The sequence below is a fragment of the Cellulomonas xylanilytica genome (assembly GCF_007989805.1).
In the GTDB taxonomy this organism is placed as follows: domain Bacteria; phylum Actinomycetota; class Actinomycetes; order Actinomycetales; family Cellulomonadaceae; genus Cellulomonas; species Cellulomonas xylanilytica.
Map to the genome: position 1 here is coordinate 173,015 of NZ_BJUB01000006.1, position 115,343 is coordinate 288,357.

Here is a 115,343-nt window from a genome sequence, read left to right on the forward strand (position 1 = left end):
GTGACCGTCGCGGTCCTGCTCCGGACGGCGAAACCTGCGGCGAAAGGTACCACCGCGGTCACTGCTCGGGCGCCAGGACCTCCGCGGCCGCCGCCTCCCACCGCTGCGCCCAGTCCGCGACCGGTGCGACACCCACGTCGGCGAAGCGGTCGTGGCCGAGGACCGAGTACGGGGGGCGCGGGGCCGGACGCGTGAGCCGGTCGCTGGTCGTGGGCCGGACGATCTCGGGGTCCAGCCCGGCGGCGGCGACCACCGCACGGGCGAACTCGAACCAGCTCGCGGTGCCCTGCGAGGTCGCGTGGTAGATGCCGCCCGGCGCTCCCGCCGTCACGAGGTCGAGCACGACCCGCGCCACGTCCTTGGTCCACGTCGGCTGGCCGACCTGGTCGTCGACCACGTCGAGCCCGCCGCGCTCCGCGGCGACACGCGCGATGGTGCGGGGGAAGCAGCTGCCGTTGCGCCCGTAGAGCCAGGCCGTCCGCACCACCATCGCGTCCGGGCCGCCGGCGAGCGTCGCCCACTCGCCCGCGGCCTTGGTGCGGCCGTACGCGGAGCGCGGGGCGACCGGACCGTCCTCGGCGTAGGGCTGCGTCGCGTGACCGTCGAAGACGTAGTCGGTCGAGATCTGGATCAGCCGGGCGCCGTTGCGGCGCGACGCGGCGGCCAGCAGCGAGGGTGCGACGGCGTTGAGCGCGAACGCGTCGGGCTCCTGCGTCTCCGCGTCGTCGACCTTGGTCCAGGCGGCGCAGTTGACCACGACGTCGTGGCCGGGCACCGCTGCGGCGACGGCGTCGACGTCCAGCACGTCGAGCGTGGTGCGGTCGGCGGCGGTCACCTCGGCGCCCGCGGCGCGCAGCGTCGCCACGACGTCGGTGCCGAGCATCCCGGCCGATCCCGTCACCAACCAGCGCACGACTGTCTCCCTGTATCGCTCCCGACTACGGCGGCCAAGGTTAGCCGCCTAGAGTGGCTCGGCACACATCGACCAGAGGAGACCACCCGTGCAGTTCCGCGAGCTCGCCGTTCCTGGCGCCTGGGAGATCACGACGAAGCAGTTCGGCGACCCCCGGGGGGTCTTCCTCGAGTGGTTCAAGGACGAGGCCTTCCAGGAGGCCGTCGGCCACCCGCTGGACCTGCGGCAGGCCAACTGCTCGGTCTCGGCCGCGGGGGTGCTGCGCGGCATCCACTTCGCCGACGTGCCGCCCGGTCAGGCGAAGTACGTGACCTGCGTGAAGGGCGCGGTGCTCGACGTCGCGGTCGACATCCGGGTCGGGTCGCCCACCTTCGGCCGGTGGGACGCGGTGCTCCTCGACGACACCGACCGCCGCGCCATCTACCTGTCCGAGGGCATCGGGCACGCGTTCATGGCGCTGGAGGACGACTCGACGGTCGTCTACCTGTGCTCCACCGGCTACTCGCCGGGCCGCGAGCACGGCATCCACCCCCTCGACCCGGCGATCGGGATCGACTGGCCCACGACGGACCGGCAGGGCCGCAGCATCACCCCGCAGCTGTCCGACAAGGACGTCGCCGCGCCCACCCTGGAGGAGGCCCGCGGCCAGGGCCTGCTCCCGACGCTCGAGGACGTCGAGCGCTACGTCGGCTCGCTGCGCGGCTGACGGGCGTGGCCGACCCCCACGGCCTGCGCGTCGCCCTCACCGTCGAGCAGGTCTGGCAGCGGACGCCCGGCGGCTCGGGCACGTACGTCGTGGAGCTGAGCCGCGCGCTGTCCGAGCAGCCCGGCGTCGACGCGGTCGGCATCGCGGCGTGGCACCGTGAGCCGCCACCGTCGGCCTGGCCGGTGACGATCCCGGTCCGCCGCGCGCCGCTGCCCCGGCGTGCGCTCTACGACGCGTGGCAGCAGCTCCACCTGCCGCGCGCCGAGCACCTGGTCCGCGGCACGGACGTCGTGCACGCCACTACCTGGGCCATCCCGCCCACCCGGCGGCCGCTCGTGGTCACGGTGCACGACCTCGCGTTCCTGCACGACCGCAGCCACTTCACGGCCCGCGGCAACGCGTTCTTCCGACGAGCCCTGGACCGGGTGCGTGACGACGCCGCCGCGGTGGTGGTCCCGTCGCAGGTCACGGCCGACGAGTGCGTCGCCGAAAGGATCGACGCGGCGCGGATCACCGTCGTGCCGCACGGCGCCCGGGTGACCCGCCCGTCCGCCGCGGCCCTCGCCGACTGGCGCCGGCGGCACGGCGTCGTGCGCGACTACGTGCTGTGGTGCGGGACGGTCGAGCCGCGCAAGAACCTGCCCACGCTCCTGGCCGCGTACCAGCAGGCCGCGCTGGCGGACCTCGACCTCGTCCTGGTCGGCCCGCAGGGCTGGGGCCGGCTGCCGGCGACCGGTGCGGAGCTCGACCACGGCCGGGTGCACGTGCTCGGTTCGCTCGACCGCCCCGACCTCGACGCGGCCTACGCCGGGGCGCGCGCCTTCTGCTTCCCCTCCATCCGGGAGGGTTTCGGCCTGCCCGTGCTCGAGGCCATGCACCACGGCGTGCCGGTGGTGACGTCAGCCGGCACCGCGTGCGCGGAGGTCGCCGGCGACGCCGCGCTGCTCGTCGACGCGCTCGACGTCGACGCGCTCGCCGAGGCGCTGGTGGAGGCCACGGGCGCCCGCCACGACGAGCTCGCCGCGCGGTCCACGCAACGGGCCGCGGCCTTCTCGTGGGAGCGGTCGGCCGAGACGACCGTCAGCGTCTACCGCGAGGTCAGCGGCACGCACTGACCGGTGGGCGGCCCTCAGCGCGGGAGCGGCTGCGCGTGGTCGCCGACCAGCGACGCGTTGGGGTCGTGCAGGATCTCCGGGTGATCCTGCTCGTCGACCGCGGTGTGCTCGAGCGACCGCCGCTGCACGAGGACCGCGACGAGGGCCGCGGCCCCGGCCACGAGCAGGTCCGCGACCGTGAAGATCAGGCGCGACGCGACGGCGAGCCCCGTGGCCGCACCGGTCGTCATCACGGTGCCCAGCGCGGCGATGATGATCGCCTCGCGGACTCCCACGCCCGAGGGGAGGAAGACGGCGAACAGTCCCGCCGTGAGGCCGATGGCGATGGTGCCGACGCACAGCAGGAGCGTCGCGATGCCGGGGTCGACGAGCGAGTTCGCCAGGATCCAGAGGTGGACACCGAAGCACGTGTAGGAGAACAGGGCCCACCCGAACGACCGCGCGACGACGCGTCCGCCGAGGCGGTGCTCGAGCGGCGGGCGGCGCAGCACGCGGAAGACCAGCGACGCGATGTACGTCATGACGCGCGGGAGCAGGCAGACCAGACCGAGCGGGAGCAGCGCGAACAACCACAGGAGGTCCTGGTGGCCGTCCATCACCACGGGGATCGCGGCCAGCCCCAGCACGAGGGAGGCGACGACGCCGATCCCGGCGGCGAACAGGCTGGCGGCGAACACCCGCGCGCGGGCGATGCCGTAGCGACGCCCGAGCTCCATCTGCAGCACGTACGCCCACACCGAGCCGGGCACGTACTTGCCGAGCTGCCCGACGAGCACCACCTGACCGCCGCGGGCCACGCCGACCTTCGGCCCCATGTCGTCCAGGAGCGCCTGCCAGCTGAGCGCGCCCGCCACGATGCCGACCACCACGGCGACGAACGACGCGGCGATGGACAGCGCGTTGACCTGGCGCAGCGCGACCTTGACCTCGTCCCACTGGTAGACCACCTGCCAGACGGCGGCCGCGACGACGACGACGATGAGCACCCAGCGGCCGACCACGAGGAGTCGCTGCTTGCGGGTGCGGGCCGGCGCCTCGGGGACGAGCTGCTCGTCGGTCACGGGCCGGACACCTTCTCCCAGGTGAGGAAGTCGTCGCGCAGGGAGGGCGGGACGTCGTCGGCGCCGGGCACGATGCCGCGCTCGTAGAACGCGGCGATGGCGTCGACCGCCGACTCGTCGAGCCCGCGGCGGGTCATGCCGACCCGGTTGGCACCCTGCACCCGTGCGGGGTTGCCGAACGCGAGGGCGAAGGGCGGGACGTCCCGGGTGACGACCGATCCCATGCCGACCATCGCACCCGCGGCCACGAAGCGGCGCTGGTGCACGACCGTGCCGAGGCCGACGTTGGCCCCCGCGCCGATCCGCACGTGCCCGCCCATCGTCACCGTCGACGCGAGGGTGCAGCCGTTCTCGATGACCGAGTCGTGCGCGACGTACACCTTGTTCATGAGGAAGCAGTCGTCGCCGACGACGGTCGGGTGCTTCCACCCCTGGTGGATCAGCGTCTGCTCGCGGATCACGTTGCGGTGGCCGATGGAGATCCCCGGCCCGGAGGCAACGGACTCCCACTGCGCCCCGTGCTCGACGCCGCGCACCTCGGGTGGCGTGCCGAGCGTGACGCCGGGGCCGATCCAGTTGCCGTCGCCGATCTCGAGCGGGCCGTACAGGACGACGTACGGTCCGATCACGTTGCCGTCACCGAGGACCACGCCGTCACCGATGACGGCCGTGGGATGGATCGAGTTCATGTTCCTCCGAGCGCAGACATAGCAGACCAAGGTTACCGGGCGATGTGCGCGGCCCGCGCCTCGACGGCGTGTCAGGCGGCTGACCAGCACCCATGCGGCGATATGTGCCTCCGCTGGTACCGTCGTGGCCGCATCCCACCAGCCGCACCCCGAAGTCGAGGTTGTCGTGATCCCCATCTCCTCCGTCGAGCTCGGTCCCGAGGTCGAGGCCGAAGTCCTGAAGGTCCTGCGATCGGGCATGATCGCGCAGGGGCCGGTGGTCGCCGAGTTCGAGCGTCGCTTCGCCAAGCTGACGGGCGTCAAGCACGCCGTCGCCGTCAACAACGGGACCACTGCTCTCGTGGCGGCGCTGCAGGTCCAGGACCTGGAGCCCGGTGACGAGGTCGTCACCAGCCCGTTCACGTTCGTCGCCACGCTCAACGCGATCCTCGAGGCCGGCGCGACGGCGACGTTCGCCGACATCCGCGACGAAGACTTCAACCTCGACCCCGCGGCGACGGAGGCGGCCCTGACCGACCGGACGCGCGTCGTCATGCCCGTCCACCTGTACGGGCAGACCGTCGAGGCGTCCGCGTTCACCGCCCTGGCCGAGCGCCGCGGCCTGGTGCTCGTCGAGGACTCGGCGCAGTCGCACGGGGCGACGTTCGAGGGCCGCGCCGCGGGCAGCTTCGGCATCGGGTGCTTCTCGTTCTACGGCACCAAGAACCTCACCACGGGTGAGGGCGGCATCATCACGACGGACGACGACGGGATCGCCGACCGGCTGCGGGTGCTGCGCAACCAGGGCATGCGTGCGCGCTACCAGTACGAGGTCGCCGGCCACAACTACCGGCTGACGGACCTGCAGGCCGCCGTCGTGCTGCCGCAGCTCGACCGGTACGCCGCGAAGGTCGCCGACCGGCGCGCGAACGCCGCTGCCCTGATCGAGGGCCTGCAGGACGTGCCGGGCCTCGTGGTCCCCCGCCAGCTGGCCGGCCGCGAGCACGTCTGGCACCAGTTCACCGTCCGGGTCACGACGGACGCGGCGGTCAGCCGCGACGAGCTCGTCGCCCGGCTCACCGAGGCCGGGGTCGGCAGCGGCATCTACTACCCCAAGCTCGTCTTCGACTACGAGACGTACCGCAACCACCCGCGGGTCCGCATCAGCGACGTCCCGGTGGCCGCGCAGGTCGTGACCGAGGTCGTCTCGCTGCCCGTCCACCCCCGCCTGTCGGGCGACGACGTGCAGCACGTCGTCGAGTCCGTGCGCAAGATCCTCGGGGCATGACCGTGGCCGCTCCCCGGATCCTGCTCGTCGGCGCGGGCGCGATGGGCTCGCTGCACGCGCGCGTCACCGCCCAGCACGCCGGTGCCGAGCTCGTCACCGTCGTCGACCCCCGGCCCGAGGTGGGGCAGGCGCTCGCCGACCGCTTCGGCGCCACCTGGCGTCCCGAGATCGGCTCGCTCGCCGACGTCGACGCCGTCATCGTGGCGGCCGCGACCGAGGCCCACTTCGGGCTCGCCCGCGAGGTCCTCGAGGCCGACGTCCCGCTCCTCGTCGAGAAGCCGGTCACGGACCAGCTCCCGCAGACGATCGAGGTGCTCGAGCTGTCCGCCGCGCGGGGCGTCCCGATCATGTGCGGCCTGCTCGAGCGGTACAACCCGGCCGTCCTGACCGCGCGCACCATGCTCGACTCGCCGATCCACGTCACCGGCGTGCGCCACTCCCCGTACGCGCCGCGCATCCGCACCGGCGTGGCGTGGGACCTGCTCGTGCACGACGTCGACCTCGCGCTCCAGGTGATCGGTGGCGACGTCGCGCACATCGAGGCCGCCGTCGGTCACTTCCACCCGGCGTCCGCCGCCGGCGCCGAGGACGTCGTCGAGGCGCTCCTGCGGTTCGAGTCGGGAGCTGTGGCCAGCGTCTCCGCCAGCCGGCTGGGGCAGCGCAAGGTACGGACGCTGACCATCCACGAGCTGGACCGCCTCATCGAGGTGGACCTCCTGCGCCGGGACGTCACCGTCTACCGGCACGTCTCGGGCGAGGCCGCCGACGACGGTCGGGGCTACCGCCAGCAGACGATCATCGAGATCCCCGAGCTGGTGACGTCGCAGGAGCCGCTCGCCGCCCAGCTCGACCGGTTCCTCGGCATCCTGGCAGGCACCGTCGACGCGGACGCCGAGCGCGCCAGCATCCTGCCGTCCCACCAGGTCGTCGCCCGGGTCAAGGACGTGAGCGCAGCCGTCGCGGGCTGACCCCGTACGACGAGAGGCGCGAGCCGGACCGGCAGGTCCCGCTCGCGCCTCTCGTCGTACCGGTCCGGTCAGCCCCGGTCGGCCACCATCTTCTCCAGCACGTCGAGGTGCTGGTCCAGGACGTGCTCGAGCGAGAACGACTCGTGCACGACCGCCTGGGCGTTGGCACCGACAGCACGTCCGCGCACGCGGTCGCGCAGCACCTCGCGCAGCGCCGACCCGAGGGCGGCCACGTCGCCGGGCGGGACGAACCACAGGTCCTCGCGGTTGCGCAGCGGGATCGTCGGGAAGTTGTCCTCCCGAGCCGGCGCGACCACCGGGACGCCCGCGGCCATGGCCTCGAGCGTCGCGGTGCCGAGCCCGATGCCCTGCTCGTGGGACTCCACGTCCGCCGCCGCGAGGAAGTCCGGGACCTGCGCCTTGGGGATCGCACCGACCGAGATCACCGACGAGCGGATGCCCAGCTCGTCCGCACGCTGCTCGAACGCGTCGTAGTACACCTTGCCGACGACCACGAGCTTCGCGTCCGGGAACTCCGCGAGCACGTCCGGCATCGCCTCGACGAGCGCGACCCGGTCCCGCAGCGGGATCACGTGGCCGAGCGACAGGATCATCGGCACCTGCGGGTCCAGCCCGAGCGCGGCCCGCGCCGCCGACCCGTCCCCGCCCGCGGTCCAGGCCGGGTCGACACCGACCGGGATGTAGTCCAGGCCCCGGTAGGCGCCCTTGTACCGGCCCTTGATGTACTCGTCCATCAGGACGTCCATGACGACGACGCGCGGCTGCGAGACCCGCAGCGCGGGCTTGACCATCGTGGCGTCCAGGACGCGGAACACCCCGTGGTAGTGCGCCTTCGGGTTCTCCAGGCGCGTGTGGACGCTGAGCAGCACCGGGACCTGGTGCCGCCGGGCGTACATCCCCGTCGCCCACGTCAGGTCGAAGAACTGGCCGTGCTGGTGGATGACGTCCGGCCGGAAGTCGTCGAGCAGCGCGGCGAGGCGACGACCCAGGCTCGGCCGCGAGGCGAACGAGATGTCGAAGCTCACCGCGAGCCGGGTCTCCGGCAGGGAGACCGAGGGCAGCCGGACGATCCGCAGCCCGTCCCGGACCTCGCGCGCCGGCGCGTCCCCGTACGAGGCCGTCACGACGAGCACGTCGTGACCTCGCTCGGCGTAGCCGCGGGCGAGCGCGTCGGCGAGGTGCGAGCTCCCACCCACCCGAGGCGGGAAGAAGTTGTTGACGACGACGATCCTCATGCGTCCTCCGGCACCCGGACGAACGCCGGCGTGCCGTCCTCGTCGAGCTCGACGGTCGAGACCACGCGCGCGGGGACACCCGCGACGACGACGCCGGCGGGGACGTCGTGCGTGACCACCGCGCCGGCGCCGATCACCGAGCCCTCCCCGATGGTCACGCCCATGGTGATGACGGCGTTGGCGCCGACGAACACCCGGTCGCCGATGGTCACCGGCGCACGGTCGACCGTCGGGTACCGCCGGCCCGAGACGCAGCGGCGCGCGCTGCTGTGCGTGTAGATCTGCGCGCCGGCGCTGATGTCGCACCCCGCACCGATGGTCAGCCCGCCGGAGCCGTCGATGACGGTGAAGGCACCGATCCAGGTGCCCTCACCGATCGACGGGTCCCCGACGATCCAGGCGAGCTCGTGGTACGGGTTCTCGGGGAGGACCCCCGGGCGACGCACCTGGGTCAGCCGCCGTTCCGGATGAGGTCGGCCATCCCGTCGCCCACGGCGATCGTCGGCTCGAAGCCGAGGATCTCCTTCGCGCGCGTCACGTCGGCCGCACGGCGGCTGACCAGGACGTCGCGCGGGTTGAAGATCGGCTCCACGTCGGCGCCGACGGCGTCGATGAGGATCCGGGCCAGGTCGGCGATCGAGGTGTCGATGCCGGTGCCGACGTTGACGGGCACGTTCGCCTTCTCCGACTCGAGGGCGAGCACGACCGAGCGCGCGATGTCGTGGACGTGGATGAAGTCCATCGACTGCTCACCCTTGCCGTCGATGACCGGGGCCTCGCCGTTGCGCAGCCGGTTGACGAAGTGGTTGATGACCGACGTGTAGTACGCCGTCGTCTTCTGCCCGGGGCCGTACACGTTGAAGAACCGCAGCGCGATCCACGAGAGGTTCGCACGACGCTGGTAGTAGCCGAGCAGGTCCTCGCCCGTCCGCTTCGCGATGCAGTACGGCGTCAGCGGCGACAGCTCGTCGTCCTCGTGCATCGGGAGCTTCTCCGGGTCGCCGTAGACCGACGCGCTCGACGCGAACACGAGGCGCTCCACACCGTGGTCGGCGGCCGCCGCGAACACGTTGTGGCTGCCGATCATGTTGATGTCCATCGACTCGTACGGGTCCGACTGGCTCTTGTTGATCGACACCGCTGCGAGGTGGACGACGTGGCTGGCACCCTTCATCGCCTGGTGGACCGCACCGCCGTACCGGACGTCCTGGTCGATGAGCTCGACGTCGCCCGTCTGCGCGAGGGCGGCGACCGCGTCCCGGTCACCGCGGAACATGTTGTCGAAGATCCGGACCTTGTAGTCCTTCTCCAGCAGCATGGGGACGACGTGGAGGCCGATGAACCCGGCACCACCGGTGATGAAGACGGTCTTCTTGTCTGCCATGACGAACTAGGGCTCCTTGGTCGGTGCGTGCGGGGTGGGCGTCAGCGACGCGAGGAAGGTGCGGTGACGACGTCGCGCACGACGTCGGACACGCGCTCCACCTGAGCGTCGGTCAGGTTGGCGTGCATCGGCACCGCGAGGTGCCGGGCGAAGAGGTCGGCCGAGACCGGCAGGTTCTGCCGACCACCATAGACGGGCTGCAGGTGCGAGGCGTACGTCCCGAAGTTGCACTGCACACCGCGCGCGCGCAGCTCGAGCGCCACCGCCCCGCGGTCGAGGCTCGGGTCGAGCGTCAGGACGTACGACTGCCACGGGTGCTCGCGGTCGTCGAGCGCGGCCGGGAGCGTGACGAGGTCGAGGTCCCCGAGCAGCTCGGCGTAGCCGGCGGCCGCCCGCCGGCGCGACGCGAGCAGCTCAGGGAGGCGCCGGACCTGCACGCGCATGATGGCCGCGGCGACGTCGGACAGCCGGTAGTTGTAGCCGGCCTCGTCGAACGACGGCACCGGCAGCTCACGGGCGCCCTCGCGGGAGAGCGCCGGCTCGATGCCGTACGTGTGCAGCTTGCGGGCGTGCGCGGCGAGGTCGTCGCGGTCCGTGGTCAGCGCGCCGCCCTCACCGGCCGTGATGCCCTTGCGGCCGTGGAAGCTGAACGTCGCGACGTCGGCCAGCGAGCCCGCCGGGCGACCCTTGTAGGTGGCGCCCGCGGAGCACGCCGCGTCCTCCATGAGCCACAGCCCGTGCCGGTCCGCGATGGCGCGCAGCTCGTCGTAGTCGGCGGGCTGCCCGAAGACGTCGACCGCGACGATGCCGACGGTCCGCTCCGTGATGGCGGCCTCGACGGCCGCCGGGTCGGCGCTCCAGATGTCCGGGCGGACGTCGGCGAACACGGGCGTCGCGCCCGTCCACATCACCGAGTGGCCCGTGGCGGGGAACGTGTAGTCGCCGACGATGACCTCGTCACCGGGACCGGCGCCCAGCACGTCGAGGCCGAGGTGCAGCGCCGACCCGCAGTTCGACGTCGCGAGCACGTGCTGCGTCCCCGACACCGCCGCGAAGTCGGCCTCGAACGCCTTGCACGCCGGCCCGGCGCCGGAGAGCCAGCCCGAGGCGAACACCTCGGCGATGGCGTCGAGCTCCTCGCTGCCGACGGTGGGCTGCCCCAGCGGGACGACCTCAGTCATGTGACTCCTCGAGACGGGGCAACCCGTGTCGGTTGCCGGTGGCGACCTGCCGGTCGGCGGTCGCGGCGCCACGACGCTGGACGCCGCGACGGCAGGCCCAGGACGCTCCGCCCGCGACCCGACCCGCAAGGCCCGCCCACCCTACCCGGCGAGTCGGGTCGGGCCCGTATCGGCGGGTACCCTTTGGCGACTCCCGACACCGAAGGACCGCCATGACGACCGAGCTCGCTCCCTCCGAGGACGCGACCCGATCCCTTCCCCTCGCTCGCCGGCTGGTGCGGTACCCGGTGGTGCAGTTCCTCATCGTGTTCGCGTGCGCGCTGCTGGTCAGCGCCCCGTTCCTCGGCCAGCGGATCCGCGAGACGCCCGGCATCAGCCCGCAGGACGAGCTCTCCTACATCGACACCCTGGTCCGGATCCAGGACGGTCAGCTGCTCATGCGCCAGGGCGAGACGCTGGACGAGGAGACGCTGCAGGAGCTGGGGTGCCGGGGCGTGGACGCGTCGGCGCTGGTGCCGGACGTGGCCGTGTGCAAGGGCACGTCCTCCTCGGACGTCGAGTTCTACAACACCGCGGACATCGACCCGCCGGTGTACCACTGGACCGTCGCGGCCCTGTCCTACCTGCCGTTCGACGTCGGCGTCACCCAGAACATGATCACGGCGGCGCGGCTGCTGGGCATCGTCTGGTGCGCGCTCACCATGACCCTGATCTTCTTCCTCGCCCGTCGCCTCGGCGCCCCCGTCGCCGCGGCGGCCGCGGCGTCGTCGACCGTGCTGTGGCTGTCGATCGTGAACATCCAGTTCCAGTACGTCACGCCGCACTCGACCGGTGCGCTGGTCGGCGCCGTCGTCGCCCTGGTGGTGGCGTCCCGGCTGCAGGACAAGGTGGGCTGGTGGCTGGTCACGCTGGCCGCCCTGCTCGCCGCGACCGTCAAGCTCACCAACCTGGTCATCGTCATGGCCGGCTGCGCGGCGTTCCTCGCCGCGTTCGCCTGGCACCGTGAGGAGGGCCCCCGACCACGTCGACGCCTGTGGGACGCGGTGAACCTCGGCGCGACGGCGGTCGCGGCCACCCTCGCCTGGGTCGTGATCCGGCGGCTGACGCGGACCAGCGACGTCGAGCCGTACCCGTGGGCCGTGGTCGACAGCCTGTCGCTGCCGCAGGTGCTCGAGAACCTGGGCGCGTTCGTCTACCCGTGGAGCACGGGCACCGCCCGGGGCTTCGCGATCCTGCTGGCCGTCGCCGTCTTCGGGGTCGCCGGCTGGCTCGTCCTGTCCCGCGACACCGCCGCCGTGCAGCGCAACCTCGCGATCGGCCTGCTCGCGTCGGCGGCCCTCGCCCCGATCGCCCTCGTCGTCATGAACTGGGTGGTCACCCGGTACTACGTGCCGACGCAGGGCCGCTACGGCCTGTCGCTCGTGCCGCTCGCCGTCGCGCTCGCCGCCTCACAGGTCCGGGCGCGCTGGCTGCAGATCACCCTCGTCGTCGTGTCGCTCGTCGCGTTCTGGCTGGCGTGGCAGTCCGCCCCCTCGCTCGCCGGCTCCTAGCGACGGCACGCCCTCACCCACCCGTCGTCGTCCCCGTCCTGGAGTGCTCGTGGCCCGCATCGTCATCGTCGGAACCGGCATCGTCGGCCTCGCCGTCGCCGCACGTCTGGCGGAGCGGGGCGACGACGTCGTGGTCCTCGACAAGGAGCACCGGCTCGCCGCGCACCAGACGGGCCGCAACTCCGGCGTCATCCACTCCGGTCTCTACTACGCGCCCGGGAGCCTCAAGGCCCGGATGAGCCGTGCGGGCGCCCGGTCGATGGCGGCGTTCGCGGCCGAGCACGGCGTCGCCACGGAGCGCACCGGCAAGCTCGTCGTCGCCACCGACGACGCCCAGGTGCCCGGTCTGCACAAGCTGGCCGACCGCGCGAAGGCGAACGACATCGAGGCCACCCTGCTCTCCGGAGCGGCGGCGCGCGAGCACGAGCCGCACGTCCGGGCGGTCGCCGCGCTGCACGTGCCCAGCACGGGCATCGTCGACTACCGCGGGGTGTGCGACGCGCTCGCGCGCACCGTCGTCGAGCACGGCGGCGAGATCCGGCTCGGGACCGTCGTCGCCGCCGCGCGGACGCAGGGTGACCGCGTCGTGGTGGAGACCTCCGACGGTGACGTCACGGGCGACGCGTTCGTGAACTGCGCCGGCCTCTTCAGCGACCGGCTGGCCGCGGCGTCGGGCCTCACGCCCGACGCCCGCATCGTGCCGTTCCGCGGCGAGTACTTCGAGCTCGTCCCGGAGCGGGCCGACCTGGTGCGCGGGCTCATCTACCCGGTGCCCGACCCGCGGTTCCCCTTCCTCGGGGTGCACCTGACCAAGATGGTCAACGGGTCGGTGCACGCCGGGCCGAACGCGGTGCTGGCCCTGGCGCGCGAGGGCTACCGGTGGTCCGACGTGAACGCCCGGGACGTCGTCGACGCCCTGAGCTGGCCCGGCCTGTGGCGCCTCGGCGCCCGGAACCTGCGGCCGGGCGCCCAGGAGGTGCTCCGGTCGCTGTCGCGGGCGCGGTTCGCCGCGAGCCTCGCCGAGCTGGTGCCGGAGATCACCGCGGCGGACCTCGTGCCGTCCGCGGCGGGGGTCCGTGCCCAGGCGATGCGCCGCGACGGGACGCTCGTCGACGACTTCCTCGTGCAGCGCGCGCCCCGGCAGGTGCACGTGCTCAACGCCCCGTCCCCCGCGGCGACCGCGGCGCTCGAGATCGCCGCGCACCTCGTGACCGAGGTCGACGCGGTCCGCGCCTGACGCTCCGACGCCCGCGCGCCCGGAGCAGACCGGGGCGAACCGGACGGCCTGCGGCGACGTCGCAGACCCGTGCCGCGTCGTGCGTGATCGACCCGACCTGACGCGCTACCGTGGCGGCCGGACACCCACCCCCAACCGTGAGGTTCGTCATGGATCGCGCCCACCGTCGGGCCGTACGGCTCGTCGTCCCGCTGCTCGTGCTGGGTGGGCTCGCGGCGTGCACGCCGGGCTCCCCCACGTCGTCCACGCCGACCCCGAGCGCCTCGACGGCACGCCCGAGCGCCGGCGCGACCACGTCCGGACCGACGTCGACCCCGACGACGGGCCCGACGGACGGCGCCCCGCCGGCCTCCCCCGAGCCCACGGACGCCGCACCGGCACCCGCCCCGGCGCCCGACGACCTGACGGAGGTCACCGTCACGATCTCGTACGCGGGCTGGGTGGCGGACGCCGGACGCGTCGAGGTCGGCGCGTACGTCGACGGCGTCATCGAGGGCACCGGCACCTGCACGCTCACGCTGAAGCGCTCGGGCCGGTCGGTCAGCGAGACCGTGCCCGCGACGGCCGACGCGTCGAGCACGAGCTGCGGCGCCGTGGCCGTCGACGGCGCGCAGCTCAGCAGCGGCACCTGGTCCGCTGTCGTCGACTACGACTCACCGACCTCGGTGGGCTCGTCCGCTCCCACAGAGGTGGTCGTCCCGTGACGTCGTCATCCACGCCCTGGCGGCGCCTGGTCTCGTTCGTGGTCGCCGCGGCGGTGGGCCTGCTCGGCCTGACCGCCGTCACGGTCGGCGCCGCCGCCCCGGCGGCCGCTGCCGACCTGTCGACCTTCGACCCTGGCTACCTGGTGTCGGAGCAGAACTTCTGGGACTCCACGGTGATGTCGGCAGCGGACATCCAGGCGTTCCTCAACGCCCGCGGATCGACGTGCCTGCCCAACCCGACCGACGGCGCACCCTGCCTCAAGGACGTCCGGCAGGACACCACGAGCCGCACTCCCGACGACCGCTGCGCCGGTGGTTACGCGGGCGCAGCGTCGGAGAGCGCGGCCACGATCATCGCGAAGGTCGCCCAGGCCTGCGGCGTGAGCCCGCGCGTGATCCTCGTGACGCTCCAGAAGGAGCAGGGGCTGGTCACGACCAAGAAGCCGACCCAGGACATGTACCGCAAGGCGATGGGGTACGGCTGCCCGGACACGGCGCCCTGCGACGCTCAGTACTTCTGGTTCCAGAACCAGGTATACCGCGCCGCGTGGCAGTTCCGGAGCTATGCGCTCACGCCCACGCGCTGGACCCACCGCGCGGGGATGGTCAACAACATCCGCTTCCACCCCAACGCGGCCTGCGGCACGTCCCCGGTCACCATCCGCAACCAGGCCACGGCCGGGCTGTACAACTACACGCCGTACCAGCCCAACGCCGCGGCGCTGGCCGCCGGGTACGGCACGGGTGACTCGTGCTCGTCGTACGGCAACCGCAACTTCGTGTCCTACTGGACCGACTGGTTCGGCTCCCCCACCGGCGTCCCGCCGGTCGGCAGCGTGGACGCGATCGGTCTCACGAACGCCGGGATCACGGTGGCGGGCTGGGCCCTGGACCCCGACACCAGCGCCTCCATCGCGGTGCACGTCTACATCGACGGCGTCGGGACCGCCATCACCGCGAACCAGTCCCGCCCGGACATCGGTGCCATCTACACCAAGCACGGGGACAAGCACGGGTTCACGTTCACGTCCCCGCAGGACCCCGGCAGCCACGGGATCTGCGTCTACGCGATCAACTCCGACCCCGGCAGCAACACGCTCCTGACGTGCCGGACGGTCGTCGTCCCGGACAAGGCACCCATCGGCTCCGTCGACACCGTGACCTCCACGTCGTCGAGCATCACCGTCGGCGGCTGGGTCATCGACCCGGACACGTCGGCGTCCACGCAGGTGCACATCTACATGGACGGTGTCGGCGTCGCGGTCAACGCCGACCGGTCCCGCCCCGACCTGGTCGCGGCGTTCGGGCGCGGCGACAAGCACGGCTTCACGCACACGCTGCCGGCAAAGGTGGGACGGCATCAGCTCTGCGTCTACGGCATCAACACCGCGAAGGCTCCGCACACCCTCCTGTGGTGCGGCACCGTCGACGTCCGTGACGTGACCGCGGCACCGTTCGGCTCGTTCGACTCGGTCACGACGAAGGGTCAGACCGTCTCGTTCTCCGGCTGGACGATCGACCCGGACACCACGGCCCCGACCGACGTGCACGTGTACATCGACGGCGTCGCGACCACCTCGATCAAGGCCGACAAGTCGCGTCCCGACGTCGCCACCGCGTTCGGCAAGGGCGACAAGCACGGCTTCGCCTGGTCGACCACGCTGGCGAACGGGCCGCACACCGCCTGCCTCCACGCGATCAACACCCAGGGCATCCCGCACACCCTGCTCGGGTGCCGCACGTTCACGGTCGCGAACGCGGCCCCGATCGGCGCCGTGGACGCGGTGACCGTCTCGGCCGGGTCCGTGACGATCTCCGGCTGGACGCTCGACCCGGACACGTCGGACCCGACGCAGGCGCACGTCTACATCGACGGCGCGGGCGTCGCCCTCGTCGCCGACCAGTCCCGCCCCGACGTGGGGGCGGCGTTCGGGCGCGGTGACAGGCACGGGTTCAGCCACACGGCCGCCCTGTCGGCCGGGAGCCACGCGATGTGCGTCTACGCGATCGACACCGCGGGCGGGAGCAACACCACCCTCACCTGCCGGACGTTCTCGGTGCCCTGACCGGCGCCAGGACGAACGACGACGGGCGGGTCACCGAGCACTCTCGGTCACCCGCCCGTCGTCGTCGGCGCGTCAGACGCGCGTGCCGCCCAGCCCGGTGACGCGGCGGACGCGGCCGCTGGCTCGGCGTGCGACCTCGCGCACGCCACCCTGGTTCATGTACTCCCGGAACAGGCGCAGGTCGCCGCGGACCGAGACCGGCGGCGGCGGGGGCAGGCGCAGCGAGTCGGTCGTCGTCCCCGGCGCCCGCAGGGCCAGGTCGGCGGCCCGCCGCGGCGACCTGCAGAACTCGACCAGCGGCGTCAGGACCCGGCTCCACCGGTACGCGACGGCGAACTCCTCCACGCGCGCACGCGCCGCGGCGATCGCCTCCTCGTCGTACAGCATCTCCTCGAGCGCCGCGACGAGCCCGTCGACGTCCTCGGGCTCGACCGTCCGGCCCAGGCCCTTGTCCCGGATCAGCTCACCGAAGGTGTCCCCGCCGGTCGCCACGATCGGCAGCGTGCACCACAGGTAGTCGAGGATCCGCGTCCGGAAGCTGAACGCCGTCTCGATGTGGTGGAAGTGCGTCGACACGCCGACGTCGGCGTCGAGCAGGTAGTCCGCCCGCTCCTCGTACGGCACCCAGCTGTCGTTGAAGAACACGTGCTTGTCGGTCAGACCGAGCTCGGTGGCCAGCTGACGCGCGTCCCACGCGATCCGCATGTCCGGCACGCCGGGGTTCGGGTGCTTGGTGCCCAGGAAGAACAGGCGCACCTCGGGGTGGGTCACCCGCAGCCGGTCGACCGCGTGGATCAGCGTCAGCGGGTCGAACCAGTTGTAGATGCCCCCGCCCCACAGGATCACCTTGTCGTCGGGGCCGATGCCCTCGACGGTGCCCTTGATCCCGTGCCGCTTCTGCACCGGCGGCTCGTCCGCGATGCCGAAGGGGACGACCGTGAGCAGCGAGTTCAGCGTCGCGTCCTCGTCGTACACGGACGGGTTGATGCGTCCCTGGCCGGCGAGCTGGCCGAGCCAGAAGTCGCGCTGCTTGTCCGACGCGCACAGCAGGAGGTCGGCGCGGGCGATCTGCTCGTTGAGCGTGCGGGTGGTCTCGCGGACCGCCATCGCCCGTCCCCCGAGCCCGAGGTCACGCGCCTGCTCGAGCTGCTCGAGGTGGATCGGGTCGTAGATGTCGGCGACGACGATCTTGGTGCTGTTCTTGAGCCAGGGGGCCGCCTCGAGGAGGAAGCCCTGGAAGATGATGACGTCGGCCCAGCCGGTCGCCTCGACCAGCGACTTGCCGTGCACGTACTCGGTCGCGAAGTCGTCGTGCGTGACCGAGACGCCGGACGTCGACGCGAGCCGCACGTCGTGCTCGGGCGCCAGGGCGCGCGCGATCTCCCACGCCCGGATCGCCGGCCCCGCCATGCGTGCCTTGAGCGGCTCGCCCGTGACGACGAGGACCCGCTGCCGCGACCGGAAGTGGCTCGCGATGCCGAACGCCTCGACCAGCACGCGGTGCGCCTCGAGGTAGCTGTCGATCGCGTAGGCGGGCTCCATGGCCTCGCGGAACAGCGGGAGCAGCTCGCGGTCCGTCCGGCGGCGCCGCGACTGGAGCGCCTGCCGGGTGACGTGCAGCGACTCGAGCTGCTCGACGAAGTAGTCGATCGCGTACGGGCCGGTGAGGCTCATCTTCGGCAGCTCGAGCGTGCCGACGTCGTCGTTGCCGGGCGAGCGCTGCAGGTCGAGCGTCGTCGTGTCGACGTCCGCCCGCGCGAAGGACCGGCGGACGGCGAGGGCCATCGCGGCCGGCAGGGCGCGCGCGAGCGTCTCGTCGTCGAAGTTCTTGTACATCGACAGCAGCGCGTTGCGCTCGAGCAGGTAGCTCTCGCGGAAGTTGCCGAACTTCTTCATCGTGACGTGGTGCCGGTGGTACGCCACGGACCCGGGCACGTAGCGGACGCGGTAGCCGAGCAGGTTGAGCCGCCAGCCGAGGTCGACGTCCTCATAGAACATGAAGAAGCGCTCGTCGAACCCGCCGACCTCGCGGAACAGGGCCGCCGGCATGAACATCGCGGCGCCGGTGCCGAACAGGACGTCCTTCGCGACGTCCCACTCCCCGGTGTCGGGCTTCTCGACCTCGCGCTTGTAGCCCATGCCGAACCACGTGAGGGAGCCGTCGACGTAGTCGATGGTCTCGCCCTCCCAGTCGAGGACCTTGCTCGCGACGGCGCCGATCGTCGGGTCGGCCTGGAGCGTCTCCACGGCCGCCCGGACCCAGCCGGTGCCGGGCCGGGCGTCGTTGTTGAGGAACCCGACGAACTCACCGGTGGCCGCCTTTACACCGGTGTTGCAGCCCCCGGCGAACCCCGTGTTCGACCCGGCCTCCACGACCGTGGCGTGCGGGACGGCGGCGCGGATCTTCGCGACGCTGCCGTCGTCGGAGTCGTTGTCCACGACGATCAGCTCGAGCTGGTCCGACGGCCAGTCGACGTCCTCGAACGACCGCAGGGCCACGATCGTGTCGTCGGCCCCCTTGTAGTTCACGAGGATGATCGAGACGACCCCCGGGCGGACGGTCGGCTCCGAGCGGTCCAGCTTCATGCGTCTCCCTTGATCGGCGACCAGGTCGCCCCCATCGCCACGATGCCGCCAGACTCCCGCGGCTCGCCTGCCTCCACGTCGAACCGGGTGATGTGCCGCCGGAGGTCGTAGGTGTGCTGAGTGGTCCAGTCGACGGCCGAGGCCGTCAGGTCGAACGTGCCCGGCTGCAGCGGGAGCCGCGGCACGGTGCAGTCGATGAATCCGTCACCCGAGACGCTGGTGATGTCCAGACCGCCGTCCCGGGAGTGGTACGCCCAGACGTAGGTGCCCTCGATCGTCTCGATGGCAAGGCCGAAGACCGGTCGCTCGATCGTCTGGTGGGCACGGTAGTGCACGCGGATCGACATCGCCTCTCCGGTGCGGAACGACGAGACGGACTCGTCGGCGCCGTCGAGCAGCTCGACGCGCTCGACGGTGATCTCGCCCGAGCCGTGCCGCCCCGTCTCGTGCACGGCCTCCTCGACGGGCCGGTCCGTGTGCGTCTTGTCGATGTAGCTGTCGACCAGGTCCGTGGCCGGCCCCGACGCGACGAGGCGTCCGTGCTCGAGCCAGGCGGCGTGGTCGCACATGGTGCGCATGGAGCCCATGGCGTGGCTCACGATGACGACGGTCTTGCCCGCCGTGCGGAAGTCCGCGAACTTCTCCATGCACTTCGCCTGGAAGCTCGCGTCACCGACGGCCAGCACCTCGTCGACGAGGAGGATGTCGGGGTCCACGTTGATGGCGACCGAGAACCCCAGCCGGACGTACATGCCGGACGAGTAGTTCTTCACGGGCTGGTCGATGAACTGCTCGATGCCGGCGAAGTCGACGATCTCCTCGAAGCGCGACTCGATGTCCTTCTTGCCCAGGCCCAGGATCGACCCGTTGAGGAAGACGTTCTCTCGACCGGTGAGCTCCGGGTGGAAGCCCGACCCGAGCTCCAGCAGAGCGGCCATGGAGCCGTTGACGCGCACGTTGCCGGTGTCCGGCACGAGGATCCGCGCCAGGCACTTGAGCAGCGTGGACTTGCCCGAGCCGTTCTCGCCGATCAGCCCGAACGTCGTGCCCTCGGGGATCTCGAACCCGACGTCGCGCAGCGCCCAGAACTCGTCGTACTTCGCCCGGCGGCCACGCATGAGCGACGCCTTCAGCGACTGGTTGCGCTCCTTGTACATCCGGAAGCGCTTGGAGACGTCGACGACCTCGATCGCGGTGCTCACAGCTCCTCCGCCATGCGGGGCTCGAACTTCTTGAAGACGTACCAGCCGATGGTGAGCGCGACCGCGGCGGAACCGACGCACCAGAGCAGGTCCGTCGTCGACGGCATCCTCTCTTCGTACAGCACGGAGCGGAACGCCTGGGTGAAGTGCAGCATCGGGTTGAGCTCCCAGAGCGTGGTGAGGGGGAACGACAGGTCCCACTGCGCGAGCCAGACGTTGAGCGACTCCTGCGCGCGGACGACGTACGTGAACGGGTAGATGATCGGCGTCGCGTACATCCAGATCTGCAGCAGGATCGCGACGAAGTGCTCGGTGTCCCGGAAGTAGACGTTCGCCACGGCGAGGACGAGCGCGAAGCCCAGGGCCATGAGCGTCAGGAGGGCCAGCAGCACGAGCACCATCGGCAGCCAGGGCAGCACCATCTGCCCGAAGAGCATGAGCGCCACCATGAGCACGCCGAGCTCGATGGCGGTCGTCACGTCGAGCGCGAACACCGACGAGGCCACGAGCACCTCGCGCGGGAAGAACACCTTCTTCACCAGGTTCGCGTTGGCCACGATCGACCCGAGCCCCGTCTGCAGGGCGGCGGCGAAGAAGCCCCACGGGATGAGCGCGCACATGAGCCAGAGCGCGAAGACGTCCAGGCCGGTGGGCGACGGCTCGATCTGGACGCGCATGAAGTACCCGAAGACGACGGTGTAGATCAGCATCGTCGCGATGGGGTTGATGAGCGACCAGAGGTTGCCGAGCGCGGTGCGCTTGTACCGGCCCTTCACCTCACGCAGCGTGAGGTTCGCGAGGAGCTCGCGCGTACGGACGTTCGCGAGGTCGGCGATCATGCGGTCGTCACGACCTCGTCCTGGCCGGCGTCACCCCGCCGGACGCACGCGCGCACGACGACGGTCAAAAGATGGGGCATGGGTCGATAGTAGGTGACTACGCCCGGTCCGATGACGGGCGACGGGCCCCTACGGGCGTGGTCCGCCTCTCAGCCGCCCGTACAGGCGACGGGGGGCGGACAGCGACCGCCAGGTCACCGTGGAGTGCACCGCGCCCAGCTCCTGCTCCGCCGCACCGGCGCGGGACTGCGCCGCGGCGAGCTCCTCGTCCACCCGCTCGGACCGGACCTCGAGCTCGCGCGACCGCGCCTGCGTCTCGTGCAGCTCGGACTCCAGCTCGTCGATCCGGGTGCGCATGACCTGCAGGTCTCCGTCGGCGTCGGCGACGACGGCCCGGATGACGAACTGGTAGGTGAGGCCGTCGGGCTGCTCGCGCACCCAGTCGATGACGCCCGGCGGCAGCGCCTTCCAGTCGACGTCGACCTCGACGCCGAGCGGGTCCGCGGTGGTGCGCCGGACGTCCGTCGCGACGAGGCCCGCCCCCTCGATCAGGGCGAGCAGGCCGTGCCGGTCGAAGAATGTGACGTGCGTCCGGTCGAGCAGGCCGAGGTCCGTGTAGCGCCAGCGGCCCTGGAGCAGCGCGAGGCGCAGGCTGCCGTGCGTGACGTTCGGCGTCGAGATGACGACCGAACCGCCGGGGGCCAGCAGCTTGGTGACGTGCCGGAGCAGGCGGTCGGGGTCGGTGAGGTGCTCGAGGATGTCGCCGAGCACGACCACGTCGAACGACGCCGCCCCGAAGTGCGCGACCAGGTCGACCTGCGTGAGGTCGGCGACGACGACCTCGTCGAGCAGCTTGGCGGCACGCGAGGCCGACTCCGGGTCGATCTCCACCCCGCTCACGCGGCACCCGCGGGCGATCAGGGCCTCCCCCAGGTAACCCGTCGCGCACCCGACGTCGAGCACACGCTTGTCGGGCCCGACCAGGCGGACCATCAGGCTGTGGGAGTTGTTGTCCGACAAGGCGTCGAAGTCTGCGTCGTACGTTGGCATGTCGCCTTCCAGAGGTGGACGCGTCCGCGCGAAGGACTCACACGGAACGGGACCCCCGTACCCGCGCGAACAGGATGAGGTCTCCGCGCCCCGGAGCACAAGCGGCCACCCGGGCGTCGTCGGCCGGCAGAGCACCGTGAGAGTATCGCGCGGTGCTGATCACGCTCGACGCGACACCCCTGCTCGGTCGACGGACGGGCATCGGACGGTACGTCGAGCACCTGCTCGGCGCGCTCGCCGCCCGCAGCGAGCAGGACGGCCTCGAGCTGCAGGCGTCGACGTGGACGTGGCGTGGCGCCGAGCTGTCCGGCCTGCCCGCGCACGTGCGCCCGGTCGGCCGTCGCGTTCCCGCCCGCCTCCTGCGGGAGCTCTGGACCCGGGCGGACCTGCCCGTCATCGAGACGCTCGTCGGCGCGACCGACGTGTTCCACGGCACCAACTTCGTCTCGCCCCCGACGCGGCGGGCCCGTGAGGTCGTCACGGTGCACGACCTGACCTACGTCGAGCACCGCGAGACGGTGGACGCGGCCACCCTGGCGTACGAGCGGCTGGTCGCCCGCTCCGTCGCGCGCGGGGCGACGGTCCTGACCCCGTCGCGCACCGTCGCCGCCGCCGTGCGCGCGCACTACGACCTGCCGCAGGACGCCGTCGCCGTCACGCCTCTCGGTGTGGACGACGCCTGGTTCGAGGCCGCAGCGCCGTCCGCGTCGTGGCTGCAGGAGCGCACCCTGCCCGACCGGTACGTGGTGTTCGTCGGCTCGCTCGACCCGCGCAAGAACCTCCCCCGGCTGCTCCAGGCGCACGAGCAGGCACGGCGCACCGACCCGTCGCTGCCGGACCTGGTGCTCGCCGGCCCGGCCGGGCGCGCGACCCCCGACGGCGTCGGACCGGCCGTCCACCTGACCGGGTGGCTCTCCGACGAGGACCTGCGCACGCTCGTCGGCGGTGCGTCCGGCCTCGTGCTGCCGTCGCTGGACGAGGGTTTCGGCCTGCCGGCGATCGAGGCCGCGGCCGCGGGCGTGCCGGTGCTGGCCTCCGACCTTGCCGTCCTGCACGAGGTCGCCGCGCCCGACACCGTGTTCGCCCCGCCGACGGACGTCGACGCGCTGTCCGGCGCGCTGCTGCACCTGGCGCAGGCCCGGCGCACGCCCGACGCGGACGACGCCCGTCGCGCCTGGGCGCGGCAGTTCACGTGGCAGGCGTGCGCCGCGGCCACGCTGGCCGCCTACGCCACGGGACGGTCGTGAACGACGCCCCCGGGACCGTCGACGTCACGGTCGTCACGGTCACCTACGACGCGGCCGGCCTCGTGCGGGCGTGCCTCGACGGGCTGCGGGCCCAGGAGCTGGGCGACGTGACGATGTCCGTCGTCGTCGTCGACAACGGGTCGCGCGACGGCACCGCGGACCTCGTGGCCGCTGAGTACCCCGAGGTCCGGCTGGTCGCCCACCCGGTCAACGCGGGGTTCACCGGGGGGAACAACGTCGCGCTGGCGGGCGTGCGGTCGCGCTACGCGGTGCTGCTCAACAACGACGCCGTCCCGGACCCGACGTTCGTGGCCACCCTGGTGCGGGCGATGGACGGGGCGGCCCCCGACGTCGCGGCGATGGCGGCGACCGTCCTGCTGGCCGCCCGCTTCCGCCCGGCCGGTCCCGAGGACGGCCTCGACGGCACCCACGTGGTGCACGGCCCCGACGGGTCCTGGGTGGAGGACCCCGACGGGCCGGTCCGGCTGGTCAACTCCACCGGCAACGAGGTGCGCACCGACGGGTTCGGCGTCGACCGGGGCTGGCTCGCGGACGCCTCGAGGCACCGTCCCGCCCGCGACGTCTTCGGCTTCAGCGGAGCGGCGGCGATCCTCCGGACGAGCGCGCTGCGCACCGTCGGCCTGTTCGACGAGCGCCTCTTCATGTACTACGAGGACACCGACCTGTCGTGGCGGCTCCGCCTCGCGGGCTACCGGGTGGAGCACTGCGCCGGGGCCGTCGTCTCGCACGTGCACGCGGCGTCCTCGTCGGAGGGCAGCGACTTCTTCCGGTTCCACGACATGCGCAACCGGCTCGCGGTGGTGACCAAGAACGCGTCGGCGGCCCTCGCGCTGCGGTGCGTCCTGCGCTTCGGCCTGACGACGGCCTCCGTGGGGCTGCGTCGACGCCAGCCCTGGCCGCTGGTGCGCACCCGGCTGCGGGCGGCGCGCTCCTACCTCGGGCTGCTCCCCCACCTGCTCGCGGAACGCCGCCGCACCGGCCGGGCCGCAGTCGTCGACCGCCGCACGGTCGACGCCCTGCTGGTCCCGCCCACCACGGCGACCGGACCGTACCGCGCGTGACGTCCGGCCTCCGGGCGGTCACGTTAGGCTCTCGGGTTGATCCCGCCCACAGGAGGTTGTCTCGCATGCACGTCCTCGTCACCGGCGGAGCCGGCTTCATCGGCTCCAACTTCGTCCACCAGACCGTCCGCGAGCGTCCCGACGTGCGGGTCACGGTGCTGGACGCCCTCACCTACGCGGGCGACGAGCGGAGCCTGGACCCGGTCGACGGGAAGATCGTGTTCGCCAAGGGCGACATCGCGGACCCCGACATCGTCGACAACCTGGTCAAGGACGTCGACCTCGTCGTGCACTTCGCGGCCGAGTCGCACAACGACAACTCGCTGCACGACCCGTGGCCGTTCCTGCGCACCAACATCATCGGCACGTACCAGCTGCTCGAGGCGGTGCGCCGTCACGACGTGCGCTTCCACCACATCTCGACCGACGAGGTCTACGGCGACCTCGAGCTGGACGACCCGGCCAAGTTCACACCGGACACCCCGTACAACCCGTCGAGCCCCTACTCCTCGACGAAGGCCTCCTCGGACCTGCTCGTGCGCGCCTGGGCCCGCAGCTTCGGCGTCCACGCGACGATCTCGAACTGCTCCAACAACTACGGCCCGTTCCAGCACGTCGAGAAGTTCATCCCGCGCCAGATCACCAACGTGATCGACGGGGTCCGGCCCAAGCTCTACGGGTCGGGCGAGAACGTCCGTGACTGGATCCACGTCGAGGACCACAACAGCGCCGTGTGGGCGATCATCGAGCGCGGCCGGATCGGCGAGACGTACCTCATCGGGGCGGACGGCGAGGAGAACAACAAGACCGTCGTCGAGGACATCCTCGAGATCATGGGTCAGCCGGCCGACGCCTACGACCTGGTGAGCGACCGTCCGGGCCACGACCTGCGGTACGCGATCGACTCCACCAAGCTGCGCGAGGAGCTGGGCTGGGTCCCGCAGTACGAGAACTTCCGTGCCGGCCTCGAGGCGACGGTCGCGTGGTACCAGGCGAACGAGGCGTGGTGGCGGCCGCAGAAGGACGCGACCGAGGCCAAGTACGCCCAGCTGGGTCGCTGAGCCGGCGGAGCGCGCGCTGATCTGCACAGATCCTCCACGACGCCACTGCGCGCGCTCCCCCGGACGACCGACCAGCTCTCCTACGATCGTCCGGTGACCTCCCGCCACGCTGCTGTTCAGCGCCCTCGTGCCGCGCGGCACTCCCGACGCCTGCGGTCCCACGGCGTCCTGCGTGGCGTCGCGCTCGGCGTGGCGGCCGTGGTCGTCTTCGGCGCCAGCGGCGTCGCCGCGGTGGCGGCCAAGCTGAACGGCAACATGGACAAGGTCGACGTCTCGGCCCTGGTGAACCCCATGCCGTCGGCGACCACGGAGCCCGACCCGGACGACCCGAACGCGGGTCAGGCCGTCAACCTCCTGATCCTCGGGTCGGACCAGCGCGACGGGGTGAACGCCGAGATCGGTGGCGAGGCCGCCGGCATGCGCTCCGACACGTCGATGGTCCTGCACATCTCCGCCGACCGGTCGCGCGTCGAGCTGGTCTCCATCCCCCGCGACTCCCTCGTGGACATCCCCGCGTGCACGATGACGAACGGGAAGACCACTCGCGCGACCCACGGGATGTTCAACTCCGCCTTCGCGACGGGCTGGGACAACGGCGGCGACATGACGTCGGCGGCCGCCTGCACGATCAACACGGTGCAGCAGAACACCGGCCTGACCATCAACCACTTCGTCGTCGTCGACTTCGCCGGGTTCCAGCAGATGGTGAACTCCATCGGCGGTGTGCCCATGTGCATCCCCACCGCCATGAAGTCGGACATGGCCGGGCTCTCGCTCGAGGCCGGCTTCCAGACGCTCGACGGGCCGACGGCCCTCGCCTACGCCCGGGCCCGCAAGGGCCAGGGGATCGGCGACGGCTCCGACACCAACCGCATCGGCAACCAGCAGAAGCTCATCGCGGCGATGGTGCGCGAGGTGCTGTCCCGCGACGTCCTGACCAACCCGCAGAAGCTGATCTCGTTCCTCAGCGCGGCGACCGGCTCGCTGACGACGGACACCGGGATGTCGATCGGCAACATGACCGGCCTCGCCTACAACCTCCGCAACATCAACGGTGGCAACATCACCTTCATGACGATCCCGTTCGCCCCCGCCAAGTCCGACCCGAACCGGGTCGAGTGGACGTCGGAGGCCGACGTGGTGTGGGCGAACATCGCCGCGGACGTCCCGGCCCTGGGCGAGGAGCCCGTCGCGCCGGAGGTCACCACACCGCCGCCCGCCTCCACCACCGCCCCGGTGGAGCCCGTGGCACCCGTCGAACCCGTCGAACCCGTCGCACCCGCCCCGGTGGAGACGAAGAAGGCCGGCCAGGAGGCGTTCAGCGTCGACGACACGACGGACGTCTGCTGAGGCATGGCTCCCGACGACCGGACCTCCCGCACACCTCCCCCGAGCTTCGCGCCCGGCGCTCCCGCCCGTCCGGTCCGCCCGGCCGACGCCGAGCCGATCGTCGTCGGCCGCCCGTCACGGCCCACTGCGCCCCGGACCCCGCGACCGGCCCCGGCTCGTGCCGCTCGGCCGGCGCCGGCGACCCCTGACCCCCGACCGGTGTCCGGCCGTCCCCCGACGATCGCCCCCGCCGGGCAGGGCGCGCGCCCCGCGGGTGCGGCGCCGGTCGAGGTACCGGGCCGAGCCGGGCGACAGGCGGCCCCGGTCGCGACGCCTGCCTCCACCCCTGCCCCGCGGTCGACGTCCTCGCGCCCCGCGACGGCTCGTCCGGCGCAGCCGACCCGTCCACCCGCCGGCCCGGCCGGCCCGCGTCCGCCGCGACCGACCGCGGGCGCGCCCGACCCGGCCGCCCAGCCCGGGGCGCGGCGCAGCCGCAAGCCGCTCGTCGGCGCCGTCGCAGCCCTGGTGGTCCTCGCGCTGCTCGCCTGGCCGATCGGCCTGGCGGTCTGGGCGAACGACAAGGTCCAGCACACCGCGGCGCTCAGCGGCGCGGCGAACACCCCCGGCACCACGTACCTGCTGACCGGGTCGGACTCGCGCGCCGACGGGGGCATCGAGCAGGACGGGACCGAGGGCTCGCGCACCGACACGATCCTGCTGCTGCACGTGCCGGACAGCGGTCCCACGGCGCTCATCTCGCTGCCCCGCGACACCTACGTCGAGATCCCCGGGAACGGTGCGGCGAAGCTCAACGCGGCGTTCTCGTGGGGCCAGGCGCCGCTGCTCGTGCAGACGGTCGAGGGGCTCACCGGCCTCACGGTCGACCACTACGCCGAGATCGGCATGGCGGGTGTCGAGCAGATCGTCGACGCGGTGGGCGGCGTGAACCTGTGCCACGACACCGACGTCAACGACGTCGACTCCGGCATGGTGTGGGTGGCGGGCTGCCACGACGTCGACGGCACGCAGGCCCTCGCGTTCGCCCGGATGCGCAAGGCCGACCTCACCGGCGACGTGGGCCGGGCGGAGCGGCAGCGGCAGCTCATCGGAGCCGTCATGTCCAAGGTGCAGCCCAGCCAGCTCGCCCTGCGACCGGGTCAGCAGGTCGCGCTGATCGACGCGGGCACCGGCGCGCTGACCGTGAGCAACGAGTCGAACATCCTCGACATGGCCAGGCTCGCGCTCGCGTTCCGCGCGGCCAACGGCGAGAACGGCATCACGGGGACGCCCCCGATCTCGTCGATCGACTACCGCCCCGGCGGCAACGCCGGCTCCACCGTGCTGCTGGACCCGGACGCCGCACCGGCGTTCTGGGCCGCGATCCGTGACGGCTCGCTGCCGCCCGGCCCCGTGGGCGGGATGCCCGGCGCCTGACACCGCCGGACGCGGTCCGACCCGTGGTCAGCGAGCGTGGTCAGACGCTGAAGCCCACGCTCGGCCGGCTCGTCGTCTGCGCCCGCAGCCGCTCACCCTTGCCGTCCGCCTGACCCTGCAGGTCCTCCTGGAACGCCGCCATCGCGGTGCGCAGGCGCCCGGCCTGCTCACCCTCGCCCGACGCGAGGATGCGCACGGCGAGGAGACCGGCGTTGCGGGCCCCGCCGATGGAGACTGTCGCGACGGGGACGCCGGCGGGCATCTGCACGATCGAGAGGAGCGAGTCCATGCCGTCCAGGTAGGCGAGCGGGACGGGGACACCGACCACCGGGAGCGTGGTGACGGCGGCGAGCATGCCCGGCAGGTGCGCAGCCCCACCGGCGCCGGCGATCACCACCCGCAGCCCGCGGTCGGCGGCGCTGCGGCCGTAGGCGATCATCTTCTCGGGCTGCCGGTGCGCGGACACCACGTCGATCTCGACCGGGACGTCGAACTCGGCGAGCGCCTCGGCGGCGGCCTTCATGACCGGCCAGTCCGAGTCCGAGCCCATGACGATCCCCACCAGGGCCTGCGCTGCCATCACTGTCTCCGTTCCTGACGCCGTCCCGGTGACGCCGCGCGCCCATCATGTCCCAGGCGGTCCGTGCTGCGGCCCGCTGTTCGCGTCAGGCGGACGCCTCGCCCTGCAGCAGGGCCGCAGCGGCGATCGCGCGGCGGCGGACGTCGTCGAGGTCGTCGCCGCTGACGTTGACGTGCCCGAGCTTGCGTCCCGCGCGGACCTCCTTGCCGTACAGGTGGACCTTGGCCGCGGGGTCCAGCCGCGCGACGTCGGCGAGGGCGTCCGTCGGGTCCGGCAGCGAGCTGCCGAGCACGTTCGCCATCACGGTCCACCTCGAGCGTGCGGCCGTCTCCCCCAGGGGCAGGTCGAGCACGGCGCGCAGGTGCTGCTCGAACTGGCTGGTCACGGCACCGTCGATCGTCCAGTGGCCCGAGTTGTGCGGGCGCATCGCGAGCTCGTTGACGAGCACCCGCGGCGGGCCGCCGGCGTCGTCCGCGACCTCGAACAGCTCGACCGCGAGCACACCGGTGACGCCCAGGCCGGTGGCGATCCGGACGGCCACCTCGACCGCCTGCTCCCGCGTCGCGGGGTCCAGGTCGGGGGCGGGGGCGACGACCTGCGCGCACACACCGTCGCGCTGGACCGACTCGACCACGGGCCACGTGCGCGTCTCACCGCTGGGCCGACGCCCCACCAGCACGGCGAGCTCCCGGGTGAACGGCACCTTCTCCTCCGCCAGGAGCGGGGCGCCGGTGCCGTCCGCCGCGGCCGTGAACCAGTCCGCGACGTCCTCGGGCGAGCGCACGACCCGCACGCCCTTGCCGTCGTACCCGCCGCGGGCGGTCTTCACCACCGCCACCCCGCCGTGGTCGGCGAGGAAGGTGCCCAGCTCCGCGGCCGACGGGAGCACGGCCCACGACGGGACCGGGATGCCGAGCTCGGTCAGCCGGGTCCGCATGACGATCTTGTCCTGCGCGTGCACGAGGGCGGACGCGTCCGGGTGGACCGCGACGCCCGCGCTCTCCAGGCGGTCGAGCAGCAGGTTCGGCACGTGCTCGTGCTCGAACGTGAGCGCGTCGGCGCCATCGACCAGCGCGGTGATCGCCGCCTCGTCGGACGCCGAGCCGACAGGCGCGTCGACCACGACCTGGGCGGCCGAGGACGACGGGTTCTCGACGAGCACGCGCAGGTGCACACCGAGCGCGGTCGCCGCCGGCGCCATCATCCGGGCGAGCTGCCCGCCACCGACCACTGCCACCACGGGTGCTGTCACGGGCGACGACACTAGCCGAGCGCCGGGCGGCGCCGAAACGCTTCGCGGCCGCCCTCGGTCGGCCGGCTCCTGGATACCAGGGCTATCCTCTCCAGACTGCTGTGTCCCACCTGCGAGGAGCCCCGTGAGCGCCAGCGACGAGCTGACCGACGACCGGGCTCCCGACGCGCCCCCGGTCGCCTCCGCCGTCCGGGCCGCTGCGCTGCGGGCACGCGCCTACGAGCTCGCCCGGTTCCTCTCGGTGGGCGGTGTCGCGTTCGTGGTCGACCTCGGCCTGTTCAACCTGCTGCGGTTCGGTCCGGGCGAGGTGCTCGGCCACAAGCCGCTCACCGCGAAGATCATCTCGGTCGTCGCCGCGACGCTCGTCGCCTGGCTGGGCAACCGGCACTGGACGTTCTCGCAGCAGCGCACGGACCGCCGGGCGCGCGAGCTCACGGTGTTCGCGGGCATCAACGTCGTCTGCGCCCTGATCCCGGTGCTCACCCTGGCGTTCTCGCACTACACCCTCGGGCTGACCACCGCGCTGGCGGACAACGTCGCCACGGTGATCGGGATCGGTATCGGGACCGTCCTGCGGTACCTCGGCTACAAGCGCTGGGTGTTCACGGGCGTGCGCGTTCCCCCGACGGCCTGACAGGGCCCAGAGTCAGGGCACGTCCGCCTGGACGACCGTCGCGTCGCCCGACCCGGTCAGCGCGCCGTCGGACGCGGGGACGAAGACCGCCTGGCCGCGGGTCAGCGCCAGCGTGCTCCCGTCCTGCGCGCCCAGCTCGACCTCGCCCTCGAGGCACAGGACGATGCGTGGGCCGCGGCCCGGCAGCCGGGTGGCGCCGTCGTCGGTCAGCCGGGTGACCGACAGCTCGAAGTCGTCCACCGGCGCGTAGAAGATCCGGGTCGAGGTGAAGACGCGCTCCGGGGCGATCCGGATGGGCGGCGCCGCGACGCAGTCGACGTTGTCCAGCAGCTCGACCACGTCGACGTGCTTGCGGGTCAGGCCGGCCCGCAGCACGTTGTCCGAGTTCGCCATGATCTCGACGCCGACGCCCTGCAGGTAGGCGTGCACCGTGCCCGCCGGGACGAACAGCGCCTCCCCGCGCTGCAGGGTCACCGGGTTGAGCAGCACAGAGGTCACCGCGCCCGGGTCGCCCGGGTAGGCCGCCGCCAGGCGCATGACCGTGCGGTCCGTGCGGGGGGACGGCGAGCCGTCCGCGAGCCGGCGGGCGCAGGCCTCGGCGAACTTGGCGACGTCGGCGGCAGCCGGACGGGTCTCCGGCTGCAGGAGCCACTCGAACGCGGTGCGCACGCCCTCCGACGACGGGTCCGCGGCGAGCAGCGCGTGCAGGTCGGCGGCGAGCGGGGTGTCGAGGTCCGCCAGCAGCTCGGCGGCCCGCCGCGGGGCGCGGAACCCGACCATCGCGTCCAGCCTGCTCAGCGCGTAGACGAGCTCGGGCTTGTGGTTGTCGTCGCGGTAGCTGCGCTCGGGCGCCGAGACGGGGATGCCGGCTGCGTCCTCCGCGGCGAACCCGGCGCGGGCCCGCTCGAGGGTGGGGTGGACCTGCAGGGAGAGCGGGGCGTTCGCGGCGATGATCTTGAGCAGGTAGGGCAGGTGCGCGCCGAACCTGGAGGTGACGTCGGCTCCGAGGTGGAGCGCGGGGTCGACGGCGATGAGCTGGTCCAGGCCCTGCGGCCCGTCGGCGGTCTGCACGGTCGCCGCGGCACTGGTGTGGGCGCCGAACCAGGCCTCCGCCACCGGCCGTCCGTCCGGCACCATCGCCAGCACGTCCGGGATCGCCGTCGTCGAACCCCAGGCGTAGTGCTGGATGGCTGGCGTGATCCGGTACACGGCGTGGGTCTCCTGCGGATGCTCGTCGTCGTCGTAGCGGCCTAGATTACGGGGCCGTGCACCGCTGCGACGCGATACGCCCGCGCGAACCGGGCGAAATCGGTCACCGCCGGCGCCGGTCCATCCGCGCCGAGACCACCGCACCCAGGGGCAGCACCACGTCGGGGCGCATCGAGGCCGGGACGCCCGCGAGGAACAGCGCGAACACCGCGGGACGGCGCTGCGCGAGCTCGAGCCGGCCGCCGTCGGCGGACGCCAGGTCGCGGGCGAGCGCCAGGCCGAGGCCCGTGCCCTTCCCGGACGTCACCTCACGCTCGAAGATCCGGGGCGCCAGGTCGTCGGGCACGCCGGCGCCCTCGTCGGCCACCTCGACGACGACCGCACCCGAGGGCCCGCTCGGCCGGGAGCGGACGGTCGTCGTCCCGGCGCCGTGCTTCAGCGAGTTCTCGATCAGCGTCGCGATCACCTGCGCGAGCGCACCGGGCGTCGCGAGGACCTGCGTGGTGCGGTCCACCTCGACGACGAGCCGGCGCCCCGCGGCCTGGAACGTCGGCTGCCACTCCTCCTCCTGCTGGTGCACCACCTCGAGGAGCCGCACGGCCTCGGTGGTGCCGCCCTGCAGCCGGCGGGAGCTGGCCAGCAGGTCGTCGACCACCCGCACGAGCCGCTCGACCTGCTCGAGGGAGATCCGCGCCTCCTCGCTCACGTCCGGGTCGTCCGTGGCGACCATGATCTCCTCGAGCCGCATGGACAGCGCCGTGAGCGGCGTGCGCAACTGGTGGGACGCGTCGGAGGCGAACTGCCGCTCGGCCGCCAGCCGCGCGGCCATGCGGTCCGCGCTGCGCGCGAGCTCGGCGGCGACGAGGTCGATCTCCTCGACCCCCGACGGCTCGAGGCGTGGTCGCACCTGCCCGGCGCCCAGCTGCTCGGCGGACGCAGCCAGGTAGACGAGCGGGGCGGTGAGCCGGTTGGCCTGCCAGATCGCCATCGCGATGCCGGCCGCGAACGCGACGACGGCCGCGACGACGACGAGCGCGATCACCCGGGCACTGAGCCAGAAGACGTCCCACCAGGAGACGTAGAGCGTCACGACCGCACCGGTGTCGGACTCGACCTGCACCGACAGCGTGCGGCCCTGGATCCGCTCCCCCGCCTGGTACAGCTCGCCGTCGGGCGTCCGGACGATCACCGAGGCGGCGACCTCACCGACGTCACCGGTGTAGTTCTCGAGCATCCGGTCCGTGAGGTCGATGTCCTGCTCGACGCGGAAGTCGACCGCCCGCGCAGCGGACTCGGCGCGCGCCGACAGCGCCTGCATCTCGTTCTCACGGACCAGCTGCGCGCCGAGGAAGGCGAGCGGGAACCCGAGCAGGACGACCGCGACGGTGACCGCGGCGATCGTCGCCTGCAGGACGCGACGACGCAAGGCTCAGCCCTGCTCGGCGCTCGCGCCGCCCGTCTCGAACCGGAAGCCCATGCCGCGCACCGTGGTGACGTACCGGGGCGCGTTCGCGTCGTCGCCGAGCTTGCGACGCAGCCAGGACACGTGCATGTCCAGCGTCTTGGTGGAGCCCGTGGGGTCGGAACCCCACACCTCGCGCATGAGCGTCTCCCGCGCGACGACGGTGCCGGCCGCGCCGACGAGCACGCGCAGCAGGTCGAACTCCTTGGCCGTCAGGTGCAGCTCCCGCTCGCCCTGGAACGCGCGGTGGGCGGCGACGTCGACGCGGACGTTCTGCGCGTGCAGCTCGTCCTCGTCGCCGGGGTCGCCCACGCTGCGGCGCAGCAGCGCGCGGACACGGGCCAGCAGCTCGGCCAGGCGGAAGGGCTTGGTGACGTAGTCGTCGGCACCCGCGTCGAGGCCGACCACCAGGTCCACCTCGTCGGCGCGCGCGGTCAGCACGAGCAGCGGCGTGGTCAGGCCGAGGTTGCGGATGGCACGGGCGACGTCGAGGCCGTCCATGTCCGGCAGGCCGAGGTCGAGGACGACCAGGTCGGCCGCCGCGGCGCCGTCGATCGCACCTTGACCAGTTCCTTGCACGCGCACGTCATAACCTTCACGCCCGAGGGCGCGGGCCAAAGGCTCGGCAATCGCGGGATCGTCCTCGGCCAGCAGCACCTGGGTCATTCGCCCATGCTAGGTCATGGGACGGTCTTGACCGCCAGGGGGGCGCGCCCACAGGTTCACGTGAATCTTGCGGCCGGCCGTCCCGCTCTGTGCGCCCCTGGTCGGACCGTCGTGGACCTCGGGTCGTCCTGCGGACGCACGCCGGCGACGGTGCCCCCGCCTACCCTCGTGGGGTGACGAGATGGGATCGCCTGCTGCGGTGGGAGGAGGCGCACCGGTTCGCGGTCGACGCGACCGGCACCGGGTTCCTGCTGCTCCTCATGGTCGCGACGTCCACGGACATCACGACGGCGACGGCCGACGCGTCCCGCTCCTTCGCCACCCCGCTCATCTCCTTCGCGGTCGTCGCCCCCCTGGCGTGGCGCCGGGTGCGCCCCACCGCCTCGGCGGTCGCCGTCTACTCCTTCGCCCTCCTGCAGCTCGCGTTCTTCGCCCCGCTGGTGGTGCCCGCGGACTTCGCCGTCCTGATGGCGCTCTACTCGGTCACCGTGCACGGGCCCCGCTGGGCGCACCGTGTCGCGATCGTCAGCACCCTCGTCGGGTCCGTCCTGCTGGGCATCGCGATGAACGGGTGGTTCAACGCCCCCGGCGCCGCGTCGACCGCGGTCTTCACCGGGTTCAGCGCCCTCACGGTCTGGGCGTTCGGCCTCGTGCGCCGCTCCCGCCGCGAGACCATCGAGGCCCTGGTCGACCGTGCCGAGCGCCTCGAGGTCGAGCGCGACCAGCAGTCGCAGATCGCGACCGCCGCCGAGCGCGCGCGGATCGCCCGGGAGATGCACGACATCGTCGCCCACTCCCTGACCGTGATGATCGCGCAGGCCGACGGCGGCCGGTACGCGGCCGACGCCGACCCGGCGGCGGCCACTCGCGCGCTCGGCACCATCGGCGAGACCGGGCGCGCCGCGCTGACCGACATGCGGCGGCTGCTGGGCGTGCTGCGGAACAGCTCCGAGCCGCCCACCACCACCGGCGCCGTCCCGGTGCTGCCGGGGCCCGGCGGGCTGAGCCGCGGCACGGGCCAGGGGTTCGCCCCGCAGCCCGCCGAGTCCGACGTCGGCGCGCTCGTGGAGCAGGTCCGGGCCAGCGGCCTGCGCGCCTCGCTCGTCCGCATGGGCGAGCCGCGCAACCTGCCGCCCGGGACCGGTCTGACCGTCTACCGGATCGCCCAGGAGTCGCTGACCAACGTGCTCAAGCACGCCGGCCCGGACCCCAAGGTCACCGTGCTCGTCCAGTGGCTCCCCGACGCCATCGTGCTCGAGGTCACCGACGACGGCCGCGGTGCGTCGGCGGACAGCGACGGGCTCGGGCAGGGGCTGCTCGGCATGCGGGAACGCACCACGATGTTCGGCGGCACTGTCAGCGCCGGCCCGCGGCCCGGGGGCGGGTTCCGCGTCCGGGCCCAGCTGCCCACCCCGGCCGACACCGCACCCACCAGCGAACCGACCAGCACACCCACCGACGAGAGGACCACCCCCGTGCCGAGCACCCAGGACGAGGCGTCGCGATGAGCGACGGCACGATCCGCGTCGCCCTGGTCGACGACCAGCAGCTGGTCCGCGCCGGGTTCCGCATGGTCATCGACTCGCAGCCCGACCTCGAGGTCGTGCTCGAGGCGGGCGACGGGGCACAGGCCGTGCGCGCCCTCGACCCCGCGGCCCGCACGGCCACCGGGCCGGTCGACGTCGTGCTCATGGACGTCCGGATGCCCACCATGGACGGGCTGACCGCGACCGCGCAGATCATCGCGCGCGCGACGGACGACGCACCGTCGCCCCGCGTCATCGTCCTGACCACCTTCGACCTCGACGAGTACGTGCTCTCCGCCATCCGCGCCGGCGCGAGCGGGTTCCTGCTCAAGGACGCCCCGCCGGAGGAGATGCTCGCCGCGATCCGCACCGTGCACCACGGCGACGCCGTCATCGCCCCGTCGAGCACCCGGCGGCTCCTGGAGCACCTCGTCACCGCGCTCCCGCCCGACGAGCCCGGCACCCCCACCGACCCCGCACGGCTCGCCGTCGCCGACCTCACGGAGCGCGAGCGTGAGGTCCTCGTCCTGATGGCGCGCGGCCGGTCGAACACCGAGATCGGCGCCGACCTGTTCGTCGCCGAGGCGACCGTGAAGACGCACGTGGGCCGCATCCTGGCCAAGCTCCACGTCCGCGACCGGGTCCAGGCCGTCGTCGTCGCCTACGAGACCGGGCTCGTCCGACCGGGATCGTAGGCCCGGCGCCCCCGACGGCGACCGGTGTCGGTCCACGGGATGACGGTCGACCCGTCCGGGGCCTGATGTGCGGGCGACGGGTCCCTCCGTAGCGTCGGTGACGTCATCACCGCACCTCGAAGGAGCCCACCCGTGGACACCACCGTCTTCCGCCCGATCGACGAGGACCAGCCGCGCGTCCCGGGTGGCTCACCGGTCGCCGTCAGCGCCCGGTCGCTCACCAAGGTCTACGGCCAGGGGGCGGCCGAGGTCCGCGCGCTCGACGGCGTCGACGTCGACTTCGCTGCCGGCGCCTTCACGGCGATCATGGGCCCGTCGGGCTCCGGCAAGTCGACCCTCATGCACGTCCTCGCCGGCCTGGACCAGGCGACGTCCGGGACCGCCCGCCTCGGCGCCACCGAGATCACCGCGCTCGACGACGGTGCGCTGACCCGGCTGCGGCGCGACCGGGTGGGGTTCGTGTTCCAGAGCTTCAACCTGCTGCCGATGTTCACGGCCGAGCAGAACATCCTGCTGCCGCTCGAGCTGGCCGGCACGGCCGTGGACCGCGCGTGGTTCGACACGCTGGTGTCCACCCTGGGGCTCGGTCAGCGCCTCACGCACCGGCCGTCGGAGCTGTCCGGCGGTCAGCAGCAGCGGGTCGCCATCGCGCGCGCCCTCATCGCCAAGCCGGAGGTCGTCTTCGCCGACGAGCCCACGGGGAACCTGGACTCGCGCTCGGGCGCCGAGGTGCTGAGCTTCCTGCGGCGCTCGGTGCGTGAGCTGGGCCGCACGATCATCATGGTCACGCACGACCCGACCGCCGCGGCGTACGCGGACCGCGTCGTCCTGCTGGCCGACGGACGCATCGCCGGGGACATCGCCGACCCGACGCCCGAGTCGGTGCTCACGGGCCTGGAGGCCCTGCGCACGCTGGACCAGGCGGCGCTCTGATGCTGCGACTCACCTGGGCGCAGATGCGCCGCAGCCTCGGCCGGCTCACGGCCGCCGCCGTCGCCATCGCGATCGGCACCGCGTTCCTCGCCACCACCCTGATCGCCGGGAACGTCATGACCCGGACCGGCTACGACGCCGTCACCGCGACGTACGCCGGGGCCGACGTCGTGGTGGACGGCGACATCTCCGAGTCCGAGCTCGAGGCGGTGCGCGCCCTGCCGGACGTGCGGGCCGCCGAGCTCCTGGCCCCCACCGGCATCGAGATCCGCAAGGGCGGGACCAGCCGCTGGCAGCTCATGCTGCCGACCATCGACGACCCGAGCCTGAGCTCGCTGGTGGTCGAGGACGGCACCGCGCCGGCGGCCAGCGGAGAGATCGCCCTGCCCCTCGCGACCGCGGACGCCCTCGGTGTCGGCGTCGGCGACCACGTGCAGGTCCGCTGGACCACCTCCGAGCCTGCCGACGACGCGACCGCCGAGCCCACCGCGTCGACCGACGGGTCCGAGGAGGTCTGGCGCACGGTCGACGACGACGTCGTGGTGACCGGCATCGCGTCCGACCCGGCGTCCGCCTGGTCGCAGAGCGGTGGTGCGGGCCTGGTGACGGCCGACGACGCGCTGCGCTGGAGCGGTGCCGAGTCGCTGGGCGAGCTCGGGGCGACGGTCCTCGTGGCCGCGCAGCCGGGGGTGGGCGCCGAGGCGCTGCTGGCCGCGGTCGACCCGCTCGTCCCCGGCACCGAGGCGCTCACCCGGGACGCAGCCGCGGAGAGGTCCGTCTCGCAGTTCTCCGACGGCGGGAACGTGCTGGTCACGCTCGTCCTCGGGTTCGCCGCGGTGGCGCTGCTCGTCGCCGCCCTCGTCATCGCCAACACGTTCCAGGTGCTCGTCGCGCAGCGCACGCGCACGCTCGCCCTCCTGCGCTGCGTCGGCGCCGGCAAGGGGCAGCTGCGCCGCTCCGTGCTGACCGAGGCCGCGATCCTGGGCGTCGCCGCGTCCGTGGCGGGGCTGGTCCTCGGCCTCGTGCTCGGCCAGTCGGCGCTGATGGTGCTCGGCCGCCTGAACCTCGGCGTCCCGCTGCCGTCCACCATCCAGGTGACTGTGCCCGTCGTGCTGCTCCCGCTCCTCGTCGGCACCGTCGTCACCGTCCTCGCCTCCCTGGTCCCCGCCCGTGAGGCGACGCGGGTCTCCCCGATCGCGGCGCTGCGCCCGGCCGAGGCCCCGGCCGTGGGTGCTCGCGGGGGTCGCGTCCGGCTCGCGCTGTCCCTGCTGCTCACGCTCGGCGGTGTCGGGGTCATGCTGCTCGCCGCCGCGCTGTCCAGCAGCGGGCGCGCCGACGCGATGATCCTGCTCGGCGTCGGGGCGCTCGCGGGCGGGCTGTCGTTCGTCGGCGTGCTGCTCGGCGCGGTGTTCTGGGTGCCGAGGGTCGTGTCGCTCGTGGGACGCGCGCTGGCGAGGACCGGGACCAGCGCCCGGCTCGCCGCGGCGAACACCGTGCGCAACCCGCGCCGGACGGCGGCCACCAGTGCCGCTCTGCTGATCGGCGCCACCCTCGTCGCCATGATGAGCACGGGGGCTGCCAGCGCTCGTGTGTCGCTGGCGCAGGAGCTCGACGAGCACTACCCGGTGGATCTGATGGTCGACGGCACGGTCTACGGCGAGACGTCGAGCCTGCCGTCCGACGTCCGCGACGCGGTCGATGCCGTGACCGGGGTCGACACCGTCCTGGAGATGCGGACCGCGGCCGTGCTGCGGGACGACACCTGGGTCATGGTCGCCGCTCCCGCCGACGGCTCCACGACGGACGTGCTGCGCGACCCGCGCACCGCGGACGGCCTGGACGACGGGACGCTGCTGCTCCCCAAGGTGATGTCCGAGGACGTGGCCGGTGACACCGCCACGACGACGGCGTACACGACCGTCGGCGACGCGTCTGACCCCGCACCGGACGGGACGGCCATGCAGCTCCGCGCCGTGCCGAGCGAGCTGGGTGGCGTCTACGCCCTGGTCACCCCGGCCACGTTCGAGCGGCTCGCACCCCAGGCGCCCGTCTCGATGCTGTGGGTCGGGCTGGACCCGGGAGCCGACGCGGCCCTCGTGCTGCAGGACGTGCGGACCGCGCTGCCGGACACCCCCGCGGAGGTCAGCAGCGCCGGTGCCGAGCGTGCGGGCAACGAGCGGGTGATCGACACGCTGCTGGCGATCGTTGTCGGGCTGCTCGGTGTCGCCGTGGTGATCGCGCTGATCGGCGTGGCGAACACCCTGTCGCTCTCGGTCCTCGAGCGGCGTCGGGAGTCCGCGACCCTGCGCGCGATCGGGCTCTCCCGACGACAGCTGCGCGTGATGCTCGCCGTCGAGGGGATGCTCATCGCGGGGGTCGGGGCCGTCCTCGGCGCCGCGCTGGGGCTGCTGTACGGGTGGGCGGGCGCGGTGATCACCTTCGGTGAGATCGGCGACGTGATCCTGGTGGTCCCGTGGACCGACCTGGCGCTCCTGCTCGTCGTCGCGCTCGCGGCGGGTCTGCTCGCCTCGGTCCTGCCGGGACGGGCGGCCGCCCGCACGTCGCCCGTCGCGGCGCTCGCCGTCGACTGACACCCGCCGCGCGGCCGCCGATCCGACCGGTGGTCCTGTGCACGGACCGGTCCGTCCCCCGACCGTGGGGGGCGGGCCGGTCCGTCGTCCCGGTCACGCCAGGGTCGGTCGGTGCGCCTCACCCTGCTCCACCCCGACCCGTCGCGCGGTCCCGGGCTCGTCCCCACCGACGTCGAGGCGGAGCCCGGGCTCCCCCTGTCCGCCCTGCGCCCGGCGCTCGCCCGCGTGAGCGGGTACGCGGGATGGGCGAGCACGGGTGTCCGGGCCGCCGTCGGGGACGCGCTCCTCGACGAGCACCACGTCGTCGGGCACCCTCCGCTCGTCGACGGGTGCCTCCTGCGCACCGGTCGGGGCAGCGGCACGGGGACGGAGCTCGCGGTCCGGTCCGACTGGCACGTCGCCGTGGTCGCGGGACCCGACGGCGGTGGGCTCGCCGCCGTGCCGGCCGACGGGCGGCTGACGGTCGGGCCGCCGGGCGGTCCCGACGCGGTGCCGCCCTTCCTCGCCGTGGCGGACCCGGGGCTCGCCCGTGTGGAGGTGAGGCGTCGCGGCGACCGCGTGCACGTGCGGGTCGGCGTCGGGCGGCACCGGCGCCGACGGCGCTGGCGACCGCACCGTCCGCTGCGCGTGGGCAGCACGACGCTCACGCTGCGGGGACCGGTGCGCGACGACGTACCGGAGACGGCGCCACCGGGCCCCGGCCTGGCGTCGCGGCCCGCGACGTGGCTGGCGCCGCTGGTCGGCTCGGTCGCGCTCGCGGCCGCGCTGCGCCAGCCCGTCCTGCTCCTCGTCGGCCTCGCCGTGCCGCTCGTCGCCCTCGGCGCGGCCGGTGTCGCGCGGTGGCGCCGGCGGCACCGTCGGCCGGGCGACACCGCCGTGCAGGACCTCGCCGCCCTCGTCGCCGCGACCGCCCGCGCGGTCGTGGCCCCGGTGGACCCCGTGACGCTGGACCAGCCCTGGGACCCCGGCGGCTCCCTCGCGGTCGTCGGGCCGCGGAGCCTGGCTCTGCCGGTCGCGCGGGCGGCCGCCCTCGGCGCGCTCGGCAGCCACCTGACCGCCGCGCTCGCGGTCCGCACCCGGCGGCCCGACGACTGGTCCTGGTGCGTGTGGGCGACCGCCCCCGACGCTGCGCTGCCGCTCGGTCCCGGCGACGGCCTCGTCGTCGCCGACGACCCGCCCGACCCGGCCGCGCTCGCCCGGTGGCGGTCGTCGGCCCCCGCGACGCAGCGGCTGCTCCTGCTCGCGGAGTCCCCCGCGGCGGTCCCCGCCTGGTGCCGGGCGCGGCTCGAGGTGGGACCGCGAGCCGTGCGGCTGCACCGGGCGGACGGCCGGGTGGACGACGTCCCCCGGCAGGCGGTCGGCGCCCGGCGCGCCCTGGAGCAGGTCCGCGCGGCGGCAGCGGCCCGGGCACGGGCCGCCGACGCCGGCGACGGAGCCGCGCCGCCCTCCCGGGCCTCGCTCGCGGCGCTCGACGGCATCCCGGCGCCGGACGGCGTCGCCGCGGCATGGGAGGCGCTTCGCGCGGACCTCACCGTGGCGCTCGGGGTGGGGACAGGTGGCCGGACCGTGGCCGTCGACCTCGTCGCGGACGGCCCGCACGCCCTGGTGGCCGGGACGACCGGTGCCGGGAAGTCGGAGCTCCTCACCGCCCTCGTGCTCTCGCTCGCGCTGACGCACCCGCCGGACCGCCTGGCGATCCTGCTCGTCGACTTCAAGGGCGGGACCGGTCTCGGACCCGTCGCCGGGCTCCCGCACGTGCTGGAGCACGTCACGGACCTCGACGCCGCGCACGCCCGACGCGTCCTCGTGTCGTTGCGTGCGGAGCTGCGCCGCCGCGAGGCCGTCCTGTCCGCCGCGGGTGCCCGTGACCTGCGCGAGCTCGACCCGGCAGGCGCGACGACGCCGCCGCGCCTGCTCGTCGTCGTCGACGAGCTGCGGGCGCTCACCGAGGACGTGCCCGACGCGTCCGCCGCCCTCACCCGGATCGCCGCCCAGGGACGCGCGCTCGGTGTGCACCTCGTGCTGGCCACCCAGCGGCCCGCGGGTGCGGTCGGTGCCGACCTGCGGGCGAACGTCGGCCTACGGATCGCGCTGCGGGTCACGGACCAGGCCGACTCCACGGACGTGCTCGACGCTCCGGACGCCTCCCGCCTCGACCCGGCGACCCCGGGTCGCGCGTGGGTCCGACGCGGGACGCAGCCGCTCGAGGCGGTCCAGGTCGCGCGGGCCGTCACGGCGGCCGCGACGCCGGTCGTGCGCCTCGCGCCCGCGTGGTCCGACGCGGGTGCCGCCCCGTGGTCCCCCGTCGCGCCCGGCCCTCCCGTGGACGACGACGCGGGCGCGGACTGGGTGCACGCCGCCGTCCACGCCGCGTCCGGCCGACCGGCGACCACCGGCTGCCCCTGGCTCCCCGCCCTGCCCGCCGTGGTCCGGCCGGGGGACGTCCCGGACGGGCCCGGTCTGGCGCTCGCCGTCGCCGACCTGCCCGAGGAGCAGCGTCGAGGCGCGGTGCGCTGGGACCCGGCCGACGGACCGCTCCTGGTCGTGGGCGGACCTCGCTCGGGTCGTACGACGACGCTGGTCACCGCTGCGCTGGAGGCCCTGGACCGGGGGTGGGCGGTGCACACCGTCGGGTTGCCCGCCGCGTCCCTGGACCGGCTGCGCGCGGCCGACCGGCACGGCCGGCTGGGCAGCGACCTGGAGACCGACGACGCCCGCGCGGTGGCTCGTCTCCTCGAGCTCCTCGCGGAGGCGCACCGTCCGCACGTGCTGCTCGTCGTCGACCGCCTCGACCTGCTGCTCGACTCGGTCGGCCGGCTCGCGCGAGGTGCGGGCGCCGACCGGTTGACCGCCCTCTGGCGCAGCAGCACGACGAGCACGGCGCTCGCGGCCGGGGCCGCCGCGGGGCCCACCGCGCTGCAGCACGCCGGCGCGTTCGCCCACCGGCTGGTGCTCCCGCTGGCCGACGCGACGCTCGACACCGTCGCCGGGGTGCCGTCCGGCCTGGCGGGTCGTCGCACCACCCCGGGCAGGGCCGTGCACCTGCACGCGACGGGGGCGCAGGTGTGCCAGGTGGTCCTGCCCGGGCCACCCGGCGCACGGGTCACGGCGGCCGGGCGGGACGCCTCCGTGGTGCTCGTCCGGCCGCTGCCCGAGCGCGCGGACCTGCCTGCCGCGCTCGACGCCGGGTCGAGCCGTCTCGAGGTCGCGCTGGGCCTGGGCGGGGACCAGGCGGAGGTCGTACGGGTCGACGTGCGGCACGGGCTGCTGGTCGCCGGACCTCCCGGCTCGGGTCGGAGCACGGCGCTGCGCGTGGTGGCCCGCTCGCTCGTGCGGTCGGGTGTACGAGTCCTGCGGCTGGTGGACCCCGCGGGCCCACCGGTCCCCGCGCTCGCCGGCGTGCAGGACGTGGGACCGGCCGATCTGGTCCAGGCGTGCGGGGACCCTGACGGGACGGTGCTGCTCGTCGACGACCTCGACGACCTCCACCGGGACCACCCCGGGCTCGACGACCTGCTGCCGCCGACGCTCGGCGTGGTCGCCGCCGTGACGTCGTCGGCGGCGGCTCAGGCGTTCCGGGGCACGGTGGCGCGGCTCGTGCGCCGTCGCCGGACCCTCGTGCTGGACGTGCACGACCACGCGTCCGCCGAGCTCGTCGGTCCGCGCGCGGCGTGGTCGGTCGACCCGTCCCGCCGGCCCGCCGGACGTGGCGTGCTGCTGACGGGCCGGGAGGCGGTGGTCGTCCAGGTCTACGCGGGCGGGTCCTGACGGCGGGCCGTGGCGGCGACCGCCGACGGCAGCAGGAGCCCGACGCCGATCAGCACCGCGACGACGAGCACGACCACGGCCCAGGCCGTCGGCTCTGCCCCGAGCCAGCCGATGGCGAGGACGACGAGCAGGATCTGCCACATGATCACGGGCGAGCGCGCCCAGCGACGCCCGCGCCAGAGACCTCGCGCGGCGAGCAGCAGCAGGAGCGCGACGCCGACACCGAAGGCGGCGAGGAAGAGGCTCGCCGCCGGCATCGAGGCGGCTCCACGGAGCACGTCGACGATCCAGGCGACACCCAGCCCCAGGAAGGCCGCGGCCTCGAGGGTCACGAGGAGGCACACGACGAGCAGCACAGCAGGACGACCAGTCACGGGCACGAGCCTAGGCACTGCGGCCCGACCCGTCGTCGTCGTGCCTGACCTGCACCGACGCTCACTCCCCGTTACCACGGTTCCGAGGTGACTGACACCACCACGTGACCCTGGTCACCGCGTCGGCCGGGCGCCGGGTCGGGGACGTTTGTCCGACTATCCCCCTCACCTGCAGCAACACGCGGCACACAGCGCGGCACAGCCCGTGCACAGGTGTGACGAACGCCTCAGTCGTTATGGTTATGAAACCTCCTCGTAACCCTTGTGGAGTTCCCGGACCGGTGCGAGCCTTGATGCAGTACGTCCCCCACCCCCGATCTCACGTCCAGACTCGCGCGCCCTGACCCCGGGCGTCCCTCGACGTGTGCCTAGGAGAGAACTCATGGATTGGCGCCACCGCGCAGCGTGTCTCGACGAGGACCCGGAGCTGTTCTTCCCCATCGGCAACACCGGCCCCGCCCTGCTCCAGATCGACGAGGCGAAGGCCGTCTGCCGCCGCTGCCCCGTCGTCGACACGTGCCTGAAGTGGGCCATCGAGACCGGTCAGGACGCGGGCGTCTGGGGCGGGCTCTCGGAGGACGAGCGCCGCGCGCTCAAGCGCCGCACCGCGCGCCAGCGCCGCGCCGGCTGACCTCACCGCACCCGCTCGGCCTCGGCCCCGCTGCGCACCGCGCGGCGGGGCCGAGTCATGTCCGGGCTCGGATCTCGCGCCTGCGTCCGGCGGGGTCGTCGCAGCCGGTCGTCAGACCAGCGCAGCGGCGTCCCGAGGTCCGCGCAACCGGGCCTCGATGACCACGGACGTCCCGCCACCCTCGCGGCTCGCCCACTCGATCGTCCCGCGCATCTCGTTGGTGACCAGCGTCGAGACGATCTGCGTGCCCAGCCCGGTCCCGGCTCCCCGCTCGGTCGGCAGGCCGGAGCCGTCGTCGGCGACCTCGACCCGCAGCGCGTCGTCCTGCCGCTCGACGATGACCTCCACCGTGCCGGACTCCCGCCCCTCGAACCCGTGCTCGACCGCGTTGGTCACCAGCTCGGTGAGGATGAGCGCGAGCGCCGTCGCGTCCTCGGCGGGGATCGACCCGAAGGAGCCGCGCACCAAGGTCCGCACGTGCGCGCCCTCCGTCGCCACGTCCGCGGCGAGCCGCAGGCTGCGACCGACGAGGTCGTCGAACGGCACGCTCTCGTCGAGGGTCTGCGACAGCGTCTCGTGCACCAGCGCGATCGTGGCGACCCGGCGCATGGCCTCGCCCAGGGCCTCCTTGGCCTCCGGTGACGCCACCCGCCGCGACTGGAGCCGCAGGAGGGCCGCGACCGTCTGGAGGTTGTTCTTCACGCGGTGGTGGATCTCGCGGATCGTGGCGTCCTTCGTGATGAGCTCGCGCTCCCGGCGCCGCAGCTCCGAGACGTCACGGCACAGCAGCACCGCACCGACCCGCTGGCCGTGCTCGGTGAGCGGCACGGCGCGCAGCGACAGCGCGACGCCGCGGGCCTCGACGTCGACCCGCCACGGGGCGCGGCCCATCAGGACGAGCGGCATCGACTCGTCGACGGTGTCGTGCTGCTCGATCAGCTCGGCCGTCACCTCGACGAGCGAGCGCCCGACCAGGTCCCCCACCACCCCCAGCCGGTGGAAGCACGACAGGGCGTTCGGGCTCGCGTACAGCACCTCGCCCTCGGAGTTGAGCCGGACCAGCCCGTCCCCGACACGCGGCGCGCCGCGGCGCGGGCCCGTGGGGGCGTCGGGCGCCGGGAACTCGCCGCGGCCGACCATCGCGAAGACGTCGTCGGCCGCCTCGACGTAGTTGAGCTCGAGCCGGCTGGGCGTGCGCGCGCCGCCGAGGTTGGTCTGCCGGGCGAGAACCGCGATCGCCTTGCCGTGGCGGACCACCGGGACCGCCTCCTCGCGCACCGCGTAGGACCCGAACCAGCGCGGCTCGCGCGACCGCTGCGCCGCACGCTCGTCGAGCGAGCGCTGCAGCTGGGGCCGCTGACCCTCCGGCGCGCTCGAGCCGACGACGTCGTCGTAGTGCACGGTCGCGCCGGTCGACGGCCGTGCCTGGGCGATCGCGACGAAGTCGCCGTCCGTCGTCGGCAGCCACAGGACCAGGTCGGCGAACGCCAGGTCGGACAGGACCTGCCAGTCACCGACGAGCAGGTGCAGCCACTCCAGGTCCTGAGCGTCGAGCGTGGCGTAACGAGCGGCGAGGGTGCTCAGGGTGGACACGGGGACCAGGGTAGGTGGCGCCGCACCGGTGGTGAGCAGGACGGCCAGGACGTGGGCGGATAGCCTCGGACCCACCGACTCGATCACCGAAGGACCCACCGTGCGACTGAGCGTGACGCTCGACCTCCCGACGGACGCGCGCGCCGCGGCGCTGCTCCTGGCGGACCCGGAGTACGTGCACCAGAAGGTCCGCGCGAGCGGCGCTCTCGAGCAGCACGTGGACGTGACCGGCGACCCGGACGACGCGTTCACGGTGACGACCCGTCGCGCCCTGCCCACCGACCAGATCCCCGCCCACCTGCGCAGCTTCGTCGGGAGCCAGATCGACGTGCGGCAGGTCGAGGCGTGGGAGGCGGCTGCGGCGGACGGCTCGCGCGTCGGGACGGTCGTGGTCGAGATCGCCGGCGCACCGGTCCGCCTGAGCGGGCGCACGGCACTGACGCCCACCGACACCGGCTCGACGACGGTCACGTACGACGGCGACCTGCGCGCGACCGTGCCGCTCTTCGCAGCCGCGATCGAGCAGGCGGCCGCGGGGGCGATCCGGTCCGCGCTGGAGGTCGAGCAGGACGTCGCGCGCCGGTGGATCGAGGGTCACGCCGCCGGTCCCGCCCATGGTCACAGCGAGGCTCCGCAGCCGTAACGATTCGGTAACACGGACCGATGTCCATATCGCTCTGACCTGCAGGAATGATGGTGTGGGATCGCTACCACGCCTTTTAGCCCACTCCGTGTCCTTGACACTCGCCGGGGCGCCGACGACAGTTCTCCGCAGCGCGTGGGAACGCTCCCGCATCACTGCGGAAGGGAACGTGCCCGCGCCGGGTCCACACGGCCCAACCCGATGTTCGCACGCCCCCCTTTTCGGCGGGCGGACGACGGGTGCCCTAGGGGTACGGCGAGGACGCCGTCCGACTGACAAGGGAGTCACAGTGCGCAAGACCACCAGCAAGATGTGGGCAGCCGCGGCGGGGGTCACGGGCATCGCCCTCCTCGCCACCGCCTGCTCGGGCAACGCGGACACGCCCAGCGACGAGGGTTCTGAGGGCGGTTCCGAGAACATCACCCTGACGCTGGGCACGTTCAACGAGCCCGGCTACACGGACGAGATGTTCGCGGCGTACGAGGCCGAGAACCCCGGCATCACGATCGAGAACAAGAAGGCCGCGACCTCGAACGAGGCCCGCGACAACCTGAACACGCGCCTCGCGTCGGGTTCGGGCGCCTCGGACGTCGAGATGATCGAGATCGACTGGCTCCCCGAGCTCATGCAGTACCCGGACAAGTTCGTCGACCTGACCGACCCGGAGCTCGAGGGCCGCTGGCTCGACTGGAAGGTCGAGCAGGCCACGACGCCCGACGGCATCCTCCTGGGCTACGGCACGGACATCGGCCCGCAGGCGATCGCGTTCCGCGGCGACCTGCTCGCCGCGGCCGGCCTGCCCTCCACGCGTGAGGAGGTCGCCGCCGCGCTCGGTGGCGCCGACGCCACGTGGGAGGACTACTTCGCGTTCGGCAAGCAGTACACCGAGGCCACGGGCAAGCCCTTCTTCGACGCTGCTGGTGCCATCTACCAGGGCATGATCAACCAGGTCAAGAACGCCTACGAGGAGGAGGACGGCACGATCATCGCCGCCGAGAACCCCGAGGTGAAGGCGATCTACGAGGCAGTCACCACCGCGTCCGTGACCGACAACCTGTCGGCTCACCTCGGCCAGTGGAGCGACGACTGGACCGCCTCGTTCCAGACGGACGGCTTCGCGACCATGCTGGCCCCGGGCTGGATGCTCGGTGTCATCGAGGGCAACTCGGCCGGCGTGACCGGCTGGGACATCGCGGACGTCTTCCCCGGCGGCGCCGGCAACTGGGGCGGCTCGTTCATGACCGTCCCGGCGCAGAGCAAGCACCAGGAGGAGGCGAAGAAGTTCGCCGCCTGGCTGACGGCTCCGGAGCAGCAGCTCCAGGCCTACAAGAACAAGGGCACGTTCCCGAGCCAGACCGAGGCGCTCGCCTCGGACGAGCTGCTCAGCTCCACGAACGCGTTCTTCAACGACGCCCCGGCCGGCCAGATCCTGGCCAACCGTGCCGAGGGCATCGTCGCCCCGTTCAAGGGCCCGAACTACTTCGCCGTCAACGACGCGATGCAGTCGGCTCTGACCGAGGTCGACGTCAACGGCGGTGACGCCGCTGCACAGTGGGACACCTTCGTCGCTGCGGTCAACGCACTCGGCTGACGCACGCCATGGGGCCGGGCCGATGGGGTCATCCATCGGCCCGGCCCTGCCAGCGTAGGCTCCTGACCACCGCCACGAAGGACATCTGATGGCTACCTCCACCACCCCACCTCAGCTCGACAGCGGTCGTCTCCCCGACCCCGAGCGCGCCCCCCGCCGGGTCGGCTTCAGCCAGACCCTCGGCCGCTGGGACGTCAAGGTCTCGCCGTACCTCTACATCTCCCCGTTCTTCATCCTGTTCGCGCTCACGGGTCTGTTCCCCCTCGTCTACACGGCCTACGTGTCCGTGCACGACTGGAACCTCATCGGTGGCAAGGGTGCCTTCGTCGGCTTCGAGAACTACCTGTTCGTCGTCCAGGAGCCCAACTTCTGGAAGAGCCTGCGCAACACGTTCAGCATCTTCATCCTGTCGACGGTCCCCCAGCTGATCATCGCGATCGTGCTCGCGGCGCTCCTCGACGCGAACCTGCGCGCGCGCACCTTCTGGCGCATGGGCGTGCTGCTGCCCTACGTCGTCGCCCCCGTCGCGGTCAGCCTCATCTTCGGCAAGCTCTTCGCCGACAAGTCCGGTCTCATCAACACGGTGCTCGGCTACGTCGGCATCGACCCGATCGGCTGGCACGCGCAGATCCTGCCCAGCCACATCGCGATCGCCACGATGGTCGACTTCCGCTGGACGGGCTACAACACCCTGATCCTGCTCGCCGCGATGCAGGCCATCCCGCGCGACCTGTACGAGGCGGCCGTCCTGGACGGTGCCACGCGGGTGCGCCAGTTCTTCTCGGTCACCGTCCCGATGCTGCGCCCGACGATCATCTTCGTGGTCATCACGTCCACCATCGGCGGCCTCCAGATCTTCGACGAGCCGCGCCTGTTCGACCAGACCGGCCAGGGTGGCCCGAGCCGCCAGTGGATGACGGCGACCATGTACATCTACGAGCTCGGCTGGGGCAACCAGAAGAGCTTCGGACGAGCGTCCGCGGTCGCGTGGATCCTGTTCGTCATCATCCTCGTCATCGGCCTGATCAACTTCCAGATCACGCGCCGGATCTCGTCCGACTCGTCGACGACCAAGCGGAAGAAGGTTTCCCGATGAGCGCCCCCTCGCTGCCGGTCATCCAGCAGACCGCCGGCCGTGGCGCCGCCCGCGCCGCCGGGCGCAGCCGCTCGACGGCCGCCGGCTCCGAGCGCCGCCCGGGCTGGGTCACCTACGTCCTGATCGGCATCGCGGTCGCCCTCGCGATCGCCCCGCTGTACTACGCGTTCCTGCTGGCGTCGTCGAACTCGGCGTACATCGCGCAGAACCCGATCCCGTCCCTGATCCCGCAGGGCGAGTTCTTCGACAACGTCGGCAAGGTCCTCAACGGCAACATCCCGTTCTGGAAGGCGCTCGGCAACTCGATCATCGTCGGGACGATCACCGCGGTCTCCGTGGTGCTGTTCTCCACGCTCGCCGGGTTCTCGTTCTCCAAGCTGCGGTTCCGTGGACGCAGCGCCCTGCTGGTGTTCGTCATCGCCACGACCGCCGTGCCCACGCAGCTCGGCATCGTCCCGCTGTTCATCCTCATGTCCCAGCTCGGGTGGACCGGCAAGCTCATCGCCGTCATCGTCCCGGGTCTGGTCACCGCGTTCGGCGTCTTCTGGATGACCCAGTACCTCGAGTCGGCCCTGCCGTACGAGCTCGTCGAGGCAGCTCGCGTCGACGGTGCGTCGATGATCCGGACCTTCTGGCACATCGCGCTCCCGGCGGCACGGCCGGCGGCCGTGATGCTCGGCCTGTTCACGTTCGTCTCGTCGTGGACGAACTTCTTCTGGCCGTTCATCGTCCTGGGACCGCAGAACCCGACCCTGCCGGTCGTCCTCCAGCTGCTCCAGGCGTCCTACTTCAAGGACATGTCGCTGATCATGGCGGGCGTCACCATCTCCACGATCCCGCTCATCATCCTGTTCTTCATCGCCGGCCGTCAGCTGGTCGCCGGCATCATGCAGGGTGCCGTCAAGGGCTGATCCGCGCACACTGCTCGTGGTACGCCCCGGGCGTTCATGGTCGTCCAGACCTGAGAAGCCCGGTCGATGGTTGAGGCGGGGTGCTCCCCGAGCACCCCGCCTCTCCCGTCACCAGCTCGTCATCGCTGCCTCGGCAGCCACAGGAGGGAAGACCAACGGTGGTCGACAACATCCCGGTCCACGTGGACCCCGCGCGGCCCGCCGCGCCGACGCTCGAGCAGGTCGCCGAGCGCGCCGGAGTCTCACGCTCAACAGCTTCCCGCGCCATCAACGGTGGCCTGCGCGTGTCTCCCGAGGCTCTCGCCTCGGTCGAGGCCGCGGTGACCGACCTCGGGTACACCCCTAACCGGGCCGCACGCTCCCTCGTCACCAAGCGCACGGACTCGATCGCGCTCGTGGTCCCCGAGCCCGACGAGCGCGTCCTGTCGGACCCGTTCTTCGCGGGCACCCTGAACGGCCTGAGCACCTCGCTGGCCGACTCGGACATGCAGGTCGTGCTCGTCATCGCCCGCCCGGGCGAGAGCGAGCGGACCGTCCGCTACCTGCGCAACGGGCACGTCGACGGCGCGATCGTCGTCTCGCACCACGCGAACGACGAGCTCGACCGGGCGCTGCAGCTCAGCCGCGTGCCGAACGTGTTCGTCGGTCGGCCGCTCTCCGCGGACGAGCGGGACGTCCAGTACGTCGACACCGACAACGTCGAGGGCGGTCGCCTGGCCACGCAGCACCTCATCGACCGGGGCTGCCGACGCATCGCGACGATCGCCGGCCCGGAGGACATGTCGGCCGGTATCGACCGGCTCACCGGCTGGCGCAACGCGATCCGTGCCGCCGGGATGCCGGACGACGCCGTGGTGCGTGGTGACTTCACGATGGCGTCGGGCACCATCGCGGCGCGCGAGCTGCTGGCCCGGTTCCCCGACGTCGACGCGATCTTCATCGCGTCCGACCTGATGGCCGCCGGTGCGCTCAGCGTGCTGGCGGAGCACGGCCGGGAGGTCCCGAACGACATCGCCGTGGTCGGGTACGACAACCTCGGGGTCGCGGCGTCGACCACTCCCCCGCTGACCAGCGTGATCCAGCCGGTGGTCGCGATGGCGCGGGCCGCGGGCGCGCGCCTGCTGGACCAGCTCAACGGCGCGCCGCCGTCGCCGCCGCTGATCTTCGCCCCGGAGCTGGTCATCCGCGCCTCGGCGTAGCGCTCACGCAGAAGGCCCGGTGGATGATCCCACCGGGCCGTGTGCGTCTCTCGGTCCCTCAGTCCGTCGTCGGCGGGACGTGCCCGAACCGGTGCAGGGTGCGGCTCACGGCCTGCTCCCGCACGACGGTCAGCAGCTCCCGGGCGCCGCTGGCGAGCACGGGCCCGTCGAGGACGGTGATGTCACCGACGCGGGTCGCTGCGGCCTCGCGCAGGCCGGGTGCCGAGCCGACCACGCGCACGCGTCCGGTCACCGCCCCCGAGCGGACGCGGGCGGCGAACGCCTCGTGGGACTCGCCGGACACGTCGCTGACGGTCACGGGGACCCCGGCGGTCCGCGCCGCGTGGCAGACCCGGTCGACCTCCCGCGCCGGGGCGTCGGACCCGGTGCGGACGGTGAGGTGCTGCACGGGGCGGTAGCGCAGGACGTTGGCCTCGACGCGCAGGGCGGACGGGTCGTGCTCGCGGGTGAGCTCGTCGGCCCACACGCGCGCGTCGTCGGCCTGCGCCCAGGCGAGCCACGCGGCGTCGTCCTGGGGGACGTCGGGCGCGTCCTGCCAGTCGCCGATCTGTGCGACGTAGTGCGGACCGCCTGCCTTGGCGCCGGGACCGACCGTGGACGCCTTCCAGCCACCGAACGGCTGCCGTTGCACGATCGCCCCGGTGATGTGCCGGTTGACGTACGCGTTGCCCACCTCGACGCGGCTCAGCCAGTGGTCGATCTCCGCCTCGTCGAGGGAGTGCAGCCCGCCGGTGAGACCGAACGGGACGGCGTTCTGCAGGTCGATCGCCTCGTCGAGGGTCTCGACCCGCATGATCCCCAGCACCGGACCGAAGCACTCGGTGGTGTGGAACCACGACCCGGGCGCGACACCGTGCTTGACGCCGGGCGTCCACAGGCGGCCCTCGTCGTCGAGCTGCCGGGGGGCGACCAGCCACGACTCCCCCGGGTCGAGGGTGGTCAGGGCGCGCAGGAGCTTGCCGGACGCGGGCTCGGTCAGCGGACCGACGGAGGTACCCAGGTCGGTCGCGGGGCCGACGCGCAGGGACGCGACCGCGTCGGCGAGCTGGCGGCGCAACCGGTCCGAGCGACCCGCGGAGCCGACCAGGATCGCGAGCGACGCCGCCGAGCACTTCTGGCCGGCGTGCCCGAAGGCGGACCGCACCAGGTCGGCGACGGCCAGGTCCACGTCCGCCGACGGCGTGATGATCAGCGCGTTCTTGCCGGACGTCTCTGCCAGCACGTTCAGGTCCGGCCGCCAGCCGGTGAAGAGCTGCGCGGTCTCGATGGAGCCGGTGAGGATGACCCGGGCGACCTCGGGGTGCGTGACGAGCCGGCGACCGACCTCCCCCTCGGGGCTCAGCACGACGGTGAGGACGTCGGCGGGTGCGCCGACCTGGTCGAGGCCTCGCTGGACGGCCGCCATCGCGACCTGGCCGCACCGGGGTGCCTGGGGCGCCGGCTTGACCAGGACGGGGCTGCCCGCAGCGAGCGAGGCGAGGACCGAGCCGACCGGGATGGCGACGGGGAAGTTCCACGGCGGCGTGACCACGGTGAGGCCGGCGGGCCGGTGCACGGCGCCAGGGACGACGCCGTCGGCGAGCTCGGCTGCACGGTCGGCGTAGTAGCGGGCGAAGTCGACGGCCTCGCTCACCTCCGGGTCGGCCTCGGCGACCGTCTTGCCGGTCTCGTGGACCATCGTCGCGACGAGGTCGGACCGCGCGTCCTCCAGGGCGACGGCGATCGCGCGCAGGGCGCGGGCGCGGTCGGCGGGCGACGTGGTGGCCCAGACCGGCAGCGCCGCGGCGGCTCGGGCGACGACGGCGTCGACCTCGTCGGTCGTGGACACGGTGACCGCGCCGGCCGGCACCGGCACGTCCCGGGCCACGACGTCCCGCGCCCAGGCGCGAGAGTCGGCGACGGCCGGGTCGGTGTCCGGGGCGTTCTCGAAGGGACCGGAGACCTCCGTCGACGCGCGGACCACCCGGCGGGCCGCGGTCGACGGCTCGTCCCGGTCACGGTAGGCATCGCGGAACGCCTGCTCCTGGGCGTCCATCGCGCCGTCGTTCGCGAAGAGCGCGTGCAGGAAATTCTGGCTCGCGGAGTTCTCCTCCAGCCGCCGCACCAGGTAGGAGATGGCGACGTCGAAGTCGTGCCGGGCGACGACCGGCGTGTAGAGCAGCACCGCACCGACCTCGTCGCGCACCGCGCGGGCCTGCGCGGGAGCCATGCCCTGCAGCATCTCGACGTCGAGCGCCTCGCTGACGCCGCGCCGCTGCGCGAGCAGGTGGGCCGCGGCGACGTGGAACAGGTTGTGGCTGGCGACCCCCACCCGCAGCGCCGCGGTGCGGGCCGGGTCGAGCGACCGGTCGACCAGGCGTAGGTAGGCGGCGTCGACCTCCGCCTTGGAGCCGTACGGTGCCTGGGGCCACCCGTGCAGCTCGGCCTCCACCTGCTCCATCGCGAGGTTGGCGCCCTTCACCAGGCGCACCTTGAGGCGGGCGCCGCCCGCGGCGCGACGTGCGGTGGCGATCGCGGTCAGCTCGTCGAGCGCGTCGGCGGCGTCCGGCAGGTAGGCCTGCAGCACGATGCCCGCCTCGGCGCCCAGGAGCTCGGGGTCGGTGACGAGCCGCTCGAACACCCGCACCGTGAGGGCCAGGTCGCGGTACTCCTCCATGTCGAGGTTGAGGAACGTGCCGTGCCGGGCCGCGGTCAGGTACAGCGGACGCAGCCGGTCGACCACGCGCTCGACGCTGCCGCCGGTGTCCCAGGTGGACAGCTGGCTGGACACCGCCGACACCTTGACCGACACGTAGTCCACGTCGGGCCGCTCGACCAGAGCCGTCACCCGCGCCAGCCGGGCCGTCGCCTCCTGCTCCCCCAGCACGGCCTCACCGAGCAGGTTGAGGTTGAGCCGGAACCCCTCCGCCCGCGTCGCGGCCAGGTGCGCGGCCAGCCCGGGACCGTCGTCGGCGACGAGGTGGCCGACGAGGCTGCGCAGCCGCAGCCGGGCGGCGGGGACGACCACGTCGGGCAGCACGGGCGCGACCAGCGCCCCGACACCGAGCATCGCGCGGTCGAGGGGACCCAGGAAGCCCGCCGCCGCACCCGACGTGAGGTCCGCGAGCTCGCGCGCCGCGACCCGGACGTCCTGCGGTCGGGCCACCCGATCCACGAACCGCACCGCCAGCTCGAGCCCCGCGGGATCCGCGACGAGGGCCGCCAACCGCCCGGTGGTGCGACGTTCCTTGGCCGTCTGGCCCTCCGCCGTCGCCGAGAGCCAGGACCGGGCCAGCCGGGTCGCGTCCTCGGTGACGTCGTCAGTCGTCGACATGCTGCTCCTTCGTGGGCCGGCCGGGTCGCGGTCGAACCTCGCTGTGCTGGTCGGCCGGGTCCGGCCAGGGATCAGTCTGACTGTCAAGGGCCGCGCGTGCGACGTCCGTCGCCCGGATGCCGGTTGACCACCGGGTCGCCGGTCGCCAGGGTGAACCATCCGGACGCCGACGTGCGGATGAGCCGACGCCACCGTCGACCCCGAGGGATGCCCCATGCTCACACCTGCCCGCGCCCGGCACGCTCTCGTCGCCGCGCTCAGCGCCACGGTCCTGCTCGCCGGCGGCATCGTCGCCGCCGCCCCCGCTGTCGCCGCCGCCCCCGCTGTCGCCCTGGACCGCCTCGACCCCACCCTGCTCGAGATCCAGCGGGCTCCCGGCGGGGTCGTGCGCCCGTTCGCCACGATCGAGAACGAGGAGGAGTTCTGCAAGTGGCTGACGGGGACGTACGTCAACCACCCCACCTACTACACGGTGCGCGTGTACAACTGCCGGCAGACCGACATCTTCGTCAAGGCCGTGTACCTCAACGGCACGTTCGGCACCTGCGTCCTGGTGCCCGCCCGGCACTCGCGGCACCTCGGCGGCTCGATCGTGAAGCCGATCGACAACGCCCAGATCTGCTGAGCCGCCGCGCTGCCCGCGGGTCGGACACACCCGGCTCGCCTGTCGGTCCTCTCGTGCTCGCGGCCCGGGTGGTGCCACAGTGAGCACGTGACGGACCTCACAGCGGAGACCCCGCAACAGACCACGCCCCTCGCCACCGCCAAGGCACAGCTTGCCGGTGCAGTCGAGATCCTCGGCTACACCGAGGGGCTCCACCGCATGCTCGCCACACCCCGGCGCGAGATGAACGTCGCCGTCCCCCTGCGTCGGGACGACGGCGAGATCGAGCTCTTCACCGGGTACCGCGTGCAGCACAACATCTCCCGCGGACCCGCGAAGGGCGGGCTGCGGTACTCGGCCGGCGTCGACGTCGACGAGGTCCGGGCGCTCGCCATGTGGATGACCTGGAAGTGTGCGGTCGTCGACGTGCCGTACGGCGGCGCCAAGGGGGGCGTGACGATCGACCCGCGGCTGTACAGCCAGGCGGAGCTCGAGCGCGTCACCCGCCGCTACACCAGCGAGATCATGCCGATCATCGGCCCCGAGCGGGACATCATGGCGCCGGACATCGGGACCAACGAGCAGACCATGGCGTGGGTCATGGACACGTACTCCGTGAACCTCGGCTACACCATCCCCGCGGTGACCACCGGCAAGCCGCTGGCGGTCGGCGGGTCGCTCGGCCGCGCGACGGCGACCTCCCGCGGCGTCGTGCACGCCGCCGCCGCCGCGCTCGGTGACGCGGGCGTGGACCTGCGCGAGGTGAGCGCCGCGGTGCAGGGCTTCGGCAAGGTCGGCTCGCACGCGTCCCGCTTCCTGCACGAGGCAGGCACGCGCGTCGTCGCGGTCAGCGACGAGCAGGGCGGTGTCATGCGCAGCGACGGCCTCGACGTGACCGCGCTCGAACGGCACGTGCTGGCGACGGGCACCGTGGTCGGGTTCGAGGGCGGCGAGGCCATCGACAACACCGAGCTCCTCGCGCTCGACGTCGACCTGCTCATCCCCGCCGCGGTCGAGGGCGTCCTCGACGCCGAGGCAGCCGGACGGGTCAAGGCCCGCTGGGTGGTCGAGGCCGCCAACGGCCCGACGACGCACGAGGGCGACCGGGTGCTGGCCGAGCGCGGCGTCGTCGTGGTGCCCGACATCCTGGCCAACGCCGGCGGCGTCGTCGTGTCGTACTTCGAGTGGGTGCAGGCGAACCAGGCGTACTGGTGGACCGAGCGCGAGATCGAGGACCGGCTCGAGCACCGCATGGTGACGGCCCACCGGGCGGTCGCCGCCGTGGCGAGCGCCGAGGGCATCTCGCTGCGCGACGCCGCGCTGACCATCGGCGTGCGACGCGTGGCGGAGGCGCACCAGATCCGCGGCCTCTACCCCTGACGGACGGGTCGACCAGGGAGTACCGGCGGGGGCACGGGTGTTGCAGACGAGGTGACTCGTCGTAACCCCGTGCCCCTGTCCGTGCTCGACACGTCTCCCGTCGCCGTCGGGCAGACCTCCGGCGACGCCCTCGCCGCGACGACCGCGCTGGCCCGCGTCGCCGACGACGCCGGCTACGCCCGGTTCTGGGTGGCCGAGCACCACGCGATGCCCGCCGTCGCCTCGACCTCCCCCGGCGTCCTGCTGGCGCACCTCGCGGCGTCGACGGACCGCATCCGGCTCGGCTCCGGCGGCGTCATGCTGCCCAACCACCCGACGCTGGTCGTCGCGGAGCAGTTCGCCATGCTGGAGGCGCTGCACCCGGGCCGCATCGACCTGGGCATCGGCCGGGCGCCGGGCGCCGACCCGATGACGGCAGCGGCGCTGCGGCGCACGGTGGAGGGGCTGGGTGCCGAGGACTTCCCCGCGGAGGTCATCGACGTCCTGGCGCTGCTCGGCCAGGACCTGCCCGGTCGCGCGCCGTCGCTGCGAGCCGCCCGGCTGTCCGCGACCCCGGTCGCGACGTCGTCGCCGCAGGTCTGGTTGCTGGGCTCCAGCACGTTCAGCGCCGAGCTGGCCGGCACGCTGGGCCTGCCGTTCAGCTACGCCCACCACTTCAACACCGGTCACACGCTGCAGGCCGCGGCCGCGTACCGCCGCGCGTTCCATCCGTCGCCCGTGCTCGACGCACCGCGGCTGATGGTCTCGGCGTCGGTGCTCGTGGCGGACTCCGACGACGAGGCGGAGTACCTGTCCGGGCCCAGCCGCGTCATGGCGCTGTCGCTGCGGACCGGGCGGCCGCTGGGACCGATCGTCTCCCCCGAGGACGCCGCCCGGGAGCTCGCCGCGCTCGACCCGACGGCCGCCGCAGACTTCTTCGCGCGCGTGCCGGGCACGCAGGTGGCGACGACGGCGGACCGCGCGGTCGAGGAGCTCGCCGCCCTGGTGGAGCGGACGGGGGCCGACGAGCTGATGGTCACGGGGACGGCGTTCGACGTGGCGACCCGGGTGCACACGCTGGAGCAGGTCGCGGCGCGCTGGCCGGCGGACGTCCCCGTCGGCTGACTAGCCGCCGGCGTCGCGCAGCGTCCGGGCGCGCCAGACCACGTCGAGCGCAGGATCGCCGGTGGCGCTCGGGTCGACCCGCTCCACGGTGAACCCCTCGCGCTCGTAGAACGCTCCTGCTCGCTCGTTGCCGGCGAAGTGCTCGACGCACAGCCGGGTCGCGTCCGGCGGCAGCTGGTCGACCAGTGCCGCGACGAGGCGGGGTCCCAGCCCGCGGCCGCGGTACCGGGGATCCAGGTAGAGCTTGTAGATGACGTGGTCGACGCCCGCCCGGCCGCGCTGCGTCACGCCGACGACCCGGCCACCCGCCTCCGCGACGACGACCAGACCCGCCGACACGGCGGCGCGGACCTGGTCCTCGTTCCACCACCGGGCCACCTGGGCGTCCGCCGCCTGCTCGCCGATCAGCGGTGCGTAGTGCCGGCGGACGTGCGTGGCACCGAACTCGCAGATCGCCAGGGCGTCGCCCGTCCGTGCGATGTGGACGACCGCGTCAGGACCGGGGCTAGGTCGGCTCGTCGCCGGCATGCGGGTCCCGGACCAGCTGTGCCGCGAGCACACCGCTCAGGAGGAGCGTGTCGCCGTCGGGTGCCGCCACGGTCGACGGCTCCCCCAGCAGGCGCAGGACCTGCTGCTCGCGGGTCATCGCGTCCGGTGGCCCGGCCATGAGCGTGGACACGACCGGACCGAACGTCAGCGTGTGCGCGTCCAGCCGCCACGTGCCCCGGACGCGGTTGACGCCCGCCAGGCCGAACACCTGACCGTCGCCGTCGAACGTCAGCCAGGGGGTCGCGCGCTGCGCCCCGTCGAGGTCGGCGCCCTCGAGCGCCGTGAACCGCCAGGTGCCTGCTAGGTCGACCATCGCACGATCATGGCACCTGCTCGTCTCAGCCGCGGGGCTGGCGGTCCGCCCAGGTCTCCAGCGTCACGCGCGGGCCGGTGTAGAACGGCACCTCCTCGCGCACGTGCAGGCGGGCGTCGGTGGCGCGCAGGTCCCGCATGAGGTCCACGATCCGGTGCAGCTCGCCCGCCTCGAACGCGAGGATCCACTCGTAGTCGCCGAGCGCGAACGCCGAGACCGTGTTGGCGCGCACGTCGGCGTACCCGCGGGCCGCGTGACCGTGCTCGACGAGCATCCGCCGGCGGTCGTCCTCGGGCAGCACGTACCAGTCGTACGAGCGCACGAACGGGTAGACCGTCATGTAGTCGCCGGCCGGCTCCCCCGCGAGGAAGGCCGGCACGTGCGCGCGGTTGAACTCCGCCGGGCGGTGCAGGCCGACGACCGACCACACGGGAAGCAGGTGCCGGCCGAGGTCGCTGGCCCGCAGCCGCTGGTAGGCGCCCTGCACCTCCTCGACCGTCTCCGCGTGCCACCACACCATCAGGTCCGCGTCGGCGCGCAGGCCCGCCACGTCGTACCAGCCGCGCACGACAAGCCCGTCGTCGGCGACCGCCGCCTGGGCCGCGGCGATGAGCTCGGCGCGCTCGTCGTCGTCCTCGGGCAGCACCTCTTCCAGCGCGAACACGGTCCACATGGTGTAGCGGACGGTGGCGTTGAGGGTCTCGGCGTCGTGCGTCATCGCGGAGTGCTCCAAGGTGATCGTCAGGACCAGGGGTCGGTCGAGCAGGCGGCCGGGATGCCGGTGGGCGTCCCGGCGCGCATCTGGCAGCAGCCCGGCCGGCACACGGAGCGGTACGGCGGCAGGTCGCCCACGGCCGCCTCCGGGACCCGCCGGGCCGCCGCGTCGGCGACCACGTCGGCCGTGACCGGGTGCGGACCGTTCGCCTCGGCGTCCCGGGCCAGCGCAGCACGCTCGAGCACGAGGTCGACCAGCCCGCGCACGAACGGCTCGCGCGTCCCGACGGTGTCGGCCCGCACCGCGACGAGACCGAGCTCGGCCGCCGTCTCCAGCGCCTCGGTGTCGAGGTCGAACGCGACCTCCATGTGGTCCGAGATGAACCCGATCGGCGACAGGACCACGGCCTGGACGCCGTCGGCCGCGAGCGCCGTGAGGTGGTCGTTGACGTCGGGCTCCAGCCAGGGCTGGCTGGGCGGACCCGAGCGCGAGCAGTAGGCCAGGTCCCAGGTGACCGGCCGGCCGAGGCGCTCGCCGACGGCCGCGGCGACGGTGGCGGCGACGTCGAGGTGCTGGGCGCTGTAGGTCGCGCCGGAGACCGCCGAGGCCTCCTCCATCGTGTCGGGGATCGAGTGCGTGACGAAGACCAGTCGCGCGTCGCGGCCGATCGACTCGAACGCCTCGGTCACCGCGTCGACGTTCGCCTGCACGAAGCCCGGGTGGTTGAAGTAGGACCGCACCTTGTCGACGGCCACGGGGTGCTCGCCCTGGCCGAGCCCGACGTCGACACCGAGCTCGTCGAGCGAGGCCCAGAGGTTCTCCCGGTACTGCCGGCAGCCCGAGTACGACGAGTACGCGCTGGTGACCAGGGCGAGGACCCGCCGGGCGCCGTCCGCGTACGCCGCGGACAGGGCGTCGCGCGTGTACGGCTCCCAGTTGCGGTTCCCCCACACCACGGGCAGCTCGATGCCCCGCCGGGCGAGCTCGTCGACGAGCGCCTTCTGCAGGGCCAGGTTCTGGCCGTTGATCGGGCTGGCGCCGCCGAAGTGGTGGTAGTGCTCGGCGACGACGGCGAGCCGCTCGTCGGGGATGTTCTTGCCGGCGGTGACGTTGCGCAGGAACGGCAGGACGTCGTCGGGACCGTCCGGCCCGCCGAACGAGAACAGCAGCAGCGCGTCGTACGGGGCGACGGGGCTCAGGTCGGTTGGGAACGGCGAGGTGCTCACAGCGGTGTCGGGGGCCACCGGACGATCATCGCACCGGGCACGCGGGACGCTCGCGGCGAGCGGCCCGACCGGTGCGTGAGATTGTCCGGACGGGTTGTCAGATAACGGCGCCGGCTCGCCCCTCAGCCCTTGACCGCTCCCCCGAGCCCCGCCCCACGCAGGAACATGCGCTGGAACACGAGGAACAGCACGATCGGGATCAGGGTCGAGATGGCCAGGGCGGCCATGAGGACGCCCTTGTCGGTGGTCGCCTCGATGGACGGCAGGCGCACGGACAGCGGCTGCAGGTCGGGGTTGCGCAGGACCAGCAGCGGCCAGAGGAAGTCCTTCCACGACGCGATGACCGCGAAGATCGACACGACCCCGAGGATCGGCTTGCTCATGGGCAGCACGATCGACCAGAACAGGCGGTAAGGCCCGGCGCCGTCGACGCGGGCGGCCTCGAAGACCTCGCGCGGGAGGTTGTCGAAGAACCGCTGGACGAGCACGACGTTGAACGCGCTCGCGCCGGCGGGCAGCCAGACCCCCCAGAACGAGTTGACCAGGGACGTGTGGAAGACGGGCGTGTCCAGCACCGTCAGGTAGAGCGGGACCAGCAGCACGACGGCGGGGACGAACAGCGTGGCGAGCACCGCGCCCTGGAGCACGCGGGCGTAGCGCGGCCGCAGCACGGACAGCAGGTAGCCGCCGGTGGTCGCGACGAGGATCTGGCTGAACCAGGCCCCGGCGGCGAGCACGATCGTGTTGGCGAAGTACTTGCTGACCTGGACGTCGTTCCACGCCTCGCTCAGGTTCGACCACGCGATGCCGTTGGGGAAGATCGCCATCGGGGTGCGCAGGATGTCCTGGGTCGGGGTGACGGCGAACTTGGCCAGCAGCAGCAGCGGCCCGACGCACCAGACGACCAGCAGCACGAGCAGCAGCCAGTGCGAGGTGCCGAGCGACCACCGCACGGACGGGCGTCGCCAGTCCGAGACGGACACGGCGCTGCGGTCGTCCGTGGTGTCGGAGGACGAGGCCTTGCGGGCCCGACGCGCGCGGGCGGCGCCGACCGGCTCGGCCCCCGGGATGACCGGGACCTCGCCGGGGACGGTGCCGAGCACGGGCCGGGGCGTCGTGGGCGGGATGGGCGAGGTCGTCGTCACGAGGTGCTCCAACGGCGGGTCAGACGGAAGTACACGAGCGACATGACGGCGAGGAACACGGCGAGGAGCAGGCTGAGCGCCGTGGCCTCGCCGTAGTTGCCGCCGAGGCTGTTGCCGAACGCGTAGCGGTAGATGAGCAGCAGGATCGTCACCGTGGCGTTGGCCGGACCACCGCCGGTGAACAGGTAGGGCTCGAGGAACACCTGCGCGGTCCCGATGACCTGCAGGATCAGCGTGATGAACAGGACCCCGCGCAGCTGCGGCACCAGCACGTGCCAGACCTTGCGCCAGACACCGGCACCGTCGACCTCCGCCGCGTCGTAGAGCTCGGGCGGGACCGCCGTCAGCGCGGCGAGGTAGATGACGACGGTGCCGCCCGCCGCCGCCCACGTGGCCTCCAGCACCAGCGACGGCATGGCCATCGTCATGGACTGCAACCAGGGTTGAGGCGGGACGCCGACCCAGCCGAGGATGGTGTTGAACACGCCCTCGGGCCGCGGGTCGTAGAAGAACTTCCACAGCAGGACGGCGACCACGGGCGGCACGACGACCGGCAGGTACGCCAGGGCGGAGTACAGGCCCTTCGCTCGCCGGACCTCACGCATCAGCACCGCGGCGACGAGCGGGATGGGGTAGCCGAACACCAGCGCGAGCAGCGCGAACCAGAGCGTGTTGCGCGTCGCGACAGGCAGCAGCGGGTCCGCGAACACGTTCTGGAAGTTCTGCAGCCCCACCCACGACGTGGTGATGAGGTTGGTCTTCTGGAAGCTCATCACCACGGCACGGACGATGGGCAGCCACGAGAACACGCCGAAGATCACGAGCAGGGGCAGGGCGAACACCAGCGCGCTCAGGCCACCGCCCCGCACCCAGGTGAGCGGGGTGCCGGGGCGTCGACGGGGCGCGAGGACGACGTCGTCCGTGGTCATCAAGGGCCTTCCTGGGGGTGCGGACGTGCGACCAAGGATGCCCGGCCGGGACGCTCCCCGGCCGGGCACCCCGGGTGTCACTGGTCGAGCAGGGCCTGACCCTGGGCGTTGGCCGTCTCGAGCAGGGCGTCGATGTCGGCGTTCTCGTCCGTGAGGACCGCCTGCACGACCGGGAAGAGCAGAGCGTAGGTGTCCTGGGTGGACGCGCTGATCTCGCCGATGCTGGGCTGTGTGAACATCACGTCCGTGTAGCCCTTCATGTTCTCGAGCGGGACGTTGATGTAGTCCTTGACCCACTCGAGCGACGTCGCGTACTGCTCCTCGCTGAAGATCGGGAGCACCGGGGTGCCCACGGCCTGGTCGTTCTCGTTGCGGAGCTTGGCGTCGGCGACGGCCTGGTCCTGGTCGAGCATCTTGGACAGGTACCAGAAGTCGATCCACTTGACCGCCGCGTCCTTCTGCGCGTCGGTGGACTCCTGGGTCACCGCCGCGAGGGTGCCACCCGTGAGGGCGCCGCCACCGTTCGAGGTCGGGATGGCGGTGAGGCCGTAGCCCCAGTCCTCGGTCATGCCGTTGTTCTCGACGAGCGCGTTGTAGACGTCCGAGCCGGACGTGTACATGGCCAGCTGGCCACCCGCGAACGCCTCGTTGATCTCACCCCAGCCCAGGTCGGTGCGGGGCAGGATCGAGTTGTCCTCGAAGCGCAGGGCGTGCAGCCACTCCAGGTGCTCCTTGACGGCCGGGTCGTCGAGGGTGGCGGTGTACGCGTCGCCGTCCTGCTCCTGGATGACCCCACCGCGGGAGTTGGCCGCGGCGGCGAGCTGCCAGCCGCCCGCGTTGTCGAGCGCCATCGTCGCGTAGCCCGCGACACCCGTGGCGTCGTGGATCGTCTTCGCGTACTCGCGGACCTCCTCCCACGTCGTCGGCGGCTGGTCGGGGTCGAGGCCCGCCTGCTCGAAGAGGTTGCGGTTGTAGTGCAGCGCGACGCCGTAGATCGACTTGGCGGGGATCGCGTAGACCTTGCCGTCCGAGCCGGTGCCGGACTCCAGCAGGTTCTCGTTGAAGTCGTCCGCGAAGGACAGGGAGTCGAACTGCTCGGAGATGTCGGCCAGCTGGCCGTTCTCGATGAGCGTCTTGGCGTCCGTCAGGGGGATCTCGAACACGTTGGGCAGCGTGCCGCCGGCCAGCTGCGCGGAGAAGGTCGACGCGAGCCAGTTGTACTCCTCGGGCTCCACGTTGATGTCCGGGTTGGCCGCCTCGAACTCCGCGACGCGCTCGTTCAGCGCGTCGACGGCCTCGGTCTCGGCGCCGGGCTGCAGCCCGGCGACGGTGATGGTCACCGTGCCGTCGGCGGACTCGCCGCCCGACGGCTCGTCGTCCGTGCTGCAGGCGGCCAGCAGGCCGAGCGACAGCACACCGGCCATGGCGAGCGCGGTGGTGCGTGAGGACCTCATCGTCACTCCTTCGTGAGGGAACGCGCCGGCGGGGTGCCAGGTCGCGATCGTGCGGGGGTCGGGCTGGTGCGGATCAGGCGGGGGTGCGCAGCCACACGGCGGTGTCGCGCGGCAGCAGGCCTGCCTCGAGCGGGGCGCTCGAGATCAGGACGTCGGTGTGGGTGGGCAGGGCGGCGGGCTCGTCGCCCAGGTTGACGACGCACACGAGACCGCCACGGGCGATCGCGAGCACGTCGTCGGAGCTGTCGATCCACGTCATCGGTCCGTCGCCCAGGGCGGGCTCGGCCCGGCGGATCGCCAGGAGGTCGCGGTACAGGTGCAGGGTGGAGGCCGGGTCGTCCTCCTGGGCGGCGACGGACAGCTCCGCCCAGCGGGCGGGCTGCGGGAGCCACGAGCCGCCCGAGCCGAACCCGTAGGGCGCGGCGCTCCCCGACCAGGGCAGCGGCACACGGCAGCCGTCACGGCCCGGGTCGACGCCCTCGGAGCGGAAGTGCATCGGGTCCTGCAGGAGCTCCAGCGGGAGGTCCTCGACCTCGGGCAGGCCCAGCTCGTCGCCCTGGTAGATGTAGAGGGAGCCCGGCAGCGCCGCGGTCAGCAGCGCCGCGGCGCGCGCCCGTCGCAGCCCCAGCGTCAGGTCGGTCGGGGTGCCGAAGCGCTTGGCGGTGAACGCGAACGACGTGTCCTCGCGGCCGTAGCGCGTGACCGGACGCGTGACGTCGTGGTTGGACAGCACCCAGGTGGCCGGGGCGCCGACGGGCCCGTGCGCGGCGAGCGTGAGGTCGATCGACTCGCGCAGCTGCTTGGCGTCCCACGGCCGCGCCATGAAGTCGAAGTTGAAGGCGGTGTGCATCTCGTCGGGCCGCAGGTACTGGGCGAACCGGGCCTTGTCCTGCAGCCAGACCTCGCCGACGAGCACGCGGGTGCCCTCGTAGGAGTCGGCGACGGCGCGCCAGCCGCGGTAGACGTCGTGCAGCTCGTCGCGGTCGACGTGCGGGTGCTCCCCCGGCCCGGCGTGCTCGGGGACCTCCGGCAGCGCGGCGTCCTTGACCAGCAGCGCCGCGGAGTCGATCCGGATCCCGGCGACGCCGCGGTCGAACCAGAACCGCAGCACGGACTCGAACTCCGCGACCACGTCGGGGTGGGACCAGTTGAGGTCGGGCTGCTGCGGCGCGAACAGGTGCAGGTACCACTCCCCGGGCGTGCCGTCCGCGTCCGTGGTGCGCGTCCAGGTGCTGCCCTGGAAGTCGGACACCCAGCCGGTCGGGATCTGCTCGCCGTGCTCGCCCTTGCCGGGGTGGAACCAGAACCGCTCCCGCTCCGGCGAGCCGGGGCCTGCGGCGAGCGCGGCCTGGAACCACGCGTGCTGGTCCGACACGTGGTTGGGCACGACGTCGATGATCGTCCGGATCCCCACGTCGAGTGCCTCGGAGATGAGCAGCTCGGCCTCCTCCAGCGTGCCGAACGCCGGGTCGATGGCGCGGTAGTCCGCGACGTCGTAGCCGCCGTCCGCGAGCGGGGAGACGTACCAGGGGGTCACCCAGATCGCGTCGACGCCGAGGTCACGCAGGTACGGCAGCCGCGAGCGCAGGCCTGCCAGGTCGCCGGTGCCGTCGCCGTTCCCGTCCGCGAAGCTGCGCGGGTAGACCTGGTAGATCACTGCGCCACGCCACCACTGGGGGTCGGTCTCCGGCTGCGGCTGCGCCACTCGCGTCTCGTCTCTCGTGGGCCGCCGTCGCCGGGGCCGGGATGTCCTGTCACGGGGCGACGGGGCCTGCGGAACGCCCTCGTCGCGAGCACGACGCTAAAGGAAGTGACTGGATCAACGCAAGAACCCGACAGAGTAGTTATCGAAGTGTGACCGTCGCCGGCGACAGAAGCGGCAGAACCACACAGGCCCCGCGAGCGCCGGGTCGGCGGTCACGGGGCCCGGGAACGGGCGGAGGTCAGCCGGCGACGGACGCCGGCTGCGTCGGGGCGGGCCCGGTGGAGCCGCGCACGACGAGCTCCGGCTCGAAGAGGAGCTCGTCCTGGGGCACGACGCCACCGTGGATCTGGCTGACCAGCAGGTCGATCGCCGCACGGCCCATCGGCTCGATCGGCTGGCGGACCGTGGTCAGGGGCGGCTCGGTGCAGCTCATGAAGGCGGAGTCGTCGTAGCCGACGACGGAGATGTCGTCCGGCACGCGCAGGCCCGCCCGGCGCGCCGCCCTGATCACCCCGAGGGCCAGCGGGTCGCTGGCGCACACGACGCCCGTCACGCCTTCCTTCAGGAGCCGGTTCCCCGCCGCCTGACCGCTCTCCAGGGAGTAGGCGCTGCGGACCACCTGACGCTCCCCCAGCTCCAGGCCCAGGCGCTGCATGATCGCCTGGGCGGCGCGCAGCTTGCGCTCGGACGGCACGTGGTCCACGGGGCCCAGCACCAGCCCGATCGTCGTGTGCCCGAGCGACGCGAGGTGCCCGATCGCCTGCTCGATGGCCACCTCGTCGTCGCAGGACACCCGCGGGAACGGCAGCTCCTCGATCGAGGCGTTGATCAGCACGACCGGCAGGCTGCGCCCGGCGAGCCGCTCGTAGTGCCCGTGCGTGGCGTCCCGCTGCGCGTAGTGGCCGCCGGCGAAGACGATGCCGGACACCTGCTGCCCGAGCAGCAGCTCGACGTAGTCCGCCTCCGAGACGCCCCCGGCGGTCTGGGTGCACAGGACGGGGGTGAACCCCTGCTGCGCCAGGGCGCCGCCGACCACCTCGGCGAACGCGGGGAAGATCGGGTTCTGCAGCTCGGGCAGCACCAGACCGACGAGCCGGGCGCGCTCGCCGCGCAACTTGGTCGGCCGTTCGTAGCCGAGGACGTCGAGCGCCGTCAGCACCGCCTCCCGCGTCGACTCGGCCACACCGGGCTTGCCGTTGAGCACGCGGCTCACCGTCGCCTCCGAGACGCCGACCTTGCGTGCTACCTCTGCGAGTCGCCTGGACATGGGTGTGAGCGTACTGCCCCACCCTGCAAGTGGCTTGCAGAACGCTGCAAGCACTTCCAGGACGTGTCGTCACCCGTTCGCCGTACGCCGAGACGGCCCGAGGTGCGGCAGCGCCCGCAGGCTTCTACCGTCGTACCGCCCCACCGCCCCGCGCAGACAGGACTCCCGTGCCCCCGACCGAGTCCCGCACCCCGGAGCGCTCGGCACTGGGCCGCCGGTACGTGCTCGAGCAGCAGCTCGGGCGCGGCGGTTCGGGCGAGGTCTTCCGGGCCACCGATGTCCGGCTGCACCGCTCCGTCGCGCTCAAGCTCTTCTCGATCGGCGCGGCGACGCCCGAGGACATCCGGCGCTACGCGCAGGAGGCGCGGGTCCTGTCCTCGCTCACGCACCCGAGCCTGGTCGCGCTGCTGGACGTCGGCGCCGACGTCCTGCCCGACGGCGGTCCCGTCGCGTTCCTCGTCATGGAGCTGGTGGACGGGCGGACGCTGCGCGACACGATCGCCGGCGGACCGCTGCCCCCGTCGGTCACGGCCGACGTCGGGCGGCAGCTCGCGCTCGCCCTCGGGCACGCCCACGGCGCCGGCGTCGTGCACCGGGACGTCAAGCCGTCCAACGTCCTGGTGGCCACCGACCGGCTCGACGGCGGACGCCGGGACGCCCCGCTGCTGCCCGTGGTCCTCGCCGACTTCGGCATCGCGGTGACGACGGCGAGCGCCCCGGAGGCGCCCCGCGGGACGTCCGGCACGGCCGGGTACCAGAGCCCGGAGCAGGCGCTCGGGCACCCTGCGGGCCCGGCCAGCGACATCTACTCGCTCGGCCTGGTGCTCCTCGAGTGCCTGACGGGCGCGCGGGCGTACCCGGGCGACCCGCTGACCAGCTCGCTCGCGCGGCTGCTCGACCCCGTCGACGTCCCCGAGCGGTTCGGCCGGGACTGGCGCAGGCTGCTGCTCGCAATGACCGCGGACGACCCGGCCGCACGCCCGGCCCCGGCGGTCGTGGCCGCGGAGCTGCGCGCGCTACGCGTCTGACTCGTCGGGGATCCCCGCCTGGGCGGCACGCAGCTTGTCCGTGAGCGCCTGCAGCGTCGCCAGCTCCTGCGCGTCCAGCGCACCGCCGACGAGTCGCCGGATCGTGCGGACGTGCCGACGGCCGATCTCCCGCTGCACCCGCCAGCCGTCCTGCGTCAGGGCGACCGCCACGCCGCGTGCGTCGCCCTCGACCGGCCCGCGGCGCACGAGGCCGTCCTGCTCGAGCCGCTCGACCATGCGGGACAGGCTCGGCTGGGTCAGCAGGCTGTTCTCCCCCAGGTCGCGCAGCCGCGCGGTCCCGTCCGGGCAGCCGGACAGGGTGAACAGGACGTCGTACTCGCGGATGCTCAGGTCGCCCCAGACGTCGTCACGCTGGAAGCGCCGCATGAGCGCCACCTGGGCCCGGAAGAGCGACTCCCACGCCTCGGCGGCCTCCCGCGTCCCGGGCAGCTCCCGCGCACCCTCCGTCATCGACCCACTCGCCTTCCTCGACCGCCGGTCCATGCGTACGCATCGACTCTCGGATCAACCGCGGGCCCACCCGCCGTGTTCCGGGGCGGCACTATCGAAAGTGTCGTGCACCCGGACCTGAAATGTTTCGGTACCTCGCGGCCGACGACCTCCGGCGACCACTGTGCGATCCGGCACCTGGCTCAACGAGGAGGAACCCCCATGTCCGGCACACGCCCCCCAGCACCATCACGCCACCGCTCAGCCCTGCGCACGACCGCGGTCGCGCTCGCCGCGACGATCGTCGTCGGTGCGGCTGCGGTCACGATCCCCGCCGCCCAGGCGGCCACCAGCCTGAAGGACCTCGCCACCGCGGCCGGCAAGGACATCGGCTTCGCGCTGGACCCGGGCCGGCTCTCCGAGTCCGCCTACAAGTCCATCGCCGACAGCGAGTTCAACCTCGTCGTCGCCGAGAACGCGATGAAGTGGGACGCCACCGAGCCGTCGCAGAACTCGTTCAGCTACGGCCAGGGCGACCAGGTGGCCAGCTACGCGGCCAGCACCGGCAAGGAGCTGTACGGCCACACCCTCGTCTGGCACTCGCAGATGCCCTCGTGGACGAACAACCTGTCCGGGACGGCCCTCGACGCGGCGATGAAGAACCACGTGACCAACGTGGCGACGCACTTCAAGGGCAAGGTCGCGTCGTGGGACGTGGTCAACGAGGCGTTCGGGGAGAACGGCGAGCGCCGCACCGACTCGCCGCTGCAGCAGAAGCTCGGTGACGGGTACATCGAGACGGCGTTCCGTACCGCGCGCGCCGCGGACCCCACGGCCAAGCTCTGCATCAACGACTACAACACCGACGCGATCAACTCCAAGAGCACCGCGATCTACAACCTGGTCCGCGACTTCAAGGCCCGCGGCGTGCCGATCGACTGCGTCGGGTTCCAGTCGCACCTGATCATCGGGCAGGTGCCGTCCACCATGCAGCAGAACCTGCAGCGCTTCGCCGACCTGGGCGTGGACGTGCGGATCACCGAGCTCGACATCCGCATGCAGATGCCGGCGGACGCGAGCAAGCTGGCGACGCAGGCCGCGGACTACAAGAAGGTCTTCCAGATCTGCAACGCGGTCACCCGCTGCCAGGGCGTGACCATCTGGGGCATCACCGACAAGTACTCGTGGGTGCCCGGGGTGTTCTCCGGTCAGGGCGCGGCGCTGGTGTGGGACGACAGCTACGCCAAGAAGCCCGCCTACGACGCGATCGCCTCGGCCTTCGGCGGGATCACGCCGACGACCCCGCCCGTGACGACCCCGCCGGTCACCACCCCGCCGGTCACCACGCCCCCGGTCACCACGCCCCCGCCGTCGGCCGGCTGCCAGGTCTCCTACGCCGTGAACCAGTGGAACACCGGCTTCACCGCGAACGTGACGGTGAAGAACACGTCGTCGAGCGCGCTCAACGGCTGGACGCTCACGTTCAGCTTCCCGTCGGGCCAGTCGGTCACGCAGGCGTGGAGCTCGGTCACCACGCAGTCCGGCTCGGCGGTCACGGTGAAGAACGCCGCCTGGAACGGCTCCATCCCCGCGAACGGCAGCACGCAGTTCGGGTTCAACGGCTCGCACGGCGGCACCAACACCGCGCCGAGCTCGTTCAGCTTAAACGGGACGCCCTGCTCGGTGGGCTGACGCCCTCCTGACGCACGCACCGGCCCGGGACCCGCACAGGGTCCCGGGCCGCTGTCCTGCGGATACGCTGGCGCGATGACGACCGAGGCGGCACCGCGCACCACGTACCTCCTGGTCGACGGCGAGAACATCGACGCGACCCTCGGCTCGTCCATCCTCGGCGGGCGGCCCACCCCCGAGCAGCGCCCCCGCTGGGAGCGCGTGCTGACCTTCGCGCAGCAGGCCTTCGACCAGCCGGTCAAGGCACTGTTCTTCCTCAACGCCTCCAACGGCTCGCTGCCCATGTCGTTCGTGCAGGCGCTCCTGGCCATCGGCTTCCAGCCGATCCCCCTGTCGGGCGAGTCGTACGAGAAGGTCGTCGACATCGGCATCAAGCGCACGCTCGACGCCATCGCGGGCCGCGGGGGCGACGTGCTGCTGGCCAGCCACGACGGCGACTTCGCGCCCGAGCTGGAGACGCTCGTCGACGACGAGGACCGGCGCGTCGGCCTCCTGGCGTTCCGGGAGTTCACCAGCACCCAGCTGTCGGCACTCGTCGCGAAGGGCCTGGAGACCTTCGACCTCGAGGGCGACGTCGCGGCATTCAACGTCCAGCTGCCCCGCCTGCGGATCATCCCGCTCGACGAGTTCGACCCGCTGCGCTACCTCTGACGGCCCGGCGCCGACGACCGGCACAGTCCAGGTCACGGCGCGATAACGATGTACCTGCTACCGGCACCCTTTTACCTAGTACCGCGTGGCTCAGGTGCTTCGTGCGCTGGTAGACAGTGCGCTGGTCCCGTCCGAGACGGCTGCTGACCTGCATCGTCAACGGCGACGGTGCAGGTCAGCAGTGTCTCGGGTGTGCCCTCTCACCAGCCGCACTGCCCGGACGGCCAGCCCGTCCGGACCAGTCACCACGACGAGGTGGTCATGAAGCGTCACATCCTGGCGGGGCTCGTCCTCGCGCTCCTGACGACGGCGATCGTCCTGTTCTCCGGGCCCGAGCTGCAGGGCGTCGCCCTGCTCGGCGCCGCGCTCGGCGGCGCCCTGGGTCTCGTGCCGGACCGCTCCCCCGCGCAGCGCGCCGGCGGCTTCGCGGTCGGCTTCGTCGCCGCGTGGCTCGGCTACGCGCTGCGCGCCGCGGTCCTGCCCGACGCGGCCGCCGGTCGCGCGATCGCGGTGCTCGTCGTCGTGCTCGTCTGCCTCGGCGTCGCCGCCCTCACGCGGGGCAGGCTGCCGCTCTGGTCCGCCCTGCTCGGCGCCGCCGCGATGGCCGGCGCCTACGAGGCGACCTACGCCGCCGACCCGTCCTCGTTCGTCACGTCGTCGGCCACGACCGCGACGTCCATCCTGGTCGCGGCCGGTGCCGGCTTCCTGGCGACGTCGATCCTCGGCGTCGTCGTCGTGCAGGACCGCGAGCAGGAGCGGGCTGCCGAGGCGTCCGCCGGGTCGCCGCTCTTCGCCCCCACGGACCCGCCCGTCGGGGAGTACGTGGGAGCGGACGACCACGCCCCCGCACGCCCCTACGTCGCACCCGCCGTCGAGTCCCCCCGCGCGCCCCGCCGCGGCCTGCCCGCCACCCGTCCCCTCGACCCCCAGCCGGAGGCCTGACGTGCGACGCACGACCACCACCGCGGTAGCGGCCGCCATCCTCGTCCCCCTCGTCGTCGCCGTCGCCAGCTCCCCCGCGGTCGCTGCCGACTCCGGCGACGTCACCGTCACCAACACCGAGACCGTCCAGGCGCGGCTGTCCGCCACCGGTGCGTACCAGGGCGCCCGCGTGTACGAGCAGCTCGCCCTCACCGGTCACGGCACGGCGACCGTCGAGAACCCCGTCTCCACCACCGGCCTGCGCAACCTCGACGGGTTCGGCGGCCACCGGGTGGTGGACGGCAAGCTGGTCCGGACCCTGGCCGTCGACGGCGAGCGGCGCGAACGCTCCGTGAGCACCTACGACAAGGACCTCCCCCTCACCGTCGAGGTCACCTACACCTTCGACGGCGAGCCGGTGCAGCCCGGTGCCGTCGTCGGGAAGTCCGGCACCCTCGGCGTGCACTACAAGGTCACCAACACGACCGCGGCGACCCAGGACGTCACCTACGACGACGGCACCGGCACCATGGCCACCGCCTCGGCCGAGACGGTCATCCCGATGATCGGCCAGCTGGTCACGGTCCTGCCCGCCACGTTCACCGACGTGCGGTCCGACGAGGCCGGCATGGCCGGCGACGGCCGCGGCGGCACGCGCATGCAGTTCCAGATGACCCTCTTCCCGCCCATCGGGTCCGCGACCGCCGAGTTCGGCTACACCGCCGAGGTCAGCCACGCGGTCGTCCCGAAGGCCACGCTGACGTCCATGCCCGTCTCCCCGCTCGAGTACCCCTCGTTCAAGGGCGGCGCGGCCAGCTACGAGGCCGGTGCGCAGAAGGGCGTCGACCTGACGGGCGCCGGGGTCAAGCTCGACGACAGCGTCCTGCAGCTCCACGACGGCGCGGCGCAGCTGCTCGCCGGCCTGCTCGAGCTGCGTGCGGGCGCCGGCAAGCTGTCCCAGGGCCTGAACGAGAACGCGGCCCCTGGAGCCGCCCAGCTGTCCGCCGGCCTCAACGGCCAGCTCGCACCCGGAGCGGCCAAGCTCGCCGCCGGCCTGTCCCGCGACGCCGCACCCGGCGCCGCCGAGCTGTCCGCCGGGCTCAACGACCAGCTCGCACCCGGAGCCGCGAAGATCGCCGCCGGCCTGAGCCAGAGCGCCGCGCCGGGAGCCGCCGAGCTCTCCGCGGGCCTGAACAACCAGCTGGCACCCGGAGCGCTCAAGCTCGCCACCGGGCTCACCCAGGAGGCGGCCCCCGGCGCCGCGCAGCTGTCCGCCGGGCTGAACACCCAGCTGGCACCCGGCGGGCGCTCGCTCGCGGCCGGGGCAGCGGCGCTGGACGCCGGGCTCGCCGAGGCGGGCGCGAAGGCGCCCCTCCTGCTCGAGGGTCTCGTGCAGGTGGGCTCCGGGCTCGACCAGGTCGACGCCGGCCTGGCCAAGCTCTACGGCGACATCGGGACGCTGCCGGCGCAGGCGCAGGGTCTGCACGACGGCATCGCCCAGCTGCGGACGGCCACCTCGACGCTGACCGCCGGCGTCGACCAGGTCCGGACCGGGCTCTCCGGTGCCGCGGCGTCCGCCTCCACGCTGTCGGCCGGCGCCGTGACCCTGGGCAACCAGCTCGCGCAGGGCGTCGGAGCGCTCACGTCGCTGCGTGCCGGGATGGATCCGGCGTACCTCGCGCAGTACGACGCGGTCGTCGCACAGCTCTCGGGCGGCGTGCCGGTGCTCACCGACACGGCCGACCCGGCGACGATCGCCGGTGGTGCCGCGAGCCTGTCCCAGGGCCTCGCCGGAGCGGCCGGTTCCCTCACCAAGATCCAGTGCGGGCTCAGCTCGGCCTCCCTGCCGGGCGTGTGCGACGCCGCCAAGCCGGGCGTCCTCGAAGGACTCGCCGGTGTCGACGCCGGCGTGACGGCCCTCGTGGACGGGGTCGTCACCAAGGTGCAGGGCGGGGTCGGCGACGCCGACGACACCCCGGCCGACGGCACGCTGCGAGGCGGAGTGAACGGGCTGCAGGCCGGGACCGCGCAGCTGAACGCCGGCGGCGACACCCTCGCCTCCGGCCTCAGCCAGCTCGGCGCCGGAGCGTCGGCGCTGAGTGCCGGCGCGGGCTCGCTCACCGCCGGTCTCGACCAGGCGGCTGCCGGGTCCCAGAAGCTGTCCACCGGTCTGGCACCGGCTGCGGCCGGCGCGCTGGAGCTGTCGGTGGGGCTGGACAAGGCGGCCGCGGGGTCGCAGCGCTTGTCCACCGGCCTCGCACCGGCGGTCTCCGGGTCGCAGGACCTGCTCGCCGGCCTGTACAGGGCGGCGGCGGGGTCCCAGAAGCTGTCCACCGGCCTCGCCCCCGCAGCCTCCGGCGCGCAGGAGCTCTCGGCGGGCATCGCCAAGGCCGCGGCCGGGTCGCAGGACCTGTCCGACGGCATGACCACGGCCGCCGACGGCTCCACGCAGCTGTCCGACGGGCTCGTCGCGGCGGCCGAGGGTGCGCCCAAGCTGGTCGACGGCACGCAGCAGCTGTCCGACGAGGGCACCTCGCAGGTGGTCGTCAGCGGGCAGGGCACCGCGGAGGACTTCGGCGTGAAGTACGCGGTGCTGAGCGCCGGGGCCGAGCGGGCGGCGACCGAGGGCATGGCGTACGGCGCACCGGAAGGCGCGACGGGATCCACGGCGTACTCGATCGAGATCGCCGGGGTCGACGGCACCGGGGTCAGCTCCGTCGGGCGGCTGATCCTCGCGATCGTCCTGTTCGCCGGCGGGGTCGGGCTGGCGACGCTCGCACGGCGCCGGTTCGTCTGACCGCTCGACAGGATGCCGACGGCGTGCGGACCTCCGGGTCCGCACGCCGTCGGTGCGTCTAGCCCCCGAAGCCTGCGGCGAGCGCGTCGTCGATCAGCTGCTGGACCTGCGCGCGGTGCTCCCCCGTGAGCAGCTCGACGCCGTGCGCACCCCCGCTGAGCTCGACGTACGTCGTCGGGTCGTCCGCGCGCGAGACCAGCTTCGAGGACAGCGCCGAGACGCTGCGGTCGTCCGTCGAGGCGACGACGAGCAGCGGCCCCGTGTAGCTCGTCGACGTCGAGCGTGCGTCGTGCCCGTCGTACTCCGCGGGCGGGCCGAGGGCGACGACCGTGACCGGGTCGAGCTCGTCGGCGAGCGCCGCCGAGTACATGCCGCCCTTCGACGCCCCCACGAACGCGACCTCGGTGGCGCCCACCCCGTGCAGCACGTCGACCGCGTCGGTGAACGAGCGCTCACCCACGCCGGACCAGCTGAAGGTCGCCACGAGGTACCCCGCCTCGACCAGCCGGACGAGCTCACGCGCCCACTGGCACACCTGGCCGTCGCTCTGCGGTGCGAGCACCACCCCGCGGGTCCCCGAGCCCGCGAACGCCACCAGCGTCGGGTCGTCCTCGGGTCCGGTCGTGACGGCGGCCGCACCCTCCGGCAGGCACATCGGCCGGTCGGCGGGGCGCATCGACGCGACGACGCCGGTCGGTCCGGTCGGGGTGGTCGACGGGGCGGCGGTGTCGTCGCCGGGCGCGGTGCACGCGACCAGACCGAGCAGGCAGACCGCGGCGACGGCGGCGGCGAGAGGGGACCGGAGCGTGGGCATCCCCCGTTCCTAGGGGGAGGAGACCCCCCACGGCAACCCGCGTCTCACCTCACGTCACGTGGCGGCGTCGTACCTGTCGAGGACGATCTGGACCAGGCGGTCGTCGGGTGCGAGCGGAGCGGCCACCACGTCGGCGCCCGCCTCCATCACGCGGTCGTAGAAGTAGCCCGGGGCGAGCAGGTAGGAGGCCACGACGACCCGTCCGCCGGGCGGCGCGTCGGCCCGTGCCGTGGCGATCGCCGCCGGGACGCGCGGCTCGGCACCGGCCCCGTAGCCGATGGTGACCGGCTGCTCCAGCCGGTCGGCCAGGCCCGCCGCCACCGACTCCACCGCGAGCGCCGCCGCGGGGTCCGAGGACCCGGCCGCCGCGAGCACCACGGAGTCGTCGGCGGCGAGGCCCGCGGTCTCGAGGCGGTCCACGAGGATGTCGACCAGACGCGGGTCCGGGCCGAGGGGTGCTGCCGCGGTGGCGCCGGGCTGGTCGACCGCCGCGGCGATGTCGACCTTCACGTGGAAGCCGACGGACAGCAGCAGCGGCACGACGACGGCGCCGGGTGCGTCACTGTCGAGGGCGTGGGAGACGACGTCCGCGACCTCGGGCTCCTGCACGTCGACGAACGCCTCGCGGACGTCCAGCTCTGGGCGGTAGGCGGCGACACCGGTGAGGATCGAGCGGACGGCCGCGCGCCCGTCGGGGTCGTCGGTGCCGTGCGAGCACCCGACGAGCACCGGGGCGTCGACGTCACCGCGAGGACCGTCGGGTGCGGGGCCACGAGCGTGCAGTGCGTTCGTCATCAGACCTCCTCCAGCTGGAGACGGTATCCCCTCTTGACCACCGTGCGGATCAGCTCGCGGCTCCCGGTCGCCTCCCGCAGCCGGGCGATGGCCACCTCGGCGGCGTGCGGGTCCCGCGACTCCCCCGGCAGCGCGGCGAGCACCTGGTCCCGCGGGACCACGGACCCGCCCGCGGCGGCCAGCAGGCGCAGGACCTCGAGGCCCGTGGGGGTGAGCGCGAGCACGTGACCGTCGAGCACCGCCGTCCCCCGGTGCACCTGGAGCGGGCCCGCGACGGTCTGCAGCGCCTGGAGCCCGCCGTAGTGGCTGACGAGCGTCCTGACCAGCGCACCCAGCCGGCCGCGCTCGGGCACCAGCGGCTCGATGCCGCGGTCCAGCAGCGGCTTGGCCGTGATGGGGCCGACGGCCGCCATCACGACGCTGCCACGCCGCGCGAGCGCGACGACGTCCTCGGCGACACCGGCCGCGTCGGCCGCCTCGAGCCAGGCGTGCGCCCCGGGAGCGGACGTGAACACGACCGCGTCGATCTCCCCCGCGGCGACGCCACGGACCGAGGCGGTCACGACCGCGGGGTCCGGCGGCGGACCCCAGCGGTACACGACGAGGCTGCGTACCCGTGCCCCGGCGGCGGCGAACGCCTCGTCGAGGCCGTCCGCCCCGGCACCGTGGTGCTGCACGGCGATGTCGCGGCCGGCGACCCCCTCGTCCAGCAGCACCTCGGCGATCTCGGCGCTGGTCTCGGACTCCGCCACCCAGTCGGCGGTGAGCCCCGCGGCCTGGATCGCGCCGCGTGCCTTGGGTCCGCGCGCGACGATGCGGGTGCCCTTGAGCATCCGCACGAGCGGCTCGTCGAGCCCTGCCGCGTCGGCCGCCTCGATCCAGCCGCGGAACCCGATGCCCGTGGTCACCACGACGGTGTCCGGCGGGTGCGCCAGCAGGGACCGCGTGCCCTCGAGGAGCCGGGCGTCGTCGATGTGGGGAACCATGCTCAGTGCCGGCGCGTGCCGGACGGCGGCTCCTCGGCGACCCAGTGCGGCGGCGAGCTCGGCCGACCGGCGGTCGGCGGTGATGAGCACGACGAGGCCCGCCAGGGTCTGGTCGATGGGTTCGCTCACGTGGCCATTGTGACGGCCACGGGGGCCGAATCGTCCGAGGACGAGGTCGTGTGAGCGGTGTCACCACGGTCGGGCTCGAGCAGCCCGGCGGCGGCCACCGCGCCGAGCACGATGACCGCGGGGGCTCGCACGCCGGCGGCCGCAGCGACGTCGACGACGTCGTCGAGGCGGGCTCGCGTCACACGCTGACCGGGCAACGTGCCCTCCTCGACCAGGGCGACGGGTGTCGCCGGGTCCGCACCCGCGTCCAGCGCCTGCGCGGCGAGCGTGGCGAGTGCGCTGACGCCCATGAGCACGACGACGGTGCAGGACCGGTCCCGCAGACCGGTCAGCGCCGCCGACGACCAGCCGTCGTGCCCGTTCATCACGTGCACGGCACCGACCGTGCCGCGGTGCGTCAGGGGGATCCCCGCGGCGGCGGGCGCCGCGAACGCGCTGCTCACCCCGGGGATGACCTCGACGGGGACGTCGGCCTCCCGGCAGGCGAGCACCTCCTCGCCGCCCCGGCCGTACACGAACGGGTCACCGCCCTTGAGCCGGACGACGACCCGGCCGCGCTGCGCCTGCTCGACCAGGATCCGGCCGATCTCGTGCTGCGGCACCGGGTGGTGACCGGGCGTCTTGCCGACGTCGATGATCTCGACGCCGGGCGCCAGCTCGTCGAGCACGGCGACCGGACCCAGCCGGTCGGTCACCACGACGTCGGCCTCGGCGAGCGCGCGACGACCGGCCAGCGTGAGCAGCCCGACGTCGCCCGGTCCGCCGCCGACGAGCACGACGCGACCCGCGTGGGCCCGACGGTGCCGCAGGTCGATCCGGCCCTCGCGCAGCTGGGCCGCGACGGCGTCGCGCACCGCGATCGTGCGCCGGGGGTCCGCCGGGCCCGTCGAGACCACGCCCACCAGGACGTCGCCCTGCTGGCTGGTGGCCGGGGTGCGGGCCGAGCCGTCGGCGCCCGAGCCGGCGTCGACGCAGAACGTCTGGCGCTCCGTGGCCCACGCCAGCACGGCCGCGTCCGTCGAGCGGTCCCCCGTGGCGGTGTGCACGAGCCAGGCGCCGTCCAGGTCCGTCTCGGCCACCTCGCGGGCGCGCCACTCGATCAGGCCCCACCGGTGCAGGTCGAGCAGGACCTCGCACAGCTGCGGCGCGACGACCACCACCCGGGCGGCGTCGGCGAGCAGCGACTGCACGCGGCGGGCGGCCACCGGTCCGCCCCCGACGACGAGGACGCGGCGGCCGGTGAGCTGCAGCCCGAGCATCGTGGTCACGAGCCCACCTCCACGAGGTCGTCCCGCACCCGGACCGGCCACGTGCGCAGGTCGGCGGGAAGACCGCGCGCGGGTGTCTTGCCGGCGACGTCGAGGCAGCGGCCCGTCGTCAGGTCGAACACCTGCTTGTACATCGGGGACGCGACCGTCGGGACCTCGACGCCGTCGACCGAGCGTGACCCGACGATCCCCCGCGAGATCACGTACGCGTCGCTGAACGGGTCGTGCTGCTGGACCGCCAGCACGCGACCGTCCAGGAGCCGGAACAACGCCACCTGGTCCGCTCCGAGCAGCGCCGCGGCGCCGCGCTCCGGGGCCAGGTCGTCGACACGGCACACCGTGGTCCAGACGCTCGTCTCCAGCGCGGTCATGAGCGCACCTCCAGTCGGGCACCGGCGACGAGGACGGGTTCGTGGTGGGGCGTCGGGCTGGCACCGTCGCGCTCCTCGGCGGTCGCGGGCCGCGACTGACCACGCTCCGGCACGTACGCCAGCGACGGGTCCGGGGTGTCGGGGGCGTTGACGAACGACGCGAACCGGCGGAGCTTCTCCGGGTCCTCCAGCGTGGCGCGCCACTCGTCCTCGTACTCGACGACGTGCTGCGCCATCTGCTCGTCCAGGTCGGCCGCGATCCCCAGCGAGTCCTCCATGACGACAGCGCGGACGCCGTCCAGACCGCCCTCGACGTCCTCGATCCAGGGGGCCGTGCGCTGCAGCCGGTCGGCGGTGCGCACGTAGTAGAGGAGGAACCGGTCGATGGTGCGGACCAGCGTCTCGGTGTCCAGGTCCTCGGCCAGCAGCTGCGCGTGCCGCGGCGTGAAGCCGCCGTTGCCGCCGACGTACACGTTCCAGCCCTTGTCGGTCGCGATCACGCCGACGTCCTTGCCACGGGCCTCCGCGCACTCCCGGGCGCAGCCGGAGACACCGAGCTTGATCTTGTGCGGCGAGCGCAGGCCGCGGTACCGCAGCTCGAGCATGACCGCGAGCGCCACCGAGTCCTGCACCCCGAACCGGCACCACGTGGAGCCCACGCAGGACTTCACGGTGCGCAGCGACTTGCCGTAGGCGTGCCCCGACTCGAAGCCGGCGTCGACCAGGCGCTGCCAGATGAGTGGCAGCTGGTCGATGCGGGCGCCGAACATGTCGATCCGCTGGCCGCCCGTGATCTTGGTGTACAGCCCGAAGTCCTTGGCCACCTCGCCGATCGCGATGAGGCCCTCGGGCGTCACCTCGCCGCCGGCGATGCGTGGGACCACCGAGTAGGAGCCGTCCTTCTGCAGGTTGGCCATCACGTGGTCGTTGGTGTCCTGCAGCGTGGCCCGCTCGCCCTCGAGGACGTGGGCCGGGGACGTCGTCGCCAGGATCGACGCGACCGTCGGCTTGCAGATGTCGCAGCCGCGCCCGTCGGCACGGGTGCCGAACCGCTCGATGACCTGCGTGAACGACGAGACGCCACTGACCCGGACGGCGTCGTAGAGCTGCGCGCGGGACAGCGCGAAGTGCTCGCAGAGCGCGGTGCTGACCTCGATGCCCTGCGCCGCGAGCTCGGTGGTGACCAGCTTCTTGACCAGCGGGAGGCACGAGCCGCAGCTGGTGCCTGCCTTGGTGCACGCCTTGACCGCGCCGAGGTCCGTGCACGCGTGGTCGGTGACCGCGCCGCGGATGGTGCCGGCCGAGACGTTGTTGCACGAGCAGACCGCGGCGTCGTCGGGCAGCTCGAGCTCCGGCGCTCCCCCGCCGCCCTCGGGCAGCAGGAACGCGGCCGGGTCGCCGGGGAGCTCGCGGCCCAGCATCGGGCGCAGGCTGGCGTACGCGCTGGCGTCGCCGACGAGGACGCCGCCGAGCAGCGTGCGCGCGTCGTCGGACATGACGAGCTTCTTGTAGACGCCGCCCACCGGGTCGGCCCAGACGATCTCCAAGGCGCCGGGCGTCTCGCCGAACGCGTCCCCGAAGCTGGCGACGTCGACGCCGGAGAGCTTGAGCTTGGTCGCGGTGTCCGCGCCCGGGAACGACGACGTGCCGCCCAGCAGCCGGTCGGCGGTGATCTCCGCCATGGCGTAGCCCGGGGCGACGAGCCCGATCGTCGCGCCCTGGATGCAGGCGACCTCGCCGACCGCCGAGATGTCGAGGTCGCTGGTCAGGCACGTGTCGTCGACGACGATCCCGCCGCGCTCGCCGATCGCGAGGCCCGACGAGCGGCCCAGCTCGTCGCGCGGCCGCACGCCCGCGGCGATGACGACGACGTCGGCGTCGACGCGACCGCCGTCGGCCAGGTCGAGACGGCCCACGCCCCCGCGCCGGTGCGGCCGGATCCGCGTGGTCATCGCGTTGAGACGAACACCCACGCCCAGCTGGTTGATGAGCCGGCGCAGCGCCTCGCCGCCGCCGAGGTCCACCTGTGCGGACATGAGGTGCGTCCCCACCTGGAGCACCGTGGTCTTCGCGCCCAGCGCCTGCAGCGCCCCCGCTGCCTCCAGCCCGAGCAGGCCGCCACCGAGGACCGCACCCTTGACCACGCGGTCCTCGGAGAGCTTCTCCACGTAGCCGCGCAGCTCCGCGACGTCGTCGACCGTGCGGTACACGAACACGCCCGGCAGGTCGGTGCCCTCCATCGGCGGGACCCAGGCCGACGAGCCCGTCGCCAGGACGAGGTGGTCGTAGTGCTCCGTGCGGCCGTGCGCCGTGGTCACCGTCTTCGCGTCGCGGTCGATGTGCGTCACCGCGTCGTCGCGGACCAGGGTCACCAGCGGGTCGGACCACAGCTCCGGGTCGCCGAGCGCCAGGTCGTCGGCGTCACGACCCGAGAAGTAGCTGGTGAGGGCGACGCGGTCGTACGGACGGCGCGGCTCCTCCGCCAGCACGGTGATGCGCCACGTGCCGGCGGTGTCGCGGTCACGCAGTGCCTCGACCAGCCGCTGCGCGACCATGCCGCCGCCGACGACGACGAGATGCTGGGTCATGGGGTGCTCCGTCGGGCTGGGGGGTGGGGCACCGCCCACGGTAGGAACGGGTTGTTTCCACCGATGGCGTCGCCCGGTTACCTGGGAGGAACCTTTCCCGCACACGGCGTCGGTGCTGGGTGTGAGAGTGAGGGCATGAGCCCCGTGATCGCCCTCCTGCGCGCCGTCAACGTCGGCGGTCGCACCGTCAAGGCCGCACAGCTGCGCGCGGTCGCCGAAGGCCTCGGCCACACGCAGGTGACCACCTACGTGAACAGCGGGAACCTCGTCCTCGTGCCCTCCGGCCCGGCCTCCGCCGTCGGTCCGGGCCTGGCCGGGGCGCTCGTCGAGGAGCTCGGCTTCGACGTCCCCGTGATCACCCGGTCCCTGGCGCAGTGGGACGCCATCGTGGACCGCCTGCCGTTCGCCGACGAGGCGTCCGCGGACCCGTCGCACCTCGTCCTGTACTGCTGGGACGGTCCGCCCGGAAGCACCGACTTCGATCCCACCCCGTACGGCAAGGAGTCGGTGGCGTTCGCTGGCCACGAGACCTACGCGTACTTCCCCGACGGCATCGGCCGCTCCAAGCTGACCCTGCCGGTGCTGGAGAAGGCGACCGGTCGGACCGGGACCGCCCGCAACTGGAACACCGTCCTCGCCCTGCAGAGGCTCGCCCGCGAGCGCGCCTGACTAGCGTGGGTGGCATGAGCACCCTGTTCACCCAGATCATCGCCGGCGACATCCCCGGCCGGTTCGTGTGGGCCGACGACGTCGCCGTCGCGTTCGGCACCATCGCGCCCATCACCGACGGCCACGTGCTCGTGGTCCCCCGCGACGAGATCGTGCAGCTCACCGACGCTCCCGACGACGTGCTGGCGCACCTGGTGCTCGTCGCGAAGACCATCGGGCAGGCCCAGCAGCAGGCCTGGTCCGCCCCGCGCGCCGCGCTGCTCGTCGCCGGGTTCGAGGTGGACCACCTGCACCTGCACGTCCTGCCCGCCTGGGGAGAGGCCAGCCTCTCGTTCAGCAACGCCCGCCACGACGTCCCCGCAGCCGAGCTCGACGCGGCGGCGGAGCGGGTGCGCGACGCACTGACCGCCCGGGGCCACGGCGCCCACGTCCCCGCAGCCCTGAACAGCCCCGCCCTCTGACGGGCCTGCCCCCTTTCTGCCCCCCCGCAAGCACCGCAACGTCCGCAGGATCGTTCGTCCCGACGACCGAATCTGCGGACGTCCCGACCTGACACACCGCTGTGTCCGCAGGATCGGTCGTCCTGGCGACCGGATGTGCGGACGTCCCGACCTGGCACACCGCAATGTCCGCAGGATCGGTCGTCCTGGCGACCGGAGGTGCGGACGTCTCGCTCGGACGGTGCCGCGTTCTCGGTGCTCGTGCATCCGGTCTCCGGGCGTCCCCGGAAGACGCGGTATCGCGGCGGCCCGCTCGGACGTTGCGCACAGGGAGTGCAGGCACGATGGGTGACGACATTCGCAGCGCGTCAGGGCAGAGTCGGGGCTGACCGCCCACCAAGGAGGCACGCAGCAGATGGCTGGACGTCAGGACACCGGGTTCGCCGCGCTCGCCGGCCTCGCTGCGGGGGCCGTGACCCTCGGTGTCGGCTCGCTCGTCGCGCTGCTCACCGGACCGAGCACCGACCCGCTCGTCGCGGTCGGGTCGGCGTTCGTCGACGCGACGCCCGCGTGGCTCAAGGACTTCGCCGCGTCGACGTTCGGCACCGCGGACAAGGTGGTCCTCGGGATCGGTGAGGTGGTCGTGCTGCTCGCCCTGGCGGCGCTGGCCGGGGTGCTCGCGGCGCGGCGCTGGGCGTGGGGAGCCACGCTCGTGGTGGTGCTGGGTGCGGTCGCCGGGCTGGCCGCGATGGGTCGGCCGGACGCGGGGGCGCTCGCCGCGGCGCCGGCGGTGGTCGGCGCGATCGCGGGGCTGCTGACCCTGCGGGAGCTGATCCGGCGACTGCCCGGCGCACCCCAGCGACCCCAGCCGGAGGGCGTGAGACGACGCGCGTTCCTGCAGGTCACGGCGGCGGCCGGTGCGCTCGGCGTGGTCGGGGTCGTGGTCGGCCGGGCCATCGGCGCCGGTGCTCGCGGAGCCCAGACGGCCCGCTCGGCGATCCGGATCCCTCGTCCCGCGACCCCCGCGGCGGCCGTGCCGTCGGGTGTCGACGTCGGCGTGGACGGTGTCGGCCCGTGGCAGACGCCCGCGGACGAGTTCTACCGGATCGACACGGCGCTCGTCGTGCCGCAGGTCGACCCCGAGACCTGGAGCCTGCGCGTGCACGGCATGGTCGAGGAGGAGATCACCCTGACCTGGGCCGAGCTGCTGGACAGCGAGCTGGTCGAGGCGTGGGTGACGCTCGCGTGCGTGTCCAACCCCGTCGGCGGCGACCTCATAGGCAACCAGAAGTGGCTGGGGCTGCCGATCGCGGACCTGCTCGCCCGTGCGCGCCCGACGGCGGACGCCGACATGGTGCTGTCCCGCAGCATCGACGGGTTCACGGCGTCGACCCCGCTGGCCGCCCTGACCGACGGCCGCGACGCGCTGCTGGCCATCGCCATGGACGGCGAGCCGCTGCCCGTCGAGCACGGGTTCCCCGTGCGCATGGTGGTGCCCGGGCTGTACGGGTACGTGTCGGCGACGAAGTGGGTCACCGAGCTGCGCGTCACCCGGTTCGCGGACGTGACCGCCTACTGGACGGACCGCGGCTGGTCGCCGGAGGGGCCGATCAAGACGCAGTCCCGCATCGAGGTGCCGAGGCCCGGGGCGTCCGTCCCCGCCGGCCCGGTCGTCGTGGCCGGGACCGCCTGGGCGCAGCACCGCGGCGTCACCGGGGTGCAGGTGCGCGTCGAGCAGGGCAGCTGGAGCGACGCCACGCTCGCCGACGAGGGCGGCATCGACTCGTGGCGGCAGTGGTCGTGGACCTGGGACGCGGAGCCCGGCGAGTACCAGCTCTACGTCCGCGCGTCCGACCCGCAGGGCTACCAGACGGGTGCGCGCGCGGACGTCATCCCGGACGGTGCGACGGGCTACGACACCGTCCGCGTCACGGTCACCTGACCGTCGACGTCGGACGCGTCCGCGTGATCGGCCCGCTCCCGGTCCACCACCGTGCCGCCGTTCCGGCCCCCAGGCTCGTTCGATCCCGGCGGCGGTGACGAGACGACAGCCGTGCGGGTCCGACGTCAGCGGGCGGTGACCGGGGCCGGGTCGGGAGTCGCGTCCGCCGCGCGCTCGGCGCGGGCGGCCGGCTGGTCCGGGTCCGAGCGGCGGAGCCAGTCGACGATGCCGCAGACGGCGTCCTTGCAGCCGCCGCAGCCGGTGGTCGCGCGCGTCGAGGCCGCCACCTCCTCGACGCTGCGGTCCCCGTGCCGCCAGCACCCGACGATGTCGCCCTTGGTGACGCCGTTGCACCGGCACACCACCGCACGGTCGGGCATCAGCGTCGGGCTCGCGGCGGGCACGGCCGTCCCGGCGACCGGCCGGACCAGCAGCTGGGCCGGGTCGGTGGGTGCCGGGGTGCCGCGGGTGTAGGCCGCGACGAGGTCGGCCGCGACCGGTCCGGCACCCACGCAGGTGGCCCCCACGACACGACCGTCGGCGACGACCACCTCGATGTGCCGGCCGCCCTCGGGGTCGCTGAGCCGCACGCGGCGGCCGCCGGCCCGCGGCCCGCACACGCCCATCGCGACGACGTCGAGCCCGACGCCCTTGACCTTGACGACGTCGGTGCCGACGGTGGGCAGCGGGACGTCGTCGCGCGCCGCGGACGGCTCGGTGAGCAGGGTCGCGAGGCGCCGGGCCTGGTCCCAGCCCTGGGCGATGAGCCCGGAGCCGCCCTCGGGAGGCTCGGCGCAGTCGCCGATGGCGAAGACGCGCGCGTCCGCGGGTGAGGCGAGGTCGGCGCCGACGACGATGCCGCGCGCCACGTCGAGGCCGGCCCGCTGGGCGAGCCCGACCTCGGGGACGGTCCCGGCGGTGAGCACCAGGAGATCCGCACCCAGCACCTCGCCGCCCTCGAGCCGCACGCCGGTCACGCGTCCGCCGCTGACCACCGCCTCCTCGGTCCGGGCACCCACCCGCACCGAGATGCCGAGGGAGGTGAGCCGGGCGGTCGCCGCCGCGGCGGCGGGTCCGTCGAGCTGGCGGTCCATGAGGTTCGCGCCGCCGTGCACCACGGTCACGGGGACGCCGCGGTGCGCGAGCCCGCACGCGACCTCGAGCCCGAGCACGCCGCCGCCGACGACCACGGCGCGATGGGCGTTCACGGTCGCCGCGACGATCTCGCGCGCGTCGTCCAGGGTGCGCAGCGCGTGCACGCCGGCGGGCAGGTCGTCGTCGCCCCGCCGGCCGAACAGCTCGGGGATGCGCGCCCGCGCCCCGGTGGCGAGCACCAGGACGTCGTACCGGTGCCGTTCACCGGCGTGGTCGAGCACGACCCCGGCGTGGCGGTCGATGGTGACCGCATGCGTCCCGGGCAGCACGGTGCTGCCGCTGCGGTGGGCGTTGCGCGGCAGCGTGATCGAGGCGACGTCGAGCTTGCCGGCAACCACCTCGGAGAGCAGGACCCGGTTGTACGGCTCGTACTCCTCGGCGCCGAGGACCGTGGTGCGGAACCGGCCGCCCGGGTCGCGCTGGTGCAGGTCGTCGACGAACCGTGCGCCGACCATGCCGTGGCCGACGACGACCACGCGAACCGGGTTGCTCATCGGAGGACCTCCTCGGGGAACAGCAACGACTCGTCGTCGAGGACCTCGGCCGGACCGGCCCAGCGCTGCACGTCGACGGCGCACACCTTGAACTCGGGCATCCCGGAGATCGGGTCGGTCGCGTCGGTGGTGAGCCGGTTGGCGCTGCCGGTGCCGGCCCAGTGGAACGGCATGAACACCGTGTCGGGTCGCACCGCGTCGGTCAGCCGCGCACGGACGACGCCGCGGCCGCGCTCGGTGTCGAGCTGCACCAGGTCGCCCTCGCCGATGCCCAGCCGGTCGGCGAGCAGCGGGTGGAGCTCGACGAACGGCGTCGGGGCGCTGCGTACGAGCTCGGGCACACGGCGGGTCTGTGCACCGGACTGGTAGTGCGCGAGGACCCGGCCGGTGATCAGGAACAGGGGCGCGTCGCGGCGCAGGTCCTCCGACGGGCCGCGGTGGTCCACGGGGATCAGCCGGGCGCGACCGTCGGGCGTCGGGAACCGGTCGAGGAACATCCGGGGGGTGCCGGGGTGCGGCGCCGGCCCCGCGGGCACCGGCCAGAACAGGTCCGGCTCGGCGTCGAGACGCTCGTGGCTCAGGCCGCTGTAGTCGGCTCGCCCGCCCGCGGACGCCCGCGCGAGCTCGTCGAAGACCGCCGCCGGAGAGGTGTCAAAGCGGACCGTCGACCCGAGCCGGTGCGCGAGGTCGGCGAGGATCTCGAGCTCGCTGCGCACCCCGGGCGGCGGCGGCAGGGCGCGACGGCGGCGGATGACGCAACCCTCGAGCGACGTCATCGTGCCCTCCTCCTCGGCCCACTGCGTGACGGGGAGGACGACGTCGGCCAGCTGGGCCGTCTCCGACGGGAGGAAGTCGCACACCACCAGCAGGTCCAGGGACGCCAGGCGCTCCCGGACACGGTCGGCGTCCGGGGCGCTGACCAGCACGTTCGAGCCGTGCACGAGCAGCGCCTTCGGGCCGCCCGGTGTGCCGAGCGACCGCAGCAGCTCGATGGCCGGCATCCCGGTCCGCGGCAGGTCGGCGGGGTCGACGCCCCACACGCCCGCGACGTGCGCGCGCGCCGACTCGTCCTCGATCGACCGGTACCCGGGCAGCTGGTCGGCCTTCTGCCCGTGCTCGCGCCCGCCCTGACCGTTGCCCTGGCCGGTGATCGCGCCGTAGCCGGAGCCGATGCGCCCCGGGAGGCCGAGCAGGAGCGCGAGCGTGATCGCCGCGGTGACGGTGTCGGTGCCCTGGGTGCTCTGCTCCACGCCGCGGCCGGTGAGGACGTAGGCGCCGGCTCCCCCCCGGGACGGCGAGGCGTTGGCCAGCAGGAACGCGGCGCGGCGCAGCGTCGCGACGGGCACACCCGTGACCTGCTCGGTCCGCTCCGGCCACCACAGGGCGAGCGAGCGCCGGACGTCGTCGAGTCCCGTCGTCCGCTCGTCGAGGTACGCCACGTCGGCGAAGCCCTCCGCGAGCACGATGTGCGCCAGCCCCAGCAGCAGCGCGAGGTCGGTGCCGGGCACGGGCTGCACGTGGAGCCCGCCGTCGTCGGCGGTGAGATCGGCGGTCGCGGAGCGGCGCGGGTCGACGACGACCAGGCCGCCGGCCGCGCGCACGCCCGCGAGGTGCTGGACGGCCGGCGGCATGGTCTCCGCGAGGTTCGAGCCGAGCAGCAGGACCGCCTGCGCCCCGCCGAGGTCGGCCAGCGGGAAGGGCAGCCCGCGGTCGACCCCGAGCGTGCGGTTCGCACCGGCCGCGGCGCTCGCCATGCAGAACCGGCCGTTGTAGTCGATGTTCGGGGTGGCCAGCACCGTGCGCGCGAACTTGCCGAGCGCGTAGGCCTTCTCGTTGGTCAGCCCGCCGCCGCCGAACACGGCCACGGACGCCGGCCCGTGCTCGGCCCGCAGTGCCGACAGGCGGTCGGCGACGAACGTGAGCGCCGTGTCCCAGGAGACCGGCCGGCCGTGCAGGAGCGGTGTGGTGAGGCGGTCGGTCGCGCGCAGCAGGGTGGGCGAGGTCCAGCCCTTCTGGCACATCCCGCCCTTGTTCGTCGGGAAGTCCCTGCCCGCGGCGGTCACGGTGCGCACGTCGCCCTCGGCGACCGTGGTGTGCAGCGTCTGCGCGCACTGCAGCGCGCAGTAGGGGCAGTGGCTGTCTGCGCCCTCCGGGGTGACCGCCGCGAGCAGGGTCATCAGATGACCGTCGTGCCGTAGGTGCCGGACCGGCGCTGGTAGACGGCCCACGTGGTCAGGCTCATCACCAGGTACAGGCCGACGATGACCCAGAGGGCCGCCTGGATGTTGCCCGTCGCGGTCGTCGAGATGGCGAACCCGCGCGGGATGAGGAAGCCGCCGAACGCCCCGATCGCGCCGGCGATGCCGAGGCAGCCGGCCGCGGCCTTCGCGCGCCGGGCTCGGTCCTCGGCGTCCGTGGCCCCGAACCGGAACACCGCAGGGATCATCCGGTAGACCGAGCCGTTACCGGCTCCCGTGGCGATTAAGAGCACGAGGAACGAGGCGAGGAACGGCCCGAACGCGTGGGCGCGCAGGGAGAAGATCGCACAGACGACGCCGATCGCCATGACGGTGAACGCCCCGATGGTGACGCGGGCGCCACCCAGCCTGTCCGCGAGCGTCCCGCCGAACGGCCGGGCGATGGAGCCCACGAGCGCACCGGCGAACGCGATCGTGATGGTGACCTCCGGGAACGTGTTGGCCAGCAGCAGCGGGAAGGCGCCGGAGAAGCCGATGAACGAGCCGAAGGTGCCGATGTAGATGAACGAGATGATCCAGGTGTTCCGGGACCGGGCGGCGACGGCGTAGGCACGCGGGTCCGCCTTGGCGTTGGACAGGTTGTCCATGTAGCGGAACGCCAGCACCGCCGCGATCACGACGAGCGGCACGAACATGAAGCCGGCCCACTGGAGCTGCATGCCGGCGCCGACGACGACGACGATCGGCACTGCCCACTGCACCGCGGCGGTGCCGAGGTTGCCGCCCGCCGCGTTGAGGCCGAGCGCACGGCCCTTCTCCTTCTCCGGGTAGAAGAACGAGATGTTCGCCATCGACGACGCGAAGTTGCCACCACCGACGCCCGCCAGCGCCGCGACCACGAGCAGGACGGGGAAGCCCAGCTGCGGGTTCTGCACGGCGATGCCGAGCGCGACGGTCGGGACGAGGAGCAGCAGCGCGGACACGATGGTCCAGTTGCGGCCCCCGAAGATCGGGACGGCGAACGTGTACGGGATCCGCAGGGTGGCGCCGACGAGCGTGGGCAGCGCGATCAGCCAGAACATCTGGTCGACGGTCAGGACGAAGCCGGCGTCGGGCAGCCGCGGGACGACGATGCTCCACAGAGCCCAGACGGCGAACCCGAGGAACTCCGCGAAGATCGACAGGCCGAGGTTCCGGCGGGCGATCGCCCGGCCGACGGAGGCCCACTGGCCGTCGTCCTCGGGGTTCCAGCCGTCGATCCAGCGGCCAGGGCGGTGGGTGAGCGGAGCGGCGTCGAGGACGGGGGCAGTACTGGCGTCGGTCAGGACCTGTGGCGCCATGGGGACCTCCGGGTGGACGGGGGGTGCTCGGTCGACGCCGACGCTAGGCAGCGGATGTTTCGGCGGACCTGTCTCCTCCGTTGCGTGCACGGTTCATTTCGCGCACCGGTCCGACGGGCCTCTTGTGAGATCAGGCCAGCGAGCGCACCCGGACGTGCTCGGCGGCCACGCTCAGGCGCAGCTCCGCGCCGACGCGCAGGTCGAGTGCCGCGGCCCGTGCCGGTGGCAGGTCGACCAGCACGTCCCCGCTGGTCCGGACACGCACGCCGGTGGTGCCGGGCTCGAGGTCGACCACCCGGGCGGGCCAGCCCGCACCGACCACGACGGCCCCCGGCGGGAAGGTCACCTGCGCCCGACCGCCGGGCTCGGGCGCGTCGCACGGGACCAGGACGCCGTCCGGGCCGGCCAGCGCGGTGCTGCCGTCAGGCTGCGCCACCAGCCGCCCGACGACGAGGTTGACGCCCGCCAGCGCGGCCGTGAACGGGTGGACGGGGTCGGTCAGCACGTCGAGCGGCCGGCCCTGCTCCACCACGTGGCCGTCGTGGAGCACGACGACCCGGTCGGCGAGCGCGACGGCGTCGAGCACGTCGTGGGTCACCAGCACGGTGGCGGTGCGGGTCCGGCGGACCTGCTCGCGCACCACCTCGCGAAGCTCGGCCGCGGTGCGCACGTCGAGCTGCGCGAACGGCTCGTCCAGCAGCAGGACCGCGGGCTCGGCGGCGAGCGCCCGGGCGAGCGCGACCCGCTGCCGCTGCCCGCCGGACAGCGCGTCGGGGCGCCGGGCACCGAGCCCGGCCAGCCCGACGGACGCGAGCCAGTCGTCGGCCACGCGTCCGGCATCGGCTGCCCGGGTGCCGGTGGCCCGCGGCCCGAACGCGACGTTCTCCCGCGCGCTCAGGTGCGGGAACACGAGCGGGTCCTGCCCGAGCAGGCCCACCGACCGGTGCTCGGGGCGGACCGCCACGTCGGCCGAGCCGTCCCGGACGGCCGTCAGCGTCCGCTCCCCCACCCGGACGACGCCGGACGTCGGCAGGAGGTGCCCGGCGAGCACCGCGAGCAGCGTGGACTTGCCCGCGCCGTTGGGGCCGAGGATCGCGACGACCTCGGCCGGGTGGGCCGCGAACGTCACGTCCAGCGTGAACTCGCGCCGCCGGAGGACGACCTCCGCGTGCAGGGACGTCATGCGGCCCGGCCCGGTCGCCAGGCGCGGGCGGCGAGCAGCACGGCGACCGCGGCGAGCACCAGCAGCAGGGACAGGGCGACCGCGGTCCCCTGCGTCACGCCGGCACCGTTGAACGCCGAGTAGATGGCCAGGGGCATGGTCTGGGTGACGCCCGGCGAGTTGCCGGCGAACAGCGCGGTCGCGCCGAACTCGCCGAGCGCCCGCGCGAAGCACAGCACCGTCCCGCTGACCAGGCCGGGCCGCACGAGCGGCAGGGTGATCCGCCGCAGGACGGTCCAGCGTCCGGCGCCGAGGCTCGCGGCGACGACGTCGAACCGGGTGCCCGCCGTGCGCAGCGACCCCTCGACGCTCAGCACCAGGAAAGGCATCGCGACGAACGCCTGCGCGATCACGACCGCCGCCGTGGTGAACGGGATGGTGATCCCGAACCACTCGTCGAGCGACTGGCCCACCAGACCGCGCCGCCCCAGCAGGTAGAGCAGGGCGATACCGCCGACCGTCGGCGGCAGCACGAGCGGCAGGGTCACCAGCGCGCGCAGCACGTCGGCCGGCCAGCCGTCCGCGCGGGCGAGGACGACGGCGAGCGGGACACCGAGGAGGAAGCACACGCCCGTGGCGGCGGCCGACGTGGACAGCGAGAGCCGCAGCGCGTCCAGCGCGGCCGGCGTCGTGATGTCGGCGGGCAGCGACCCCCAGTCCGCGCGCAGCACGAGGGCGAGCACGGGCAGCACCAGCAGCCCCGCCGCGAGCGCGGCCGGCACCCAGAGCAGGCGGGGCACCCCGACGGCGCGGGCGCGCGTCACGGTGCTCCGAAGCCCGCGGCCTGCAGGATCCGCCGGCCGGTGTCGGACAGCACGAGGTCGACGAACGCCTGCGCGGCACGGTCCTCGGTGAGCGTCACGATCGGGTACCGGTTGACGGCCGTCGCCGCCTCGGGGAACCGCACGCCCTCGACCGAGCCGCCCGCCGCCTGCACGTCCGTCCGGTACACCAGGCCCGCGTCGGCGTCACCCGTCCGGACCTTCGTGAGCACGGCGGTCACGTTCTGCTCCTCGCTCACCGACGTCAGCGCCAGGCCCGCGCCGTCCAGGACCGTGCGCGCCGCGGACCCGCACGGCACCTGCGCCGCGCAGAGCACGACCGTGCCGCCCGACGTCGAGAGCGCAGCCAGGTCGGCCAGCGAGTCGATCCCGAGCGGGTTGCCCGGCTCGACGACGATCTCCAGGGTGTTCGTCGCGAAGACCGTCGGCTGCCCCCGGCCCAGGCCGGCGTCGGTCACGGCGGCCATCGTGACCTCGTCGGCCGACGCGAACACGTCCGCCCGCGCCCCACCGACCAGCTGCGTCGCCAGGGTGGACGAGCCGTCGTACGTCACGGGGTCGAGCGTGACGCCCGGCTGCTGCGCCTCGAGCTCGACGGCGAGCTGGTCGAACACGCCTTGCAGCGACGCGGCGGCGAAGACGGTCAGCCGGCCGGACGGCCCGTCCGCGCTCGTGGCGGGCGCCGACGAGCAGGCGGCCAGCAGGAGGAGGGCTCCGACGGCGGCGACGCCCCGGATCGACCTCATCGCGGCGTCTCGACGAGGACGGTGGTGGCCTTGACGACGGCCACGGCCCGGGAGCCGACCTCGAGGCCCAGCTCGGTCACCGCCTCGGTGGACATGAGCGACACCAGGCGGAACGGCCCCGCCTGGAGCTCGACCTGGGACATCACCGTGTCGGACACGATCCGGGTGACCAGCCCCGGGAGGCGGTTGCGGGCCGAGCTGGAACCGGCGGCGGGGTCGTCGGGGGTCCTCGCACGCTCGACGGCGAGGGCCGCCAGGGCGGTGCCGGCGACGACGCTGCGCCCGGCGTCGTCCTCCGACGCGGCCAGTGCCCCGGAGTCCACCCAGCGACGCACGGTGTCGTCGCTCACGCCCAGCAGCTCGGCCGCCTCGCTGATCCGGTAGGTCGTCACGCCGATCAGGATACGTCCGCAGAAGCGGTTCAGATGGACACACAGAACCGCATCTGCGGAAGTCGAGCAGTCGTCCGGTTCGGGCGGTAGCGTCCGGACATGGCGAAGAAGTCCGGCAAGAAGCGCAAGGACAAGATTTCCGACGACGTCTACGAGGCCGAGCTGTTCCGCCTCCAGTCCGAGCTGGTCAAGGTGCAGCTGTGGGCCAAGGAGACGGGCGCCCGGGTCGTCGTGATCTTCGAGGGTCGTGACGCCGCCGGCAAGGGCGGCACGATCAAGCGGATCTCCGAGTACCTCAGCCCTCGCGTCGTGCGCATCGCCGCGCTGCCGACGCCGACGGAGCGCGAGAAGACGCAGTGGTACTACCAGCGCTACGTCGCGCACCTGCCCGCAGCCGGCGAGGTCGTCCTGTTCGACCGCTCCTGGTACAACCGCGCCGGGGTCGAGCACGTCATGGGCTTCTGCACGCCGCAGGAGTACAGCCGGTTCATGCGGCAGACGCCCATCTTCGAGCAGATGCTCATCGAGGACGGCATCCTGCTGCGCAAGTACTGGTTCTCCGTCTCCGACCACGAGCAGCTCAAGCGCTTCCGGTCCCGGCTCAACGACCCGGTGCGGCAGTGGAAGCTGAGCCCGATGGACACCGCGTCCCTGAGCCGCTGGGAGGACTACTCCAAGGCGAAGGACGAGATGCTGGTGCACACCGACGTCCCGTCGAGCCCCTGGTTCATCGTGGAGTCGGACATCAAGAAGCACGCCCGGCTGAACATGATCAGCCACCTGCTCTCGACCATCCCGTACACCGACGTGCCGCGCGAGGAGGTGGTCCTGCCCGACCGCCCCGCGGCCTCCAACGGGTACGAGCGCCCGCCGCGCGAGCTGTCGACGTATGTCCCCGACCACGTCGCCGCCCTGATGGGCGACCCGGAGAAGCACCTCTGACGCCCAGGGCGAACCGGCGTTGCGTCCTGGTCGTTCACCTGCGACCTTGAGCGGCATGTCGGTGACCTCCACCAGCCCCGGGCCCAACCTGCGGGTGTCGCTGCCCGGGCTGCAGCCCTCCGTCAAGGACTTCCTCACCAACGAGGCCGGCAGCGCCGTCTACCTGCTGGCCGCCACGGTGATCGCCCTGGTCTGGGTCAACTCCCCGTTCGCCGACTCGTACGAGGCGCTGTGGAGCACGACGGCGGGGTTCCACCTCGGCACCTGGGGCATCGACCTCGACCTGCACCACTGGGTCAACGACGCGGCGATGGCGATCTTCTTCGCCGTCGTCGGCCTGGAGATCAGCCGCGAGGCCACCACGGGCGACCTGCGGGACAAGCGCACGGTCGCCGTCCCCGCGCTCGGCGCCCTCGGTGGACTGCTGGTCCCCGTGCTGATCTTCCTGGCGTTCAACGGTGGGACCGACGCCGCGCACGGGTGGGGCGTCGTGATGTCGACGGACACCGCGTTCCTCGTCGGGATCCTGGCCCTGTTCGGCCCCAAGTGCCCGGACCGCCTGCGGCTGTTCCTGCTCACGCTCGCGATCGTCGACGACATCGGCGCGATCACCGTGATGTCGATCTTCTACACCGACGAGGTCGACATGGCCGCGCTCGGTCTGGCGGGCGGGATCGTCGTCGGCATCCTCGTGCTGCGCTGGCTCAAGGTGTGGCAGCTGGCGCCCTACGTGGCCGCGGGCATCGCGCTGTGGTTCGCGGTGCAGGCGTCGGGCGTGCACGCGACGCTCGCCGGGGTGATCGTCGGCCTGCTCGTCCCGGCCCGCCCGCCCAGCCAGGACACCATCGACGAGGTCGCCGGCTACGGACGCAAGCTCATGGACGACGCCACCGCCGAGCGCGAGCACCTCGCCGAGCTGGCAGCCCGCGCCGCCGTGCCGACCAGCGACCGGCTGCAGCGCCTCCTGCACCCGTGGAGCGCGTTCGTCGTGGTGCCCCTGTTCGGCCTGGCGAACGCCGGCATCCAGCTCGACCTGGAGTCGCTGCAGGCCGCCGCCCAGTCGCGCCTGGCCATCGGCGTCACCGTCGCGCTCGTGGTCGGCAACGCCGTCGGCATCACCGGCGCCGCCACGCTCGCGCTGCGGCTCGGACTCGGTGAGCTGCCCGGCCGCGTGCGCTGGGGTCACCTGCTCGGCGGCGCCGTGCTGGCGGGCATCGGCTTCACGATCTCGCTGTTCATCGCCGAGCTCGCCTTCGACGACCCTCAGCTGCTGGAGGACGCCAAGATCGGGATCCTCGCCGGGTCGCTCACCGCCGCCGTCCTCGGCTCGGTCCTCCTGCGCTGGCTCGGCGAGAAGCTGCCGCTGTGCTCGCCGCTCAGCGACGCCCCGCCCCCGCTGCCGCCGCTCCCCTGGCGAGCGCCCACCGGCGCGGGCTGACCGGCACCGGTCCGGCAGGCGCCGTGCGCGCCTGCCGGACCGCGGTTCCCTCAGCCGTCCCCGTCACCGCCCTCCTCGGTCGGGGTGGGCTCGGGCGGCGCGTCAGCGAGCGCGTCGACCAGGGCGACCTGGAAGGCGGCGACCGTCGCGGCGTCGACCGTGCCCGTGACCGGGACGCCGAGGTCGCCCTGCAGCGCACCGACGGCCGCCGTGAGCTCGTCGGTCCAGAGCCCGTCGACCGGACCGTCCCAGTACCCCGCCAGCACCAGCGTCTGCTGGAGGGCGGCGGTCGCGGCCACCGACGCCTGGGCGGCCTCGGCACCCTTCGCGGACAGCGTGGCCTCGAGCGCCGCGGCCGTCGCCTTGTCCACCGTCCCGGTCTCCGGCAGCCCGCTGTCCTTCTGCAGCGCCTGGACGGCGGCGACCGTCTGCGGCCCGTAGACGCCGTCGACCGGGCCGGGGGCATACCCGGCGTCGGTCAGCGCCTGCTGCAGAGCGGCCGTGTAGGTGCTCAGCGTCACGCTCGCCTCCGCCTGGCGCTCGTCGGACAGGCACCCGGAGTCGGCGAAGAGCCGGAGCCACGCCATCTCGAGCGCGACCGCGGCGGAGTTGAACTGCTCCGACGCCTGGACCAGCGGCGTCTCGGCGGTGATCCCCGAGGTCGCCGAGGCGAACTCGTCCTCGGCCTGCTGCACGCGCGCCACGGTCGCGGGCGGGACGGTCGGCGCGGGGCTCGGCTCGGCGGCAGGCGGCTCCGGAGGCTCGAGTCCCTGCTCGGCCGCCTGCGCCTCGGCGAGCGCCTGCTGGGCCTCGGCGAGCTCCTCCTGGGCGACCACGACCGCGTCGCGCGCCTCGACCGCGGCCTCGCCCGCGTCCACGGCGTCCTGCGCGGGGTCCGCCAGGTCCGCACCGGCGGTCTGGACGTCGCCGACGGTGACCGTCGTCTCGTTCAGCACGTCCCCGTACCGGTCGAGCGCCGTGATGTAGGACGAGCTCGCGTCGCAGAACGTCGTCCCTGCAGCTGCCGCGTCGTCGGCGGCCTCGGCCAGCGCACGCTCCTTGTCGGTCACCTGCGACTCGGCCAGGCTCACGGCCGACGGCGGTGTGCCGTCGCCGCCTGGAGAACCGCCGGTGCACCCGGTCAGGGCCAGCAGGGCTGCCCCGACGACCACCGGACCGCCGACCCGCAGGCTGATCACTCGACGATGTCCCGACCGTGCAGGGTCAACGCCCAGACGACGAAGACGTCGAGCGCGATGATGATGACGCCCCACACCGGGTAGTACGGCAGCCAGACGAAGTTCAGCACGATGCTGAGGCAGGCGACGATCACCCCGACGGTCCTCGCCCAGACGGCGCCGGTCAGCACGAAGAAGCCGGCGACGGCGACGAGAAGGCCGACCAGGACGTGGATCCAGCCCCAGGTGGTCACGTCGAACTCGAACACCCACTCGGCGCCGACCACGTAGAACGTGTCGTTGAAGACGGCCACGAAGCCCTGCAGCGCGTGCAGGACACCGATGACGATCAGCATGGTCGCCGCGAAGACCGTCATGCCGACGGCAAGGCTGCTGCGTTGTTCAGTCACGATCGAGTTCCTTCCGGAACGGTAGGGCGGATGGGATCGGTGAACGGGGTGGTGCGGACGGGCACTGCGCCTTCCTGCGGATCATTGCGGACAAACCCGGCGCAGGGCCAGCATCTCTGCACGTCCGGGCGACGGCGCCCCGCGCCAGCCACCCCGCCGCCGGCCCGTCACGTCCTGCTCATCCGGCCGTAGCCGTTTCGGAACATGGGTACGCCACGATCCGGCGTGTCCGAGTCAGACCGAGGGAAAGCGTGGCCCCGCCCGTGCTCAAGAAGTCCCGTTCCGCCGCCTCCGCCACCTGCACGCTCACGTTCTTCCTGCCGACCACCGCGCTCGACGGCGCAGTCAGCGTGGTTGGCACGTTCAACGGCTGGACCCCGGGGCTGCACCCGCTGCGCCGACGCTCGAACGGGACGGCGAGCACCTCGGTGACGGTCCCGGTGGGCGAGACCGTCAGGTTCCGCTACCTCGGCGAGCGGGGTCGCTGGTTCGACGACGCCGACGCCGACGAGATCACCGCGGACGGCTCCGTCGTGCACGCCTGAGGTCAGAACCTCTCGACCGCGAGCCCGGCCCGCCGCCCCACGGCGGAGCCGAGCGCGATCCCGGCGAGCACCCCGAGCGAGATCGCGACCATCGTGGTCCCGGCGGCGACGACCGTGTCCAGCGCCTGGGCGTCGTCGCCGAGGATCGAGGTCACCCCGACCAGACCGAGCGCACCGGGCACCAGGAGCCAGAACCCCGGCAGGAACCCGACGAGCGCGGGCGGACCCGTGGGGCGGGTGGCGGCGAACATGGCGACCGGGGTCATGAGGAGCGCCCCGACGAACGCGGAGACCACGCCACCGAAGAACAGCCCGCCCACCACCTGACCGGCGTACGCGACGACGAGCACGAGCAGGATCCACGGCAGCGCGGCCCGCCGGGCGCAGTTGTGGAAGACGACGCCGGTGCCGTAGACGAACACCCCGATCCACGGTCCGGCCCAGCCGAGCGAGTGGGACGACCCCGTGCCCAGCTGCGCTGCGGGCACCCCGACGAGCGCCGCGGCGCCCGTGATGCCCAGCGCGAGCAGGACGAGCTGCATGACGCCCGACGCCAGGCGTGCGGACCCCGCGATCATCTGCCGGGTGGCCAGGTCGATCGCCGCCGTGGTGAGCAGGGCGCCCGGCAGGAACGTGACCAGGGGCGCGACCAGCGGGGCGAGCATGCCGACGTCGATGCCGGTGCGCGACAGCAGGAACACCGCACCGGAGACGACGAACGCGCAGCTCAGCACCACCAGCGCCTGGTACGCGGCCGGCAGGCGCGCCGTGGCGACCTGCAGACAGGCGATCACGGCACCGAGCACGGCGGCCACGAGGACGTCGACCAGGCTGCCGCCGAGGATCATGGCCAGGCCCGCGGAGACGGCGACGTACCCGAGCACCCGGGCCGGTCCGCCATAGAGCGGCGGCGCGGCGACGGCCGCCTCGATCCGCTCGGCGCCCTCGACGGGCCCGACCCGGCCGGCCTCGGCGTCGTCGGCGACCCCGAGCACGTCCTGCACCTGGTGCAGGCGCAGCGCCCGCCAGCCCGCCGAGGACGCGGCCGTCTGGGTCGCCGTGCGACCGGGCACGGAGACCAGCAGCGCGGTGGGCAGCGCGATGACCTCGACGTCCGGTTCGCCGTTGATGGCGGCGACGCGCTCCAGGGTGCGGGTCACCTGCACCACCGGGGCGCTGGAGTCGATCATCGCCTCGCCGAGCACCATGAGGAACCGGACCGTCTCCACCGTGTCGGACGGCCCGTCCCCGGGGAGGGCGACGGCGTGGGCGTCGTCCAGCACGCCGATCTCCGTCGTCGTCGCCGCGGGCTCGAGCGCGGCCGAGGCGACCGTCCCGGACGGACGCTGCGCGCGGGCCCGCCGCACGAGCACCACCAGGGCGGCGGTCGCGACGACGAGGACCAGCAGCGCGGTGACGATCGCGCCGAACGGGATCGTGGAGGTCGTCACGGCCGGGTCCCGGGTGAACGGCACCTCGACCACGACCGTCTGGGTGGGCACCGGTTCCGGCGACGGAGGCTCCGGCGTGACCGTCACCGTGGGCACCGGCTCGGCCGGTGTCTGCGTCGGGGTGACGGTGACGGTGGTGTCGGGCGTCGGCGCGGGCTCCGGCGCGGGCGTCGTCACCGTCGGCTCCGGGACGGTCTCGGTGGGCTCGGGCGTGACCCCGGTCGTGGTGACCTCGGGGTCCGGCACGACGGTCGGCCAGGTCACGAGGCGAGGAAGGCGGCGTAGCGGTCGAGGATCAGCGGCCAGTCGGTGAACTTCGACCGGACGTGTGCGTTCCCCTCGTCCCAGCCGCCGTGCTCGAGCTCGACCCGGGTCCCGCCCTCGTCGAGCGGCACGAAGTGCACCGACAGGCGGCTGGGGTGCTCGGGGTCCTGCCCGAGCGTCGAGGTGTGCACGACGAGCGCCCCGCGGGCGATCGCCAGCACGCGGCCCCACTCGACCTCGCCGAGGGTGGCGTCCACGAGGTAGACGCGCCCGCCGACGCGCGGCTCGATCCCGGCCCCGCGGAAGCCGGCCGGGTCGGGCGTGTAGTCGGGGGGCCACCACCGGCCGATCTGGTCCACCCACGCGTCGAACGCCTCGACCGGGGTGGCCGCGACGACGAGCTGGTGACGGATGGGCTCCATCAGGCCACCGGGTCGTCGTCGCCGTACGCACCCAGGCGCAGGGTGCGGGCGTCGGTCGCGAGGACCTGCGGCAGCACGGCGAGCAGCGACTCCACGGTATCCGTGCCTGCGCGCACGAACCGGCCCGACCACGCGTCGAGCTCGCCGTCGCCGAACGCCCGGACCAGCTCGGCGACCGCCTCGACCGGTGTCCACTCCGTCCGGCCGTCGTGCATCGCCATCGAGGTCGTCATCGCGGTCTCGACGTGCCCGGGCGCGAGGTCCAGCACCCGGATGCCCCGGTCGTGGTACTGCGCGTGCAGCTGGGTGGTGAACCGGGCGAGCGCGCCCTTGCTGACGGCGTAGCCGGTGTAGGCGGTCATGGCCCGGTGCCCTGCGCCGGAGTTCATGTTCAGCACCCGGCCCTCACCACGCGCGAGCATCCCGGGCAGCACCGCGTGCGTGACCAGCAGCGGACCGCGGACGTTGGCCTCGATCACGCGCCAGGAGTCCTCGACGTCGTCCTCGGCGAACGGCACCTCGGCCCGCTCGATGACGCCGGCGTTGTTCACCAGGAGCCCGATCCCGCCGAGCTCGACCTCGACGCGGGCCACGGCGTCCAGCACGGCCGTCGCGTCGACGAGGTCCGCCGCGGCGACGCACACGCCCGCACCGATCTCCTCGGCCACCGCGTCCAGGTGCGCCCGCGTCCGCCCGACCAGCCCGACCGTGTACCCGGCCCGTGCCAGACCGAGCGCGATCCCGCGGCCGATGCCCCGCCCGGCGCCGGTGACCAGCGCCGTCCTCATGCGACGGCCTCCACGGCCTCGCGGAGCCGCTCCAGCGTGACCTTCCCGTGGAACCTCGTCCCGTTGACGAAGATCGTCGGTGTCCCCCGCACACCCGCCTCGATGCCCGCCGAGTAGTCCTCGGACACCGCCGGGGCGTGCACCTGCGCGTCGTCGCCCGCGACGGTCGCCGGGTCGACGCCCACCGCCACCGCGGCCGCCCGCAGACCGGGCTCGGCCAGGCGGTCCTGGTGGCTCATCAGCTCCTCGTGCATCTCCCAGAACCTGCCCTGGGTACCGGCCGCCTCGGCGGCCAGCGCCGCGGACAGCGCGTACGGGTGGACCTCGAACAGGGGGAAGTGCCGCCAGACCAGCCGGACCTGCCCGTCGGAGGTGTCGACGAGCTCACGCAGCGCCGGCGCCGCCGCACGGCAGTAGGGGCACTCGAGGTCACCGAACTCCAGGACGGTGACGGGGGCGTCGGGGCGGCCGTAGACGTGCCGCTCGGCGAGGGGGTCGGTCATGCGTCGAGGATGCCAGGCTCAGCGCCGGCGCGGCCGCAGGGGCGGGCTGGCGGTGCCGGCGCCCGCCGCGATCCCGCCGACGAGCTCCCGCACGGTGTCGATGCCGGACCGGGTGGGGCGCCAATCGAGCTCCCGCTCGGCGCGGGAGGTGTCGAGGAGCGGCGCCGAGAGCGCCATGTCCAGCCACCCCGGCCCGACCGGGACCGCACGGGCGTGCCAGCCGACCGTGACGGCCGCGCGGGCCTGCGCCGGCGGCACCTCGAGCAGCCGCCCCCGGGAGACCACGTCGGCCAGGTCCTGCCCCCGCAGCACGTCGGGGGCGGCCACGTTGAACGGGCCGCGCACGCGTCGCACCACGGCCTCGCGGAACGCCTCGGCGACGTCGTCGGCGTGCACCACCTGCAGGCGCAGGCCCTGCGGCCACGGCAGCACCGAGAGGTACCCGTCGACCGCCCGCTTCGGCACCCACGGGCCGAGGAAGTAGCGCGAGATCTCGTGCCCCGCGGACCGCTGGAACACGAGCGCCGGTCGCAGCCGGGCGATCACGAGGTCCGGGTTCGCGTCCTCGGTCTCGTCGAGGACGCGCTCGACGGACGCCTTGTCCACGCTGTACGACGACGACCGCACCCCGTCGGTCGCCCAGCCCTCACCTCGCGGGACGTCGTCCGGGGCGGGCGAGTACGCGCCGACGCTGGAGGCGACCACGACGTGCGGCACGCCCGCCCGACGCGCGGCGTCCAGGACGCGGCGGGTGCCCGCGACGTTGACGTCGTGCAGCCGGCGGCGGTCGTGGCTCGGCTGGATCGCCCACGCGAGCTGGACCACCGCGTCGGCGCCCGCGAACGCCGCCGTCAGGGTGTCGACGGCGCCCGGGTCGGTGACGTCGCACCCGACCCAGGACGCCACGCTGTACGGAGCGGGAGGGGTGCCGGGGGGCACCCGGCGGGCGACGCCCACCACCGAGGTGACCGTGCCGTCGTCGACCAACCGCCGCAGCAGGGCGGTCCCGACGTTCCCGCTGGCACCGACCACCACGACCCTCATGCGCGCTCCCTGTCCACGACGCCCACGCTCGCACCAGTTGGCGGTCCCCGCATCCCTGGTCGGTACGCCGTCGCCTCCTACGCGCAGAGGACGGCGTCGACCGCCTCGTTGATCCGCTCCCAGGCCGCCTCGGGGTCGGCCATGGCCGCCGGGAGCGCCGTGACCGCGAGGGTCACCGACCGGCCGTCGGGGCCGACGCCGCCACCGGTCTCGTACCCCGGGATGCTGCCGCCGTGGCCCCAGGCGACGCCTCCGCAGCTCAGCGGCGTGCTGAACAGGCCGAGCCCGTACCGCAACCCGTGCAGGTCCGGCGACGTCTCGACGGTCGTCTGCATCTCGGCGAGCAGCGCGGGCGGCAGGAGGTCGCCGTCGAGCAGTGCGACGAAGAACGCGTCGAGGTCGCTCGGCGTCGACACGATGTCGCCCGCACCCCACGCCCAGCCCGGGTCCAGCACCGTGATGTCCCGCAGCTCGGCCCCGGGCTCCGTCGCGTGGTACCCGAGCGGGTGACGCTCGCGCAGCTCTTCCTCGCCGCGGTCCGGGACGTAGGTGTCCCGCAGGCGCAGCGGCTCGATGACGCGGTCGGTGACCACCTCGGCCAGCGGACGACCGGTGACCTTCTGCACGATCAGGCCGGCGATCACGTAGTTGGTGTTGCTGTACGACCAGGCCGACCCGGGCGGCGTGCCCGGCTGCGCCAGGGCCAGGTCGAGCAGCTCGTGCGGCTCGACGTACTGGTGACGGGTGGCGAAGAAGTCCGGGTCGATCACCGCGGTGTAGTTGGGCACGCCGCTGGTGTGCTGGAGCACCTGCCGGACCGTGATGAGCGTGCCGTCCACGCCGTCGCCGTGGACCAGCCCGGGCAGGTAGGTCTCGATCGGGGCGTCGAGGTCGACCGCACCCTCGTCGACCAGCTGCAGGAGCGTGACGGCGACGAACGTCTTGGTGTTGCTGCCGATGCGGACCTGGCCGTCGACGGGCACGCGGGCGCCGGTCCCCAGGTCGCCGACCCCGGCGGTGTAGTCCCGGCTGCGGCCGCGCGCGTCCTGGTACGTCGCCAGCGCCGCGGGGAAGCCCACGTCCTGGACCAGTCCGTCGAGCTCGCGCTGCACCACGTCCCGGGACCCGCGGCCCTCGGAGTAGGCCGGGGTGCCGGTCAGCACGGCACCGGCCACGACGCTGCACGCGGCGGCGATGATGACGGCCTTGCGGGTCTTGCTCTGTCGATTCGTCATGGCCCCAGCGTGCTGTCGTGCGACGCCCGGCCACCAGGGAGGACTCCCCCGAGCGACGGTGGGGTTGACCCCCGTACGCGCTCGTCAGAACAGCAGGTGCTCGCGCGGCCGGCCCTTGGCCTCGTGCCCGAGCAGGAACCGCTTGCGGTCCAGCCCCGCGGCGAAGCCCGTCAGCGCCCCGTCCGCGCCGATCACGCGGTGGCACGGCACGACGATCGCGATCCGGTTGCGCCCGTTGGCCGCCCCGACCGCGCGCGACGACGTCCGCGGGTCGAGCCCGATCTCCGCGGCGAGCTCGCCGTACGACCGGGTCTGCCCGAACGGGATCCGCAGCAGCCCCTCCCACACGCGCCGCTGGAAGGAGGTGCCGACGAGGTGCAGCGGCAGGTCGAACTCGGTGCGCGTGCCGGCGAAGTACTCGTCGAGCTGCGTCCGCACGTCGTCGAACTCGTCGTCGGCGCGCTCGCCGAACGGGCCCTGCACCGACTCGTACTTCGAGCTCTGCAGCAGCAGCGCCGAGAGCCCCCCGTCGTGCGAGACGAGCGTGACGGGACCCAGCGGTGACGGCACCACCGTGTGCACCACGCGCACGTCCTCGAGCAACCTCACGTCCTGGACGGTCATGGCCGTCATCATTCCCCTGCCCTCTGACACTCGACTGCATCGCCCGCCCGTCGGGCGCTCCTGGGAAGAAGACGCGCGGCGGACGGGCGACGTGAGGTGCGGGTTCAGTCGGTGCTGCGCAGCAGGGTCCGGACGCCGACGGCCAGCCCGACGACCGCCGTGAGCACGGCTGCGAGCCAGCCCGCCGCCACGGCACCGCTGGTCAGGTCGCCGGCGAACAGCGCCCGCTCGGCCTCGACCACCCACCGCAGCGGGTCGAACGCGGACGCCACCTTCATCCACTGCGGGCCGGTCTCCAGCGGCAGGAGCATCCCGGACAGGATGAGCAGCGGGAACAGCACGGTCTGCTGGACCACCCAGAACATCCACTCCTGCTTGCGGACCGCGATCGCCAGCGCGTAGCTCAGCGAGCCCAGCCCGACGCCGAGCACCGCGAGCATGGCCAGGCCGAGCACGGCCCCGACCGGGTCGGCGCGGAACCCGAACGGCAGCATCACCAGCACCACGATGACCGCCTGCGCGACGAGCGGGACGATCTCCTTGAGCGAGCGCCCGACCAGCTGCGACGACCGCGACAGCGGCGTGACCAGCAGCCGCTCGTGCGCCCCGGTCTGCATCTCGAACTGCAGGTTGGACCCGGTGGTCGACGTGCCGAACAGCGTGGTCATCACGAGGATCGCCGGCACGAACCACTGCCAGACCTCCGCCCCGGAGAACCCGCCGGCCGCCCCGACGGAGCCGGCGAGCAGCGGGCCGAACAGGCCGAGGAAGACCAGCGGCTGGATCAGGCCGAACACGACCGAGAAGGGCTCGCGAACCACCGGCCGGAGCTCGCGGGACATGACGAGACCGACGTCCGAGAACCAGGAGCGGCGGACGGGGGTGACGGTGCGGGCGGGGCCGTCGACGGTGACGGTGCTCATGCTGCGGTCTCCTCGGTCGGGATGTCGGTGACGCGCGACCCCTCGTCGCGCAGTCTGCGGCCGGTGAGGGCCAGGAACACGTCGTCGAGCGTCGGACGCACGGCGAGCGCCTCGAGCAGGGGTGTCCCGGTGGCGGAGGCCGCGAGGACCAGCTCCGGGACCGCGGCGCCGGCATCGGCCACGCGCGCGTCGACCCGGTCGCCGGTGACCGTCACGTCCCGGGCGCCGCGCAGGGACCCGACGATCGACGCGACCTGCCCGGCCGTCCCCGGGACCGCCACCGTGAGCACGACGCGGTCGCCGGCGAGCGTGCGCTTGAGCCCGTCCGCGGTGTCGTCGGCGATGACCTGCCCGTGGTCCACCACGACGACGCGCTCGGCCATGGTGTCGGCCTCGTCCAGGTAGTGGGTCGTGAGCACGATCGTCATGTCGTGCTCGGCGCGCAGCCGCGCGATGTGCTCCCACAGGTTGGCGCGGTTGTGCGGGTCGAGGCCGGTGGTCGGCTCGTCCAGGAACAGGAGCCGCGGCGCGTGCACCAGACCGAGCGCGACGTCCAGCCGCCGCCGCTGCCCGCCGGACAGGTCCGACACCTTGCGTCGGGCGAGGGCGGTGAGGTCGAGGGCGTCGAGGAGCTCACCGGTCCGGCGCCGCGCCGAGATGCGGTCGAGCCCGTAGACCTGGCCCTGCATCGTCAGCTCGTCGGCCGCGCGCTGCTGGTGCCCGGCGCCGTTGCCCTGACCGACGTAGCCGATGTGCCGCCGCACGGTCGCGGGGTCCGCCACGACGTCCACCCCGGCGACCGTCGCGGTGCCGGACGTGGGCCGGACCAGGGTGGTGAGCATCCGCATCGTGGTCGACTTGCCGGCGCCGTTGGGGCCGAGCACGGCGACCAGCTCGCCAGGTGCGATATCGAGGTCGATGCCGCGCACCGCGTGCACGGTCTCGGTGCTGCTCACCACGAAGTCCTTGGTGAGTCCTCGGGTCTGGATCATGGTTCTCCTGGGTTCGGACGGATGGTCGAGTGGGTACAGCAGCAAGCCTGACGGTCGTAGCGGTCAGGTTCTGTCCTCTACTGCATGCCATCCTGGCGACATGTCCACGCCGTCCTCCCGACTCCTCTCCCTGCTCTCGCTGCTGCAGGCCCGCCGCGACTGGCCGGGCGAGGCCCTGGCCGACCGGCTCGGCGTCAGCCCCCGCACAGTCCGCCGCGACGTCGACCGGCTGCGCGAGCTGGGCTACCCCGTGCACGCGAGCAAGGGCCCGGACGGCGGGTACCGGCTCGACGCCGGCACCCAGATGCCACCCCTCCTGCTCGACGACGAGCAGGCCGTCGCCCTCGTCGTCGCCCTGCAGACCGCGTCCACCGGGGTGGCGGGCGTCGACGAGGCCGCCGTGCGCGCGCTCGCGACGCTCCGCCAGGTCATGCCCGCGCGGCTCCGCGCCGCGGCCGACGCGCTGCAGGTCACCGCAGTCGCACGCGGTGGCGGCTCGCGCCCGCAGGTGGACCAGCACGTGCTCCTGGCGGCCGGCGCCGCGGTACGCGCGCACGAGGTGCTCCGGTTCGACTACGAGGGCGGCAGCGACACCGCGCTCCCCCGCCGGGCCGAGGCACACCACCTGGTCACCTGGGGCGGCCGCTGGTACCTCGTCGGCTACGACCTGGACCGCGCCGACTGGCGCACCTACCGCGTCGACCGGATGACCCCGAAGACCGGCTCCGGTCCCCGCTTCGCGCCCCGCCCGCTGCCGGCGACCGACGTCGCCGCGTTCGTCGCCGAGCGCTTCAGCACCGTCAACCCGTGGCCCTGCCGCGGCGAGGCCGAGGTCGACATGGCCGCCACCGAGGTCGCGCAGTGGGCCGGCCGCGACGCGCTCGTCGAGCCCCTCGGCGACGGCCGCTGCCGCGCCACGCTGAGCGCCTGGTCGTGGGACGGGGTCGCCGCACGGTTCGCGATGTTCGGTGTCCCGCTGCGCGTCGTCGGCCCGCCCGAGCTCGCCGACGCGATGCACCGCCTGGCCGGCCGGCTGACGGCAGCCGTCCCCGCCTAGCTCTCCACGGCCGGGTGGCGGGGGTCGTCCACGTGCACCACGACGTCCGCGACCTGCGCCGGAGCCGTCTCCTCGTCGTAGCGGGCGAACGCCGGGAGCGTCCAGCGGTCCTCCTGCGACGTCCGCCGGGCGAGGGTCGACGGGCGCACGGTGAGGTGCACGGTCAGGTCGGCGTCGAGCCAGCGCCCCAGCAGGAGGCTCCCGTCCAGGACCAGGACGGCCCGCTCGGGCGCGTCCTCGTACGCCGCGCGCGTCGCCCGGTCGGCGGCCGGGTCCCACAGCGTCGGCAGGAAGCGTCCTCGGGCGACGAACGGGTCCAGGACCTCTCGGCCGAGGGCGCCGACGTCGAGCCGGTCCTCGAGGTAGGCGTCCGGATCGTGCCGGCCGTGCTCGAACCGCACGGACGCGGGCCTCAGGAAGTCGTCGGCGCGCACGCGCACCACGGGCCTGCCGAGCGCACGCAGCGGGTCGACCAGGGCGTCGGCGAGATCGCCGGGCCGTGTCGCCGGCGCTCCGTCGACGAGCACGCGCACCCTGCCGTCGCGCGCGGCCACGAGCTCCACCAGCCGGTCGACGAGCAGCTCCGGCGTGACCGGCTGGATCAGGGCTGCCGCCCGTCGCCGTGGTCCTCCGCGGACTGCTCGCGCTCGTCGATCACGTCCTGCCCCGGTCCGGAGAAGTGCCGTGACCGCTCCAGGGCCTCGATGCTGCCGGTGAAGAGCCGGGCGTCCTGCCCGCCGGTGCTGATGGTCTGCGTGTCGTCCGGCGACCACGCGCCCGGCACCGGCAGGACGGGCGTGGGCGCGGAGTCCGGACGTGCGGCGGCGCGGCGTCCCGTGGCCGGCGTCGGGGCCGTGCCCTCCCACCGGGTCTTCGGCAGGCTCTGCGGCGCCTCGCGCTGCAGCCAGCCGACCAGCCCCTCGCGGACGTAGCACCGCAGGTCGAACAGGGTGGGGGCGTCGACGGCGCTGGCCAGCGCGCGGATGCGGACCATCCCGCCGACCGCGTCCGTGACCTGCAGGATGCCGACACGGCGGTCCCACAGGTCCGTGGCCTGAAGCAGCCGGGTCAGCTCGGTGCGCAGCGCCTCGACCGGGACCTCCCAGTCGAGGTCCAGCTCGACGGTGCCCAGCAGGTCGGCCGCGCGACGGGTCCAGTTCTCGAACGGCGTCGTCGTGAAGTACGTGGACGGCAGGATCAGGCGGCGGTCGTCCCACACGTGCACGACGACGTACGTGAGGGTGATCTCCTCGATGCGTCCCCACTCGTCGGCCACGACGACGACGTCGTCCACCCGGATCGCGTCGGTGAACGCCAGCTGCAGCCCGGCGAACACGTTGGCCAGCGAGCTCTGCGCGGCCAGGCCGGCGACGATGGAGATGAGGCCCGCGGAGGCCAGCAGGCTGGCGCCGAGCGTCCGGGCCGACGGGAACGTCAGCAGGATGGCCGCGATCGCGCAGAGCACCAGGATCGCGACGGTGATGCGGCGCAGCACCTGGACCTGCGTGCGCACGCGCCGGGCGTGCCGGTTGTCGGCGACGTCGATCCGGTACCGCTGCAGGGCCGCGTCCTCGAGCACGAACGCGAGGCTGCCGATGAGCCAGGCGACGGTGATGATGAGCGCGATCAGCAGGACGTGCTCGACGGTCCGGGTCCAGCCCGCGGGGTCGGTGCTCAGGCGCAGCGCGATCCAGACGGCGACCACCAGCAGGACCGCGCGCATCGGCTTGCGCGAGCGGCGGGTGAGGTCGGCGGCGACGGCCGACCGGCGCGCCAGGCGTCGGACCAGGACGGCGAGGAGGGTCGCGGCGAGATAGGCGACGACGACCGCGGCCAGGAGCGAGACCGTCGGGACGACGAAGCCCTGGACGCCGTCGGCCACCGCCGGGTCCACGGCGCCGGGGAGCAGGTGGGGGCGCACGAGCCTCAGCGTAGGCAGTGCCGGACGTAGGTGCGCCCCGTCCCCTGTTCTCGGGGACGGGGCGCCACGGAGAGGCGTCTCGCCGGCACGAGGCTTGGCGCACTCCCTGAACCCTCACGGGCGGCCCGGCTCTCGCCGTGACCCTCGGCAACATGGCCCGACTTGCGACCGGCTGGTCGCCCCGGGACCCCGGTTCGATCAGCTAGGACAGTTCTAGCACCGCCACGCGGGGGGCGCACCTTTTCCATGGGATTGCCTCGACTTGGCAAAGCGTCCAGGACGGCCGGCGGGCCTGCGACCCCCTGTCGGCCGCTACCGTCGGAGCCGTGAGCGCCACCCTCGTCCTGCACCGGCCGTTCGACCCGGCACCCGCGCTCCACTCGCTCGTCGTGCACGCCGTGCCCGGTGTGGAGACCGTGGACGGCGACACCGTCCGGCGCGCCGTGCGCCTGCGCAGCGGGCCGGCGCTCGTCGAGGCGACCCTGGAGCCGGACCACATCACGGTGCGCTCGACGGCCGGGTCGGAGAACGAGCTCGCCTCCCTGGCCGGCTCGTGGTTCGGGCTCGAGGACGACCTGGGGACCGTGCTCGACCTGTTCGGCGACGACGAGATCCTCGGCCCGCTCGTCCGCGCCCGCCCTCGGCTGCGGATCCTCGGCCACCCGGACGGGTTCGAGGCGGCCGTCAGCACGGTGCTCGGGCAGCAGGTCTCGCTCGCCGCCGCCCGGACGTTCGGCGGCCGGCTCGCCGCCGCCTACGGCACGCCGGGACCCGGCGGGCTGACGCTGTACCCCACGCCGGAGCGCCTCGCCGCGGTCGACCCGGTGGAGCTGCAGGACGTCGTCCGGATCACCCACGCCCGCGCCCGGACCGTGCACGCCCTCGCGCGCGCCTGCGCCGACGGGCTGTCCTTGGCGGCCGGGGGCGAGGACGTGCGGCGCCGGCTCCTCGCCCTGCCCGGGATCGGTCCCTGGACCGTCGACTACCTGGCGCTGCGCGTGCTCGGCGACCGCGACGCGATGCCCGTGGGGGACCTCGTGCTGCGCCGGGCGCTCGACCTCCGGACCGTCGCCGACGTCACCCGGCTGGCCGAGCGGTGGCGGCCGTTGCGCGCGTTCGCGGCGGTGCACCTGTGGACCTCGCGGGCGTCGGCGCTCTGAGCAGGCCGAACGCGGTCCGGTGACGACGGGGTCACGATTCGGTGCCGCCCGTGCCGCTGCCGTCACAGTTGAGTCACAGGCAGCCCGCGGCAGCGTCACCGGTCCTACGGTCACCGCCATGAAGCCGACGACGAGCCGCCCCGCACCGACCGTCCGCGCCCGCGCCACCCGACTGGTGGTCGCAGGCGTCATCGCCCTCGCCGCGACACTGAGCGCCTGCAGCGCCGGTGGGAGCTCCGACAGCGGCCAGAGCGCCGCCGACACGCAGTACGAGGGCGGCACCGACGACGGTGCCGTCGGGGCCGACGAGGGGGGCGCCGAGCCCGGCGTCGGCGCCCAGGAGGACGCCGGCGGCTCGGTCGTGCCGGCGGCCGGGACGGTCGACGGGAACCGGCAGGTCGTCCAGACCGGGGACGTCGCGATGTCGGCGGAGGACCCGCGGGTCGCCGCGGACGCCGTCGTGCGCCTCACCGAGGAGGCCGACGGCCGTGTCGACGACCGCGCCGAGCAGGCCGCCACGGACACCGAGGTCGGCACCGCCACGCTGACCCTCCGGCTCCCCGTGGCCGCCGTGACCCCGACGCTCGTCGCGATGCGCGAGCTCGGCGACGTGGAGAAGGTGGACCTGGCCAGCAAGGACGTGACCGGCGTCGCGCAGGACCTGGACGCCCGCATCCACGCCATGGAGCTGTCGGTCGACCGCATGACCAACCTGCTGGCCACCGCCACGACGCACGACGAGATCATCGTCGCGGAGAACGCCCTCACCGAGCGCGAGGCCGGTCTGGAGCAGCTGCGCTCGCAGCGGGCGGCGATCGCCCAGCAGGTGGCGCTGTCCACGATCCACGTCGCGATCGTCGGCCCGGACCTCCCGCCCTACGTCGCGCCGCCGGCGCCCGTGGAGCCGCCGACCGGTCCGCAGTCGTTCGTCGAGGGGCTCGTGACGGGCTGGGAGTCCCTGGTCGGCGTCGTCTCGGGGATCGCCATCGTCCTCGGGGTGCTGCTGCCCTGGATCGCCTTCGGCGGTGCGCTCGCGGCCCTCGTCGTGGCCGCGGTGCGCTGGTCCCGGCGCTGGCGCGGCCCGGCGACCGTGCGGCCGGTCGCTGCGGGCGTCGGCACCGTCTTCGACCCGCCGGCCGGCCCCCCGGCCGCGCCGCCGGTGGACCCGGACCAGCACCAGCCGCGCTGAGGCTCGGTCTCAGTCGGTCGACGCCGCCCGCCGGACGGCGTCGACCGACCGGGCCACGTCCTCGGCGTCCGTCGACCAGTTGCTGACCGACACCCGCAGGACGTCGCGGCCCTGCCAGCGCGACCCCGACATCCAGGTCACGCCGTCCGCCAGCACCCGGGCCGTGACCGCACGGGTGCGCTCGTCGGAGCCGAACGCGACGCAGACCTGCGTGAACACGACGTCGTTGACGACCTGCGCGCCCTCGATCCCGGCGATCCCGTCCGCGATCGCCCGGGCGTTCGCCACCAGGGAGTCGACCAGGTCCTCGACGCCGCTGCGCCCGAGCGACCTCAGGACCGCCCAGACGGGCACCCCGCGAGCGCGCCGGGACAGCTCTGGCACCTTCTCCAGCGGGTCGCCGGCCCCGCTGAACGTCGCGAAGTACTCGGCGCGCATGCCGAGCGCGCGCCTTAGCGGTTCGGGGTGCGCGACGATCGCCAGCCCGCAGTCGTACGGCACGTTCAGCGTCTTGTGCGCGTCGGTGGCCCACGAGTCGGCGCGCTCGTAGCCGGCGACGAGGCTCCGCAGCCGCGGTGACGCCGCCGCCCAGAGCCCGAAGGCGCCGTCGACGTGGACCCACGCCCCGTGCCGGTGCGCGAGGTCGGTGGCGTCGCCCAGCGGGTCGAACGCGCCGGAGTGCAGGTTGCCCGCCTGCAGGCAGACGATCGTCGGTCCGTCGCCGTCGGCCAGCGCGCGCTCGAGGTCGTCGACGACGAGCCGGCCCTGCGCGTCGACGGCCACCGCCGTCGGTGTCCCGAGGCCGAGGTACCGCAGTGCCAGATCGAGGGTCTCGTGCCGTTCCGCGCCGACCAGCACCCGCACGCGCGGACCACCGGCGAGCCCGTCGCGGGCGACGTCCCAGCCCGCGCCGGCGAGGAGGTGCTGGCGGGCCGCCGCGAGGCCGGTGAAGTTGGCCATGGTCGCGCCGGTGACGAACCCGACGTCGGCACCGGGCGGGAGCCCGAGCAGGTCGAGCGCCCACGCCGCCGCCGCGTCCTCGACCGCGACGACCCCGGGGCTCGACCGGCGCATCGCGGCGTTCTGGTCCCACGCGCTCGTCAGCCAGTCCGCCGCGAGCGCCGCCGGGTGCGTCCCGCCGATGACCCAGCCGAAGAACCGGCCGGACGGCATCCCCATCAGCCCTGGCTCGGTCCCGGCGGCGAGCTCGTCGACCACCGTCTCGGGCGCGGTCGGCCCGTCGGGCAGGGGCCCGCCGAGCACCGCCGCGAGGGCGTCGGGGTGTGCGCGGGGGTGCACCGGGCGCTCGGCCAGGGACGTCAGCCACTCCCGCGCGTGGTGCGCCGCGCGGTCGAGCGCCGGGGCGAACGCCGGCCACCGTGCCGTCATGGCGTCCAGAGTGCCACCGTCGGCCCACGCGGGGGCTCCGGTTTCACCCGGTCGATTCGTCCGGCGTGTCGCCCCGACCGCATGTTTGCGGGGGCCGGGTCACCCGGACGGTCGCTTCCCGGCGGGCGGGTGGTCACTACCGTCGGAAGGTCTCTGAGCCGCCGGCCGGGGCGGAGGAGGTGGCGTGAGCACCACGGGCAAGGACCCGCAGTGGCGGGACGCCGAGCGCTTCGCCGAGCGGCACGCCCGGACCGTCCTCGCGCGCACCGACGTCCGGGTCACCGGCCCAGGGTCCGCCATCGAGCTGGACCTCGTGGGCATCGACTTCGCCGGGCGGGTCGAGCACCGCCGCAGCCCCGTCGGTCGCACCGACCTCGAGGACCTGCGCGTGGCGGCCGGCTCGTTCGTCGCGGTCTTCTACTCGCGCTCCGGGTTCACCAAGACCGCGCTCCTGTGGGCGGAGGAGCACCACATCGCGCTCTTCGGCTACACCGACACGGGCTACGCCAGCCCGGCCAACCCGTGCGCGGCCGAGCTGGTGCACCGCGCGGAGGTGGAGTCCGAGCAGCACGTGCGGACGGCGACCGAGCTGGTCTCCCGCCGGGCGAACGCCGCGCGCCAGGAGGCTGAGCGACGGGAGCGCGAGGCGCTGGCGCTCGAGCTGCGCGCGGAGGACGAGGCCCGTCGCGCGGCCGAGCGGCGGCGCGTCCGGCGCGAGCGCTCGGAGCGGGTGCTCGGGCGGACGGTCGCCCTGCTGCTGCAGATCCAGGTGGAGCCCGGCGTCCTGGCCGCGACGGTCGACCGGCTCGCCCACTCGACCATCGTGGCGGCCGTCACTGACTCCGCGGACCGGCTCTCAATGGGCGACCGCCCGCACGCGGTGGCGCTGCTGCGCTCGATGGTGGACGACGCCGCCGCCGTGCTCGAGGTGCTCACACCGCCGTCGGCACGCGACACGGCGAACTACCGGACGTCACGTGCGGCGATCGAGCGCGGCCTCGACGCCCTCGACGCGGCCGACGGCCTCGGGACCGCGGGCCACGTCGCGCCCGAGGACGTCGCGACCCAGCTGCGGGTCGCCGAGCAGTCCTGGCGCGCGCTCGTCGGCGAGCTGACCAAGGCGCTTCCCGCCCCTGTGCTCACGGACGTCCCGGTGCCCCGACGGGCTCGCCACCTGACCTCGTCGACCGCCGTGCGGCCGGATCGCGGACCCGCCGGGGTATCACCGCGTGGCGGCGCCCACTCCTGATCGTCGTGGTGGAGCTCCGCGGCACGGCACGGCGGCCAGGCTCTCCCCTGCCCGCTCCCGCACCCCGGGCGGCGCCGGGCATCGTCGGGCGCGACGCCGAGCTGCACCGCGTCGAGGTGTTCGCCGAGGACGCCGGCCGTGGCGCTCGGGGCCGCTCGCTCGTCCTGGTGGGCGAGGCGGGCATCGGCAAGACGACGCTGTGGGACCACGGGGTCGCCCGGTCCCGGGCCGCCGGTGCGCGGGTGCTCGTGGCGCGGCCCAGCGAGGAGGACCGCGACAACCCCGCTCAGGGCCTGCACGACCTGTTCGACCGGCTGCCCGCGGCCGCCGACCTGGCGATCGACCTGCCGGTGGTCGAGCGTTCCCGGTGGCTGCTGGACCAGCTGCGCACCCTCGCCGCACACGGTCCCGTCGTCATCGCGGTCGACGACCTGCCCTCGCTGGACGACATCACGCGGAGCGCCCTGCGCTTCGCGCTGCGCCGCCTCGGCGAGGAACCGGTCGCCCTGCTGGCGACCGCCCGGACCTGGAGCCCGGCGGAACTCGCCGTCTCGGCGCACGGGCTGCACGGCGACGTGGAGCGGCTCGACCTGGCCGGGCTCGAACGCCTGAGCCTGCGACGCATCGTGAGCGCCGCGGTGCCGACGCTGAGCCTGCCGGAGCTCGCGCAGGTGGGCGACCTGGCGCACGGCAACCCGTTCTTCGCGCTCGAGCTGGCCCGGGCCCACCGGCTGGGGACCGGAGTGCCTCCTGACGACTCCCCCCTCGCGGTCCTGGGTCGCCGGGTCGGGCGGCTGCCGGCGGACACCTTGTCCCTCGTGCGCCTGCTCGCCCTGGCGGGGCCGTCCCCGCTGCGGGTCCTCGCCGCGGCCGCCGGCCTCGGGAGCGTCGACGACGCCGTCCGGCCGGGACTCGACGCGGACGTCGTGACGCTGGAGGACGACTTCGGGCTGCGGTTCACGCATCCCCTGATCTCGACCGCGGTGCTCGCGGGGATGCACGCCCTCGACCGCCGTGCCCTGCACGCGGCACTGGCGCGCACCGTCGAGGATCCCGACGCCCGCGCGGTGCACCTGGCCCGCGCCGTCGACGGGACGGATGCCGACGCCGCCGACGAGATCGAGGCGGCCGCCCGCCGGCTCGCGCGGCGGGGTGCGCCCCGGCTCGCGGCCGACCTGCTCGGGGACAGCGCGCGGCTGACCCCGCCCGCCGACGTGGGCGCCTCGGTCCGGCGCACCCTCGCCCGGATGATGCAGAGCGCGACGGCCGGGGACCTGCCGACGGCGCTGCGCCTGGCGGACGGCATGCTGGAGCAGCTCGACCCGGGGGCGCTGAGGGCCTCCGTCGTCACGGGACGGGTGGTGCTGGACTTCACGGACGCGGAGACCGTCCTGCGCAGGGCACTGGCGGAGGTGCCGGACGACGGGTCGGTCGCGCACGCGAGCCTGCGCGGCCGGGTGCTCGGGCTGCTCGGGTGGCTCCTCGGCGTCCACCTCGGCCGCCTCGACGAGGGCCTGGCCTGCGCCCGCGCCGCGCTCGACTCGGGCCGGGCGCTGGGCGACGCGGTGCTGGTGGCCCAGGCGGCGTCCGCGGTGTCCACCACGTCCTTGCTGCTCGGCCGACGGGCTGACGGCCTGATCCAGGAGGCCGTGGAGCGCGGGACCGAGGTGGTCCAGTCCCAGCTGGCGCTGTGGCCGCAGGTCCTGCAGGGGCGTCAGCAGCTCTGGGACGGCCACCTCGGCC

100 protein-coding genes (1 of these 100 cut by a window edge) are annotated in these 115,343 nt (G+C 73.6%); 44 read left to right on the forward strand and 56 right to left on the reverse strand.

Annotated elements, in window-relative coordinates; genetic code table 11:
- Positions 1 to 58 precede the first annotated feature (58 nt).
- On the reverse strand, positions 59 to 913 hold the full coding sequence (gene rfbD / locus CXY01_RS10860) for a dTDP-4-dehydrorhamnose reductase (RefSeq protein WP_146927441.1): 855 nt from the start codon (positions 911 to 913) through the stop codon (positions 59 to 61).
- 88 nt (positions 914 to 1,001) lie between these two features.
- Between rfbD and rfbC the strand changes: the two genes are divergently transcribed.
- Together rfbC and CXY01_RS10870 are read left to right on the forward strand one after the other, a co-directional pair.
- A complete protein-coding gene (gene rfbC / locus CXY01_RS10865; RefSeq protein WP_146927442.1) occupies positions 1,002 to 1,619 on the forward strand; it encodes a dTDP-4-dehydrorhamnose 3,5-epimerase in 618 nt (205 codons plus the stop codon).
- Between the two features lie 5 nt (positions 1,620 to 1,624).
- On the forward strand, positions 1,625 to 2,734 hold the full coding sequence (locus CXY01_RS10870) for a glycosyltransferase family 4 protein (protein ID WP_222594531.1): 1,110 nt from the start codon (positions 1,625 to 1,627) through the stop codon (positions 2,732 to 2,734).
- 14 nt (positions 2,735 to 2,748) lie between these two features.
- On the opposite strand, the gene CXY01_RS10875 is transcribed toward CXY01_RS10870, so the two are convergent.
- Together CXY01_RS10875 and CXY01_RS10880 are read right to left on the reverse strand one after the other, a co-directional pair.
- Positions 2,749 to 3,795: a lysylphosphatidylglycerol synthase transmembrane domain-containing protein gene (locus tag CXY01_RS10875; RefSeq protein ID WP_146927443.1), complete on the reverse strand. Its 1,047-nt coding sequence runs from the start codon at positions 3,793 to 3,795 to the stop codon at positions 2,749 to 2,751.
- Complete coding sequence (locus CXY01_RS10880; RefSeq protein WP_146927444.1) at positions 3,792 to 4,484, reverse strand: acyl-ACP--UDP-N-acetylglucosamine O-acyltransferase family protein; 693 nt, start codon at positions 4,482 to 4,484, stop codon at positions 3,792 to 3,794. The genes CXY01_RS10875 and CXY01_RS10880 overlap by 4 nt, the downstream gene beginning before the upstream one ends.
- A gap of 166 nt (positions 4,485 to 4,650) precedes the next feature.
- Between CXY01_RS10880 and CXY01_RS10885 the strand changes: the two genes are divergently transcribed.
- Positions 4,651 to 5,751 carry a DegT/DnrJ/EryC1/StrS family aminotransferase gene (locus CXY01_RS10885; RefSeq protein ID WP_146927445.1) on the forward strand — a complete coding sequence of 367 codons (1,101 nt, stop codon included), beginning with the start codon at positions 4,651 to 4,653 and terminating at the stop codon, positions 5,749 to 5,751.
- Positions 5,748 to 6,719 (forward strand): Gfo/Idh/MocA family protein, encoded by a 972-nt coding sequence (locus CXY01_RS10890; protein WP_146927446.1) that lies wholly within the window; start codon positions 5,748 to 5,750, stop codon positions 6,717 to 6,719. The genes CXY01_RS10885 and CXY01_RS10890 overlap by 4 nt, the downstream gene beginning before the upstream one ends.
- A gap of 68 nt (positions 6,720 to 6,787) precedes the next feature.
- On the opposite strand, the gene CXY01_RS10895 is transcribed toward CXY01_RS10890, so the two are convergent.
- The 4 genes from CXY01_RS10895 to CXY01_RS10910 are packed head-to-tail and all read right to left on the reverse strand — an operon-like array spanning position 6,788 to position 10,540.
- Positions 6,788 to 7,975: a glycosyltransferase family 4 protein gene (locus CXY01_RS10895; RefSeq protein ID WP_146927447.1), complete on the reverse strand. Its 1,188-nt coding sequence runs from the start codon at positions 7,973 to 7,975 to the stop codon at positions 6,788 to 6,790.
- Positions 7,972 to 8,421, reverse strand: a complete 450-nt coding sequence (locus CXY01_RS10900; RefSeq protein WP_146927448.1) for an acyltransferase — start codon at positions 8,419 to 8,421, stop codon at positions 7,972 to 7,974. The genes CXY01_RS10895 and CXY01_RS10900 overlap by 4 nt, the downstream gene beginning before the upstream one ends.
- A gap of 5 nt (positions 8,422 to 8,426) precedes the next feature.
- Positions 8,427 to 9,359: an NAD-dependent epimerase/dehydratase family protein gene (locus CXY01_RS10905; protein ID WP_146927449.1), complete on the reverse strand. Its 933-nt coding sequence runs from the start codon at positions 9,357 to 9,359 to the stop codon at positions 8,427 to 8,429.
- Positions 9,360 to 9,400: 41 nt separating this feature from the next.
- Positions 9,401 to 10,540 carry a DegT/DnrJ/EryC1/StrS family aminotransferase gene (locus CXY01_RS10910; protein ID WP_146927450.1) on the reverse strand — a complete coding sequence of 380 codons (1,140 nt, stop codon included), beginning with the start codon at positions 10,538 to 10,540 and terminating at the stop codon, positions 9,401 to 9,403.
- A 212-nt stretch (positions 10,541 to 10,752) separates the two neighbouring features.
- On the opposite strand from CXY01_RS10910, the gene CXY01_RS10915 reads away from it, so the two are divergent.
- The 4 genes from CXY01_RS10915 (at position 10,753) to CXY01_RS10930 (ending at position 16,097) form a co-directional block, all read left to right on the forward strand.
- Complete coding sequence (locus tag CXY01_RS10915) at positions 10,753 to 12,090, forward strand: glycosyltransferase family 39 protein (RefSeq protein WP_146927451.1); 1,338 nt, start codon at positions 10,753 to 10,755, stop codon at positions 12,088 to 12,090.
- Between the two features lie 49 nt (positions 12,091 to 12,139).
- On the forward strand, positions 12,140 to 13,327 hold the full coding sequence (lhgD, locus tag CXY01_RS10920; protein ID WP_146927452.1) for an L-2-hydroxyglutarate dehydrogenase: 1,188 nt from the start codon (positions 12,140 to 12,142) through the stop codon (positions 13,325 to 13,327).
- A 149-nt stretch (positions 13,328 to 13,476) separates the two neighbouring features.
- Complete coding sequence (locus tag CXY01_RS10925; protein ID WP_146927453.1) at positions 13,477 to 14,031, forward strand: hypothetical protein; 555 nt, start codon at positions 13,477 to 13,479, stop codon at positions 14,029 to 14,031.
- Positions 14,028 to 16,097: a LasA N-terminal domain-containing protein gene (locus tag CXY01_RS10930; RefSeq protein WP_146927454.1), complete on the forward strand. Its 2,070-nt coding sequence runs from the start codon at positions 14,028 to 14,030 to the stop codon at positions 16,095 to 16,097. The genes CXY01_RS10925 and CXY01_RS10930 overlap by 4 nt, the downstream gene beginning before the upstream one ends.
- Positions 16,098 to 16,169: 72 nt before the next feature.
- Here the strand turns inward: CXY01_RS10930 and CXY01_RS10935 are convergent, their stop codons facing one another.
- The 4 genes from CXY01_RS10935 to CXY01_RS10950 all read right to left on the reverse strand — a co-directional run bounded on the left by CXY01_RS10935 (position 16,170) and on the right by CXY01_RS10950 (position 21,774).
- Positions 16,170 to 18,683 (reverse strand): glycosyltransferase, encoded by a 2,514-nt coding sequence (locus tag CXY01_RS10935; RefSeq protein ID WP_146927455.1) that lies wholly within the window; start codon positions 18,681 to 18,683, stop codon positions 16,170 to 16,172.
- Positions 18,680 to 19,885, reverse strand: coding sequence for an ABC transporter ATP-binding protein (locus CXY01_RS10940; RefSeq protein WP_222594533.1), 1,206 nt, complete (start codon positions 19,883 to 19,885; stop codon positions 18,680 to 18,682). Before CXY01_RS10940 ends, CXY01_RS10935 begins: the two co-directional genes overlap by 4 nt.
- Complete coding sequence (locus CXY01_RS10945; RefSeq protein ID WP_146927456.1) at positions 19,882 to 20,724, reverse strand: ABC transporter permease; 843 nt, start codon at positions 20,722 to 20,724, stop codon at positions 19,882 to 19,884. The genes CXY01_RS10940 and CXY01_RS10945 overlap by 4 nt, the downstream gene beginning before the upstream one ends.
- 129 nt (positions 20,725 to 20,853) lie before the next feature.
- On the reverse strand, positions 20,854 to 21,774 hold the full coding sequence (locus CXY01_RS10950; protein ID WP_146927457.1) for a class I SAM-dependent methyltransferase: 921 nt from the start codon (positions 21,772 to 21,774) through the stop codon (positions 20,854 to 20,856).
- A gap of 152 nt (positions 21,775 to 21,926) precedes the next feature.
- On the opposite strand from CXY01_RS10950, the gene CXY01_RS10955 reads away from it, so the two are divergent.
- From CXY01_RS10955 to CXY01_RS10975, 5 genes are all read left to right on the forward strand, one after another.
- Positions 21,927 to 23,021, forward strand: a complete 1,095-nt coding sequence (locus CXY01_RS10955; RefSeq protein WP_146927458.1) for a glycosyltransferase family 4 protein — start codon at positions 21,927 to 21,929, stop codon at positions 23,019 to 23,021.
- The gene (locus CXY01_RS10960; protein ID WP_186813375.1) at positions 23,018 to 24,103 is read left to right on the forward strand and encodes a glycosyltransferase family 2 protein; all 1,086 of its coding nucleotides are present in this window, start codon (positions 23,018 to 23,020) and stop codon (positions 24,101 to 24,103) included. Before CXY01_RS10955 ends, CXY01_RS10960 begins: the two co-directional genes overlap by 4 nt.
- A 65-nt stretch (positions 24,104 to 24,168) precedes the next feature.
- Positions 24,169 to 25,164, forward strand: a complete 996-nt coding sequence (gene rfbB, locus CXY01_RS10965; RefSeq protein ID WP_146927460.1) for a dTDP-glucose 4,6-dehydratase — start codon at positions 24,169 to 24,171, stop codon at positions 25,162 to 25,164.
- Between the two features lie 93 nt (positions 25,165 to 25,257).
- Positions 25,258 to 26,514: an LCP family protein gene (locus tag CXY01_RS10970; protein WP_246125242.1), complete on the forward strand. Its 1,257-nt coding sequence runs from the start codon at positions 25,258 to 25,260 to the stop codon at positions 26,512 to 26,514.
- A gap of 198 nt (positions 26,515 to 26,712) precedes the next feature.
- A complete protein-coding gene (locus CXY01_RS10975; protein WP_246125244.1) occupies positions 26,713 to 27,927 on the forward strand; it encodes an LCP family protein in 1,215 nt (404 codons plus the stop codon).
- A gap of 40 nt (positions 27,928 to 27,967) precedes the next feature.
- Here the strand turns inward: CXY01_RS10975 and purE are convergent, their stop codons facing one another.
- Both purE and CXY01_RS10985 read right to left on the reverse strand, forming a co-directional pair.
- Entirely contained in the window at positions 27,968 to 28,507 is a 540-nt protein-coding gene (purE, locus tag CXY01_RS10980) for a 5-(carboxyamino)imidazole ribonucleotide mutase (protein WP_146927461.1), read from the reverse strand.
- An 85-nt stretch (positions 28,508 to 28,592) separates the two neighbouring features.
- Entirely contained in the window at positions 28,593 to 29,759 is a 1,167-nt protein-coding gene (locus tag CXY01_RS10985) for a 5-(carboxyamino)imidazole ribonucleotide synthase (protein ID WP_146927462.1), read from the reverse strand.
- Between the two features lie 124 nt (positions 29,760 to 29,883).
- On the opposite strand from CXY01_RS10985, the gene CXY01_RS10990 reads away from it, so the two are divergent.
- Positions 29,884 to 30,393, forward strand: a complete 510-nt coding sequence (locus tag CXY01_RS10990) for a GtrA family protein (RefSeq protein ID WP_146927463.1) — start codon at positions 29,884 to 29,886, stop codon at positions 30,391 to 30,393.
- Positions 30,394 to 30,405: 12 nt separating this feature from the next.
- Here the strand turns inward: CXY01_RS10990 and manA are convergent, their stop codons facing one another.
- The 3 genes from manA to CXY01_RS11005 form a co-directional block, all read right to left on the reverse strand.
- Positions 30,406 to 31,602, reverse strand: a complete 1,197-nt coding sequence (manA, locus tag CXY01_RS10995) for a mannose-6-phosphate isomerase, class I (protein ID WP_146927464.1) — start codon at positions 31,600 to 31,602, stop codon at positions 30,406 to 30,408.
- A gap of 103 nt (positions 31,603 to 31,705) precedes the next feature.
- On the reverse strand, positions 31,706 to 33,028 hold the full coding sequence (locus tag CXY01_RS11000) for a sensor histidine kinase (protein ID WP_146927465.1): 1,323 nt from the start codon (positions 33,026 to 33,028) through the stop codon (positions 31,706 to 31,708).
- A 3-nt stretch (positions 33,029 to 33,031) separates the two neighbouring features.
- Positions 33,032 to 33,730 carry a response regulator transcription factor gene (locus CXY01_RS11005; protein WP_146927466.1) on the reverse strand — a complete coding sequence of 233 codons (699 nt, stop codon included), beginning with the start codon at positions 33,728 to 33,730 and terminating at the stop codon, positions 33,032 to 33,034.
- Positions 33,731 to 33,903: 173 nt separating this feature from the next.
- Between CXY01_RS11005 and CXY01_RS11010 the strand changes: the two genes are divergently transcribed.
- From CXY01_RS11010 to CXY01_RS11030, 5 genes are all read left to right on the forward strand, one after another.
- Entirely contained in the window at positions 33,904 to 35,238 is a 1,335-nt protein-coding gene (locus CXY01_RS11010) for a sensor histidine kinase (protein WP_146927467.1), read from the forward strand.
- Positions 35,235 to 35,951: a response regulator gene (locus tag CXY01_RS11015; RefSeq protein ID WP_146927468.1), complete on the forward strand. Its 717-nt coding sequence runs from the start codon at positions 35,235 to 35,237 to the stop codon at positions 35,949 to 35,951. The genes CXY01_RS11010 and CXY01_RS11015 overlap by 4 nt, the downstream gene beginning before the upstream one ends.
- A 132-nt stretch (positions 35,952 to 36,083) precedes the next feature.
- Entirely contained in the window at positions 36,084 to 36,884 is an 801-nt protein-coding gene (locus CXY01_RS11020) for an ABC transporter ATP-binding protein (protein WP_146927469.1), read from the forward strand.
- The gene (locus CXY01_RS11025) at positions 36,884 to 39,475 is read left to right on the forward strand and encodes an ABC transporter permease (RefSeq protein ID WP_146927470.1); all 2,592 of its coding nucleotides are present in this window, start codon (positions 36,884 to 36,886) and stop codon (positions 39,473 to 39,475) included. Before CXY01_RS11020 ends, CXY01_RS11025 begins: the two co-directional genes overlap by 1 nt.
- A 111-nt stretch (positions 39,476 to 39,586) precedes the next feature.
- Positions 39,587 to 43,243 carry an FtsK/SpoIIIE domain-containing protein gene (locus CXY01_RS11030; protein WP_146927471.1) on the forward strand — a complete coding sequence of 1,219 codons (3,657 nt, stop codon included), beginning with the start codon at positions 39,587 to 39,589 and terminating at the stop codon, positions 43,241 to 43,243.
- On the opposite strand, the gene CXY01_RS11035 is transcribed toward CXY01_RS11030, so the two are convergent.
- The gene (locus CXY01_RS11035) at positions 43,225 to 43,617 is read right to left on the reverse strand and encodes a hypothetical protein (RefSeq protein WP_146927472.1); all 393 of its coding nucleotides are present in this window, start codon (positions 43,615 to 43,617) and stop codon (positions 43,225 to 43,227) included. The genes CXY01_RS11030 and CXY01_RS11035 overlap by 19 nt on opposite strands.
- A gap of 382 nt (positions 43,618 to 43,999) precedes the next feature.
- On the opposite strand from CXY01_RS11035, the gene CXY01_RS11040 reads away from it, so the two are divergent.
- The gene (locus CXY01_RS11040) at positions 44,000 to 44,248 is read left to right on the forward strand and encodes a WhiB family transcriptional regulator (RefSeq protein WP_055912771.1); all 249 of its coding nucleotides are present in this window, start codon (positions 44,000 to 44,002) and stop codon (positions 44,246 to 44,248) included.
- Positions 44,249 to 44,359: 111 nt separating this feature from the next.
- Here CXY01_RS11040 and CXY01_RS11045 read toward each other — a convergent pair whose 3' ends face one another.
- The gene (locus CXY01_RS11045) at positions 44,360 to 45,841 is read right to left on the reverse strand and encodes a sensor histidine kinase (protein ID WP_146927473.1); all 1,482 of its coding nucleotides are present in this window, start codon (positions 45,839 to 45,841) and stop codon (positions 44,360 to 44,362) included.
- Positions 45,842 to 45,941: 100 nt separating this feature from the next.
- Here CXY01_RS11045 and CXY01_RS11050 point away from each other — a divergent pair, with 100 nt between their 5' ends.
- The 5 genes from CXY01_RS11050 (at position 45,942) to CXY01_RS11070 (ending at position 51,281) form a co-directional block, all read left to right on the forward strand.
- The gene (locus CXY01_RS11050; RefSeq protein WP_146927474.1) at positions 45,942 to 46,484 is read left to right on the forward strand and encodes a DUF2505 domain-containing protein; all 543 of its coding nucleotides are present in this window, start codon (positions 45,942 to 45,944) and stop codon (positions 46,482 to 46,484) included.
- Between the two features lie 289 nt (positions 46,485 to 46,773).
- Positions 46,774 to 48,075, forward strand: coding sequence for an ABC transporter substrate-binding protein (locus CXY01_RS11055; protein ID WP_246125246.1), 1,302 nt, complete (start codon positions 46,774 to 46,776; stop codon positions 48,073 to 48,075).
- An 88-nt stretch (positions 48,076 to 48,163) separates the two neighbouring features.
- A complete protein-coding gene (locus CXY01_RS11060; RefSeq protein WP_146927475.1) occupies positions 48,164 to 49,171 on the forward strand; it encodes a carbohydrate ABC transporter permease in 1,008 nt (335 codons plus the stop codon).
- Positions 49,168 to 50,082 carry a carbohydrate ABC transporter permease gene (locus CXY01_RS11065; RefSeq protein ID WP_146927476.1) on the forward strand — a complete coding sequence of 305 codons (915 nt, stop codon included), beginning with the start codon at positions 49,168 to 49,170 and terminating at the stop codon, positions 50,080 to 50,082. The genes CXY01_RS11060 and CXY01_RS11065 overlap by 4 nt, the downstream gene beginning before the upstream one ends.
- Before the next feature lie 158 nt (positions 50,083 to 50,240).
- Positions 50,241 to 51,281 carry a LacI family DNA-binding transcriptional regulator gene (locus tag CXY01_RS11070; protein WP_146927477.1) on the forward strand — a complete coding sequence of 347 codons (1,041 nt, stop codon included), beginning with the start codon at positions 50,241 to 50,243 and terminating at the stop codon, positions 51,279 to 51,281.
- Positions 51,282 to 51,339: 58 nt separating this feature from the next.
- Here CXY01_RS11070 and CXY01_RS11075 read toward each other — a convergent pair whose 3' ends face one another.
- On the reverse strand, positions 51,340 to 54,615 hold the full coding sequence (locus CXY01_RS11075; RefSeq protein ID WP_146927478.1) for a bifunctional proline dehydrogenase/L-glutamate gamma-semialdehyde dehydrogenase: 3,276 nt from the start codon (positions 54,613 to 54,615) through the stop codon (positions 51,340 to 51,342).
- A gap of 214 nt (positions 54,616 to 54,829) precedes the next feature.
- Here CXY01_RS11075 and CXY01_RS11080 point away from each other — a divergent pair, with 214 nt between their 5' ends.
- The 3 genes from CXY01_RS11080 to CXY01_RS11090 all read left to right on the forward strand — a co-directional run bounded on the left by CXY01_RS11080 (position 54,830) and on the right by CXY01_RS11090 (position 57,703).
- Positions 54,830 to 55,240, forward strand: coding sequence for a hypothetical protein (locus tag CXY01_RS11080; RefSeq protein ID WP_146927479.1), 411 nt, complete (start codon positions 54,830 to 54,832; stop codon positions 55,238 to 55,240).
- Positions 55,241 to 55,327: 87 nt separating this feature from the next.
- The gene (locus tag CXY01_RS11085) at positions 55,328 to 56,599 is read left to right on the forward strand and encodes a Glu/Leu/Phe/Val family dehydrogenase (RefSeq protein ID WP_146927480.1); all 1,272 of its coding nucleotides are present in this window, start codon (positions 55,328 to 55,330) and stop codon (positions 56,597 to 56,599) included.
- Between the two features lie 51 nt (positions 56,600 to 56,650).
- Positions 56,651 to 57,703, forward strand: a complete 1,053-nt coding sequence (locus CXY01_RS11090; protein WP_246125248.1) for an LLM class flavin-dependent oxidoreductase — start codon at positions 56,651 to 56,653, stop codon at positions 57,701 to 57,703.
- On the opposite strand, the gene CXY01_RS11095 is transcribed toward CXY01_RS11090, so the two are convergent.
- The 9 genes from CXY01_RS11095 to CXY01_RS11135 form a co-directional block, all read right to left on the reverse strand.
- Positions 57,704 to 58,231, reverse strand: coding sequence for a GNAT family N-acetyltransferase (locus tag CXY01_RS11095; protein WP_146927481.1), 528 nt, complete (start codon positions 58,229 to 58,231; stop codon positions 57,704 to 57,706).
- On the reverse strand, positions 58,209 to 58,565 hold the full coding sequence (locus CXY01_RS11100; protein ID WP_146927482.1) for an META domain-containing protein: 357 nt from the start codon (positions 58,563 to 58,565) through the stop codon (positions 58,209 to 58,211). Before CXY01_RS11100 ends, CXY01_RS11095 begins: the two co-directional genes overlap by 23 nt.
- A 25-nt stretch (positions 58,566 to 58,590) precedes the next feature.
- A complete protein-coding gene (gene hemQ, locus CXY01_RS11105) occupies positions 58,591 to 59,283 on the reverse strand; it encodes a hydrogen peroxide-dependent heme synthase (RefSeq protein ID WP_146927483.1) in 693 nt (230 codons plus the stop codon).
- A 23-nt stretch (positions 59,284 to 59,306) separates the two neighbouring features.
- A complete protein-coding gene (locus CXY01_RS11110) occupies positions 59,307 to 60,524 on the reverse strand; it encodes a ferrochelatase (RefSeq protein WP_246125249.1) in 1,218 nt (405 codons plus the stop codon).
- A 104-nt stretch (positions 60,525 to 60,628) separates the two neighbouring features.
- Complete coding sequence (locus CXY01_RS11115; protein WP_371862768.1) at positions 60,629 to 61,651, reverse strand: carbohydrate ABC transporter permease; 1,023 nt, start codon at positions 61,649 to 61,651, stop codon at positions 60,629 to 60,631.
- Complete coding sequence (locus tag CXY01_RS11120) at positions 61,648 to 62,580, reverse strand: carbohydrate ABC transporter permease (RefSeq protein WP_186813376.1); 933 nt, start codon at positions 62,578 to 62,580, stop codon at positions 61,648 to 61,650. Before CXY01_RS11120 ends, CXY01_RS11115 begins: the two co-directional genes overlap by 4 nt.
- A 77-nt stretch (positions 62,581 to 62,657) precedes the next feature.
- Entirely contained in the window at positions 62,658 to 64,034 is a 1,377-nt protein-coding gene (locus tag CXY01_RS11125; RefSeq protein WP_146927484.1) for an ABC transporter substrate-binding protein, read from the reverse strand.
- Between the two features lie 73 nt (positions 64,035 to 64,107).
- Positions 64,108 to 65,739, reverse strand: coding sequence for a glycoside hydrolase family 13 protein (locus CXY01_RS11130; protein ID WP_146927485.1), 1,632 nt, complete (start codon positions 65,737 to 65,739; stop codon positions 64,108 to 64,110).
- 238 nt (positions 65,740 to 65,977) lie between these two features.
- Positions 65,978 to 67,006: a LacI family DNA-binding transcriptional regulator gene (locus CXY01_RS11135; protein ID WP_146927486.1), complete on the reverse strand. Its 1,029-nt coding sequence runs from the start codon at positions 67,004 to 67,006 to the stop codon at positions 65,978 to 65,980.
- 167 nt (positions 67,007 to 67,173) lie between these two features.
- Between CXY01_RS11135 and CXY01_RS11140 the strand changes: the two genes are divergently transcribed.
- Positions 67,174 to 68,034 (forward strand): serine/threonine-protein kinase, encoded by an 861-nt coding sequence (locus tag CXY01_RS11140; protein WP_146927487.1) that lies wholly within the window; start codon positions 67,174 to 67,176, stop codon positions 68,032 to 68,034.
- Here the strand turns inward: CXY01_RS11140 and CXY01_RS11145 are convergent.
- Entirely contained in the window at positions 68,023 to 68,505 is a 483-nt protein-coding gene (locus tag CXY01_RS11145; protein ID WP_146927488.1) for a MarR family winged helix-turn-helix transcriptional regulator, read from the reverse strand. The two genes, CXY01_RS11140 and CXY01_RS11145, sit on opposite strands and share 12 nt — an antisense overlap.
- A 201-nt stretch (positions 68,506 to 68,706) precedes the next feature.
- Between CXY01_RS11145 and CXY01_RS11150 the strand changes: the two genes are divergently transcribed.
- The 4 genes from CXY01_RS11150 (at position 68,707) to CXY01_RS11165 (ending at position 74,545) form a co-directional block, all read left to right on the forward strand.
- Positions 68,707 to 70,176: a glycoside hydrolase family 10 protein gene (locus CXY01_RS11150; RefSeq protein WP_146927489.1), complete on the forward strand. Its 1,470-nt coding sequence runs from the start codon at positions 68,707 to 68,709 to the stop codon at positions 70,174 to 70,176.
- Positions 70,177 to 70,251: 75 nt separating this feature from the next.
- Positions 70,252 to 70,827, forward strand: a complete 576-nt coding sequence (locus CXY01_RS11155) for an NYN domain-containing protein (protein ID WP_146927490.1) — start codon at positions 70,252 to 70,254, stop codon at positions 70,825 to 70,827.
- A gap of 261 nt (positions 70,828 to 71,088) precedes the next feature.
- Positions 71,089 to 71,769, forward strand: a complete 681-nt coding sequence (locus CXY01_RS11160; protein ID WP_146927491.1) for a hypothetical protein — start codon at positions 71,089 to 71,091, stop codon at positions 71,767 to 71,769.
- A gap of 1 nt (position 71,770) precedes the next feature.
- Positions 71,771 to 74,545, forward strand: a complete 2,775-nt coding sequence (locus CXY01_RS11165; protein WP_146927492.1) for a hypothetical protein — start codon at positions 71,771 to 71,773, stop codon at positions 74,543 to 74,545.
- A 58-nt stretch (positions 74,546 to 74,603) separates the two neighbouring features.
- Here the strand turns inward: CXY01_RS11165 and CXY01_RS11170 are convergent, their stop codons facing one another.
- Genes CXY01_RS11170 through nirB form a run of 6 tightly spaced genes read right to left on the reverse strand, consistent with a single transcriptional unit; the run spans position 74,604 to position 81,496 of the window.
- Positions 74,604 to 75,359, reverse strand: coding sequence for an alpha/beta fold hydrolase (locus CXY01_RS11170; RefSeq protein ID WP_146927493.1), 756 nt, complete (start codon positions 75,357 to 75,359; stop codon positions 74,604 to 74,606).
- A gap of 54 nt (positions 75,360 to 75,413) precedes the next feature.
- A complete protein-coding gene (locus CXY01_RS11175; protein WP_146927494.1) occupies positions 75,414 to 76,154 on the reverse strand; it encodes a sirohydrochlorin chelatase in 741 nt (246 codons plus the stop codon).
- On the reverse strand, positions 76,154 to 77,269 hold the full coding sequence (locus CXY01_RS11180) for a uroporphyrinogen-III synthase (protein WP_146927495.1): 1,116 nt from the start codon (positions 77,267 to 77,269) through the stop codon (positions 76,154 to 76,156). The genes CXY01_RS11175 and CXY01_RS11180 overlap by 1 nt, the downstream gene beginning before the upstream one ends.
- Positions 77,266 to 78,537, reverse strand: a complete 1,272-nt coding sequence (cobA, locus tag CXY01_RS11185; protein WP_146927496.1) for a uroporphyrinogen-III C-methyltransferase — start codon at positions 78,535 to 78,537, stop codon at positions 77,266 to 77,268. Before cobA ends, CXY01_RS11180 begins: the two co-directional genes overlap by 4 nt.
- On the reverse strand, positions 78,534 to 78,908 hold the full coding sequence (gene nirD, locus CXY01_RS11190) for a nitrite reductase small subunit NirD (RefSeq protein ID WP_146927497.1): 375 nt from the start codon (positions 78,906 to 78,908) through the stop codon (positions 78,534 to 78,536). Before nirD ends, cobA begins: the two co-directional genes overlap by 4 nt.
- On the reverse strand, positions 78,905 to 81,496 hold the full coding sequence (gene nirB, locus CXY01_RS11195) for a nitrite reductase large subunit NirB (protein WP_146927498.1): 2,592 nt from the start codon (positions 81,494 to 81,496) through the stop codon (positions 78,905 to 78,907). The genes nirD and nirB overlap by 4 nt, the downstream gene beginning before the upstream one ends.
- A gap of 135 nt (positions 81,497 to 81,631) precedes the next feature.
- Here nirB and CXY01_RS11200 point away from each other — a divergent pair, with 135 nt between their 5' ends.
- The 3 genes from CXY01_RS11200 to CXY01_RS11210 all read left to right on the forward strand — a co-directional run bounded on the left by CXY01_RS11200 (position 81,632) and on the right by CXY01_RS11210 (position 84,547).
- A complete protein-coding gene (locus tag CXY01_RS11200) occupies positions 81,632 to 82,165 on the forward strand; it encodes a DUF1697 domain-containing protein (protein ID WP_146927499.1) in 534 nt (177 codons plus the stop codon).
- A 14-nt stretch (positions 82,166 to 82,179) separates the two neighbouring features.
- A complete protein-coding gene (locus CXY01_RS11205; protein WP_146927500.1) occupies positions 82,180 to 82,626 on the forward strand; it encodes an HIT family protein in 447 nt (148 codons plus the stop codon).
- Positions 82,627 to 83,020: 394 nt separating this feature from the next.
- A complete protein-coding gene (locus CXY01_RS11210; protein WP_146927501.1) occupies positions 83,021 to 84,547 on the forward strand; it encodes a molybdopterin-dependent oxidoreductase in 1,527 nt (508 codons plus the stop codon).
- A 125-nt stretch (positions 84,548 to 84,672) separates the two neighbouring features.
- Here CXY01_RS11210 and CXY01_RS11215 read toward each other — a convergent pair whose 3' ends face one another.
- The 7 genes from CXY01_RS11215 to CXY01_RS11245 all read right to left on the reverse strand — a co-directional run bounded on the left by CXY01_RS11215 (position 84,673) and on the right by CXY01_RS11245 (position 92,876).
- Positions 84,673 to 86,196, reverse strand: a complete 1,524-nt coding sequence (locus CXY01_RS11215) for an FAD-dependent oxidoreductase (RefSeq protein WP_146927502.1) — start codon at positions 86,194 to 86,196, stop codon at positions 84,673 to 84,675.
- A complete protein-coding gene (locus tag CXY01_RS11220) occupies positions 86,193 to 88,373 on the reverse strand; it encodes a molybdopterin oxidoreductase family protein (protein WP_146927503.1) in 2,181 nt (726 codons plus the stop codon). Before CXY01_RS11220 ends, CXY01_RS11215 begins: the two co-directional genes overlap by 4 nt.
- Positions 88,373 to 89,734: an MFS transporter gene (locus CXY01_RS11225; RefSeq protein WP_146927504.1), complete on the reverse strand. Its 1,362-nt coding sequence runs from the start codon at positions 89,732 to 89,734 to the stop codon at positions 88,373 to 88,375. The genes CXY01_RS11220 and CXY01_RS11225 overlap by 1 nt, the downstream gene beginning before the upstream one ends.
- 130 nt (positions 89,735 to 89,864) lie before the next feature.
- The gene (locus tag CXY01_RS11230) at positions 89,865 to 90,917 is read right to left on the reverse strand and encodes an ABC transporter ATP-binding protein (protein WP_146927505.1); all 1,053 of its coding nucleotides are present in this window, start codon (positions 90,915 to 90,917) and stop codon (positions 89,865 to 89,867) included.
- Complete coding sequence (locus tag CXY01_RS11235; protein WP_146927506.1) at positions 90,914 to 91,720, reverse strand: ABC transporter permease; 807 nt, start codon at positions 91,718 to 91,720, stop codon at positions 90,914 to 90,916. Before CXY01_RS11235 ends, CXY01_RS11230 begins: the two co-directional genes overlap by 4 nt.
- Positions 91,717 to 92,484: a molybdate ABC transporter substrate-binding protein gene (gene modA, locus CXY01_RS11240; protein WP_146927507.1), complete on the reverse strand. Its 768-nt coding sequence runs from the start codon at positions 92,482 to 92,484 to the stop codon at positions 91,717 to 91,719. Before modA ends, CXY01_RS11235 begins: the two co-directional genes overlap by 4 nt.
- Positions 92,481 to 92,876, reverse strand: coding sequence for a TOBE domain-containing protein (locus CXY01_RS11245; RefSeq protein ID WP_146927508.1), 396 nt, complete (start codon positions 92,874 to 92,876; stop codon positions 92,481 to 92,483). Before CXY01_RS11245 ends, modA begins: the two co-directional genes overlap by 4 nt.
- Positions 92,877 to 92,975: 99 nt before the next feature.
- Between CXY01_RS11245 and ppk2 the strand changes: the two genes are divergently transcribed.
- Positions 92,976 to 93,818, forward strand: coding sequence for a polyphosphate kinase 2 (gene ppk2 / locus CXY01_RS11250; protein ID WP_146927509.1), 843 nt, complete (start codon positions 92,976 to 92,978; stop codon positions 93,816 to 93,818).
- A 55-nt stretch (positions 93,819 to 93,873) separates the two neighbouring features.
- Entirely contained in the window at positions 93,874 to 95,256 is a 1,383-nt protein-coding gene (gene nhaA / locus CXY01_RS11255; RefSeq protein ID WP_146927510.1) for a Na+/H+ antiporter NhaA, read from the forward strand.
- 50 nt (positions 95,257 to 95,306) lie between these two features.
- On the opposite strand, the gene CXY01_RS11260 is transcribed toward nhaA, so the two are convergent.
- Together CXY01_RS11260 and CXY01_RS11265 are read right to left on the reverse strand one after the other, a co-directional pair.
- A complete protein-coding gene (locus tag CXY01_RS11260; RefSeq protein WP_146927511.1) occupies positions 95,307 to 96,455 on the reverse strand; it encodes a peptidoglycan-binding domain-containing protein in 1,149 nt (382 codons plus the stop codon).
- Positions 96,452 to 96,844: a DUF7144 family membrane protein gene (locus CXY01_RS11265; protein WP_246125253.1), complete on the reverse strand. Its 393-nt coding sequence runs from the start codon at positions 96,842 to 96,844 to the stop codon at positions 96,452 to 96,454. Before CXY01_RS11265 ends, CXY01_RS11260 begins: the two co-directional genes overlap by 4 nt.
- Positions 96,845 to 97,095: 251 nt before the next feature.
- Between CXY01_RS11265 and CXY01_RS11270 the strand changes: the two genes are divergently transcribed.
- Positions 97,096 to 97,389, forward strand: a complete 294-nt coding sequence (locus tag CXY01_RS11270) for an isoamylase early set domain-containing protein (RefSeq protein WP_246125254.1) — start codon at positions 97,096 to 97,098, stop codon at positions 97,387 to 97,389.
- A gap of 2 nt (positions 97,390 to 97,391) precedes the next feature.
- Here the strand turns inward: CXY01_RS11270 and CXY01_RS11275 are convergent, their stop codons facing one another.
- The 9 genes from CXY01_RS11275 to CXY01_RS11315 all read right to left on the reverse strand — a co-directional run bounded on the left by CXY01_RS11275 (position 97,392) and on the right by CXY01_RS11315 (position 105,635).
- Positions 97,392 to 99,104, reverse strand: a complete 1,713-nt coding sequence (locus CXY01_RS11275; protein ID WP_146927513.1) for a threonine/serine exporter family protein — start codon at positions 99,102 to 99,104, stop codon at positions 97,392 to 97,394.
- Entirely contained in the window at positions 99,101 to 99,526 is a 426-nt protein-coding gene (locus tag CXY01_RS11280; RefSeq protein ID WP_146927514.1) for an SRPBCC domain-containing protein, read from the reverse strand. The genes CXY01_RS11275 and CXY01_RS11280 overlap by 4 nt, the downstream gene beginning before the upstream one ends.
- Entirely contained in the window at positions 99,526 to 100,314 is a 789-nt protein-coding gene (locus CXY01_RS11285; protein ID WP_146927515.1) for an SDR family NAD(P)-dependent oxidoreductase, read from the reverse strand. Before CXY01_RS11285 ends, CXY01_RS11280 begins: the two co-directional genes overlap by 1 nt.
- Positions 100,311 to 100,817, reverse strand: coding sequence for a DsbA family protein (locus CXY01_RS11290; RefSeq protein ID WP_146927516.1), 507 nt, complete (start codon positions 100,815 to 100,817; stop codon positions 100,311 to 100,313). Before CXY01_RS11290 ends, CXY01_RS11285 begins: the two co-directional genes overlap by 4 nt.
- Positions 100,818 to 100,835: 18 nt before the next feature.
- Entirely contained in the window at positions 100,836 to 101,861 is a 1,026-nt protein-coding gene (locus tag CXY01_RS11295) for an NAD-dependent epimerase/dehydratase family protein (RefSeq protein WP_146927517.1), read from the reverse strand.
- Between the two features lie 77 nt (positions 101,862 to 101,938).
- Complete coding sequence (locus CXY01_RS11300; RefSeq protein WP_146927518.1) at positions 101,939 to 103,096, reverse strand: serine hydrolase domain-containing protein; 1,158 nt, start codon at positions 103,094 to 103,096, stop codon at positions 101,939 to 101,941.
- A gap of 84 nt (positions 103,097 to 103,180) precedes the next feature.
- On the reverse strand, positions 103,181 to 103,720 hold the full coding sequence (locus CXY01_RS11305) for a methylated-DNA--[protein]-cysteine S-methyltransferase (protein ID WP_146927519.1): 540 nt from the start codon (positions 103,718 to 103,720) through the stop codon (positions 103,181 to 103,183).
- 104 nt (positions 103,721 to 103,824) lie between these two features.
- A complete protein-coding gene (locus CXY01_RS11310; protein ID WP_146927520.1) occupies positions 103,825 to 104,643 on the reverse strand; it encodes an ABC transporter permease in 819 nt (272 codons plus the stop codon).
- Positions 104,640 to 105,635, reverse strand: a complete 996-nt coding sequence (locus tag CXY01_RS11315) for an ATP-binding cassette domain-containing protein (protein ID WP_146927521.1) — start codon at positions 105,633 to 105,635, stop codon at positions 104,640 to 104,642. Before CXY01_RS11315 ends, CXY01_RS11310 begins: the two co-directional genes overlap by 4 nt.
- A 100-nt stretch (positions 105,636 to 105,735) precedes the next feature.
- Here CXY01_RS11315 and CXY01_RS11320 point away from each other — a divergent pair, with 100 nt between their 5' ends.
- Positions 105,736 to 106,692: a helix-turn-helix transcriptional regulator gene (locus CXY01_RS11320; protein WP_146927522.1), complete on the forward strand. Its 957-nt coding sequence runs from the start codon at positions 105,736 to 105,738 to the stop codon at positions 106,690 to 106,692.
- Here the strand turns inward: CXY01_RS11320 and CXY01_RS11325 are convergent.
- Complete coding sequence (locus CXY01_RS11325) at positions 106,689 to 107,255, reverse strand: nucleoside/nucleotide kinase family protein (RefSeq protein WP_246125255.1); 567 nt, start codon at positions 107,253 to 107,255, stop codon at positions 106,689 to 106,691. The two genes, CXY01_RS11320 and CXY01_RS11325, sit on opposite strands and share 4 nt — an antisense overlap.
- Positions 107,256 to 107,293: 38 nt before the next feature.
- Positions 107,294 to 108,613 carry a mechanosensitive ion channel family protein gene (locus tag CXY01_RS11330; RefSeq protein WP_246125258.1) on the reverse strand — a complete coding sequence of 440 codons (1,320 nt, stop codon included), beginning with the start codon at positions 108,611 to 108,613 and terminating at the stop codon, positions 107,294 to 107,296.
- Positions 108,614 to 108,939: 326 nt separating this feature from the next.
- On the opposite strand from CXY01_RS11330, the gene CXY01_RS11335 reads away from it, so the two are divergent.
- Both CXY01_RS11335 and CXY01_RS11340 read left to right on the forward strand, forming a co-directional pair.
- Complete coding sequence (locus CXY01_RS11335; protein WP_146927523.1) at positions 108,940 to 109,773, forward strand: DNA-3-methyladenine glycosylase family protein; 834 nt, start codon at positions 108,940 to 108,942, stop codon at positions 109,771 to 109,773.
- A 118-nt stretch (positions 109,774 to 109,891) separates the two neighbouring features.
- Entirely contained in the window at positions 109,892 to 110,962 is a 1,071-nt protein-coding gene (locus CXY01_RS11340) for a DUF4349 domain-containing protein (protein ID WP_146927524.1), read from the forward strand.
- A gap of 9 nt (positions 110,963 to 110,971) precedes the next feature.
- On the opposite strand, the gene CXY01_RS11345 is transcribed toward CXY01_RS11340, so the two are convergent.
- The gene (locus tag CXY01_RS11345) at positions 110,972 to 112,351 is read right to left on the reverse strand and encodes a pyridoxal phosphate-dependent decarboxylase family protein (RefSeq protein ID WP_146927525.1); all 1,380 of its coding nucleotides are present in this window, start codon (positions 112,349 to 112,351) and stop codon (positions 110,972 to 110,974) included.
- A 184-nt stretch (positions 112,352 to 112,535) separates the two neighbouring features.
- On the opposite strand from CXY01_RS11345, the gene CXY01_RS11350 reads away from it, so the two are divergent.
- Together CXY01_RS11350 and CXY01_RS11355 are read left to right on the forward strand one after the other, a co-directional pair.
- Positions 112,536 to 113,600 (forward strand): hypothetical protein, encoded by a 1,065-nt coding sequence (locus CXY01_RS11350; RefSeq protein ID WP_146927526.1) that lies wholly within the window; start codon positions 112,536 to 112,538, stop codon positions 113,598 to 113,600.
- Between the two features lie 5 nt (positions 113,601 to 113,605).
- Positions 113,606 to 115,343: the 5' portion of a LuxR C-terminal-related transcriptional regulator gene (locus tag CXY01_RS11355; protein ID WP_146927527.1), read on the forward strand. Its footprint extends 1,040 nt past the window's final position; the window shows 1,738 of its 2,778 coding nt (coding positions 1-1,738); its start codon is at positions 113,606 to 113,608; the stop codon falls past the right edge of the window.

Coding starts and splice junctions, on each gene's coding strand:
- CXY01_RS11025 (WP_146927470.1), top strand. CDS start 36,884: ATGCTGCGACTCACCTGGGCGCAGATGCGCCGCAGCCTCGGCCGGCTC.
- CXY01_RS11005 (WP_146927466.1), bottom strand. CDS start 33,730: ATGACCCAGGTGCTGCTGGCCGAGGACGATCCCGCGATTGCCGAGCCT.
- rfbB (WP_146927460.1), top strand. CDS start 24,169: ATGCACGTCCTCGTCACCGGCGGAGCCGGCTTCATCGGCTCCAACTTC.
- CXY01_RS10905 (WP_146927449.1), bottom strand. CDS start 9,359: ATGGCAGACAAGAAGACCGTCTTCATCACCGGTGGTGCCGGGTTCATC.
- CXY01_RS11300 (WP_146927518.1), bottom strand. CDS start 103,096: ATGACGAATCGACAGAGCAAGACCCGCAAGGCCGTCATCATCGCCGCC.
- CXY01_RS11160 (WP_146927491.1), top strand. CDS start 71,089: ATGAAGCGTCACATCCTGGCGGGGCTCGTCCTCGCGCTCCTGACGACG.
- CXY01_RS11320 (WP_146927522.1), top strand. CDS start 105,736: ATGTCCACGCCGTCCTCCCGACTCCTCTCCCTGCTCTCGCTGCTGCAG.
- nirB (WP_146927498.1), bottom strand. CDS start 81,496: ATGACCCAGCATCTCGTCGTCGTCGGCGGCGGCATGGTCGCGCAGCGG.
- CXY01_RS11155 (WP_146927490.1), top strand. CDS start 70,252: ATGACGACCGAGGCGGCACCGCGCACCACGTACCTCCTGGTCGACGGC.
- CXY01_RS11285 (WP_146927515.1), bottom strand. CDS start 100,314: ATGAGGACGGCGCTGGTCACCGGCGCCGGGCGGGGCATCGGCCGCGGG.
- CXY01_RS11120 (WP_186813376.1), bottom strand. CDS start 62,580: ATGACCACGGACGACGTCGTCCTCGCGCCCCGTCGACGCCCCGGCACC.
- ppk2 (WP_146927509.1), top strand. CDS start 92,976: ATGGCGAAGAAGTCCGGCAAGAAGCGCAAGGACAAGATTTCCGACGAC.
- CXY01_RS10925 (WP_146927453.1), top strand. CDS start 13,477: ATGGATCGCGCCCACCGTCGGGCCGTACGGCTCGTCGTCCCGCTGCTC.
- CXY01_RS10910 (WP_146927450.1), bottom strand. CDS start 10,540: ATGACTGAGGTCGTCCCGCTGGGGCAGCCCACCGTCGGCAGCGAGGAG.
- CXY01_RS11310 (WP_146927520.1), bottom strand. CDS start 104,643: ATGAGCACCGTCACCGTCGACGGCCCCGCCCGCACCGTCACCCCCGTC.
- CXY01_RS11080 (WP_146927479.1), top strand. CDS start 54,830: ATGCTCACACCTGCCCGCGCCCGGCACGCTCTCGTCGCCGCGCTCAGC.
- nirD (WP_146927497.1), bottom strand. CDS start 78,908: ATGACCGCGCTGGAGACGAGCGTCTGGACCACGGTGTGCCGTGTCGAC.
- CXY01_RS11040 (WP_055912771.1), top strand. CDS start 44,000: ATGGATTGGCGCCACCGCGCAGCGTGTCTCGACGAGGACCCGGAGCTG.
- CXY01_RS10915 (WP_146927451.1), top strand. CDS start 10,753: ATGACGACCGAGCTCGCTCCCTCCGAGGACGCGACCCGATCCCTTCCC.
- CXY01_RS11215 (WP_146927502.1), bottom strand. CDS start 86,196: ATGAGCAACCCGGTTCGCGTGGTCGTCGTCGGCCACGGCATGGTCGGC.
- CXY01_RS11175 (WP_146927494.1), bottom strand. CDS start 76,154: ATGACGAACGCACTGCACGCTCGTGGCCCCGCACCCGACGGTCCTCGC.
- CXY01_RS11225 (WP_146927504.1), bottom strand. CDS start 89,734: ATGGCGCCACAGGTCCTGACCGACGCCAGTACTGCCCCCGTCCTCGAC.
- CXY01_RS11345 (WP_146927525.1), bottom strand. CDS start 112,351: ATGACGGCACGGTGGCCGGCGTTCGCCCCGGCGCTCGACCGCGCGGCG.
- nhaA (WP_146927510.1), top strand. CDS start 93,874: ATGTCGGTGACCTCCACCAGCCCCGGGCCCAACCTGCGGGTGTCGCTG.
- CXY01_RS11290 (WP_146927516.1), bottom strand. CDS start 100,817: ATGACCGACCCCCTCGCCGAGCGGCACGTCTACGGCCGCCCCGACGCC.
- CXY01_RS11075 (WP_146927478.1), bottom strand. CDS start 54,615: ATGTCGACGACTGACGACGTCACCGAGGACGCGACCCGGCTGGCCCGG.
- CXY01_RS11015 (WP_146927468.1), top strand. CDS start 35,235: ATGAGCGACGGCACGATCCGCGTCGCCCTGGTCGACGACCAGCAGCTG.
- CXY01_RS11125 (WP_146927484.1), bottom strand. CDS start 64,034: ATGAGGTCCTCACGCACCACCGCGCTCGCCATGGCCGGTGTGCTGTCG.
- CXY01_RS11340 (WP_146927524.1), top strand. CDS start 109,892: ATGAAGCCGACGACGAGCCGCCCCGCACCGACCGTCCGCGCCCGCGCC.
- CXY01_RS10895 (WP_146927447.1), bottom strand. CDS start 7,975: ATGAGGATCGTCGTCGTCAACAACTTCTTCCCGCCTCGGGTGGGTGGG.
- modA (WP_146927507.1), bottom strand. CDS start 92,484: ATGAGGTCGATCCGGGGCGTCGCCGCCGTCGGAGCCCTCCTCCTGCTG.
- CXY01_RS11095 (WP_146927481.1), bottom strand. CDS start 58,231: ATGCCGGCGACGAGCCGACCTAGCCCCGGTCCTGACGCGGTCGTCCAC.
- CXY01_RS11230 (WP_146927505.1), bottom strand. CDS start 90,917: ATGACGTCCCTGCACGCGGAGGTCGTCCTCCGGCGGCGCGAGTTCACG.
- hemQ (WP_146927483.1), bottom strand. CDS start 59,283: ATGACGCACGACGCCGAGACCCTCAACGCCACCGTCCGCTACACCATG.
- CXY01_RS11305 (WP_146927519.1), bottom strand. CDS start 103,720: ATGACCGTCCAGGACGTGAGGTTGCTCGAGGACGTGCGCGTGGTGCAC.
- CXY01_RS11200 (WP_146927499.1), top strand. CDS start 81,632: ATGAGCCCCGTGATCGCCCTCCTGCGCGCCGTCAACGTCGGCGGTCGC.
- CXY01_RS10945 (WP_146927456.1), bottom strand. CDS start 20,724: ATGATCGCCGACCTCGCGAACGTCCGTACGCGCGAGCTCCTCGCGAAC.
- CXY01_RS11280 (WP_146927514.1), bottom strand. CDS start 99,526: ATGGAGCCCATCCGTCACCAGCTCGTCGTCGCGGCCACCCCGGTCGAG.
- CXY01_RS11315 (WP_146927521.1), bottom strand. CDS start 105,635: ATGATCCAGACCCGAGGACTCACCAAGGACTTCGTGGTGAGCAGCACC.
- CXY01_RS11060 (WP_146927475.1), top strand. CDS start 48,164: ATGGCTACCTCCACCACCCCACCTCAGCTCGACAGCGGTCGTCTCCCC.
- CXY01_RS10950 (WP_146927457.1), bottom strand. CDS start 21,774: ATGCCAACGTACGACGCAGACTTCGACGCCTTGTCGGACAACAACTCC.
- CXY01_RS11145 (WP_146927488.1), bottom strand. CDS start 68,505: ATGACGGAGGGTGCGCGGGAGCTGCCCGGGACGCGGGAGGCCGCCGAG.
- CXY01_RS11205 (WP_146927500.1), top strand. CDS start 82,180: ATGAGCACCCTGTTCACCCAGATCATCGCCGGCGACATCCCCGGCCGG.
- CXY01_RS10890 (WP_146927446.1), top strand. CDS start 5,748: ATGACCGTGGCCGCTCCCCGGATCCTGCTCGTCGGCGCGGGCGCGATG.
- CXY01_RS10935 (WP_146927455.1), bottom strand. CDS start 18,683: ATGAAGCTGGACCGCTCGGAGCCGACCGTCCGCCCGGGGGTCGTCTCG.
- CXY01_RS11295 (WP_146927517.1), bottom strand. CDS start 101,861: ATGAGGGTCGTGGTGGTCGGTGCCAGCGGGAACGTCGGGACCGCCCTG.
- CXY01_RS11210 (WP_146927501.1), top strand. CDS start 83,021: ATGGCTGGACGTCAGGACACCGGGTTCGCCGCGCTCGCCGGCCTCGCT.
- purE (WP_146927461.1), bottom strand. CDS start 28,507: ATGGCAGCGCAGGCCCTGGTGGGGATCGTCATGGGCTCGGACTCGGAC.
- CXY01_RS10880 (WP_146927444.1), bottom strand. CDS start 4,484: ATGAACTCGATCCATCCCACGGCCGTCATCGGTGACGGCGTGGTCCTC.
- CXY01_RS11220 (WP_146927503.1), bottom strand. CDS start 88,373: ATGACCCTGCTCGCGGCGGTCACCCCGGAGGGCGCAGACAGCCACTGC.
- CXY01_RS11065 (WP_146927476.1), top strand. CDS start 49,168: ATGAGCGCCCCCTCGCTGCCGGTCATCCAGCAGACCGCCGGCCGTGGC.
- CXY01_RS11135 (WP_146927486.1), bottom strand. CDS start 67,006: ATGTCCAGGCGACTCGCAGAGGTAGCACGCAAGGTCGGCGTCTCGGAG.
- CXY01_RS11170 (WP_146927493.1), bottom strand. CDS start 75,359: ATGCCCACGCTCCGGTCCCCTCTCGCCGCCGCCGTCGCCGCGGTCTGC.
- CXY01_RS11150 (WP_146927489.1), top strand. CDS start 68,707: ATGTCCGGCACACGCCCCCCAGCACCATCACGCCACCGCTCAGCCCTG.
- CXY01_RS11100 (WP_146927482.1), bottom strand. CDS start 58,565: ATGGTCGACCTAGCAGGCACCTGGCGGTTCACGGCGCTCGAGGGCGCC.